123 protein-coding genes, 8 tRNA genes, 3 rRNA genes and 2 pseudogenes (1 of these 136 only partly in view) are annotated in these 115,343 nt (G+C 37.0%); 20 read left to right on the top strand and 116 right to left on the bottom strand.

Going from position 1 to position 115,343, the window contains the following annotated elements; all coding sequences use genetic code 11:
* Positions 1–645 precede the first annotated feature (645 nt).
* The 10 genes from NSQ89_RS21650 to NSQ89_RS21695 form a co-directional block, all read right to left on the bottom strand.
* Positions 646–1,401 (bottom strand): hypothetical protein, encoded by a 756-nt coding sequence (locus NSQ89_RS21650; protein ID WP_341133290.1) that lies wholly within the window; start codon positions 1,399–1,401, stop codon positions 646–648.
* 102 nt (positions 1,402–1,503) lie between these two features.
* Positions 1,504–2,445 (bottom strand): hypothetical protein, encoded by a 942-nt coding sequence (locus NSQ89_RS21655; RefSeq protein ID WP_341133291.1) that lies wholly within the window; start codon positions 2,443–2,445, stop codon positions 1,504–1,506.
* On the bottom strand, positions 2,438–3,010 hold the full coding sequence (locus NSQ89_RS21660; RefSeq protein WP_341133292.1) for a sigma-70 family RNA polymerase sigma factor: 573 nt from the start codon (positions 3,008–3,010) through the stop codon (positions 2,438–2,440). The genes NSQ89_RS21655 and NSQ89_RS21660 overlap by 8 nt, the downstream gene beginning before the upstream one ends.
* A gap of 174 nt (positions 3,011–3,184) precedes the next feature.
* Positions 3,185–3,679: a GNAT family N-acetyltransferase gene (locus NSQ89_RS21665; RefSeq protein WP_341133293.1), complete on the bottom strand. Its 495-nt coding sequence runs from the start codon at positions 3,677–3,679 to the stop codon at positions 3,185–3,187.
* Complete coding sequence (locus NSQ89_RS21670; protein WP_341133294.1) at positions 3,663–3,797, bottom strand: hypothetical protein; 135 nt, start codon at positions 3,795–3,797, stop codon at positions 3,663–3,665. The genes NSQ89_RS21665 and NSQ89_RS21670 overlap by 17 nt, the downstream gene beginning before the upstream one ends.
* 33 nt (positions 3,798–3,830) lie before the next feature.
* Entirely contained in the window at positions 3,831–4,697 is an 867-nt protein-coding gene (locus NSQ89_RS21675) for a permease (protein WP_341133295.1), read from the bottom strand.
* 83 nt (positions 4,698–4,780) lie between these two features.
* On the bottom strand, positions 4,781–5,227 hold the full coding sequence (locus NSQ89_RS21680; protein WP_341133296.1) for a MarR family winged helix-turn-helix transcriptional regulator: 447 nt from the start codon (positions 5,225–5,227) through the stop codon (positions 4,781–4,783).
* Between the two features lie 97 nt (positions 5,228–5,324).
* Complete coding sequence (locus tag NSQ89_RS21685) at positions 5,325–5,798, bottom strand: GNAT family N-acetyltransferase (protein ID WP_341133297.1); 474 nt, start codon at positions 5,796–5,798, stop codon at positions 5,325–5,327.
* A gap of 5 nt (positions 5,799–5,803) precedes the next feature.
* Positions 5,804–6,304: a GNAT family N-acetyltransferase gene (locus NSQ89_RS21690; RefSeq protein WP_341133298.1), complete on the bottom strand. Its 501-nt coding sequence runs from the start codon at positions 6,302–6,304 to the stop codon at positions 5,804–5,806.
* Positions 6,301–6,813, bottom strand: coding sequence for a GNAT family N-acetyltransferase (locus tag NSQ89_RS21695; protein WP_341133299.1), 513 nt, complete (start codon positions 6,811–6,813; stop codon positions 6,301–6,303). Before NSQ89_RS21695 ends, NSQ89_RS21690 begins: the two co-directional genes overlap by 4 nt.
* Positions 6,814–6,981: 168 nt before the next feature.
* On the opposite strand from NSQ89_RS21695, the gene NSQ89_RS21700 reads away from it, so the two are divergent.
* The gene (locus tag NSQ89_RS21700; protein WP_123260106.1) at positions 6,982–8,139 is read left to right on the top strand and encodes an SAM-dependent methyltransferase; all 1,158 of its coding nucleotides are present in this window, start codon (positions 6,982–6,984) and stop codon (positions 8,137–8,139) included.
* Between the two features lie 73 nt (positions 8,140–8,212).
* Here the strand turns inward: NSQ89_RS21700 and NSQ89_RS21705 are convergent, their stop codons facing one another.
* Positions 8,213–9,118: an NAD(P)/FAD-dependent oxidoreductase gene (locus NSQ89_RS21705; RefSeq protein ID WP_341133436.1), complete on the bottom strand. Its 906-nt coding sequence runs from the start codon at positions 9,116–9,118 to the stop codon at positions 8,213–8,215.
* A 138-nt stretch (positions 9,119–9,256) separates the two neighbouring features.
* On the opposite strand from NSQ89_RS21705, the gene NSQ89_RS21710 reads away from it, so the two are divergent.
* Positions 9,257–9,790, top strand: coding sequence for a sigma-70 family RNA polymerase sigma factor (locus tag NSQ89_RS21710; RefSeq protein WP_101729115.1), 534 nt, complete (start codon positions 9,257–9,259; stop codon positions 9,788–9,790).
* Positions 9,774–10,898 (top strand): hypothetical protein, encoded by a 1,125-nt coding sequence (locus tag NSQ89_RS21715; RefSeq protein WP_341133300.1) that lies wholly within the window; start codon positions 9,774–9,776, stop codon positions 10,896–10,898. The genes NSQ89_RS21710 and NSQ89_RS21715 overlap by 17 nt, the downstream gene beginning before the upstream one ends.
* A 69-nt stretch (positions 10,899–10,967) precedes the next feature.
* On the opposite strand, the gene hflX is transcribed toward NSQ89_RS21715, so the two are convergent.
* Both hflX and NSQ89_RS21725 read right to left on the bottom strand, forming a co-directional pair.
* Positions 10,968–12,224, bottom strand: coding sequence for a GTPase HflX (gene hflX / locus NSQ89_RS21720; RefSeq protein ID WP_061800745.1), 1,257 nt, complete (start codon positions 12,222–12,224; stop codon positions 10,968–10,970).
* A gap of 538 nt (positions 12,225–12,762) precedes the next feature.
* Positions 12,763–13,320 carry a DNA-3-methyladenine glycosylase I gene (locus tag NSQ89_RS21725; RefSeq protein WP_341133301.1) on the bottom strand — a complete coding sequence of 186 codons (558 nt, stop codon included), beginning with the start codon at positions 13,318–13,320 and terminating at the stop codon, positions 12,763–12,765.
* Between the two features lie 190 nt (positions 13,321–13,510).
* On the opposite strand from NSQ89_RS21725, the gene NSQ89_RS21730 reads away from it, so the two are divergent.
* Both NSQ89_RS21730 and NSQ89_RS21735 read left to right on the top strand, forming a co-directional pair.
* Positions 13,511–14,443: an RNA polymerase sigma factor gene (locus NSQ89_RS21730; RefSeq protein WP_016201423.1), complete on the top strand. Its 933-nt coding sequence runs from the start codon at positions 13,511–13,513 to the stop codon at positions 14,441–14,443.
* Positions 14,437–15,405: a helix-turn-helix transcriptional regulator gene (locus NSQ89_RS21735; RefSeq protein ID WP_341133302.1), complete on the top strand. Its 969-nt coding sequence runs from the start codon at positions 14,437–14,439 to the stop codon at positions 15,403–15,405. The genes NSQ89_RS21730 and NSQ89_RS21735 overlap by 7 nt, the downstream gene beginning before the upstream one ends.
* Before the next feature lie 102 nt (positions 15,406–15,507).
* Here the strand turns inward: NSQ89_RS21735 and NSQ89_RS21740 are convergent, their stop codons facing one another.
* The 3 genes from NSQ89_RS21740 to NSQ89_RS21750 form a co-directional block, all read right to left on the bottom strand.
* Positions 15,508–17,199 (bottom strand): methyl-accepting chemotaxis protein, encoded by a 1,692-nt coding sequence (locus NSQ89_RS21740; RefSeq protein ID WP_341133303.1) that lies wholly within the window; start codon positions 17,197–17,199, stop codon positions 15,508–15,510.
* Between the two features lie 307 nt (positions 17,200–17,506).
* A complete protein-coding gene (brnQ, locus tag NSQ89_RS21745) occupies positions 17,507–18,835 on the bottom strand; it encodes a branched-chain amino acid transport system II carrier protein (RefSeq protein WP_047943979.1) in 1,329 nt (442 codons plus the stop codon).
* A 106-nt stretch (positions 18,836–18,941) separates the two neighbouring features.
* The gene (locus NSQ89_RS21750; RefSeq protein WP_047943978.1) at positions 18,942–19,418 is read right to left on the bottom strand and encodes a GNAT family N-acetyltransferase; all 477 of its coding nucleotides are present in this window, start codon (positions 19,416–19,418) and stop codon (positions 18,942–18,944) included.
* A gap of 135 nt (positions 19,419–19,553) precedes the next feature.
* Here NSQ89_RS21750 and NSQ89_RS21755 point away from each other — a divergent pair, with 135 nt between their 5' ends.
* The gene (locus NSQ89_RS21755) at positions 19,554–20,030 is read left to right on the top strand and encodes a DsrE/DsrF/DrsH-like family protein (RefSeq protein WP_047943977.1); all 477 of its coding nucleotides are present in this window, start codon (positions 19,554–19,556) and stop codon (positions 20,028–20,030) included.
* A 58-nt stretch (positions 20,031–20,088) separates the two neighbouring features.
* Here NSQ89_RS21755 and NSQ89_RS21760 read toward each other — a convergent pair whose 3' ends face one another.
* The 4 genes from NSQ89_RS21760 to NSQ89_RS21775 form a co-directional block, all read right to left on the bottom strand.
* Positions 20,089–20,958, bottom strand: coding sequence for an aminoglycoside 6-adenylyltransferase (locus tag NSQ89_RS21760; RefSeq protein WP_341133304.1), 870 nt, complete (start codon positions 20,956–20,958; stop codon positions 20,089–20,091).
* A 124-nt stretch (positions 20,959–21,082) separates the two neighbouring features.
* Positions 21,083–22,657: a hypothetical protein gene (locus NSQ89_RS21765; RefSeq protein ID WP_095257916.1), complete on the bottom strand. Its 1,575-nt coding sequence runs from the start codon at positions 22,655–22,657 to the stop codon at positions 21,083–21,085.
* 317 nt (positions 22,658–22,974) lie between these two features.
* Positions 22,975–23,946 carry an LCP family protein gene (locus NSQ89_RS21770; RefSeq protein WP_095322842.1) on the bottom strand — a complete coding sequence of 324 codons (972 nt, stop codon included), beginning with the start codon at positions 23,944–23,946 and terminating at the stop codon, positions 22,975–22,977.
* A gap of 19 nt (positions 23,947–23,965) precedes the next feature.
* A complete protein-coding gene (locus tag NSQ89_RS21775; RefSeq protein WP_047943972.1) occupies positions 23,966–24,601 on the bottom strand; it encodes a helix-turn-helix domain-containing protein in 636 nt (211 codons plus the stop codon).
* A gap of 384 nt (positions 24,602–24,985) precedes the next feature.
* Between NSQ89_RS21775 and NSQ89_RS21780 the strand changes: the two genes are divergently transcribed.
* Positions 24,986–25,828, top strand: a complete 843-nt coding sequence (locus tag NSQ89_RS21780) for a sulfite exporter TauE/SafE family protein (RefSeq protein ID WP_047943971.1) — start codon at positions 24,986–24,988, stop codon at positions 25,826–25,828.
* Positions 25,828–26,208 carry a DUF1634 domain-containing protein gene (locus tag NSQ89_RS21785; protein WP_047943970.1) on the top strand — a complete coding sequence of 127 codons (381 nt, stop codon included), beginning with the start codon at positions 25,828–25,830 and terminating at the stop codon, positions 26,206–26,208. Before NSQ89_RS21780 ends, NSQ89_RS21785 begins: the two co-directional genes overlap by 1 nt.
* Before the next feature lie 105 nt (positions 26,209–26,313).
* Here NSQ89_RS21785 and NSQ89_RS21790 read toward each other — a convergent pair whose 3' ends face one another.
* The 10 genes from NSQ89_RS21790 to NSQ89_RS21835 all read right to left on the bottom strand — a co-directional run bounded on the left by NSQ89_RS21790 (position 26,314) and on the right by NSQ89_RS21835 (position 35,050).
* Entirely contained in the window at positions 26,314–26,817 is a 504-nt protein-coding gene (locus tag NSQ89_RS21790) for a hypothetical protein (RefSeq protein ID WP_047943968.1), read from the bottom strand.
* Positions 26,814–27,287 carry a hypothetical protein gene (locus tag NSQ89_RS21795; RefSeq protein ID WP_047943967.1) on the bottom strand — a complete coding sequence of 158 codons (474 nt, stop codon included), beginning with the start codon at positions 27,285–27,287 and terminating at the stop codon, positions 26,814–26,816. Before NSQ89_RS21795 ends, NSQ89_RS21790 begins: the two co-directional genes overlap by 4 nt.
* Before the next feature lie 162 nt (positions 27,288–27,449).
* Positions 27,450–28,253: an ABC transporter ATP-binding protein gene (locus tag NSQ89_RS21800; protein ID WP_047943965.1), complete on the bottom strand. Its 804-nt coding sequence runs from the start codon at positions 28,251–28,253 to the stop codon at positions 27,450–27,452.
* A complete protein-coding gene (locus NSQ89_RS21805) occupies positions 28,253–29,284 on the bottom strand; it encodes a FecCD family ABC transporter permease (RefSeq protein WP_061800688.1) in 1,032 nt (343 codons plus the stop codon). The genes NSQ89_RS21800 and NSQ89_RS21805 overlap by 1 nt, the downstream gene beginning before the upstream one ends.
* A complete protein-coding gene (locus NSQ89_RS21810; protein ID WP_341133305.1) occupies positions 29,281–30,315 on the bottom strand; it encodes a FecCD family ABC transporter permease in 1,035 nt (344 codons plus the stop codon). The genes NSQ89_RS21805 and NSQ89_RS21810 overlap by 4 nt, the downstream gene beginning before the upstream one ends.
* A complete protein-coding gene (locus NSQ89_RS21815; protein ID WP_047943963.1) occupies positions 30,316–31,365 on the bottom strand; it encodes an iron-siderophore ABC transporter substrate-binding protein in 1,050 nt (349 codons plus the stop codon). It abuts the gene before it with no gap.
* Positions 31,366–31,944: 579 nt separating this feature from the next.
* Positions 31,945–32,256 carry a DUF3243 domain-containing protein gene (locus tag NSQ89_RS21820; RefSeq protein WP_061800693.1) on the bottom strand — a complete coding sequence of 104 codons (312 nt, stop codon included), beginning with the start codon at positions 32,254–32,256 and terminating at the stop codon, positions 31,945–31,947.
* Between the two features lie 183 nt (positions 32,257–32,439).
* Positions 32,440–33,657: a CynX/NimT family MFS transporter gene (locus NSQ89_RS21825; protein ID WP_341133306.1), complete on the bottom strand. Its 1,218-nt coding sequence runs from the start codon at positions 33,655–33,657 to the stop codon at positions 32,440–32,442.
* A 211-nt stretch (positions 33,658–33,868) separates the two neighbouring features.
* Complete coding sequence (locus tag NSQ89_RS21830) at positions 33,869–34,438, bottom strand: helix-turn-helix domain-containing protein (RefSeq protein ID WP_047943961.1); 570 nt, start codon at positions 34,436–34,438, stop codon at positions 33,869–33,871.
* A 66-nt stretch (positions 34,439–34,504) separates the two neighbouring features.
* Positions 34,505–35,050 (bottom strand): TetR/AcrR family transcriptional regulator, encoded by a 546-nt coding sequence (locus tag NSQ89_RS21835; protein WP_053215771.1) that lies wholly within the window; start codon positions 35,048–35,050, stop codon positions 34,505–34,507.
* Positions 35,051–35,211: 161 nt separating this feature from the next.
* On the opposite strand from NSQ89_RS21835, the gene NSQ89_RS21840 reads away from it, so the two are divergent.
* Positions 35,212–36,057 (top strand): SDR family NAD(P)-dependent oxidoreductase, encoded by an 846-nt coding sequence (locus NSQ89_RS21840; RefSeq protein ID WP_341133307.1) that lies wholly within the window; start codon positions 35,212–35,214, stop codon positions 36,055–36,057.
* Between the two features lie 181 nt (positions 36,058–36,238).
* On the opposite strand, the gene NSQ89_RS21845 is transcribed toward NSQ89_RS21840, so the two are convergent.
* Positions 36,239–37,258, bottom strand: coding sequence for a zinc-binding alcohol dehydrogenase family protein (locus NSQ89_RS21845; protein WP_095320602.1), 1,020 nt, complete (start codon positions 37,256–37,258; stop codon positions 36,239–36,241).
* Positions 37,259–37,467: 209 nt separating this feature from the next.
* On the opposite strand from NSQ89_RS21845, the gene NSQ89_RS21850 reads away from it, so the two are divergent.
* On the top strand, positions 37,468–37,827 hold the full coding sequence (locus tag NSQ89_RS21850; RefSeq protein ID WP_341133308.1) for a winged helix-turn-helix transcriptional regulator: 360 nt from the start codon (positions 37,468–37,470) through the stop codon (positions 37,825–37,827).
* Positions 37,828–38,008: 181 nt separating this feature from the next.
* Here NSQ89_RS21850 and NSQ89_RS21855 read toward each other — a convergent pair whose 3' ends face one another.
* From NSQ89_RS21855 to NSQ89_RS21910, 12 genes and pseudogenes are all read right to left on the bottom strand, one after another.
* Positions 38,009–38,740 carry an ABC transporter permease gene (locus tag NSQ89_RS21855; RefSeq protein ID WP_061800701.1) on the bottom strand — a complete coding sequence of 244 codons (732 nt, stop codon included), beginning with the start codon at positions 38,738–38,740 and terminating at the stop codon, positions 38,009–38,011.
* Positions 38,741–38,743: 3 nt separating this feature from the next.
* Positions 38,744–39,454 carry an ABC transporter permease gene (locus NSQ89_RS21860; protein ID WP_251689256.1) on the bottom strand — a complete coding sequence of 237 codons (711 nt, stop codon included), beginning with the start codon at positions 39,452–39,454 and terminating at the stop codon, positions 38,744–38,746.
* On the bottom strand, positions 39,451–40,362 hold the full coding sequence (locus tag NSQ89_RS21865) for an ABC transporter ATP-binding protein (protein WP_095257908.1): 912 nt from the start codon (positions 40,360–40,362) through the stop codon (positions 39,451–39,453). The genes NSQ89_RS21860 and NSQ89_RS21865 overlap by 4 nt, the downstream gene beginning before the upstream one ends.
* Before the next feature lie 97 nt (positions 40,363–40,459).
* A complete protein-coding gene (locus tag NSQ89_RS21870) occupies positions 40,460–41,860 on the bottom strand; it encodes a HAMP domain-containing sensor histidine kinase (protein ID WP_341133309.1) in 1,401 nt (466 codons plus the stop codon).
* Positions 41,857–42,525 carry a response regulator transcription factor gene (locus tag NSQ89_RS21875; protein ID WP_095257933.1) on the bottom strand — a complete coding sequence of 223 codons (669 nt, stop codon included), beginning with the start codon at positions 42,523–42,525 and terminating at the stop codon, positions 41,857–41,859. The genes NSQ89_RS21870 and NSQ89_RS21875 overlap by 4 nt, the downstream gene beginning before the upstream one ends.
* A 429-nt stretch (positions 42,526–42,954) precedes the next feature.
* The gene (locus NSQ89_RS21880) at positions 42,955–43,761 is read right to left on the bottom strand and encodes a hypothetical protein (protein WP_251689262.1); all 807 of its coding nucleotides are present in this window, start codon (positions 43,759–43,761) and stop codon (positions 42,955–42,957) included.
* Positions 43,762–44,170: 409 nt separating this feature from the next.
* Complete coding sequence (locus NSQ89_RS21885; protein WP_047943957.1) at positions 44,171–44,542, bottom strand: DUF1304 domain-containing protein; 372 nt, start codon at positions 44,540–44,542, stop codon at positions 44,171–44,173.
* 42 nt (positions 44,543–44,584) lie between these two features.
* Positions 44,585–45,223 (bottom strand): nitroreductase family protein, encoded by a 639-nt coding sequence (locus tag NSQ89_RS21890; protein ID WP_047943956.1) that lies wholly within the window; start codon positions 45,221–45,223, stop codon positions 44,585–44,587.
* A gap of 404 nt (positions 45,224–45,627) precedes the next feature.
* A complete protein-coding gene (locus NSQ89_RS21895) occupies positions 45,628–45,924 on the bottom strand; it encodes a putative quinol monooxygenase (protein ID WP_061800723.1) in 297 nt (98 codons plus the stop codon).
* Between the two features lie 125 nt (positions 45,925–46,049).
* Positions 46,050–46,185 (bottom strand): annotated as a pseudogene (locus tag NSQ89_RS21900) (nitroreductase family protein); the annotation flags it as partial.
* Positions 46,186–46,217: 32 nt separating this feature from the next.
* Positions 46,218–46,646 (bottom strand): MarR family winged helix-turn-helix transcriptional regulator, encoded by a 429-nt coding sequence (locus tag NSQ89_RS21905; RefSeq protein WP_047943954.1) that lies wholly within the window; start codon positions 46,644–46,646, stop codon positions 46,218–46,220.
* 823 nt (positions 46,647–47,469) lie between these two features.
* Positions 47,470–48,162 carry a DUF1963 domain-containing protein gene (locus NSQ89_RS21910; protein WP_061800725.1) on the bottom strand — a complete coding sequence of 231 codons (693 nt, stop codon included), beginning with the start codon at positions 48,160–48,162 and terminating at the stop codon, positions 47,470–47,472.
* A gap of 410 nt (positions 48,163–48,572) precedes the next feature.
* Here NSQ89_RS21910 and NSQ89_RS21915 point away from each other — a divergent pair, with 410 nt between their 5' ends.
* The gene (locus NSQ89_RS21915) at positions 48,573–49,826 is read left to right on the top strand and encodes a DUF5068 domain-containing protein (RefSeq protein ID WP_061800728.1); all 1,254 of its coding nucleotides are present in this window, start codon (positions 48,573–48,575) and stop codon (positions 49,824–49,826) included.
* Positions 49,827–49,889: 63 nt separating this feature from the next.
* Here NSQ89_RS21915 and NSQ89_RS21920 read toward each other — a convergent pair.
* Positions 49,890–51,238 (bottom strand): IS3 family transposase gene (locus NSQ89_RS21920; RefSeq protein ID WP_095259293.1). Its coding sequence is split into 2 segments (ribosomal slippage): positions 49,890–50,782 and positions 50,782–51,238, totalling 1,350 coding nucleotides; the frame shifts between segments, so codons are not numbered across the junction.
* Between the two features lie 1,267 nt (positions 51,239–52,505).
* On the opposite strand from NSQ89_RS21920, the gene NSQ89_RS25445 reads away from it, so the two are divergent.
* The 4 genes from NSQ89_RS25445 to NSQ89_RS21935 all read left to right on the top strand — a co-directional run bounded on the left by NSQ89_RS25445 (position 52,506) and on the right by NSQ89_RS21935 (position 54,464).
* Positions 52,506–52,658 carry a helix-turn-helix domain-containing protein gene (locus tag NSQ89_RS25445; protein WP_369691036.1) on the top strand — a complete coding sequence of 51 codons (153 nt, stop codon included), beginning with the start codon at positions 52,506–52,508 and terminating at the stop codon, positions 52,656–52,658.
* Between the two features lie 71 nt (positions 52,659–52,729).
* Positions 52,730–53,398: a CotZ-related putative spore coat protein gene (locus NSQ89_RS21925; RefSeq protein ID WP_341133310.1), complete on the top strand. Its 669-nt coding sequence runs from the start codon at positions 52,730–52,732 to the stop codon at positions 53,396–53,398.
* Positions 53,399–53,475: 77 nt separating this feature from the next.
* On the top strand, positions 53,476–53,823 hold the full coding sequence (locus NSQ89_RS21930) for a DUF3992 domain-containing protein (protein WP_061800732.1): 348 nt from the start codon (positions 53,476–53,478) through the stop codon (positions 53,821–53,823).
* A gap of 50 nt (positions 53,824–53,873) precedes the next feature.
* Positions 53,874–54,464: a collagen-like triple helix repeat-containing protein gene (locus tag NSQ89_RS21935; protein WP_341133311.1), complete on the top strand. Its 591-nt coding sequence runs from the start codon at positions 53,874–53,876 to the stop codon at positions 54,462–54,464.
* 438 nt (positions 54,465–54,902) lie between these two features.
* On the opposite strand, the gene NSQ89_RS21940 is transcribed toward NSQ89_RS21935, so the two are convergent.
* The 9 genes from NSQ89_RS21940 to sigW form a co-directional block, all read right to left on the bottom strand.
* Positions 54,903–56,009 (bottom strand): tetratricopeptide repeat-containing glycosyltransferase family 2 protein, encoded by a 1,107-nt coding sequence (locus NSQ89_RS21940; protein WP_061800736.1) that lies wholly within the window; start codon positions 56,007–56,009, stop codon positions 54,903–54,905.
* Positions 56,010–56,468: 459 nt separating this feature from the next.
* Positions 56,469–56,948, bottom strand: a complete 480-nt coding sequence (locus NSQ89_RS21945; RefSeq protein ID WP_341133312.1) for a GbsR/MarR family transcriptional regulator — start codon at positions 56,946–56,948, stop codon at positions 56,469–56,471.
* A gap of 30 nt (positions 56,949–56,978) precedes the next feature.
* Positions 56,979–57,782, bottom strand: coding sequence for an alpha/beta fold hydrolase (locus tag NSQ89_RS21950; protein WP_341133313.1), 804 nt, complete (start codon positions 57,780–57,782; stop codon positions 56,979–56,981).
* 594 nt (positions 57,783–58,376) lie between these two features.
* Positions 58,377–60,179 (bottom strand): glutamine--fructose-6-phosphate transaminase (isomerizing), encoded by a 1,803-nt coding sequence (glmS, locus tag NSQ89_RS21955; RefSeq protein WP_341133314.1) that lies wholly within the window; start codon positions 60,177–60,179, stop codon positions 58,377–58,379.
* A gap of 620 nt (positions 60,180–60,799) precedes the next feature.
* On the bottom strand, positions 60,800–62,152 hold the full coding sequence (gene glmM, locus NSQ89_RS21960) for a phosphoglucosamine mutase (protein ID WP_047943949.1): 1,353 nt from the start codon (positions 62,150–62,152) through the stop codon (positions 60,800–60,802).
* A 42-nt stretch (positions 62,153–62,194) separates the two neighbouring features.
* Entirely contained in the window at positions 62,195–63,517 is a 1,323-nt protein-coding gene (locus NSQ89_RS21965) for a CdaR family protein (protein WP_047943947.1), read from the bottom strand.
* Positions 63,510–64,334: a diadenylate cyclase CdaA gene (gene cdaA / locus NSQ89_RS21970; protein WP_047943946.1), complete on the bottom strand. Its 825-nt coding sequence runs from the start codon at positions 64,332–64,334 to the stop codon at positions 63,510–63,512. Before cdaA ends, NSQ89_RS21965 begins: the two co-directional genes overlap by 8 nt.
* A 258-nt stretch (positions 64,335–64,592) precedes the next feature.
* A complete protein-coding gene (locus NSQ89_RS21975) occupies positions 64,593–65,243 on the bottom strand; it encodes an anti-sigma factor family protein (RefSeq protein WP_047944013.1) in 651 nt (216 codons plus the stop codon).
* A 19-nt stretch (positions 65,244–65,262) separates the two neighbouring features.
* A complete protein-coding gene (gene sigW, locus NSQ89_RS21980; protein WP_047943945.1) occupies positions 65,263–65,826 on the bottom strand; it encodes an RNA polymerase sigma factor SigW in 564 nt (187 codons plus the stop codon).
* A gap of 325 nt (positions 65,827–66,151) precedes the next feature.
* Between sigW and NSQ89_RS21985 the strand changes: the two genes are divergently transcribed.
* Complete coding sequence (locus NSQ89_RS21985; protein ID WP_082138414.1) at positions 66,152–66,319, top strand: aspartyl-phosphate phosphatase Spo0E family protein; 168 nt, start codon at positions 66,152–66,154, stop codon at positions 66,317–66,319.
* 81 nt (positions 66,320–66,400) lie between these two features.
* Here NSQ89_RS21985 and rocF read toward each other — a convergent pair whose 3' ends face one another.
* From rocF to NSQ89_RS22050, 13 genes are all read right to left on the bottom strand, one after another.
* Entirely contained in the window at positions 66,401–67,297 is an 897-nt protein-coding gene (gene rocF, locus NSQ89_RS21990) for an arginase (RefSeq protein WP_095257897.1), read from the bottom strand.
* 189 nt (positions 67,298–67,486) lie between these two features.
* Positions 67,487–67,559 (bottom strand) — tRNA-Lys (locus NSQ89_RS21995).
* 2 nt (positions 67,560–67,561) lie between these two features.
* Positions 67,562–67,636, bottom strand: a tRNA-Gln gene (locus NSQ89_RS22000).
* Positions 67,637–67,679: 43 nt separating this feature from the next.
* A tRNA-Tyr gene (locus NSQ89_RS22005) sits at positions 67,680–67,763 on the bottom strand.
* A gap of 30 nt (positions 67,764–67,793) precedes the next feature.
* Positions 67,794–67,869: transfer RNA gene (locus NSQ89_RS22010), tRNA-Thr, on the bottom strand.
* 28 nt (positions 67,870–67,897) lie between these two features.
* A tRNA-Val gene (locus NSQ89_RS22015) sits at positions 67,898–67,973 on the bottom strand.
* Between the two features lie 3 nt (positions 67,974–67,976).
* Positions 67,977–68,051: transfer RNA gene (locus tag NSQ89_RS22020), tRNA-Glu, on the bottom strand.
* Positions 68,052–68,066: 15 nt separating this feature from the next.
* A tRNA-Thr gene (locus NSQ89_RS22025) sits at positions 68,067–68,139 on the bottom strand.
* A 27-nt stretch (positions 68,140–68,166) separates the two neighbouring features.
* Positions 68,167–68,241, bottom strand: a tRNA-Asn gene (locus NSQ89_RS22030).
* Between the two features lie 10 nt (positions 68,242–68,251).
* Positions 68,252–68,368 (bottom strand): 5S ribosomal RNA (rrf, locus tag NSQ89_RS22035).
* A 160-nt stretch (positions 68,369–68,528) separates the two neighbouring features.
* Positions 68,529–71,464, bottom strand: a 23S ribosomal RNA gene (locus NSQ89_RS22040).
* A gap of 475 nt (positions 71,465–71,939) precedes the next feature.
* Positions 71,940–73,487, bottom strand: a 16S ribosomal RNA gene (locus NSQ89_RS22045).
* Together the 16S, 23S and 5S rRNA genes with 8 tRNA genes alongside form the textbook arrangement of a ribosomal RNA operon.
* A 264-nt stretch (positions 73,488–73,751) precedes the next feature.
* Complete coding sequence (locus tag NSQ89_RS22050; RefSeq protein ID WP_047943748.1) at positions 73,752–73,991, bottom strand: hypothetical protein; 240 nt, start codon at positions 73,989–73,991, stop codon at positions 73,752–73,754.
* A gap of 140 nt (positions 73,992–74,131) precedes the next feature.
* Here NSQ89_RS22050 and pdaB point away from each other — a divergent pair, with 140 nt between their 5' ends.
* Positions 74,132–74,881: a polysaccharide deacetylase family sporulation protein PdaB gene (gene pdaB / locus NSQ89_RS22055; protein ID WP_047943747.1), complete on the top strand. Its 750-nt coding sequence runs from the start codon at positions 74,132–74,134 to the stop codon at positions 74,879–74,881.
* Positions 74,882–75,056: 175 nt separating this feature from the next.
* Positions 75,057–75,626, top strand: a complete 570-nt coding sequence (gene gerD, locus NSQ89_RS22060) for a spore germination lipoprotein GerD (protein ID WP_047943746.1) — start codon at positions 75,057–75,059, stop codon at positions 75,624–75,626.
* 102 nt (positions 75,627–75,728) lie between these two features.
* On the opposite strand, the pseudogene NSQ89_RS22065 reads toward gerD, so the two are convergent.
* The 6 genes and pseudogenes from NSQ89_RS22065 to NSQ89_RS22090 form a co-directional block, all read right to left on the bottom strand.
* Positions 75,729–77,296: pseudogene (locus NSQ89_RS22065) on the bottom strand (IS1182 family transposase).
* A gap of 169 nt (positions 77,297–77,465) precedes the next feature.
* Positions 77,466–78,521 carry a P-loop NTPase gene (locus NSQ89_RS22070; protein WP_047943745.1) on the bottom strand — a complete coding sequence of 352 codons (1,056 nt, stop codon included), beginning with the start codon at positions 78,519–78,521 and terminating at the stop codon, positions 77,466–77,468.
* 143 nt (positions 78,522–78,664) lie between these two features.
* Positions 78,665–79,384 carry an N-acetylmuramoyl-L-alanine amidase CwlD gene (gene cwlD, locus NSQ89_RS22075; protein WP_095259490.1) on the bottom strand — a complete coding sequence of 240 codons (720 nt, stop codon included), beginning with the start codon at positions 79,382–79,384 and terminating at the stop codon, positions 78,665–78,667.
* A gap of 121 nt (positions 79,385–79,505) precedes the next feature.
* A complete protein-coding gene (locus NSQ89_RS22080; RefSeq protein WP_047943744.1) occupies positions 79,506–79,946 on the bottom strand; it encodes a DUF2521 family protein in 441 nt (146 codons plus the stop codon).
* A 92-nt stretch (positions 79,947–80,038) separates the two neighbouring features.
* Positions 80,039–81,541 carry a PH domain-containing protein gene (locus NSQ89_RS22085; protein ID WP_341133315.1) on the bottom strand — a complete coding sequence of 501 codons (1,503 nt, stop codon included), beginning with the start codon at positions 81,539–81,541 and terminating at the stop codon, positions 80,039–80,041.
* Complete coding sequence (locus NSQ89_RS22090; protein ID WP_061800903.1) at positions 81,541–82,035, bottom strand: PH domain-containing protein; 495 nt, start codon at positions 82,033–82,035, stop codon at positions 81,541–81,543. Before NSQ89_RS22090 ends, NSQ89_RS22085 begins: the two co-directional genes overlap by 1 nt.
* Before the next feature lie 225 nt (positions 82,036–82,260).
* On the opposite strand from NSQ89_RS22090, the gene NSQ89_RS22095 reads away from it, so the two are divergent.
* Positions 82,261–82,533, top strand: a complete 273-nt coding sequence (locus NSQ89_RS22095; protein WP_341133316.1) for a hypothetical protein — start codon at positions 82,261–82,263, stop codon at positions 82,531–82,533.
* 622 nt (positions 82,534–83,155) lie between these two features.
* Here NSQ89_RS22095 and NSQ89_RS22100 read toward each other — a convergent pair.
* The 4 genes from NSQ89_RS22100 to NSQ89_RS22115 form a co-directional block, all read right to left on the bottom strand.
* The gene (locus tag NSQ89_RS22100) at positions 83,156–84,079 is read right to left on the bottom strand and encodes a BtrH N-terminal domain-containing protein (protein WP_341133317.1); all 924 of its coding nucleotides are present in this window, start codon (positions 84,077–84,079) and stop codon (positions 83,156–83,158) included.
* Positions 84,080–84,856: 777 nt separating this feature from the next.
* Positions 84,857–86,263 (bottom strand): M24 family metallopeptidase, encoded by a 1,407-nt coding sequence (locus NSQ89_RS22105; RefSeq protein WP_061800906.1) that lies wholly within the window; start codon positions 86,261–86,263, stop codon positions 84,857–84,859.
* 204 nt (positions 86,264–86,467) lie between these two features.
* The gene (locus NSQ89_RS22110; protein ID WP_061800907.1) at positions 86,468–87,856 is read right to left on the bottom strand and encodes a serine hydrolase domain-containing protein; all 1,389 of its coding nucleotides are present in this window, start codon (positions 87,854–87,856) and stop codon (positions 86,468–86,470) included.
* A 104-nt stretch (positions 87,857–87,960) separates the two neighbouring features.
* On the bottom strand, positions 87,961–88,734 hold the full coding sequence (locus NSQ89_RS22115) for a MerR family transcriptional regulator (RefSeq protein ID WP_061800908.1): 774 nt from the start codon (positions 88,732–88,734) through the stop codon (positions 87,961–87,963).
* A gap of 553 nt (positions 88,735–89,287) precedes the next feature.
* On the opposite strand from NSQ89_RS22115, the gene NSQ89_RS22120 reads away from it, so the two are divergent.
* Complete coding sequence (locus NSQ89_RS22120; RefSeq protein WP_061800909.1) at positions 89,288–89,491, top strand: hypothetical protein; 204 nt, start codon at positions 89,288–89,290, stop codon at positions 89,489–89,491.
* Positions 89,492–89,649: 158 nt separating this feature from the next.
* On the opposite strand, the gene NSQ89_RS22125 is transcribed toward NSQ89_RS22120, so the two are convergent.
* From NSQ89_RS22125 to fusA, 40 genes are all read right to left on the bottom strand, one after another.
* Complete coding sequence (locus tag NSQ89_RS22125) at positions 89,650–90,027, bottom strand: VOC family protein (protein ID WP_061800910.1); 378 nt, start codon at positions 90,025–90,027, stop codon at positions 89,650–89,652.
* A gap of 161 nt (positions 90,028–90,188) precedes the next feature.
* Positions 90,189–90,566 carry an iron chaperone gene (locus tag NSQ89_RS22130; RefSeq protein ID WP_047943738.1) on the bottom strand — a complete coding sequence of 126 codons (378 nt, stop codon included), beginning with the start codon at positions 90,564–90,566 and terminating at the stop codon, positions 90,189–90,191.
* Positions 90,567–90,735: 169 nt separating this feature from the next.
* On the bottom strand, positions 90,736–91,551 hold the full coding sequence (locus NSQ89_RS22135; protein WP_061800911.1) for a CPBP family intramembrane glutamic endopeptidase: 816 nt from the start codon (positions 91,549–91,551) through the stop codon (positions 90,736–90,738).
* Positions 91,552–92,540: 989 nt separating this feature from the next.
* Positions 92,541–92,933 carry a 30S ribosomal protein S9 gene (gene rpsI / locus NSQ89_RS22140; protein WP_047943731.1) on the bottom strand — a complete coding sequence of 131 codons (393 nt, stop codon included), beginning with the start codon at positions 92,931–92,933 and terminating at the stop codon, positions 92,541–92,543.
* A gap of 22 nt (positions 92,934–92,955) precedes the next feature.
* Positions 92,956–93,393, bottom strand: a complete 438-nt coding sequence (gene rplM, locus NSQ89_RS22145; protein WP_047943730.1) for a 50S ribosomal protein L13 — start codon at positions 93,391–93,393, stop codon at positions 92,956–92,958.
* A gap of 329 nt (positions 93,394–93,722) precedes the next feature.
* A complete protein-coding gene (gene truA / locus NSQ89_RS22150) occupies positions 93,723–94,460 on the bottom strand; it encodes a tRNA pseudouridine(38-40) synthase TruA (RefSeq protein ID WP_305781558.1) in 738 nt (245 codons plus the stop codon).
* A gap of 11 nt (positions 94,461–94,471) precedes the next feature.
* Positions 94,472–95,266 (bottom strand): energy-coupling factor transporter transmembrane component T family protein, encoded by a 795-nt coding sequence (locus NSQ89_RS22155; protein WP_047943728.1) that lies wholly within the window; start codon positions 95,264–95,266, stop codon positions 94,472–94,474.
* Complete coding sequence (locus tag NSQ89_RS22160) at positions 95,266–96,138, bottom strand: energy-coupling factor ABC transporter ATP-binding protein (protein WP_047943727.1); 873 nt, start codon at positions 96,136–96,138, stop codon at positions 95,266–95,268. Before NSQ89_RS22160 ends, NSQ89_RS22155 begins: the two co-directional genes overlap by 1 nt.
* On the bottom strand, positions 96,114–96,953 hold the full coding sequence (locus NSQ89_RS22165) for an energy-coupling factor ABC transporter ATP-binding protein (protein ID WP_095259479.1): 840 nt from the start codon (positions 96,951–96,953) through the stop codon (positions 96,114–96,116). The genes NSQ89_RS22160 and NSQ89_RS22165 overlap by 25 nt, the downstream gene beginning before the upstream one ends.
* A 495-nt stretch (positions 96,954–97,448) precedes the next feature.
* Positions 97,449–97,811 (bottom strand): 50S ribosomal protein L17, encoded by a 363-nt coding sequence (gene rplQ / locus NSQ89_RS22170; RefSeq protein WP_016204582.1) that lies wholly within the window; start codon positions 97,809–97,811, stop codon positions 97,449–97,451.
* A 64-nt stretch (positions 97,812–97,875) separates the two neighbouring features.
* Positions 97,876–98,820: a DNA-directed RNA polymerase subunit alpha gene (locus NSQ89_RS22175; RefSeq protein WP_341133437.1), complete on the bottom strand. Its 945-nt coding sequence runs from the start codon at positions 98,818–98,820 to the stop codon at positions 97,876–97,878.
* A 172-nt stretch (positions 98,821–98,992) separates the two neighbouring features.
* Entirely contained in the window at positions 98,993–99,382 is a 390-nt protein-coding gene (gene rpsK, locus NSQ89_RS22180; RefSeq protein WP_016204580.1) for a 30S ribosomal protein S11, read from the bottom strand.
* A gap of 22 nt (positions 99,383–99,404) precedes the next feature.
* The gene (gene rpsM / locus NSQ89_RS22185; RefSeq protein ID WP_341133318.1) at positions 99,405–99,770 is read right to left on the bottom strand and encodes a 30S ribosomal protein S13; all 366 of its coding nucleotides are present in this window, start codon (positions 99,768–99,770) and stop codon (positions 99,405–99,407) included.
* Between the two features lie 22 nt (positions 99,771–99,792).
* Positions 99,793–99,906, bottom strand: a complete 114-nt coding sequence (gene rpmJ / locus NSQ89_RS22190; RefSeq protein ID WP_000868344.1) for a 50S ribosomal protein L36 — start codon at positions 99,904–99,906, stop codon at positions 99,793–99,795.
* A gap of 37 nt (positions 99,907–99,943) precedes the next feature.
* Positions 99,944–100,162 (bottom strand): translation initiation factor IF-1, encoded by a 219-nt coding sequence (gene infA / locus NSQ89_RS22195; protein ID WP_016204578.1) that lies wholly within the window; start codon positions 100,160–100,162, stop codon positions 99,944–99,946.
* An 834-nt stretch (positions 100,163–100,996) separates the two neighbouring features.
* Positions 100,997–101,647: an adenylate kinase gene (locus tag NSQ89_RS22200; RefSeq protein ID WP_061800912.1), complete on the bottom strand. Its 651-nt coding sequence runs from the start codon at positions 101,645–101,647 to the stop codon at positions 100,997–100,999.
* Between the two features lie 61 nt (positions 101,648–101,708).
* The gene (gene secY / locus NSQ89_RS22205; protein ID WP_047943724.1) at positions 101,709–103,004 is read right to left on the bottom strand and encodes a preprotein translocase subunit SecY; all 1,296 of its coding nucleotides are present in this window, start codon (positions 103,002–103,004) and stop codon (positions 101,709–101,711) included.
* A complete protein-coding gene (rplO, locus tag NSQ89_RS22210; protein WP_047943723.1) occupies positions 103,004–103,444 on the bottom strand; it encodes a 50S ribosomal protein L15 in 441 nt (146 codons plus the stop codon). The genes secY and rplO overlap by 1 nt, the downstream gene beginning before the upstream one ends.
* A 32-nt stretch (positions 103,445–103,476) precedes the next feature.
* A complete protein-coding gene (gene rpmD / locus NSQ89_RS22215) occupies positions 103,477–103,659 on the bottom strand; it encodes a 50S ribosomal protein L30 (protein ID WP_016204574.1) in 183 nt (60 codons plus the stop codon).
* Positions 103,660–103,672: 13 nt separating this feature from the next.
* On the bottom strand, positions 103,673–104,173 hold the full coding sequence (gene rpsE, locus NSQ89_RS22220) for a 30S ribosomal protein S5 (protein WP_047943722.1): 501 nt from the start codon (positions 104,171–104,173) through the stop codon (positions 103,673–103,675).
* Between the two features lie 24 nt (positions 104,174–104,197).
* Positions 104,198–104,560, bottom strand: a complete 363-nt coding sequence (rplR, locus tag NSQ89_RS22225) for a 50S ribosomal protein L18 (protein ID WP_047943721.1) — start codon at positions 104,558–104,560, stop codon at positions 104,198–104,200.
* Positions 104,561–104,592: 32 nt separating this feature from the next.
* Complete coding sequence (gene rplF, locus NSQ89_RS22230; RefSeq protein WP_047943720.1) at positions 104,593–105,129, bottom strand: 50S ribosomal protein L6; 537 nt, start codon at positions 105,127–105,129, stop codon at positions 104,593–104,595.
* 31 nt (positions 105,130–105,160) lie between these two features.
* Positions 105,161–105,559 carry a 30S ribosomal protein S8 gene (gene rpsH / locus NSQ89_RS22235; protein ID WP_016204570.1) on the bottom strand — a complete coding sequence of 133 codons (399 nt, stop codon included), beginning with the start codon at positions 105,557–105,559 and terminating at the stop codon, positions 105,161–105,163.
* 30 nt (positions 105,560–105,589) lie between these two features.
* Positions 105,590–105,775 (bottom strand): 30S ribosomal protein S14, encoded by a 186-nt coding sequence (rpsN, locus tag NSQ89_RS22240; protein ID WP_009499044.1) that lies wholly within the window; start codon positions 105,773–105,775, stop codon positions 105,590–105,592.
* Between the two features lie 25 nt (positions 105,776–105,800).
* Positions 105,801–106,340 carry a 50S ribosomal protein L5 gene (rplE, locus tag NSQ89_RS22245; RefSeq protein ID WP_047943719.1) on the bottom strand — a complete coding sequence of 180 codons (540 nt, stop codon included), beginning with the start codon at positions 106,338–106,340 and terminating at the stop codon, positions 105,801–105,803.
* 27 nt (positions 106,341–106,367) lie between these two features.
* Positions 106,368–106,679 (bottom strand): 50S ribosomal protein L24, encoded by a 312-nt coding sequence (rplX, locus tag NSQ89_RS22250; protein ID WP_016204568.1) that lies wholly within the window; start codon positions 106,677–106,679, stop codon positions 106,368–106,370.
* 36 nt (positions 106,680–106,715) lie between these two features.
* Positions 106,716–107,084 carry a 50S ribosomal protein L14 gene (gene rplN / locus NSQ89_RS22255; protein ID WP_016204567.1) on the bottom strand — a complete coding sequence of 123 codons (369 nt, stop codon included), beginning with the start codon at positions 107,082–107,084 and terminating at the stop codon, positions 106,716–106,718.
* A gap of 38 nt (positions 107,085–107,122) precedes the next feature.
* Complete coding sequence (gene rpsQ / locus NSQ89_RS22260) at positions 107,123–107,386, bottom strand: 30S ribosomal protein S17 (RefSeq protein ID WP_031537905.1); 264 nt, start codon at positions 107,384–107,386, stop codon at positions 107,123–107,125.
* Positions 107,387–107,406: 20 nt separating this feature from the next.
* Positions 107,407–107,610: a 50S ribosomal protein L29 gene (gene rpmC, locus NSQ89_RS22265; RefSeq protein ID WP_003351417.1), complete on the bottom strand. Its 204-nt coding sequence runs from the start codon at positions 107,608–107,610 to the stop codon at positions 107,407–107,409.
* Positions 107,600–108,034 (bottom strand): 50S ribosomal protein L16, encoded by a 435-nt coding sequence (rplP, locus tag NSQ89_RS22270; RefSeq protein ID WP_016204565.1) that lies wholly within the window; start codon positions 108,032–108,034, stop codon positions 107,600–107,602. The genes rpmC and rplP overlap by 11 nt, the downstream gene beginning before the upstream one ends.
* A gap of 1 nt (position 108,035) precedes the next feature.
* On the bottom strand, positions 108,036–108,692 hold the full coding sequence (gene rpsC / locus NSQ89_RS22275) for a 30S ribosomal protein S3 (RefSeq protein WP_047943718.1): 657 nt from the start codon (positions 108,690–108,692) through the stop codon (positions 108,036–108,038).
* Positions 108,693–108,695: 3 nt separating this feature from the next.
* Complete coding sequence (gene rplV, locus NSQ89_RS22280) at positions 108,696–109,037, bottom strand: 50S ribosomal protein L22 (protein WP_047943717.1); 342 nt, start codon at positions 109,035–109,037, stop codon at positions 108,696–108,698.
* A gap of 18 nt (positions 109,038–109,055) precedes the next feature.
* A complete protein-coding gene (rpsS, locus tag NSQ89_RS22285; RefSeq protein WP_016204562.1) occupies positions 109,056–109,334 on the bottom strand; it encodes a 30S ribosomal protein S19 in 279 nt (92 codons plus the stop codon).
* 60 nt (positions 109,335–109,394) lie between these two features.
* Positions 109,395–110,225, bottom strand: a complete 831-nt coding sequence (gene rplB / locus NSQ89_RS22290) for a 50S ribosomal protein L2 (RefSeq protein WP_016204561.1) — start codon at positions 110,223–110,225, stop codon at positions 109,395–109,397.
* 30 nt (positions 110,226–110,255) lie between these two features.
* Positions 110,256–110,540: a 50S ribosomal protein L23 gene (gene rplW / locus NSQ89_RS22295; protein WP_016204560.1), complete on the bottom strand. Its 285-nt coding sequence runs from the start codon at positions 110,538–110,540 to the stop codon at positions 110,256–110,258.
* A complete protein-coding gene (gene rplD, locus NSQ89_RS22300) occupies positions 110,540–111,163 on the bottom strand; it encodes a 50S ribosomal protein L4 (protein WP_047943716.1) in 624 nt (207 codons plus the stop codon). Before rplD ends, rplW begins: the two co-directional genes overlap by 1 nt.
* 28 nt (positions 111,164–111,191) lie before the next feature.
* On the bottom strand, positions 111,192–111,818 hold the full coding sequence (gene rplC, locus NSQ89_RS22305) for a 50S ribosomal protein L3 (RefSeq protein ID WP_047943715.1): 627 nt from the start codon (positions 111,816–111,818) through the stop codon (positions 111,192–111,194).
* Between the two features lie 39 nt (positions 111,819–111,857).
* A complete protein-coding gene (gene rpsJ / locus NSQ89_RS22310; protein WP_009336571.1) occupies positions 111,858–112,166 on the bottom strand; it encodes a 30S ribosomal protein S10 in 309 nt (102 codons plus the stop codon).
* A 544-nt stretch (positions 112,167–112,710) separates the two neighbouring features.
* Positions 112,711–113,898, bottom strand: coding sequence for an elongation factor Tu (tuf, locus tag NSQ89_RS22315; protein ID WP_047943714.1), 1,188 nt, complete (start codon positions 113,896–113,898; stop codon positions 112,711–112,713).
* A 117-nt stretch (positions 113,899–114,015) separates the two neighbouring features.
* On the bottom strand, positions 114,016–115,343 hold the 3' portion of the coding sequence (fusA, locus tag NSQ89_RS22320) for an elongation factor G (protein ID WP_047943713.1). 748 nt of this gene lie beyond the right edge of the window; only the last 1,328 of its 2,076 coding nucleotides appear in the window; its start codon lies off the right edge, out of view — the gene reads right to left on this strand; its stop codon occupies positions 114,016–114,018.

The raw sequence follows: 115,343 nt of genomic DNA on the forward strand, positions 1-115,343 counted from the left end.
TTATCCTAAAGACCCATACTAAGTATTTTATAATCTCTTTTCTATCTCTTCTCTCAATATTCTTTCATTTGATTATCTTATCTACAATTCACTGAAATTTCGGAGCTGAAAAATCTGTCTAGGGGCTCTATTATCTTTCCTCATCCCTAAATCTTATTTACCTTCTTATTCCCCTAATTCCTATTACTCTTTTAATACAAAAGGAAAAGTTTCTTGTTTTTAAGGATTTCGATGGAAACCATTTCCTTTCATTAAGGTTTGCTTATCAACCATCCGTAATTTTTCTTCATCCCTCTTAATTTTTACGGATAGATATAGCTTTATCCGAATATTACTAGAACCATTAAGTAATAACTTGTCGTGAAGAATTTTTTCATCTTTGACTCCTTTTTCGAATAATACATATTTTTTATTTAATTATTAGTTAGTACCTATTTATTTTTACGATACTCTCTCTCTGTTTATCTACATCTTCACGAAAAGATTGATTGACATCTTAATTCAAATTATTTATTGTCCTAAAGCGCTCATTATTCATCTCACAAAATCTTTGTAGTAAGCCCTTCTATCTCCTTACTTTTAATCCTCATTTATGATTTATTATTTCTCCTAAATATTCCTCTGCTGAAATCTCTTTATTATTTGTTAAATCAGTTGAAAAATATCCTCTGGATTACCTTCATTTAAATGGATTTTTTCCACTTCAATATAAACCATAGGTTCCTTACTTTTCCCGTATAATTTTGCATCTAGAATGATCCCTGTTTCTTTTGAAACAATCATCGTAAATGGTCCTTCCAACATTTCAGAGTGTTCCTTTGAAATGCTTCCTTCTATCAGATATGTAGCCAATCCTAACTTCATTCCGAACGAATCACTATTATTCAAAATATTGTATACTTTCTCATCAAGTTTCTGTCTTATCAACTTTGTACTTCCAAATCTATCTTCCAATCGGTTTTCTCTAAATAATCCTGTTTCTGTTTGTGTCTCTTCCTCCGTATAACTAATAAACTTTTCATAGTCCGCATAAAATTTAATATGATGTGTATCATCTAACTCGGAAATCTTATACTTGTATTCCCCATTTACTGTATCAACTTTATCCCAAGCATAATAAATGCTATTTACTACTTGAAACTTTTCTGGATTTTGTTTGGCATACTCTTCTTCTTCCAGCGTGCGAAATGGAAAAGTCTCATCTACATAAGGGCTACGATGTGATACATTAAATCTGTTAGTTCCTGTATTCTTTTCTTTTATAGATAAATCTTGCTCTTTGACTTCCAATTTTTCTTTTTCATTCCACCAGTTACTTTTAGCGATTGGATATACTTTAATTGTTATTAATCCGAGCATAAGGAGAGTTAATAAAATTCCCGCAATCCACTTTTTTGGCATCTTATTTTCCGCCTTATCTTTTGGTTTTCCTGCATTTTATTATTTTGCTAGGTTTCCACTAAGCATTTCTTTAATTGAATCTCTTTCTGCATCCATTACCACTCAATCAATCGAAAATATATTCTCCGGGACTCCTTCATTTATAGATATATTCTTTACATTTACCATTACCCTTGCTGGACGATCCAAGTCTCTATGATCATAATAGGCAAGGTTGAAGACTGTTCCTGTTTCTTTATCAATTGTTACGGAAAAAGGTCCACCCACCGTATCATACTCGGAATCAAACGGATAATTCCCTTCGATTTCATAGACTGCTCGGTTGAATTTCCTTGTTTCCTTATAGCTCCAGTTTTCATAATTGTCGAGAAGCAAAACGTACCATTCATTGTTAAAAATAACTCCAGGTAGACCCATACCCTTAAACTCCTGATTATCTAATGGTTTTACATAATCTTCTGCATTCGTTCTCTTTATTGTAAAAACTCCATCTTTCCAAAGGGATTTTGATAATGTATAACCATCCTTATCCCAATATTTCAAAGTGGACTTATACAGACCCTTATTTATATCCAAATAAAAGGATTCTGTGCTTGGTTCATCCAAATCATTGTACCTATATTCAAATACTCCATACGCAGAATGGATATTAGGGTATGAACGAAACATTTTTTGTACAATAGCAAATTTATCTGGGTACCGCTCCGCTAAACTTCGGTTATATTGCATCTCATCCTCATTACTTTCGACATCCCCTATTTGATTACTTAACTCGTTATAAATGGACACTTCTTTTCGTACATTACCTTCTGATATTTTTGATTGGCTTCCGATAAAGGGGATTATTCCGGTAAAGAAAATTACAATTAGAACTACACTAACAGCTACCGGAAAATATTTTCGAACAAAAATTATTCCATTCGTTCTTTTCGTAGAGTAATTAATCTTTTTCAAAACCCTTTGTTTATGCTCTTCGGAAAATGTTATTTCCTTTAATATCGTTCCATTCATTTTCTCATCTAAATTTTTTAGTTTTTCATCCATTGCCATCTCCTCCATCAAGCAGTTTTTTTAGCTTCTGACGTGCACGATGCATCCTGGACTTTACCGTATTCTCATTCAATTCTAGTAATTCTGCTATTTCGTATTGGGATAAACCTTCATAATAATACAGGATAATCACTTCTCGAAGTGGGACAGATAAAGAAATGACTTGCTCGGAGATGTAACGATTCTCCTCATTTAAAAGAATTTGTGATTCTACAGATTGTTCTTTACTATCTCTTTTAAAAGAAAGAAAGTCTGCAAAAAGGATATTTTTATAAGACCAACTTTTTAATACATCTTTACAGCGATTTACCGTAATGCGGTATACCCAAGTCTTATAGGATGCCTCGTTTCGGAAATCATCGATATTTTCATAACATTTTATAAATACATCCTGGGCAATATCCTCTGCCGTTTGTTTATGACGAACATAAGTATATGCTAATCGGACAACACTTTTTCCGTACTCATCCATTAACCAAATAAGGCGTTCTTCCTTTTCAAGAGGATCGGTAGAGCTCATTTGCTCTCTCTGGTGCATATTGTGCTTTTTCTCAAGCATCTAAAACCTCCTCCTTTTTCCTATTACGTTTAGACGACACAAACCTCTTTTAGGTTCTGTTTTTTCTCCATATTTTCTTTTAATATGGGTAAGAGACTTTCTTTAGAGATTTATTGTATTTACTACCCAACTAAAAAAATCCAAGAAAGCATCTATCACTTTCTCGGATTACAATTAGAATTTCCTACTTCTTCTTTCCACCAATACTATATCTCTCCACTCACCATCTAGCTTGCCAATTTTCTCTCGAATGCCGACTTCTCTAAAGCCACAACTCTTATGAAGATAGATGCTTGCTTTATTTTCTGGAAATATACCTGATTGCAGTGTCCAATAACCACTTTGTTCAGAATGTTCAATTAATTTTTCTAATAAAAGTTTCCCATATCCTTTGCGATGATAAGCTGGATGAATATATACACTGTGCTCCCCAACCCCTTGATATACATAGCGGTTCGATACTTTGCTGATAGCAGCCCAACCAATAACTCTATTCGTCTCTTTATCTAATAGGACCAGGCTAGCAGTTAAATCTTTATTATTGCTCCATTTTTCCCAAGTGGGAACATCTGTCTCAAATGTTGCTTGTCTTGATTGTATCCCTAACCTATAAATAGCTGCGATTGCTTCCCAGTATTTCTCCGAAATCTTCTCAACCTTTACGCTCATCCTCCTTCTCCTCCTTCACGACACAACAGCTATCTTTTTTCTTTCCTACTTCTTCTATCATAATGGTACAACAATCATTTTTCTGCTCTTTTTTCATTATTTTTTTTAAAATATTCATAATAAATCATTCCTCCTGCTAATTGTTTCCCTTTTAGATAAAATAAAACAAAAACCCTGAAATCGTAGACATCGAAATAACTGATAAAATAAACGCGAACACTAATTTCCGCTTAAAGATGCTATTTAATAAGCTTAGCTCTGGTAGACTTGCTCCTGCTGAACTGATCATCATTGCCATGACTGGTCCGAGCGCCATCCCCTTCGCAATAAGAATCTGGGAAATCGGAATCATAGATGATAACCGAATATATAAAGGAATACCAATAATGGCTGCGATTGGAATCAACCACCACTTCTCTCCGCCTAAGTAGGTTGCTACAAACTCTGTTGGCACGATTCCTCCTATCACTGCTCCAATACCTGCTCCTATTAACAAAAAAGGGTAAACAGTTTTCATTAATGTTAAAATTTCAGAAACTGTATTTTTCAAGCTAAATCCCTTCTCTGCTTGAGACGCATTTTTGATGATGACATTTTTTACTTCTTTTTCAAACCCCCATTTCTCTAATACAAAGCCAAGTATAACTGAAAGTATCGTTGTAATTGCCGTATATGTGAGAGCTACTTTCCATCCCATTAGAACAGCCATTACAGTTAAAATAGTTGGATCAAGAACGGGAGAAGTAAATAAAAAAATCATAACGGTGCTAAACCGGATTTTACTTTTCAATAAATTCACCACAACCGGTATGGTAGAACAGGAACAAAAAGGGGTAATAAAAGCAAAGACTACTGCAATCAGCGCACTAACAATAGGTGGAGCCTCCTTCATCCACATCTCCACTTTGTTATAGCGAATAAGTCCTTGTAGCAGGTTAACAATGAAAGATACAACCACAAACAGAACAGTTAATTCGATTACTAACCATGCGAAATTTTTCAGCACTTCATACCACATCTTAAAAGCCTCCTATTATTTGCAAAATACAAGTATTATATCAGAGCTATATTAAGAAGGAAATCTAACATAGCCTTTTTCCATCACTTAACCGGATGACAACACATATTGCTTTTTGCCATGGAACTATTTAATAACTTTAACGACCGGATTACCGTATCTCTTTCAAAGTCTGACATAAAGGAGAGAACTTCTTCTAAATATTGATTCATTTGTGTATCAATAGAAGTCGCAATCGCTTTTCCTTGCATTGTTAATTGGAGTACGTATACCCTCTTGTCGTTCATTGATTGTTGCTTATTCACTAATTCCATTTTTACTAAAGATTGAATTTGCCGGCTAAAGGTGGTAATATCCATTCCAATAAGCTCCGCTATTTCTTGCATTGACGGATTACTTCTCTTATCAATTTCATATAAAATATGACTTTGAACAAGCGAAATTTCTGTCTTTCCAACAGAACAACAATTTTTATCAAGTACACCAAATCTTCTCATCGTAATTTGTAAAATCTCACGGATATTCTCCATCCTATTTCCCCTTTTCTTTATGAAGTTATTTTTATTATATCTTATTATTTGCATTTTGCAACTATTTAATTCAGACTGTTTTTTTAAACAGTCCTACTTACACTTTTCTGCTGAGAATAATTTGTTCTCCTTTTGGTCCCATTACTCTTCTTCCTGTCTCAGCAAATCCTGCTTTCTGATAAACATATTGCGCTCTAGTATTTTTCACATTCACAGCCAAGATTACTTCCTTTTTCGCAGGAAAATGCTTTTTCACAAAGGGGATTAATTGTTCCATTGATTCCCTGCCTATTCCTTGCCCCTGAAATGAATGCTGGATAGAATAAGCTCGCATAAGAATAGCTTCTTTATTGTCACTATACGCTTTTACTCCCTCCCATCCATGAAGGACAAAAAAGCCCGCAACCATCCCATCATTTAAGATAACAATAGGGTGACGATCCTCTTCCGTTAAACATTTCTCTAAAGCATCAAGCGGCGTACTTGTATAATATAGCTGTTCATCTGACAAAAGATATTCTTCTAATTGCTGCTTATATTTTTCTTCATAAACTTCCAATGATATAGACACTATCTTCACCTTTCATTCACTTTGGTTGTTAATAGATTTTTTATGAGCACCACTTCATCTCTAATAGGAATGCCATCGTTTCCGAGGAAAGGGATTTCTGGTTTAATCTTTCTAGCTTCTTTTACTGCGTCTTTAAGCAATTCTGCTAAACAATAGCCCCTTTTTTGGTAAAACTTTAAGGCTAATAAATTATCATTTGTTGTAATTATTTTGACCTGATCACATGGGGCTTGTTTGGCTGTTCGTTCAACAGTTTGTAAAAGCTTTGTTCCAACGCCCCTTCCTTCTTCGATACTGTCTAAAGAGATAATTTCACACTCCGTATCTCTTAAAATGTAGGTTATTAAACCAATCATTTCCCCTTCTTTATTCCAGGCAATAAATCCATCTAAAGCACTGCAATCATAGATGCCTGTAGAAAGGACCATTTCGGGGCTTCCCCAATGAGATTGGAAAAATAATTTTACTTTTTCACGGTTGGTTTCAGTAATCGCAGTAATATTCATCTCAGTTCCTTCTCCATACAAAGATATTTTTGATACCCAATAGGCTTAGAGGCAAAGAAAACCTCTCCTTTTTCTATATAACCATGCTTTTTATATAACTTTAAAGCTTGAGGGTTTCCTGAAAATACATCTAATCGGATGCTATCATATCCTTTGGCAAGAGCATATTCCTCCATATGCTGGACCATGATTGCTCCTATCCCTTTTCCTTGGTAACGGGGATTAAGCATGAGAGAGTGAATAATCAAAGGATTATTTCCATTCCATGGAATGGACTGCCATTCCTCTGTTTGCCATTCATTTAATACCACATGTCCCACTATCTTATCCTCTTCTAATAAAACGAATAGCATCTTGTTTTCCATGCAGTCCTGGAAATAACCTCTATTAGGATAATGATCATCCCATTGGAAAATATCATGCTTAATTAGATTTTCTCTGCATTTGATATAGATATCATTAACTTCTTCTAGCATATTGGCTCTTGCCGTTATAAATCGCAATTTCATTCCACCTCTTTCCTATCATGATGCTCGTCTCCATTTTACCATTTTCACTCTTATATGGGGATAATTTCCCTTATAAATGTCCATTTTCTCGTTTGAGCATATCGAACACATATTTCATGGAATAGAGGTAAAATTATACATATAACATAAGAGTAAGAGGTGAATGGTGTGTTCGAGAAATCTATATATAAAACTATTCTAAGCAATTCCTTCACCATTCCAGTGAAGGTTACTTATTGGGATGGAAAATCAGCTGTTTATGGTAACGGCGATCCTGCCATAGAGCTTATTTTTAGAAAGCCTATTCGTATTAAAGACATTCATAATAACGCATCATTAGCTTTAGGAGAAGCATACATGAACGGGAAGATTGAAATAAAAGGAAGTATCGAGGATTTAATTGCGTCTGCCTATGAAAATGCATCTAGCTTTATGCAAAATAATAAGTTTAGGAAATTTGTTCCCAAACAATCTCATACAAAAGCGCGAAGTAAAGAAGATATCCAAAATCATTACGATATCGGCAATGACTTTTATAAACTATGGCTAGACCGTTCCATGACTTATTCCTGTGCCTATTTCAAAAATCCAGAAGACACATTAGAAACCGCACAGCAAAATAAGGTGGATCATATTTTAAAAAAATTAAATCTATCTCCGGGCCAGCATCTCTTAGACATTGGCTGTGGATGGGGGAATCTTATTTTTACTGCGGTTAAAGATTATCAGGTGAAGGCAACCGGCATTACTTTGAGCCAAGAACAGTATGATTATGTGACCCAACTAGCTAAGGAAAAAGGATTATCGGAAAGCATAACCGTCTATTTAATGGATTATCGTGATTTAAAGGATAGGAACTTTGACCGCATCACTAGTGTAGGGATGTTTGAACATGTAGGTAAGGAAAATCTTCAAGCCTATTTCCACCAGGTACATCAATTGCTAAAAGACGATGGGGCAGCCTTAATTCATGGAATTTCACGTCAACAAGGTGGCGCAACTAATGCTTGGATCAATAAATATATTTTTCCTGGAGGCTATATCCCTGGAGTCGCAGAGCTAGTCAGCCATATGACAGCTGAAAATCTCCAATTAGTAGACTTAGAAAGCCTTCGTCGCCATTATCAAAAAACATTAGAAATATGGCATGCTAACTTTATCGCTAACCTAGAGGAAATCAGGAAAACAAAGGATGAACGCTTTATCCGCATGTGGGACTTGTATTTGCAGGCTTGTGCCGCTTCCTTTAAAGCCAGCAACATTGATGTTATTCAATATTTATTGGTTAAGAAAAGCAGTAATTCGTTACCAATGACGAGAGGATAAAGAATCAGGGGGAAGGTTATTACACTTCCCTTTTTTAAACAACAGAAGCATAAGAACCAGCCCTTTGATTCCTTTAAAATCTTTCCAGCATAAGATCTGTATTTACAGCTATAGCTACTTTGCTTCCATCCGCAGCAGCAAACAGTAAGGATGATGCCCCTTCCTTTTCGGTTTCTCCGGCAACATAAACATTTTTTTGGGATGTTCTCCCTGATCCATCTGTTACTAACACTCCATTTTCATAGACATCTAATCTTAGCTGCTCCACAAACTGATTGGAGCGATAATAAGAAGGAGAAACAAAGCCCCCCGTTCTATTAATCTGCCTTCCTGATGTAAACACAACTTGCTGAAGATACCCGTTTTCTCCTATTAAGCTCTTTATTGGTTCGGTAACGATTGGAACATTCCGCTTAAGAAATATTTCTTTTGTATTTTGGGAAATCGCTGCACCATTTGTTGCTATTACTAAATCCTTCGACCAATTATAAACTAACCTTCCCATATGTAATGCTTGTGCTTCCGTGTAAGCAATAATAAGAAGAGATTGATCTCTTAGCTCCCAGCCATCGCAGTATGGGCAGCTAAAAAGGCTTTTCCCATAATATTGTCTCGCATTAGGAATGGGAATGACCTCTTGCACACCAGTCGCTAAAATGATTTTATCTGCTAAGTATTCTTTATGTTTTTTCGTTTTAACAAGAAACACTTCAGCCTCTCTTAACTTTTCAATTTCCGTTACCGTATCCTTATAGGGAGAAATGCTCGGATAATTCATTAAATCATTCATCCCTAAATCCTTAAACATCTGCGGATTTATTCCATCTCTTGTTAGAAAGCCATGTGATTCATGACTTACTCTATTTCTATTCGTCCCATCATCAAAAATAGCCACACTTCTTCTCGCTCTCCCCAGTGTCAGCGCAGCACTCATCCCAGCTGGACCACCACCAATAACTATACAATCAAGAATATTCATCTCCATAGATTCCCCCTTTTTCTTCTATTTTAAGTATATGAACGACGTTTCCTTCGTAGTGCTAGAATAAATTTGTAAAAAAAGAAACCGTTCGTCTGTTTGTTTTGTCTAATTTGTAGGTAGAAAGGAGAGGGAATTGTGGAGAAGCAAGAAAAAGATAAATTGCTTACAAACGCGATGGATGCATATGGCCATTATTTATCCCGACTTGCCTACGCCCTTGTGAAAGATAGGGAAAAAGCAAAGGACATTGTGCAGGATGTGTTTATTCGTTATTATTTGCAGCTTGATCAATTTGAAGGTCGATCTAGTGTGAAAACATATTTATATCGTATAACGGTAAATGAATGCCGAAACTACTTTAAAAGCTGGGCTTATCGAAAAGTCGAAGTTTCGAAGATTAAGAACACTTTTATGATCCATAAAGAAACACCCGAAGAAGCCTATTTAAAACAAGAAAGTAAAAATTATCTTGCCGACTTACTTAATAAACTGCCAATAAAGTATAAGGAAGTCTTATGGTTATATTACTATGCTGAATTATCTACACAGGAAATCAGCGAGATATTAAACTGTTCCAGCAATACGGTTAAAACTAGACTAGCGAGAGGACGGAAGAAAGCACAACTAACCATGAGTGAGGAGGAGATAAATCATGCCAAAGAACATTAAACAATTATTTGATGAAACAATCCCAGCGGATATCACCCTTTCCGAAGAAAACAAACAAAAGATTTTACGAAATGCAAACCAGCAAATGAAAAATATTAATCAAAGAAAACGAATAGTCCGTCCAATATTTAGTGTAGTTGCCATTATTAGTCTTCTCCTTATTTTAATTAGTCCTTCTCTAGTAAACCGGCTTTCAACACACTCTTCTTTTCATACACCGCTGGAAAAAGTAACTATACCAAATGTTGATTATTCATCTTTAATCCATTCTTTCTATATAAAGGAAACGAACGAATTGATTTATGCTGATAAAAAAAACATTTATTCTTATTCCCTCACGTCGCACTCACAGCAAGTACTAGTCGAATCTAGTGCAAACATTGATACATATGCACTGACAGCAAATGCGCATTGGCTTGTGTGGGGAGAAAGAAATAATAAGCTTTTTATTAAAAATCGAAAAACACTGTCGCAGAAAGAATATAAAAAAGACATTATAGGAGATGTTCAATTGAAAGGAAATACATTAATTTATGATGATATTTCTGGATATAAGCAGTTAAATTTATCAACACTTAAGGAAACTAGCATTCATGGTTTCACGGGAATTTCCAGAAACAGTAAAGCTGATTTAAATCGTAATTTACTTGTTATTCCTGAGCAGTTTAAATCAAATAACAGAAATAAAACGGAGTTTTTTGTCTATAATCTAACCAGCCGAAAACAAGTTGGGAAATATAGCGTTCCCTATAAAGCAGCTGAAAACGTTACTTTAATAAATAATAAAATATATGCAGCCTTTTCAAATGACGATAAGAGACCAACTATTTTAGGGTATATTGATCTCTCTAATGGAGAATTCCATGAAATCCACACACCACCTTTCACTACTTATGCTGTCTATAAAAATTACATCGCATTAAGTGTAGTGGAAAAAAATACAGATACAGTTAAACTATATCAATTAGAAAATGAAAATTTAAAGGAACTACCCATATTCAATAACATAAAAGAACGCCTAGTCATGCCCCGTTTCACCGATGATGGATCCTTAATAGTAAACGGAGAGGCAGCAGATTTTTCTATGTACTTGCAGGATGTAGAATGAGAGCAGAGGGACGGTTCTTGCGCTTCCCTTTTTCAAAAATAGAAGCCGTAAAACGTCTCTCTGCGTATTTTATATTACGTATTCTCGATAACGATTATAGTCTTCTTCTTTGCATTCGATAGATAGGAATATTCCTTCTTCCTTATATTCTGTTGAAAGGATATTTGCCTTTTCCGTCAAATAGGATAGTACATTCCCTTTATCATACGGGATAGTCATTTCACAGGAAATATACTGCTTAAAGACATTTTTAGAAATAGCTTCCACTAGTTCATTTATTCCAATTTGCCTTTTAGCAGAAAGATAAACTCCATCTGTTCCTGCCATCGATGTATCTCCTGCTGCTAAATCTATCTTATTAAAAGCATAGATAGCTGGGATATTTTCCGCGTTAAGCTCTTTTAAAGTCTTATTAGTCACATTGATTTGCTCTTGATAATTTGGATTAGAGTAGTCAACGACATGAATAAGCAAATCAGCTTCCGCCACTTCCTCCAAGGTCGACCTGAATGCTTTTACTAATTGGTGCGGTAATTTACTAATAAATCCAACTGTATCTGTTAATAAAAAGGATTTATTATTTGGCAATGTAATATTGCGCACTGATGTTTCAAGGGTTGCAAAGAGCATATTCTTTTCAAACACCATTTTCTCGGTTGCAGCATGATATTTTTCAAGCAGCACATTCATTAAAGTCGACTTCCCAGCATTCGTATAGCCAACGAGTGCAATACTTGGCAACTCTTTCTTTTTTCGCATCTTTCGCTGGTTTTTACGTTGGACCACGAGCGTATCTAACTCTTTATGCAAGCGACTAATTCTGTCTTCAATCCGTCTTCGATCCAATTCAAGCTTCGTTTCCCCTGACCCTCTATTTATAAGGCCAGATCCTCCTCCTTGACGACCTAGTGATTCTCCTAAACCAGCTAATCGAGGCAGCATATATTGCAATTTTGCGATTTCAACCTGGAGCATCGCTTCTTTTGTCTTCGCTCTTTGAGCAAATATATCTAAAATCAATACTGTTCTGTCAATGATTCGGCAATCTGTTGCTTCCTCTAAATTACGAACTTGGGAAGGAGACAGCTCATCATTGAAAAGAACAGCCTGCACGTCCTTCTCCGCAAGCAATGCAGTTAACTCCTGCAGTTTCCCTTTCCCAATATAGTGTCCAGAATGAACCCGATCCAACTTCTGCGTTATCTCTCCCACTACTTCTATATCACAAGCTTCTGCCAATTGAATTAGCTCTTCCATTGAATTAGCAAAGTCTTCTTTCTGATCATAATGAACGCCTACTACTATCGCTTTTTGTTTTCCTTCCATTCCTGTTCCTCCATTCTGTTCATAAAAAAACACACAGGTGGTCACCTGTGTGTGAAGCAATCGGAATAAGAAAGAGGAATAGTATTTATTTAAAGTAAACCCTAAGCCTAAAATGGGTTTCTAAAGAAAATATTATTCCATTTTAATAAAAAGAGAGCATAATTCTCCCCTTTTACACCACATCATTATAAATAACGTTAATGAAAGGTTGCTTTTAAAAATAGGCAAACTAATCCCGATTACTCTACACACAGGCAGAGCCTTTAAGTACTATAAAATTAGTTACATAAAGTATACAATCGAGATAGAATTCCACATCTTAAAGCAACCCTCCATTCATCTAATTAACATTATTATACCATAAATGGGAAGTAGAGGGGCAATTTTTCTGTTTTCTGCTGAATATTTTTCTTATAAGAAAAGCGCTGGTTTAGTCAAGCTTCCCCTTGTACTCTCGATACTTTTTTGTAAGATTCCTATCCAGTTTGTTTAAAAGCTTGGAATACTTTCAAAAACAGGAGAACCTCCTCGATTTCCTTTATTCTTTATGAAAAGCACAGCTAGTTATGTGGTCGTTGACTATTCCGACTGCTTGTATATAGGAATAGATAGTTATGGGTTCTACAAACTTAAACCCTCTTTTTTTCAAATCTTTGCTGACTTTCTTTGATAGGTCAGTTTGCGCTGGTATTTCGCTGTCATACTGCCAATTTGATATGATTGGTTTTCCATCTACATAAGACCATAAAAATTCAGCAAAACTTCCGTATTCTTTCTGTATTTCTATCATTGCTAAGGCATTGCTTTTAACTGATTTAATCTTTAACGGATGTTTCACAACCTCTGTATTAATTCGGATATTTTCCAACTCTGTTTCTGTTAGGTTTGCACAGTATTCTAAATCGAAATCGTGAAAGGCCTTTTTGTATGCTTCTCGCTTTTTTAAAATGATTGACCAAGACAATCCAGCTTGTGCTCCCTCTAGTACAAGCATTTCAAACAAATATCGATCATTATGACTTGGAATACACCACTCTTTATCATGATATTCTCGCATCAATTCACTGGAATTTGCCCAGGCACATCTAGTTTCCATCAAACCATCCTCTTTTAAAAATTATTCTTAGTATAATCCAATTAACCTGACAACAGTATGTCATATTTTGAGATCGCTTCTCGCTTCTCTTTTCTTTGGATGATACACTTAATAAAAAAAATAATTTTACCCGTTTAATTTTGTTCTACCTGGCCGTTATATATAGGAAAAGACTTTAGGAGGTAAAATAATGAAAAAAATGTTCACTAAGCATTTTACAGAGGAATCAAGAAAATTATTAAATGAATTGGAAGAAATGATTTCATCCTACTCCGAATCCTTATGGAACTATTGTAAATATGTTACAGGTTCCCCTTGGGATGGAGAAGATTTATTTCAAGATACAATTATTAAATCATTTGGAATGGTTCCACAAAGGTGGCATGAGATTACAGATAAAAAGAACTATCTTTTTCGAATCGCGACAAATACTTGGATTGATCAGTGTAGAAAAAGGAAAAGAGAGATTGGAATCTTAGAAGATATTCCAACCCCTTCCGTTGCTTTTACAGATCATCTACTCTTAGAAGAGATTCTACTTTCTTTGGAATCAAATTTAACGCCTAAACAAACAGCTGCCTTTCTTCTTCTAGATGTTTTTCATTTTAGCGCCGAAGAAGTTGCAGGAATTGTAAAAAGTACTCCAGGCGGGGTCTATTCTTCCGTTCAACGCGCTCGAAAAAAAATTAAATCCTTAGACTTTTCTAATTCTGAAACATATACAGAAGCTAATTTTGCACAAAAAGAAACTATTCAAGCTTACCTGCAGGCATTCAATGAAGGAAATTTAGATAAGATGTTACGTCTTTATAGTGATTATGCTCAAAATGAAGCTTTCCTTGGCTTCCAAGAGTATTCCAAAGACGAAATGCGTAACGGCTCTCTCATCTACGGATTACCCGGACATACAGCAATGTCAAAAATCTTATGGGGAAAACCTGTTATTATTGTATTAGCAGAAATCGATGGGCAATTAAAAATTCACGATATTCAAATACAAGAAATCGAGAATGGCAAAATCGTCAGCCACCAAAGCTACTTCTTCCGCAAAGAATTTATTTTAGCAGCAGCCGAAGAATTAGGAATAGAAGCTCAATTAGATAAACCACCATTAAAATGGTGACAGAGGAGCGGTTCTTCCGTTTCTCTCCATATTCCACAATAAGGAGTCTTCCCATGAAAATAAGTAGACTGTTTCAAATTATCTATATATTGCTAGAAAGAAAAATGATCACGGCTAACGAACTAGCCGATAAACTTGAAGTATCTGTTCGAACTATATACCGCGATATTGAAGTTCTTACGGAGTCTGGCATTCCTATTTATACAACCCAAGGTAAAGGTGGCGGAATTACCTTGATGGATCAGTTTGTACTCAACAAATCACTCCTTTTATACAAAGAGCAGGATGAAATACTATTTTCCCTGCAAAGTCTATCTGCCACTAATTACCCAGATACAAGCGATATTTTAGCGAAACTAAGTCATCTATTTCAAAAAAGCGAAACTAAGTGGATTGAGGTAGATTTTTCAGCATGGGGCAGTGATACAAAAAGAAAGGAATACTTCTCCCTTTTTAGACAAGCCATTCTAGAGCGTCATATCCTCTCGTTTCACTATATCAATTCGAATGGGGAAAAGAGCTTACGGCGAATTCTTGCGACAAAATTATTGTTTAAGGATAAAGCCTGGTATTTAGAAGGTTTTTGCCTAGAAAAATCGGCGAATAGAACTTTTAAAATAAACCGTATGTCTAATATAGCTTTAACTAATGAAATTTATGACAACATAAAAAAAACGGAAGAATTAATTTTAAATGATTCTTTGGATGGGGATTATTTAGAATGGGCAGACTTAGTGCTCAGAATTAGTTCCAGAGCCAGTTATCGGATTTATGATGAATTTGAGGAAAAGTATATCTCAAAAGAGAAGGATGGCTATCATATCATTTGCACCTCTCATATAAAAGGGGAATGGTTATACAGCTACCTATTATCCTACGGGAATTATTTAGAAGTGATCGAACCCACAGACATAAGAAATGAAATAAAAAGGAGAATTCAGCAAATGATGAATCAATATTGACTTTGCCATTAATTCTTTGGTTTTATTGCTGACTTAGCATACACAAAGGGACAGTTCTCCCTCCTTCCCGAAGAAAAGCAGGAGTATCGTCCCTTCATATTCTTATACTTTAAATCTACTAATTAGTTCTTGTAAATTCTCCGCTAAATTCGATAAGTCGGAAGCAGAGGACGCAATTTCTTCCATGGATGCAAGCTGTTCTTCTGCTGAAGCTGCCACATTTTGAGAATGCATAGAAGTATTCTCTGATATGTTAATGATTCCAGATACGGTTGATGAAACTTGGTGCGTACTTGCAGAAATTTGTTCAGAGGTTGCCGCCATATCCTCCGTCAACTCTGTCATTTTTTCCATAAAGTGATAAATCTCTTGAAAATTATCCTTTGTTTGATTAACAACTTCCAATCCTGCTTTTACATCCGTATTTACTTTTTCCATCGATTGATTGGATTGTATCATATCTTCCTGTATTGTTTTAATCAATAAGGCAATTTGAGAAGATGATTTTTGAGATTGCTCTGCTAATTTTCTCACTTCATCTGCAACTACCGCAAAGCCTTTCCCATGTTCTCCAGCTCTAGCCGCTTCTATGGCCGCATTTAATGCTAATAAATTCGTCTGGTTCGCAATATCTGTAATGACCTTTGTAATTTCTTCAATCTCTTGGGATCGATTATCTAAATTCTTCATTACCTTTCCACTTATTGCCACAGAACGATTGATTTCGTGTATTTGGTTTACAGTCTTATCCACAAAAAAGCTGCCTTCCTTTGCCTTCTCTGTTGTACTTTTACTCATATCAGTAATAATAACAGCATTAGCGGCAATTGATTGAATCCCTTTTGAGACCTCTTCTAAAGCAAACGAGCTTTCCTGAACACTAGTAGTCGATTGATCTGCCCCATCCGCAACTTGCTGTATAGATTCTGTTATGGTCTCTGTTGCTTTGCTAGTCTCTTCCGCACTTGCTGTTAATTCTTCTGAAGAAGAAGCAAGTCGCTCAGAGGACAACATCAATTCATTTACCATCAACTTAAGGTTGTCTGCCATTTTATTATAGCTATCTGACAAGAGACTTAATTCATCACCAGCATTGTCTTGAATATTGTTTGTAAAGTCGCCTTCTCCAGCCAATTTTAAGGCAGCTGTTAAATTAGAAAGTCTCTTTTTCAATTGACTTGTATAGAAGTATACGACAACAGAAGCTAACACTATCATCATCACCAAGACCACGATAAACTTCCATAAAAAGGAGGATATAATACTATCAATAATTTCTTGAGAAGCTCCAACATATAGAATTCCAATAACTTCTCCTGCTTTGTTCTCTAGAGGCATGTACGCAGTTTGATACAATTGGCCAACTACATTTGCTTCCCCATAAAATCTTTCTCCTTGATCTAATACTGTACTCACAACTTCTGGGGAGGCCTGTGTGCCAATTGCTCGTTCTCCATTCATCATGACATTCGTCGCAATGCGTGTATCTCCTTGGAAAACAGTTACGGTATCACCAGTATCCGCGCCTATTTTATCTACAACCTCAAAATTATCATTGAGAACCGTATTTCCTTTATATAGTTTATCTTCTTTGATTTCCCAATCACCTGGATATTTATTATTTATATACCGATAAGCAAGTCCAATATCCCCTTTTGCTTTCTCTGTAGCAAATTGTTTCATTCCTCTTGTTATTTCCTGATTTACTAAAAAACCGATAACCCCAGACAGAACAATAATAATTGCAAAAACAATTATATTTATTTTTGTTCCTAGCTTTAATTTTATTTTCATACCTTTCACCCTTGTTCCCTGTTCATTTTCTTTATATTGCTCTGCTTCCCCCAAGTAGAATCATTAAGCGTTAAAAAAATACTCTTAATAAAGAGTATTTACTACACCTAATTACAGATTGACCTGTTATAAGCTACCACCCTAACTTACATGACATCCCTTGACTCTTTTATAAAACACTAATAGCACTATTACTATCGGTGTATTATTTAGAATGTTTATCAAATAATAAACTTGATAAATATGGTAATAAAAAGACGGTTCTCCCGCTTCCTCTATGGAATGCAGGAGAACCGCCCTCTGCGTACTATTTACGAACGAAATATCCAATCACCGCACCAATAAGGGCGGGTAAAACCCAGCCTAACCCTATCTCGTAAAAGGGGAGAATATTCTCGTAAAAATGCCCAATCTCCTCAAAAAAGCTAAGCTTAGCTTCTGGGATGCTTTTTACAAGTGCTTGATAGCCATCCAATATACTTACAAAGAATGTTAGCACCATTGCCGTTAGGTACACACTTTGCTTGCCTTTGAATAATGGCGAAAAAAGAGCAAGTATGATAAGCACAATTGCTAAAGGGTATAAGAACATGAGCACAGGTACTGCAAATAGAATAATTTTATTTAAGCCTAAATTGGCAAATAAGAAAGAAACAACACATAGACTAAGCACAAAAGTCTTATAGCCAATCTTCGGAAATACTTCATGAAAAAATTCACTACAAGACGTTATTAATCCAATACTTGTTTTTAAACAGGCAAGCACAATGATAACCGCAAGCAAAATGCCGCCAAAAGGACCAAAATAATGCTTAGCTACTGCAGCAAAGATAAGTCCGCCATTTTCAAAAGTTCCTACAGCTTGTACACTAGAAGAACCCATATAAGTGATAAATCCGTAGATAAACATCATTAGCAGCATGGCAAATATTCCTGATTTCCATGTTGTCTTCGCAATACTCTTTACATCCATAATCCCCTTCCCTTTAATAGCGTTAATCACCACTATACCAAAGGCTAGAGATGCTAGAGCATCCATGGTGTTGTATCCTTCTTTAAAACCTGTCATAAAAGCATTATTTAGATATGCTCCCTGTGGCTCTTGAAAGCTCCCCATCGGGCGAACAACACTTACTATTATTAATAAAAATAAAAACAGCAGAAAAGCAGGAGTCAGATATTTCCCAATCACATCCATAATCTTTGCCGGATTTAAGGAAAAATAGTAAACCAGTAAAAAGAAAAGAAAACTAAAAATAGCTAAAAATAAAGCAATATGGCTATTAGCGACAAACGGTTCAATCCCTATTGCAAATGGAACTGTCGCTGTACGTGGAATAGCAAAGAATGGACCAATCGTTAAATAAAGAAATAACGAAAAGAGAAATCCGAACACTGGATGAACGCGACTTGAAAGCTCGCGCAGGCCATTGCTTCCTGATAAGCCAATTGCTAATATACCGAGAAAAGGAAGCCCAATCGCTGTTACTAAAAAGCCAGCTAGCGCAAGCCAAAAGTTTGTTCCCGCAAGCTGTCCAAGCTGAATAGGAAAAATTAAGTTTCCCGCTCCAAAAAACATACCAAAAAGCATCGTCCCAATTAGAGCATAAGTTGAAAAAGAAATTCTTGATTGCATAAATCTAATACTCCTTTATAAATACATATAAATTAGATAATACGGGAACGTTTAAAAGTACACAACAACTTTTTAAATGAATTTTCACATAATACCTTCTAGACTATTAAAGAACTTTCTTCAAAATCTCTCCTGGCAGGCCTTCTATTTCTCCAATCCATGCTGAAGTAAATCCTCTACTCACTAATATTTTTCTCGAGGCTCTATTAGCAGGATCTATAATTGCCTTTATTACCTTTATATCTGTATGCTTCACTAATGACATCAATCTATCCGCAACCAGACCGCCATATCCCTTCCCCCAATGTTCTGGCAAAAGCATATAGCCAAGTTCTGCTTCAGCAAGCTCTTGCTCCGTTAAAGTCACATGACCAAGCCCTATAAATACTTCTGAGGCTGGTTGAAAAAAAGCATATGATCCAAAGATCTGATTCTTGTCATTGCGGATCAATAATTTCTCAAAGTCAGCCTTTGCCTCTTCTAACGGAATAGCTCTTTCTGTAATCTGGGCCATCACTCGCTCATTAGAAACTAATTGGTAATATAACTCAAAATCATTTGCTGTAAATTTACGATATAGCATGACTGCTCATCACCTTCCTATTATATCCGCTTTTTTCTATTCTCTTCCGTAAATATGACAATATAGTGAAATCCGCATATCCAAAACTATTTGATGAAAGCTAAAGATATTCTTAAACAAGAAAAGAATTTTTCCATGGAAAAAAAATTAAACGTATTAATGTTTAGCGGGGACTACGATAAAGCAATGGCTGGTTTCATTCTAGCTAATAGTGCCCGGGAAATAAATGTGGAGGTAACCATGTTTTTCACCTTTTGGGGGCTTTTATTACTTCGTGATCCCGAAAAAGTCGATTTGGAAGGTAAGTCCTTCTATGAAAAAATGTTTAGCACCTTCCAACCTAAAGACGTAGAGCAGCTTCCTTTATCTAAAATGAATTATGCTGGTCTAGGTAAAATAATGATGAAGGAAATGCTTGAGGAGGAAGAAGCTTCACCACTTATAGCTTTCTTAAAAGGGGCAAGAAAAAAACAAGTTAAGTTTCTTGCCTGCAAATTATCAGTTGATATACTTGGATTTAAGCAAGAAGAGTTTTATCCAGAAGTCGAAATTGTCGACGCTAAGGTTTATCTTAAAGATGCTTTAAAGTCTGATATTCAGCTTTTTATTTAAAGGTTCCCATATCATCAAAAGGCGGTCTCTGCTGCTGCAAAAAAACCGCCTATTATCTTTAATATACCTCTGCTGCATTAGGCTTCAATTGACGAACATGGTTTAAATAAGCTTTCACCCCTTCCGCCTCTTCTAAGGGATAAAGAAAATCCATCTTTCTGCCAACTTCTAATCCGATTTCCTCAAATAATGCTGTCATAGAAAATAACGATTTCCAGACTAGACTATAATCGCCACTCGGATAGGTATGCATGAGCCTTTTCCATGTATCATCATCAATATACTGTTTTAAGTATTTACTGTTTTTTCCTACACTAAGGGAAAAATCTGTTTCGATGCCTACCTTCCATTCCAACATTTTTAACAGCATCGCCCTTATGATATTCATATGGTCAATCGCATAAAGAATTTCTCTTCTCCATAATCCCTTAACAACATAGGTAGAGACCCACCAAAATTCGTTACAGCAATCAGAAAATTGTTCGGCAGTTGGCTTTTTTACCCAATAATCTTTATCTGTACTAGGGGGTATACAAGGGAGACTATTGTCTTTATCTAAGAGAATCACCGTCAACCCATCCTCCTGACAATACTTGTTCTTTTCCTCCAGCGGAACAAGGGTTAAGTCGATGCGGTTACCATCCGTAAATAGCATAAGATAGGAAAATCTTCCGCCTAGCTCTGCCGGAAAAAGCGAGGAATCCTCTGGGGTTTGCATAATGATTCGTTTCCCAAAAACATCAATCCAGTTAGGCTCATTCATAAAAGATTCCATATCATCTACTAGATAAACAATATCAAAATCCTGAAAAGCATCCTTCGGTACATTTGGATTTGTTCTCGAGCCATTCATGCAAACAGCTCTTACTCTCTTATCCTGATTAGCCACTTTTAACACTAAATCTAATATTTGCTTCTCTGTTCTCATGCTATCCCTCCAATTATATTTATTCATATGTTTCTATTATTCTATTTATAATTGGAGGGGCACGAATCCAGCTCCAATGTCGTTATAAAAATCCCTCAAATAGGTTCATAAAAGCCACTCCTTTCTAATAGATAATATACGGACCAAAATATACAGTTAACAAAATAATGTGTACACCAACAAAATAGATAATCCTCGGTGCACCTGTCCATTCATTGATACGTTTTGTTAGTATGGATAAAAAATAGGAAATAACCGCAAATAATAACAAATAAAAATAAGTACTGCCCGTAAATGTTAGGTACTTAGGTGCAGTTGCAAGTATATTCGGAACAAAGAAACGATCCTTCCATATAACTGCTGCAATCAAATAGATTCCAATTCCGGTATAGAAAATCCACGGTGGATTGTAATCAACCTTTCTACTAAAAAATACATACATGAAAATAACAAATAGTATTGGCCACAATAACCATATAAAGGAAAGTGCAAAGGCGAAAAAAGAGGTGGAAATCATTCCAAATGTTTTGCCAAATGCCTGCAGCCAATCCTCAGATGTATGTTTTATTTGTTTGTTTATTTTTGTAATTTCATTGGAAGAAACATAGACTTTATTGCCATCTCCATGTAAATCCATCCATGCAATCATATCTTCATTTAACCATTGTGGAATAGTCGATATCGCAGCTGTATTGCTTCGTCGCTCCGTCTTTGTACTTCCGTTTTCCCCTATTTCCGATTCATAAATATTGAATCCAGTCTTCTCATTATATTTCGTTTCTGTATAACCATTCGCCTTAAATAGCAGGCGCGGCTTTCCATCCCTAAAGGTAAATGCAACATCTGAAATTTCTGTTAGCTTCCCATTCTCCCTTGCAGGATCTTGGAACGTTAACTCATATTGCACAGCCTCTTGTCCTTTTGTAATATCAATTTCTGCATAATAGTTGAAAAACTCTGGTTTTCCTTGCGTTAATTCTAATTCCTCTTGAAGCAATAACGCCAGTTTTTGATCTTCAAACGTAAAAGATATGCCATTTACTATCTTCCCAGGATCAACCTTTACCTTTGTTTCATATAAGTGGTTGACTTTCCCATCTTGGACACGAGATAAAGCAAGGTCAACATTGCCCTTTTCCTTTGCAAATAATAGAAGGTGAATGCCATCCGCATTTTCCTCTACTGCTAACTTTTCCTTTTCTAGATCAATATCCATAATTTCCGACGTTTCTTTTGTTTCAGGATTTAATTGAAAAAGCTTATTTTCTTTTATATAGAGAATAGTTTTCTCGAGTGGAATAAACTCCTCTACATCCGCAACTAATTGTGTCTTATCTTGGTCAAAAATATTTTCATAATCAAAATAAATAAGCTCATCATTTCCCTGATATATTTGTGTCCATTTGTCTACAGGTATATCATAATTTTTCTCTTCCTTAATCCTAAAGTCATTGGTCATGATAGCCGTCTTTAACTTATTTTCCTGAAAGAAAGAGAACAAGTAACCTCCATCACCCGTCTCCTTGATTGCCGGCAGTTTATTTACTTCAGATTGTCCAACTAACAATCCTTTGCTCCAATCCGGCTCTGGCTGCGCTGTCACCTTAGAAAAATTTTCAAAAAACAATAAAAACAGTCCTAATAAAATCAGCACCCCTGGTATGATCCAATATAATTTCTGTAGTATCCAGGTCTTCATCTTATTCCCCCATATTGTTCCAAATAAATTCTCTTTGTATTATGAATAAAATAATAATAGCATATTTTCTGACAAAATATGCTAGAGAATTCTATTCATTTCTTTTCTTACTCTCATTGTATACAAACTATATATAGGGAAATCCCAAGCATAAAAAAAGTGTTTCACCATTCAAATTTCTTGTTCTACCAAAAAAATATTATTCTAGTAAACCTTATTATCACTTAAAACAATCCTCATCCATAATTAGGATGAGGATTGTTGCTGAACTAAGTCTATAGAAAAGCATAGCCATCAGCAAAGGAAGATTTATTTGATTAATTACCTGCCTTTCCTTCTACAAGTCCATGTCCATCAGCTAAAAATTCATTTAATACTCTTGCGTTTTCATCCATGTCTATTTTTAATACTGCTCCCACATTAACCGTATCATTTTCATAGGAGTTCTGAACTGGAATTCTAATACGGTCCAAATCGTCTGATTTATTTACTACTAACCCTTTTGTTATCGACAATATTGTAGGTGTATCTAAGTTTGTCTCAATATAAGGCGTAACAGTACCTAGGATTTTAGGTAAATTCACTACACTGTGCATACTAACTGCTTGTTCTTTCAGCTTTTCTATTGCTTCCTGCTGTCTCTCCACCCTGCCAAAATCACTTAATCGATCATGGCGAAAACGGACATAACCTAATAACTGATCGCCATGTAATACTTGTTTCCCTGGATGTAATGTCATACCAATCCCATAGGACATCTCATATGGGATATCAACTTCAATTCCTTTAGGAGCTACTATATCTACAATTTTGGAAAAACCCTCAAAATCTGCAATCGCATAATAATTAATATCAATACCAAAGTTCTCTTTCAAGGTTTTTCTTACTAATTCAGGTCCGCCATAAGCAAATGCCGCATTCATTTTTTGATATCCTATTTCCGGAATATTTACATATATGTCTCTCATAATAGAGGCTATTTTCATTTTATGTGTATTTTGATTATAATGCACAATCATTAGTGTATCCGTTCTAGCATGTTCCTCTCCTCGCGAATCACTTCCTAACAACATAATATTAATTTCTCCAAATTGTGGCTCAGGTCCTTCAAAGTCTTCAAAACTACTTTCTATTTTATTATTTCCTTTCATTTGGGTTGCTTGTTTTAAGCCTTTATTATATTGATAAACAGAATAAAAAACGGCTAAAGCAAAAATAAGAATTGCAAAACCAAAAACCCTCTTCCACCTTATTCCCTTTTTTCTTTTTACTCTCGTATTATTTTCCATTCTATATCTCCTTTATTCTCTAACCCTTTGCAGGCAAAAGCTTAGCCGAAATCTTAATTGCTACCGCATCATCTAAATATCCGATTGGGAAAATGTAATCCGGAATAACATCAACGGAAATTATAAAATAGATAAGAGCGGCTCCCATAACAGCTAATTCCGTAATATTTCCTTTTTTGTTGGAAAAACGTTGATAATACTCTTTTAGTTGTTGTATGAATGGTCCTACCCCTTCTACTTTTTGCACTTTTTCTTCAAATTTATCAGCTACTAATCCCTTTCCTTCATCAGTCAATGCATAATGATTATATTTTTGAAGCTGTTCTTGCACTTCTTTGATAGAAAAGGTCTCCTTATAGTGGTTAGAAGAGAATAATTCACTTTGAATGGTTTCGATAGAATCGAAGATATCTTCTGATTGACTTGACACTTCTGAAGGTAAATAACCGGCCGCTGTAAACATTTTATCTACAGGAAAATCAAGAAACTTTGCAAATTTTTGAAGATGTTCTGGGGTTGGTCTTCTTTTGCCGTTAATTATTCGTGAGATTGTAGCTGTGTCAATATTCGTTAACACACTGAGCTTTCTCATTGACATAGCATTTTTCTTCAAAAGATTTTTTAATAATAATCCAATCTCATTGATGTCCCTCATATTAGATTAAGCTCCTATCTTTTATTATTCATTTATATTAAGAATTTGTAATATTAACACGCAATATACTACTAAAATAGCGGACTGTTGATTTTTTGTCAACAAACAAATCGTTTTCTATTATCTATCCCTATAAAAAACGCATAAACATCTATGAACTTATGTCTATGTATGGGTTATTACTTGATTAGAACATTAGAATGAACAAATATATTGACATATTGTCAATGAAATAGTATGGTTCAAATGACTTACAACAAATCTTTGTTTTCTTTTAAACTATCATTCTAATTCTTAAGTAAGAATTAGTTTTCATTCGATTCTTTTATGTAGAGATTTACCACTATGTTTAAGACATTACCTTATTCACTAGGAGGCTATGTAATGCTAACTTTCATTTTACTTCTTTTTATTTGTATTTTTGCCGGGCTTCTGGGCTCTATCCTCGGAATAGGTGGAGGGATTATTCTTACTCCAGTTCTAACACTAGGATTTGGGTTTGATATCCACCATGCGATTGGAGCAAGTATAATATCTGTTATTGCAACAAGTTCCGGTTCAGCAGTAGCATACTTAAGAGATCGAATGCTCAATATTCGCGTGGCCATGTTTTTAGAGATTGCTACTACGGTTGGAGCGATCATAGGAGCAATCTTAGTAGGCATTCTCTCGCCGACTCTAATGTTTATTTTATTTGGTTCTTTCTTACTTTACTCAGCGATCAATATGGTACAAAAGCTCCGTTCGGGCGAAGAAGTATTGAAAAAGGCGCAACCTGACTATTTATCGGACAGGCTAAAACTAAATAATACATATTATGATAAAAGCCTAAAGACACAAATTGATTATCAAGTCGAAAAAGTCCCAGCAGGGTTTAGTGTGATGTTTGGGGCAGGATTAGCTAGTGGGTTACTAGGGATTGGCAGTGGTGCCTTTAAAGTAATGGCATTGGATACATTTATGAAAATGCCACTCAAGCCTTCTAGCGCAACTAGCAACCTAATGATGGGAGTTACTGCTGCTGCAAGTGCAACTGTATTATTTTTCAACGGCTCTATCTTACCAGAAGTTGCTGCTCCCGTTGCTATTGGGGTATTAATTGGATCCACAATTGGAGCAAAAGTAATGCAAATATTACCAGCAAAATGGATCCGAATTATTTTTATTCCACTTTTATGCTATATCGGTGCTCAAATGATATTAGAAGGATTTGGGGTGAAATTTTAATGGAAGCACAAAAAAAAGAACAAACTTCTGAAGAAGAATTAGTCATTATTGAGGAAACAATCGGAAAAATACTTAGATTCGGGGTTCTTGTCTCTGCCCTAATTATTTTTGTAGGCATTATTACTTATTTGATTACAAATAACTCTGGTTATAAGGAAACGTTCCCTACTAATTTTAAAGACATTTTTATTGGGGTTGCTGCATTTAAACCATTTGCCATTATTATGCTAGGTCTCTTTTGTTTAATCCTAACCCCTGTATTAAGAGTTGGAATATCCTGTTATGCTTTTTATAAAGAAAAGGACTGGTTATATGTTGGAATAACAGCCATAGTATTAATAATATTATTTATCAGCTTCTTAATTGGTTATACTTCTTAAAAAAAGGGCTTGTTTTCTTCCTGAAAACAGTCCCCGTTTTTATTCATCCTGTTAAAATATCCTCTTTCGGATAACAAATCTTGATTTATTTCATACGGAATTCGGCTAATATTGTTTCTCTCCATGTTCTTTAATCAATCTGTAAAAGATAATCCAAATGCTAATAACTAATAAATAAATAACAAAGGAATAATAAATCGTATATCCATGTTGATAATGAAAAATCCCTATCATGCCACAAATTCTCTCTATCGCAACACTCACAAGGGCCCAGCCTAAAATGTATAACAGCGTAAAATTAGGTTTAATATGGAAGAGATCATATAGATAAAAGAAAAGGTAGCTTATCGGGGCATACATTACATGGGAAAAGAAATCCATTATTTCAAAAGAAGAACTGTCATTTATTATATAATAACGCACTGGTAAAATACTTAACGTATGGTCAAAAACGAAACCAAAAAAAATACCACACATGAGATATATACTCATCGTCTTTTTGGTAAAACGCCTTGGGAGCAATATCACCAATAAAAATCCCAAAAAAATCGAGATAAGGATACTCCACTCATTTAAACTAAAATGAAAATCATAATGTAATTCTTTCATTTTTCTTCCAACTCTCCTTTATCCAGGCCAATAAACCAGCGGGCTATCCACCATACTAAAACTATTGATATAACATACAAAAGAGCAGAATATAACTGATTCCAATTCTCGAAGGCAAGAAGATCTGCCCATATATAGATCCGATCCTCCAAGCATAAAAACAACACAATGAGCCCAGTAAATAGTAATCGCCATTTTGTCTTCCATGAAGAGCAAAGGATACAAATAGACAGGAGAATTTGAAATGGTATCACAATAAATCGGCAAATATACATAGCAAATGAACCTTCAACCGTGCGAGTAAGAGGGACCCAGTGCAAATTAACATCTAATATTGTAAATATCGTAATTGTTAAAATTCCAATAATAAAGTACAAAAAAACAATCTCCGTAAGCATTAAACCTTTCGGAACAATAGCAAATACAATCAATACTATACATGCTAACAGTGACATAATAGCGATGGACATAAATAATCATCCTTTAAAAGGTTTGGCATATAACATGTAATATGCCCAAGAGAAACAATATTATTTCCAAAATAAACTATTATTGCCAGTATTAAGATCGTCCGGTATATAGACACAAAAGGCCTTCAAGTTTTCATACTTGAAGGCTTTCTCATTATAAACCTATGCATTAACATGATATCGGCCCTTCGGCACAACTAAAGGAGTTCCTGAAACTGGATCATTAATCACCGTACAATTAAGTCCGAAGATGTCTTTAACCAACTTACTTGTAATGATGTCAGCTGGCTTCCCTTCTCCTACAAGCTTGCCTTTGTCTAGTGCAAAAATATAGTCCGCATACCGTGCCGAAAGATTAATATCATGCAGGACCATTACGATCGTTGTACCGTATTTCCGATTAAGATCTGTCAGCAAATCTAATATTTCCACTTGATAGGTGATATCTAAGAAAGTGGTTGGCTCATCAAGAAATAAAATATCCGTTTGCTGAGCAAGTGCCATCGCAATCCAGACACGTTGTCTCTGCCCGCCTGAGAGCTCATCAATATTTCGATTAGCAAATTCTGTAATCTTCATAATTTCCATTGCTTCTGCAACTGCTTCATAATCCTTCTTGGACCAGCCACTAAAGAAATTTTGGTGAGGAAATCTCCCTCGCCCAACTAGATCTGCTACTGTTATTCCTTCTGGTACAATAGGGGATTGTGGCAAAATACCGAGAATGCGAGCTAATTGTTTTGGCGGAAATTTACTAATCGCCTTTCCATCGAGTGCAATGCTGCCAGAGGAAGACTTAATAAGATTGGATAGTGTTTTTAAAAGCGTTGATTTTCCACAGCCATTTGCGCCGATAATCACACTAATTTTATTACTCGGAATTTCAAGCTCAATATCTTGCAATATCATTTTGCCTTCATAGCCTGATGTTAACTTTTCCGCTCGAAACTCATGTATCTTATCCATTACAACTCTTCCTTTCGATTCATTCGAATTAATAGCATGATTAAGTATGGTGCACCTAGAATACCAGTGATCACACCTACTGGGTATCTAGCGACAAATGCAAACTGTCCAATCAGGTCAGATGCTAAAACCAAAATGATTCCCACAAGACCTGCCGGAATAACACTAGAAAATCCTATCCCAACTAATCGTTTAGCAATAGGGCCAGAAAGGAATGCAACAAATGCAATCGGGCCAGTGGTAGCAGTAGCTAACGCAATAATTAGAACCGAACTGATAACCAGTACAACTCTTGTTCTATCTGTGTTAACGCCTAGTGATGCAGCAGTTTGTTCCCCAAGCTCTAACATATCTAATCGTTTTCCAAGTAAGATAATGATAGGTGCCAAAAGTAGAACGGTAATCATAAGCGGATAAAGATTCTCCATTTTCACACCATTTAAGCTACCACTTAACCATCTCATTGCTGTCGGAACATCATGATGCTGTCCAATAAGCAATAAATAGGATATTACAGCATTTAACATCGCCTGTATTCCAATACCTATCAATATTAACCTGCCAATAGAAAAAGAAGTGCCTTTCGATAATAGAAAAATAACCAGTACTGTAGCTAGTCCACCGATAATAGAAGCAATGGAAACAAACGTACTGCTTGCATGAAGAACAATGATACAAAATACCGCAGCAGCACTTGAGCCAGCTGTTATTCCAATAACATTTGGATTTGCTAGAGGATTACGAAGCATTGTTTGAAACACATGTCCAGAAATACCAAAAGCAAAACCAGCAAAAACCCCAGCCACCATCCTTGGAAAACGGATTGTTCCGACCGCAAAAGAGGCTCCTTTTACTTGCTCACCTAGTAAAACACTAATTACATCCCCAACTGGATAAATCGTATTTCCAAGCATAAGCATCATGCAGCATAAAGCAAAAGCAATGATTGCTAACAAACTAGTCACAATAATAAAACGACGACGCCTTTTTGTTCTACCTACCATAATAAGATTCATTGATTCATTCATCATAACGTACGCAATTTCGCTTTCATAGTTATTAAGATTAAAATCGGGGCCCCGATAAAGGCTGTAACTACGCCCACTTCCAGTTCACCGGGACTGCCAATAATCCGGCCGCACACATCTGAAATCGTTAGGATAATCGCTCCTGCTAGAGCGGACATTGGAATAATGTAGCGCAAATCAGGACCAATAATAAGACGGATCACATGGGTTGCAAGTAAACCTATAAAACCAATTGGGCCCGCTAGAGCTGTTGCTGCACCACACAATAAGACCCCTCCAAATGCCGCAACAAGTCTAAGTGTGCCGGTCCGCACTCCCAACCCCTTTGCTGCTTCATCCCCTAAGGCCAAAGCATTTAAGCCCGGGGCAGAGAACAAGGCGATTAGAATGCCTACAACGAGAAAAGGAATGAAAATAGAGATAGAATCCCAATTTCCAGCACCAACACTTCCTACCTGCCAAAATCTAAATTGATCCATAACATTGGAACGCGGAATCATAATAGCCATTACAAGAGAGGATAATGCTGCACTTGTCGCTGCCCCCGCTAAAACGAGTTTAAGGGGGGTGGCACCGCCACTCCCCATCGAACCAATTCCGAATACAAAAATGGCAGTTAAGATTGCTCCTGCTAATGCAAACCAAATGTATTGACCAGCAGTGCCAATATGAAAAAAGGATATCCCACAAACAACAAATAGAGCTGCACCTGTGTTTACTCCTAATATACTAGGATCTGCAATCGGATTACGAGTGACGGATTGCATAAGAGCACCAGAAACTCCCAATGCAGCACCACACAACAAACTAAATACAGTTCTAGCAATTCTTTGGCGGACAACATTTGCTCCGTGAGACTGTACTTCTGGATGGAATAATCCATCCAGTATTTCATTCCAGCCAACAGTGCGAGATCCAAAAGCAAGAGACGCCAATATACTTATACCGATTAAGATAATAGAAATTACTAATACACTAATAAATTTTCTCGGTATTAATAACTGCTTATTTTTTAGAACGGATGTCTGTTCCATTTACTTCACTTTACTTACAGCTTCTGAGAGTAATTTTAGGTACTCGTCGAGCGTATATTCAATCGAAAGTGTACTTGGTGTTCCGGCTGCTGCAAGTGGCGTATTATCCTCGATAATGACAACAGACCCTCTCTGTACAGCTGGAATCTTTCCATAAATCGGATCTTTCTGTAAAGCAGCAAGTGTTTCATCATTTCCATACGATACAAAAATATCTACATCATTTAATATGTCTGCATTTTCAGCACTTACTTCCAAATAGAAACTAGTTGGATCCGTCATTTGACTTGTAATACTTTCCGGATATTCCATCCCCAACTCTGTAAGGAATTCACCTCGTGGATCTGTTGGTGAATAGATATAAAATTTGGATAAGTCAGCACCATTAACACTTACAAATGCTGCTTTTTTCCCTTTCAATTCAGGAAACTCATTTGCTTTATCTGCAATGAATTTTTCTGTATCTGCAATAAGCTGCTTCCCTTCTTTTTCCATACCCATTCCCATTGAATTATATGTTACTTGTTCACGCCAAGAAGCAACCCAAGGATTTTTTGGATATGCTACAACAGGAGCAATTTCACTTAAAGTATCATACTCTTCTTGTGTAAGTCCTGAGTATGCGGCAAGAATGACATCTGGATTAGAATCAGAAATCGCCTCAAAGTCTATGCCATCTGTATCTTGATAAATATTAGGATTTTTTTCACCTAGCTCTTCTAGTTTTTTTGCAGTCCAAGGTAACATTCCGCTATCATCTTGAACACCATAATTTGCTGCTGAGAAACCTACAGGTACAACACCAAGCGCAAGTGCTACATCTTGGTTAGACCATGCAATTGTTGCAACACGTTCAGGTTTTTCCTTAATGACAGTCTCTCCAAGCGCATGCTTAATCGTTATTGGATACGATGAATCTGTATTAGAATCAGCTGATTTTTCTTTATCTGCCTTCGAGGATGACTGACTTGAACAACCCGCTAGTAAAAGAATGGCTACAATTGAGAATAAGAAAATAGAAATAAATGGCTTTCTTTGTTTTTTAAACATATGTATGTCCCTCTTTTTCTATATAATTTTATAATATAAATGATTATCATTCTCAATTATAATACTTGTTTTCTATTTTTCTGTCAATTACAAATAGTAAGTTATACGTGATTTTGCCATCTTTTGATGAAAATTCTCCATTTCACCAACTAAGAGACCATAAAATCAAGTAGACTACTAATAAATTTAAACTCTTTTAGGCATATTTAAAGGGCAACGCTAAAGCGATTGCCCTTTTTAAATTCTCATTAACTTTTACTCTATTCATTTGCTTTAAATGCTTGTAGATTTTCCAAATGATTAAATATTGGCAAAAACGATATGAAAGCTTAATGTGCTAGTAAGAGCTAGTAGCAAACAAATAATAAACATTATCATACAAATGCATGATTTCTTCCTCCGTGTTATTACAATCTATTACTGTTTATCATTATAAATAATGATGTTTCTCTATTTCTTCTACGAAAGACTTAATCATTTGGTCTCACCTTCTTCTAATTTTTTGCAAAAAGAAAACTCGCCAAAGGCGAGTTTCACTTTCCATCATTTCTTTTATCCTTTAAAAATTGAAATCACGAATTAATTTGCCAATTTTACAAGCATATGTGCTAATTTATGGCGTTCCTCTTCATTTCCCACTTTCCACAGTTCCTGAAGAAGTGCCTCCTCACGATTTTGCGGTTCTGCGTTGTTAGCAAGATAGCCAGCGACTTTCTCTGCGCTTTTCGCTAATTGCTCTTCATCCATGCCAAGATTTTTGCCCACTTCTATTTTACTGCTTAGATAAGATTTAAACTCATTAAAATTCTCTAGCTTCTCTTGGATTGTTTTTCTATCCATTTCTTTCACTGTTTCTTCGGCCTTGTTGGGATCTGCATTATAATTATTCATCAATAATCTTCCCTCCAATTATTTGTTTGTCCCTTAACTATTCCCCAGAAAAGCCGCGCGAAACTTTATATCGACTTAGCAATAATCTCCATTTCTATCTCATTCCTCACAGGTCCTTTGTTATCCGTAAAAAAAACGAAGATTCTCCAGTGTTGCACCGGAAAAAACCTTCGTTATGATAAACTATTTACTTGTGCTTACATACCGATCTCTAGCTGCTCCTAATCCAAATACAAAGAGCAGCAATGACGCACCAGCTAAAATGAACAACGGAATAGTCCAGCTATTCGTTACATCATGTAAATATCCGAAAAGCGTAGGACCAATAGCCGCTAGTAAATAACCAACTGATTGAGCCATGCCAGATAGTTCTGCTGCCTGTCTGCCATTCTCCGTTCGCAAGCCAAAAAACATCATCGATAAACTGAAGGCACAACCTCCCCCAATACCTATCATGATAATCCAGCATACAATTAACTTTGCACTTCCATAAATTAGTCCAAGTGTCCCCGCTAAAAGCAAAGCGCTCATGATAATGACTAAAGAACGCTGACTTTTCATACGCCCTGCAATAATAGGTACAATAAAGGTAAAGGGAAGTAATGCTAATTGCATCACAGAAAGGAGCCAGCCAGATTGATCTGAACTTATTCCTTGTTGTTGTAAAATCTCAGGCAGCCATGCAATAAGAATGTAAAAGACCATCGATTGTAACCCCATAAATAAGGTCACCTGCCAAGCTAATGGAGAGCTCCACAAGTTCACCTGAGAATCTACTACTTTATTTCGAACAGCTGCTGTTTCCTTGTTGAGATGCTTTATTTGAGGCAGCCAGAATAAAATGGATATGAAGCTAAGTATCCCCCAAATTCCCAATCCACCCTGCCAGCCAATTCCAAGTCCAATGGCAATTGGAACACTTAGTCCCGAAGCAATAGCAGCTAATAAATTCATCGAAATAGAATATACGCCTGTCATTAATCCAATTCGAGTTGGAAACTCTTGTTTAATCAGACTAGGTAATAGCACATTAGAAATTGAAATCGCCAATCCTAGCACAGCAGTACCAATATATAAAGCAGCCACCCCAGATAATGAACGTAAAATAATGCCTAGTGTAAGAAAGATTATAGACATCAGAATCATCATTTCCACACCAAATTTACGAGCCAATTTAGGTACAATCTGAGAAAAAAGCGCAAAAGATAATAATGGCAATGTGGTAATCATCCATGCTAATGTATTAGAAATATGAAGATCATCCCTAATAAATCCTACTATTGGACCCACTGATGTTAACGGAGCTCTTAAATTGGCAGCAATAAAGATTATTCCTATAATAACCATCCAAACGGCTGACTTATGAACAGCTCGATTTGATTGTATATGTTGATTAGTCATTGTTTCCTCCTGATTATAGTAGCCAAATGACTATGAAATGAGTCCTTCATCATTAATAAGAAGTAGTCAGTTAAGCAATTTGGTATACTATAATATATTTTCACTATGATAATGAATAATATAATATAACAAGCAGGTGTTTGTCCATTCTTTTTTCTAGAAGTTGAAGAAACAAAATATATCCCCGCTATTGGACGGAATAACCTAACCACTACCTCCCGTATCTCAATAAGATATAGAGTACAGCAACTTTATCGGTATGATTTATATAGGAATGGCTTCCATTTGCATCAAAACTAATCGAATCATATTCATTTAAGATATATGACTCATTATTTACATTAATGGTTATGGTTCCCGACATCACCGTAGCTATTTCCGTCGTATTGGGGTGATGCTTTTCTGGATAATAAGAACTATGTGGTTGTAAATATGCTCGACACATTTCCATCTCATCCTTTTGATTTTGAAAAATCGGCTCTACAGCCCAATTGCCATCATCTCCGAAAATTCTTACCCCGCTACCAGCCCGCGATACATTCACACTGCTTCCTGAGGAAAATAACGCCATCAGAGGGATCGATAAACTTCGCGAAATCTTCCACAATACCCCAATTGTTGGATTAGTTTCTCCTCGCTCAATATTTCCCAGCGTCAGCTTACTTACACCTGATATCTCAGATAAATTTTCAAGACTCAACCGCCTCTCCTTTCGCAATTTTTTAAGCACTGTTCCAACTTGAATAACTACCTGTTTTGAATCATCTGTTTCTCTATTCATATTCGTCCTCCATTTTTCTATTATGGGAAATATTATTATTCCTATGGTAGGAGCTTAACTCCATTCCTAATTAAGTGGTTCAAACAAACCTTTGCATTGGTTGGTCAACTGATTATAAACCGCAGCTCCTTTGGCATAAGCCTCTTGGCTAAAATCGTTCTTTTCCATAAATGTCTTTAAAAACATGTAAGTAGCGCCTGCATAATAGTTTGCAATATATTCACTATTCTTACCGAACGCTTTATGTTGCTCCATTACAAGCTTATTAAAATTGGCTAACTGACGAATAAATTCGTTACTAATGCCCGCCCATTCAATTAATGCAAATGTCTGTTGATTTTGTTTCCAAAATTGTATTAGTAGTTGAATAAAGCCTGAAGCGTTAAAAGATTGCTGCTTTAAAACCGACTTAAAATCACTCATGACGTTGGATATCTGTCTTATAATGATGTCTTCTTTCACTAAATAATTCCTGTAAAATGTTTGCCTTGCAATTCCAGCTTGCTCGCATAAATCTCGGATGGAAATCTCATAAAAGTTTTTATTCTTAAGATTAAACATCATTAAACTTTGCAGCAATAATTTTTGTGTTCTTTCGACCCGTTTATCCATTTATGCACCAATTTCCTTTCCTGTGTCACATAAAAAAATTCTTTGCTTTTTCTTTGCTTAAATTTATTATACAATCCTTTCAAGCTAAGTGACAATTGTAACTTAAGTGTCAATTGTTCATTTACCAACAAAAATTATTTATCATATCGGAGGTAATTATTTTGGGAACAGGAAAGGTAGTAGTCATTACTGGAGCCAATAATGGGATTGGTCTAGAATTAGCCAAAAAAATGCTAGCAGAAGGGAGTCAAGTTATTGCATTAATACGTTCTTCTTTTTCAAAGGACGACCTCTTTATTCAATCAAAAATTACTACAGGACAATTACGAATTTATAAAGCCGATTTATCTGATTTTAACAGTCTAAAAAATCCGCTGGAAGAAATAAAAGCAACGGAGAAGAAAATAGATTTCCTTTTCAATAACGCTGGCGGCAGTTTTCCTTCGTTATTATTTTCTAAGCAAAATCGCGAACTACATTATGAACTTCAGACAGTAGTGCCTTATATTATTTTTAAGGAGCTGTCCCCTTTATTTGAAATGGGAGAAGATAAGACAATTGTTAATACATCTTCAGCTGTCATCCTTCGCGTGAAACAGTTTGATCCAGATACATTGGAAAACCCATCTTCCTTTAAAAAGTTATTTGGTCCCTATGCGACAGCAAAGCTAGCTTTATCTTTATGGACAAAAGAAATAGCAAAAAGAGAGAGTGCCAATGGATTCCGGTTTCTAAGTGTAGACCCCGGGAGTAACAATACGTTACGGAAAGAAAAAAAATCAGGTATTCCCTTTTATATAAAACCATTGATGAAGTTTTTCTTTTCCCCACCGACAAAAGGGGCTGCTTTACTCTACGATGCCGCAATGGATAAGACTGGAGCAGTTTCTGGGGACTTTATTGTAAAGGGGAAAAGCACGAAGGTTACATTTGCTGAATATAGTTCCATTGTTTTAGAGGGAGTACATAGGATTTATGTGAGGGAATTTTTGAATAGTGAGGAGTAGAGAATAATTCAATAATAAAAAATCTATTTAAGGAGAGGATAACAGCATCGCTGGTTTTCCTCTCCCTTTTATAAGGCAAATCCCCAAAATTTAGTTCTAAATAGACTAATAATCTTCAATCCTAAGTCATTGTTAACCAAACAGTCTACTTTTTAGATAAGATGACAATCTCATTAGGCATTTATTCATTCTCAACTACTATTTTACCAATCATACTTCCTGTTTCTACGATTTTATGTGCTTTACGTAGCATTTCGGCATTAATTGGTCTAAGAGTTTCTGTAAGGGTTGTTGTTACTTTCCCGTCATCTATTAGTTTACTTAGTTTGGATAAAAGTTCATGTTGTTTGATCATGTCTGGAGTTTCATACATGGATCTTGTAAACATAAATTCCCAAACAAACGTGACACTTTTATTTTTTAAAGCAGTAAGGTCGATAGGATTAGCCATTTCTACAATCGAGCAAATCCTTCCTTGAGGGAAAATAATATCGGCCATGTTTTGCCAATGCTGCTCTGTTTCGTTCAAACATAAAATGTACTCAACGCCTTTTATATCATGATCTTGTAGTTGAGTTCGAAAGTTTTCGTGATGGTTAATGATATAATCAGCACCTAATTTATTCACCCATTGCTTACTCTCTTCTCTAGATGCTGTGGCAATCACTTGTAAACCTGCCATTTTAGCTAATTGAATCGCTATGGAGCCCACTCCCCCAGCCCCGCCAATAATAAGAATGCTCTTAGATTGATTTTCTTCGTAGTTATTAATATCTATCATTAATCGATCAAATAAACTTTCCCATGCTGTTATCGATGTCAGTGGTAAAGCCGCTGATTGTGCAAAATTTAAAGACTTTGGCTTTAATCCGACAATTCTTTCATCAACCAAATGGTATTCGCTATACGTCCCTGGTCGAGTTAGGTCACCAGAATAAAACACTTCGTCTCCAGGTTTAAACATTGTACAATCCGGTCCAATTTCTTCCACCACTCCACTTGCATCCCAGCCTAAAATTCTTGGTTCTGTTTCTTCTTTATCTTTAGGAGCACGTACCTTTACATCAACCGGATTAATCGAAACAGCTTTTATTTTAACAAGTATATCTCTTTTGGTTGGTGTCGGTTTTTCCACTTGGACATCTATCAAACTTTCTTCCTTTTCAATTTGTAAATATTTATACAATCCAACTGCTTTCATTTAAAAGCCCTCCTTTTTTATTCATGTTTATTATAAAAAAGAAATATATTAAGAGTAAGTACGCACATTCTTGTAATCTGGTATCACACATGTTACCTATTAGGAGAGAAATGAAAGCAGCTGCAATTGACATTCTTGTAATCTGCTATTAACTATGTTACTAATTAAGAAAAGAAGAACAAGCAGAAATGAGAAAGGTATGAGTACCGATGAGAAATCGAAAGAAAGGGTATGGATGCCCTGAAAGATGTCCGGTTGAAGGAACGCTTGATGTGATCGGGGGTAAATGGAAAGGCGTTATTTTGTTTTATTTATTAGATGGAAAGAAAAGATTTAATGAATTCAGTAGATTAATGCCTGGTATTACCAAACGAATGTTATCTCTCCAATTAAGGGAACTGGAAGAAGACGGAATTGTTCATCGAGAAGTATATCCCGAAATCCCCCCTAAAGTGGAATACTCATTAACGGAATTTGGAAGAACGCTCGAACCAATTATTTCTCTAATGAATGAATGGGGAGAAAATTACAAAGAGTTTTTAAAAGAAAATAAGCGGGAATTAAAATAGGTTTTTAAGCTTATATATCGATCGGATATAGTCTCTCCACCTTTGTAGAGTCTTCCTTTATATTTTATAAAGAAAACCTTGGTACAGCAAGAATTGAATATACCAAGGTTTTCTTGTTGTGATGCGGAAAAATAAATTTACAACAATTAAGTAAGTTGATTGGGAATAAGGCTTATCCGTTCTATACAGTTTTCCTATGAAAATATAAATACCCTCCAAGAAAAAATAAAATAAAACTTCCTCCCACCACGGTTAGTAAGTGCTCCCAAGGAACAGAAAACACATCATCACTAGTATCACTGATATACATCATTGCAAAGGGCTGGGCCCATGGATAATAAGGTCCAAAACGCTCAGAATTAACCGCTAATATTGACGGTAATGTGAAGATCACATTAACAGCCAAAGGAGCAGCAAAACTCTTGAATAGAATAGACATCCACAATTGAAAAGCCACTAATGGAAACGTGGCAATCCATCCTCCGAAAATACTTTTCCAAACAATTTCAATTGGAAATGGATCTGTGAAACCTTTCATCATTCCCACTCCATAAACGGCACCAAGATAGAATAATTGTATAACCAATACGAGGAGCATTAACAATATGTATTTCCCTGTAAATACTTGTCCTCTTGTTACAGGCAGTGCTAACAGCTGCTTCCAACCACCAGCTTGATGTTCATATTTGCATATCACACTCGCCAGCACCCCCGTGACCAAAGGTAAAAATAGTAAAGCATATGTCAAGTTCATTGATAATAATGGTAAATACCATTCATTTATTTCAATTTCGACATGGAAGGGTTTAGCAGTCATCCCTGTAAAAAGGCCAATGAGAGGACCGGTAAAAATAATTAATAGGATTTTTGATTTTCGCAATTTAAACCATTCTGATTGAAGAATAGAGAGCATTTATTATTTCACATCCCTTCTTGTAAAATCTATCATTCCAGCGATATATAATAAAATACCTACTCCAATTCCAAGCAGGACATTGATCATCGGCTCATTCCATTCGTTCGTTAATGAAGGCCACTTCCAAATCATCCAATCTGGTAAAACCATGGCCGAATAAACGAAAATCACGCCTAAAACCCCTGTGGTAATCGGAATCCCTTGATTCTGACTAACAGTCGCAATCCAAAGCTGTAAAGCTAACATAGGCAGTGCGGCAAAATACGGATAAAAACTATATTTTACTATTTCAGCAAATGGAGTTTGCTCACCCAAATCTAAAAAGACTCCCAAAGCTATGGTAAATACCATCAATAGCACGGATGATAGGAATAAAAAAAATGCAAGCACTGTAAATTTTGATAAATAAACATTCATTTTGGAAACAGGCAACGAAATCAGTTGCTTCCATGAATTCGTTTCATTTTCAATACTAGCCATAAAGGATGTTAAAATGACGATGCCTAATGCAAGTGCAAGTGGTGTAAAAGAACTTACATTCAATAAATAATATCCCCAATCATCCTCACTTTGTTTTAATAAATAATCCTTTCTCACTCCATAGTTAACCATCTGTAATGCGACAACACCAAAGGGGCCTAAAAAGGTTAGAAACCAAAATCCTTTTCGTTTAATTTTTAAAAAGTCTGCCCTTAAAAGTTTTCCAATCATACTGCTTTCTCCTCCATAGTCATTTGAAGGAATATTTCTTCCAATGATCTCTTTTCCTCTTCAACACGATAAATCGAAAAACCCTCTTGAACAAGAGACTGTACAGCTTTTGCTACCCCCTCATTTGAATGCTCGGTTAATAAAATGATCTCATCTTGCCAATCAGCATTTATCCCTTTTCCTAATAAGGAGCGCCAAGCTAGCTTACTATCACTAACCTTTAATAAAATCCTTTGCTGCGCATACATACGTAATGCTTCAATGGAATCCTGAAAAATCATTTTTCCTTTTGTAACGATCCCTACCGTTGTCGCCATTTGATCAATCTCTGACAACAAATGACTAGAAATCAATATAGTCATTCCTGTCTCAGCAGGCAATCGTTTAATTAAATTCCGGATCTCAATAATTCCGGATGGGTCTAGTCCGTTTGTAGGTTCATCCAAGATTAATAATTCGGGATTGTTTAATAGAGAAGCCGCAATTCCTAACCGTTGCTTCATTCCTAATGAAAAGCCTTTTACTTTTTTATTTGCCACGTCTTGTAATCGAACAATCTCTAATACTTCGTTAATTCTCGTTTTCGGCACCCCTAAAATCTTTCTCAATGCTTCTAAATTCTCATAAGCAGTTAGATGAGGATAATAGGATGGATTCTCTACTAGTGAACCTACCCTTTTTAATATGTCTCTTCTTTCCAGCCTTAAATCCTTTTGAAAAATATGAATCATACCCGATGTTGATTTCATCAACCCCAAAAGCATACGAATCGTCGTTGTCTTCCCTGCACCATTCGGCCCTAAAAATCCGTATATTTCTCCTTTTTTAATCTTCATGTTCAAGCCTGCAACAGCCTCTTCTTTACCAAAACGTTTAGATAAATTTTCCGTCTGCACTACATATTCCATTTCTCTCACCTCATCTTCTATCCTAGGAAAAGAAGGTTAAAACTGGGTATGCTGACAGGTTAAATTTTGTTTAAAAAAAGATAGATTGGAAAAGGTGCTAAATGACCTTTTCCAATCTACCTTTACTTGAGTCTCTTTTTTTTATTATTTTTATTGTTGTTCCATGTTCACTTGACTTAATTTCCCAATATAACTCCATACCTTTCACCATCATATCAACAATAGACAAACCAATTCCTGCACCTGCTTCATCTGAAATACCCTTCATCCCTTTTCCTTTATCTGAAACAACTATAGCATCATATTGATCTGTGGATTCCGTTTTCATACAAATATATCTTCCACTTTTAGCGTGACGCAATACATTTTGTAATAAATTATCTAATATACGTCCTAACCAAATTGGATCAACCGTCCATTTACTATTTTTAAACGGGAGTAATTTAACTTCTATTTCAAATCCCTCTTTTTCAAAAACTGGGTACCATAAAGCTAAACATTCACGCACATAACGAATAACATCTATATCCTTCCAATCAACTTTATATTTACTAGCCATTAGTAGAGTATATGACATCAAATTTTCCATTAACCTATCAATATTCACTACCGAGGCTTCCAACGCCTTTATTGCTTTTGTACCCTCTTCTGATAAATCTTCTTTAGCAATTGAATAGGTTTGAGCTCTTATTTTAGTTAAAGGTGTCCGTAAGTCATGAGAAAGATTAGCAATTAATTCCCGCCGTATTTGTTCTTCTTTCTGTTCACGTTGTTTACTTTCCTTGAGTTCAAATACCATTTGATTAAACGTTTTTTCAAGTTGTCCAATTTCATCCTGCTTTTTTACGTTAATCTGGATTGGCAAACCGTCAACATCCCGTATCTCCATCGCATCTTGTAATTGTAATAATCGTTTTCTGATGCCTCTAAAAAATAAAAAGGAAGCTATAATAAATAAGAAGATGATACAGATAACACCGACTAATAATATCGTGCCATAATTATCATTTACTTTTTCAAGCGGAGATTTTAACGCAGCTCTAGGAATCTCAAAAACTATAAAGCCCCTAGATTCTTCATTTCCAACAAAGGCAATAACCGTAAAGGGGTCCCCTTCATAACGATCTTTGATAAATTTTGCTGTAAAAACAGATGACCATTCGGAAGGAAGTTGTTCTCTTACATTTACTTGCTTTCCTAACCTACCATTTTCATCCACCCAAAACATAGAGGCATCGTGAAATTGATTTTTCCACTTGGAAAAATGCTGTTCAATTGTTTCAGGCGTGACGTTTTTCAAATGGTTTGCTTCAGCATGCCACTTTGTCTCTATTTCATTGAAATCATTCCTATATTGGGATTGACTTCCACTTTCTATGTTTTCTGCAACACCAGACACAAATATTGTGACAACTAGGAAGGCGAATTGAACAAGAAAAATGGCAATTAAAATAATCATCATGTACTTCGCCAATAATGATTGGAAAAACCTTCTCATATTTTCACCCGATATCCGATGCCGCGAATCGTTTCAATGATTGTTGGATTTGAAGGATTCTTTTCAATTTTTTCTCGTAAATAACGAATATGAACCATTAAAGTCTTATCTCCTTCGATATATCGCTCGCTCCAAACGCCTTCATATAGCTGTTCCTTTGTTAATATTTGGTTCAAATGTCGAATAAAGAATTGAAATAAATGATATTGTTTTCCTGTTAATTGAATTTCGCTTCCTGTGTCATTGTTTACTAATCTCATGTCTTTTGTATAAATAGTTAGATGCCGCAATTCTAATATATCGTCATTTTTTTGATATCTTCTTATTAATACTTCGACACGAGCTGCAAGCTCATCAGGATGAAAAGGTTTTGTTAAATAATCATCTGCAAAATGAAGACCTTCTATTTTATCCTCAATTGAGGTACGTGCGGAAAGCATTAAAATAGGCAAATCACTATTTTCTTTTTTGATACGTTTTCCGATAGAGAAACCATCTAATCCTGGTAACATTACGTCCAAAATGAGGATATCTACGGTTAATAGATACTCTTCCACTCCTTCGCCTGACTGTAGCCATGTTACTTCATATCCTCTTTCCGTTAGATCCTTTGTCACCCAGCTGCCTATATCACTTTGATCTTCTATATACAATACATGAACCATTTCTTCCTCCTTTTTAAAATAGCTGCTTTCTTTAACATATAACATACCTATATCAACCTATCAAAAGAGATCTTTGTTCCAACCTCTCCCTTGGCCTTGTTTCATCCACTGCTCAATCTCAGATATTCTTTTTCTTTTGAATAAAAAAACATCCCTTTAGACAATATTATCCAAAGGGGTAAAGCGGTGCAACTCATTTCAAATTAACGACTAGTATAGCATTTAAATAAAATTTAATTATTTCTAATAATTCATCTTAAGCAAGCATCTGTTTACGGAACAATAAATACTATAAAAGTCCATTTATATAAATATCCAAAGAAAATTTCAAAAAATGCTGATATTGCAGCACTTCTTAGGTTAATATATCTTCAAACACTTTCATTTAGAAACATTTTCAGGCTTATTTTTTAGACCTGGTAAGAGATTTTAAGATAGTCTATTCGCTTCATCGATAAGTCCTATATTATACATGGATTCCAGCACAATTTTCTTTAACAATGGTTCATCTGATAGAACATGATGAAGTTGTATATCTCGAAATACAGCATATTGTGATGGTATTGGTGCACGAGATAAGTATGCTTTTAAAGCTGCTAAGTCTGGTTCAACGTCTTTATTAATTTTAAAAGGAATGTGCGTTTCATTAGCAAGAAATGGAGCAATTACACCAAGACCATCCTGGGTTTGAATAGTTATCATTTTTTGTCGCTGCAATCTAAGCGTTTGAATATAGCGATAAGGATTAGCAATAATAGGCATTTGAATGTTTTTTTCTAAAAAGTTATTGATATACTTTAATAATTGTCGTTCAGACTGAGGATGAAGTTCATCATCCACTTCCCGTTCCTTGAATACTAAATAACTGTCTTCATCAGCGAAATAATTATAAAATAAATCACTATCTGTGCAATTGATACGTAAAAATTCACGCAAATTTTTTGCGAGTATACGGGTTGGCTTTTCAAACTCCATTGGACTTATACAGACAATAGGCGCCTCTTCAAGGTCAGAAACCGACCCATAGTCTGTTAAAAATCCATAATGAATACCATCTACTCCAATATGGCCAAATACAATAACATCGCTTGGTGTGTTAAAATAGCGAAAGTCGGATAATGAAATATAAAAGTGAAGCCCATTATAAAAAGATTCACAATCGCCAAGTTCCTTCTCTAATTCCATTAATTTTTGAAGGCTTGCTGGTATATCATACTTTCCAAAGTTGCGCTGCATTCAAAAACCGCCTTTTCTTTTTCCTTTATTTTACTATATTTGTTATTAGGAAACTACTTTATGGGGAATCTACTGAGTTAATGAAATACCCGCTACTCCCCTTCAATCATTCTCCCATTTGAATATGCATACCTCTTCCCTTCACTAAAAAACCCCCTGCCAATTATTAGAACTAAAGGGGGATAAACGTTGCAACTTTATACAAATGTAGCTTTCAAATAAAGATTAATTAAAACATTTTATTGACTCTTTATTTACCAAAGAATACAAAAAATCCATTTTGAATAAGTTTTCTTCAAAATGGATTTTCTTTTAATAACTCTGTTAGATTTTTTTATAAAAAAGTTTGATTGTTTTCATCTTATGATCTTCAACATACATATATTTATAAAATATAAAAGCTTCGGTTCTACATTACAGACAAAAGGGTAACCAGTGCTAAAATAGCTGGAATTCCTTGTTTCACAATAATTGATTTGTTGGATGTAAAGCCTCCGAAAATGGCTGCCACTACCACACAAATTACAAAAAACAACTGAATCATATAGCCAATTGAATTAAGTCCAAGTATTAGTCCCCAAATGAGACCAGCTGCTAAAAACCCATTATATAAACCTTGATTTGCAAACATGATGGCTACATTTCGATCTCTTTCTAAGTGCTTCGGTAAATTGAAAGCTCGTTTTGCCAATTTTGAATCAATAAAAAACATTTCAAGGATCATAATAAATAAATGTTCTATTGCTACTATCCCAACTAAAATGGCTGCAAGTACTTCCACTCACTAATCCCCCCCTTTTCTGTTTCCTAATATCAATTTATATTATTTCCATTGCGCAATTCTATCGACAGGGAGACGGTATGAAGCATATCCTTCATCGACTGCTTTTCCGATGGATAGAAGCATGACTGGTACATAGCGCTCCTTTTCCAATCCGAAAGCTTCAGCGATATTTTCTTTTTCATAGCCCCCTATTGGGTTTGTTTCATATCCGTGCGCGCGTGCTGTCAACATAAGCTGCATGGAAACGAGACCAGCGTCAACTAGAATCGTTTCCCGATTTACTTGCTCCGGTAGTTGTTCAAAATGTGCCTTCAAAGCCTCGATTTGTCTGTCTTTTACCTCCTGTGGCATGTATCCTAAGTCAACGGCTTTTGAATAAATTTCTTCTAAATAGTCTGCATTGTTCATATCTGCAAATACGGCGATTACGGCAGATGAAGTGGTGACTTGTGACTGATTAAATTTAGCAAGCCCCGCAAGTTTTTCTTTGGATTCTGGGCTTTCAATGATAAGAAAACGCCATGGCTGTGCGTTAACCGAAGATGGAGCTGTAGTCGCCTCCTCTAATATTTCAGTCATCTCTTCTTTACTGATTTTAACTGTTGGATCATAGTTGCGAATGGATCGGCGCCCTTTCATTATTTTCATAAAATCGTTTGTTTTTAATGTAGTTTTCATGTGCAAACAACTCCTATAATTTTTTAATATTTTCTATATTTTTCTTCAATTACAACAGCACTTTCTTAAATACAGAACAGTCTTCTATGCTGGCATTTCCGGTGAAGACTCTGACTTGCTCGGTTGAGCGAGCAAGGATAAATACGGCTGCGCCATCGATATTCATTAGTTTTTTGTTCCTTCTACTTCTAATTAATTCGCGATTTTCAAAGGTGTTTTATAACTAAGTCGATAGCCATGCAGGAGAATCTCTTAAAAATGTAAACTTTTCTATTCTTAGTAAGATTCGGACATGTCATTATTATCCAGATATTTTTTAATTAACAATCTTACCATTTATAATTCGCAATAAAAAAGTGATGTCTACTTATAACTCACTAAAGATTTTTTTGCACTAGAACTCCCTAACTTTGCAAAGGGTGTCCATCATATGCTTTTATATCAAGTGGCGCAACTAAAAAGTTACTAGCTTTGGCCACGAAAGAAGTAAAATGTTCACTTGTATTATGGCTTTCTACCGCCGCTGCATCTTGCCATACTTCAACCATGGTAAATGTATGGTTCTTTTCTATATCCTTATATAAATTGTAAGAAATATTTCCACTTTCTTGTCTAGAAGCACGAATTAGTGTTTCTATCTCTTCTAAAAAACTTTGTTGCTTTGTTGAGTCTATTTGCATTACAGCATGAATAATAATCATCGTTCTCCTCCTCTTCTCTGAATCTTTTTATGCTAAAGAAAATTTAAAACATCCATGAACACGCAGTGTGTATATCAATCCACCACAGGACTTGTTTCTTTCCTTTTTTTCTTCCACTATACAATTCAAACAGATTTATAACCTCTGTCTGCTGCTTTCCCAATTGAAATAAGCATCACTGGTATATAACGATCCTTTTCTAAAACTACCGATTAGGCATGTATCGTATCCATGTTCGCGTGCTACAAGCATTAGCTGCATATTTGAACGGCGTCCTCTTAAAATTTTACGTATTAGATTTCTTTTATGTTATTTTGAATACGATTTAGCATATCAAATAGCAAATCTCGTTCCTCTTCACTAATATCTTTTAGCATAGAAGTGACGAAACGTTTCTTTTCTTCTTGATAGCAACTAATTTTTTGACGTCCATAATCAGTAAGCGTCACAAGCGTAATCCTATTGTCACTTGTTTTTTTTCGTCTTAAAATCAACCCGTTTACTTCGAGTTGTTTTAAATGCCGCGTGATGGCAGCATTGTCAATATTCATCTCCTTTTGAAGCGCTTTTTGGCTCATTTCATCCACTTGATAAAGATGGCTCAAAAGTTCAAGGCGCGACTGACTAACACCTGTACACCCTTCAAATTTCGAATTGATTTCTTTATTAATAAAAAATAATTTATATAAAATAATTGCTTCCTTAGAGCAAGAATTTGTCAATAACTTCCCTCCTTTTTTATTGTTTGAAATTATTTGACCTATCAATCATTGACCCATCAAATAATTTAACTCAATTGGATTTAAAATGCAAGTATTTTTATTTTTCCTTTTGTAACTTTGAAATAAAATTTGATTAATTTCGTTTCAAATCTTGTTGGTTTGGAATAAAATTTGTGGGTTTGATTAATGATTTTCGAAAACCCCTGTCTATGCAGGGAGTTCCAGAAAGCTTTTTAGCGAGGTAATAAGAAACCTCCTTCTTGCGTGGGATAAAGAGTTGGTTTCCTCAACCACTTTATCTCACGCAAGAAGGAGGTATGCCCATATGAAGGACATGAATAGTTTATTTAGTGCATATTACCTAGAATAATATGTATCACATAGTTTTTCCCATGCAAAACATCTTTCGAATTAGTACTTTGTTTAAGTGTACCTTTTCGAAGTTGTTTTATAGTGTCTCTTTATTCTAGATAGTATATACAAGTATTTTACCTGCAGCTTTAAAATAAAGTAACTTAAGGAAATAGCATTGTGTTTTGCCTTCTCTGGAAAATACATTATAAACATTAAGTATTAAACAAAACCAGTCGTATACAAGCTAAGCTAACTAAACCGAAAACGGTTGAATCTCGCGGCTTAAACTGTCCCGATTCGCCAAAATCCCAAGAGACTAGACGAAACGACTCCACCGACCGCTGGCTTAACCCTAACATAATTTTACCATTTGCGAGTCCGGAAACAGCTTAAATTATTTCATGCTGACGGGCATGGGTAGAAAAACCTACTTTTTAGCGCCAGTTTATCTTATCTGACCGCCAAACCCTCAATAACAATCCCAATGCATATGCCATTCACCAGTCGAACGAGACCTGAACAAGTAAATCGTCCCGTTGTCACCCACCATAAATCTCGGCTTTTCCTCGCTTCCGATCTGCATGATATACTGACAATCTTCTAAGGAAACCGGTGACTGGATATAGGATGCGTATCCTCCTATTTTCGTTTGCGGGTAACTGCCGAATTCATCGAAGAACTGATCGCTCGCATCTTCATCCTCGTTCACTTCCGTCAAGTCAACATAATCCCAAGCCTCTTCCCAGCACGGGTAATCATCGCTATCAGCCTTGTGCCATCTAATCTGAAACTCCCTGAGACCTCTTGCTTCTTCCGGTGTTTCCATTAATTGCAGCTCTTCCACCGACTGATGCTCGATGAGTAGCCAGCCTTCTCCGTTCTTGACAGGATAGATTGGAAGCTGTTTCCTGTTCAGAAATAGCTGGATCAAACTTGCCTCTCCCACACCATCGATCCCACCAGGTATTTCAGGCACATACGCTTGCAATACGGGAATCATGGGACCATCTTTGTCATGAGGCCATCCCGCTTCTTTATCGATATAAAAATGCCCGCCAAACCAACTCATCCTCGCTTCCTCCGGACGAAATCCGCCAATTTGCGCCAAGACCGGCTTTTTTCCTATTTCCCTAAGTGAATTGAACGCCTCAAATTGTGTCATCGTAAGCAGTTCTCCTCCCGGTATCTAGTTAGATTTTTACTGGATAGACGGATGGCAGTCTTTCTATTAGTTCCATCCATTTCCTTAAGTATAATTGATGCCGATACGCAGCTCAAATATGCTCCTGACTCTTTTATCCAAGACAGCAAAATCGAAAAATCTAGCTTCTTCTTTCTTAATTTCTCGTGAAAGCAGGTTGATCAATCTATGCTTTAATGACTTTTCGCCGTTCATTCATCCATTTTTCTATCAAAATTTTCAGAAAGTTTCATACTACAAAACTTATTGAAATTGGGGATAAAGTCTTCTTCAAAACTAGATAAAATATACCATTTTTGTAATATTAAAGGAATTCTTTTCTATTTTCCTTTATAATAATTATGGTCTACATAAAAAGAAGGGGTGTAAATGTGAAAAAAACGAAAGTATTATCGGTATCAATCCTTTCTGCAGCAATGTTATTGTTGGCGGCTTGCGGAAATGAAGAAAAAGCTTCTGAATCTCCAAAGGAGAATGATTCAAAGGCTAAAACAGAGGAAACAAGTAATAAAGGGAAAACGAATGAAAAAGCAGAAGAATCAGATACTAAATCAGGTGAGGTATTGAATCCAAGTATTGCAGAAGAAACAGAAGGAAATGTTGAAGTGGTTTATACCAATAAAGAACCTGGATTTTTAAATGATATTAAAGGTTTCAAAGTATCCGTTAACGAGTACCAAATTGTTAAAGTAACAGACATGAACGAAGATTCTAAGTTGCGTTTTGATGGCCAGAATAATGGATACGTAATAACGACTAAAGTTACCATTGAAAATGGAACCGATAAACCAATGTATTATAATAATAATCATAAGATCCAGCTAAGCAATGAGTATGATTATATTCCGGCTGACTGGAAAACTCTTGTACCTGAAGATCAGCAGATTAATAGAATCAAAAAGAATAAAGAAAAGATTACTTTATATGAAGCTGGCGAGAAGGTAACTGGCTTAATGAGTTTCAGATTATCAGATGCTGAATTTGAAAAATTAAAAACAGTAAAACCAAAATATATAATTGAAGGCGGTTTAGCTGATAATGACCAAGCTAAAAATAGTAACATGCAGCAGTCGCCGGCTTATGATTTTATTTATAGCGAAGAACAAGCAAAACAAACAGCTGAACAACCCCAATTTTATCAAGATCGTTTAACGACTGATAATATGGCTGACAAAAAAATGATTTTTGAAAAATCTGGAATTAATGATACCAAAGAGATAGATAAAGTGAAAATTACCCTTGAAGGTGTACAATATACTGAAGTGATTCCAACAGAAGCCAATAAAGAACGCTTTAGAAATTTTGGTGATAATGGGATTGTGGCTGTGACTGTCAAATTGAATGTTGATAATCAAACATCAGAACCTGTTGACATATCGAATCTAAAAACTACTCTTAATATTGATGACAATCGTGCGAAAGTGTTAAGTCAGGGTATGGTGGAACCTCGTGAACAAAGGGAGATTGCTGCGGGACAAAAAGGTGAAAAACTGCATGTTTTCCTACTTAGAAAAGATGAATTTGAAATATATAAAAAGTTTGATATGAGATTTGGTCCATTTGTCGGTACAGATGGCAAAGACCAATTCAAAGGAAAATCTGCTACCTTTAACTTACCAAGATAAATAAAAAAACCAGAAACCAGTGTCAGTCTAGATGATCTGAACCCAAAAAGTTAGACACGGGATTTAGGCAGCTACTAGGGCATGAGTTCGATATTGCACCGGACTCATGCCTTTTAATTTTGTCTTAATCCGTTTGTGGTTATAGTAGTGAATGTAATTCTCTAATTCTTCTTTAAAATGCTCCATACTCTCAAATTCTTTTAAATAGAGTAATTCAGACTTTAATAAGCCAAAGAAATTCTCCATGACTGCGTTATCTAAACAATTCCCCTTACGTGACATACTTTGAGTAATCTCATGTTTCTTTAAAGCATGTTGGTACTTCTTCATTTGATAATGCCAACCTTGATCCGAATGGAGGATAGGGGTGTCACCCTCTTTCAAATGCTCAAAAGCTTTGTCCAGCATTTTCGAAACAAGTAGATAAACAGGACGCTTTTCTATGTTATAAGCGATGATTTCTCCGTTGAATAAATCTAGAACGGGGGACAAATATAGCTTCTCCCCGTGTAGATGGAATTCTGTTACATCCGTTACCCACTTTTCGTTTGGTTTCGATGCTTTAAAATCACGTTCCAAAATATTTGGGGCTATTTTCCCTACTTGCCCACGGTAGGAACGATATTTTTTCATACGCACAAGACACTTTAATCCCATCTCATTCATAAGACGGCGGACTGTTTTATGATTTATTTTGATGCCTCGGTTATGTAATTCTAATGTGATCCGACGATATCCATATCGTCCCTGATGTTCATCAAAAATCTCCTGAATTAACTCTTTAACTTCCTTATATTTATCTGGGCGATCCATTTGTTTTACCCAATAGTAATACGTACTACGCGCAATACCAGCGACCTTTACTAGATCAATCACTTTAAATTCTTGCCTTAATTCATAAATTATTTGCGCTTTGTCCTGTTCTGTAGTTTTTCCTTTTCTTGAATTAAGGCATGTAACTTTTTTAAGTAAGCATTCTCCATCCGTAAACGTTCATTTTCAGCTCGTAATGCTTCTTCAGACCCTTCTACTGGTTGAGGTTTATTCGTTTCCTTTTTCATTGGTGGGCGCCCCTTTTGTGTTGGTTTCAGGGCGTCAATTCCATGTAATTCAAAACCTTTTTGCCATTTTAGAATGGTACTATGTGTTGCAATGTTAAATATTGCAGCAGTTTCCCTTATAGACGTCCCTGTCTCTCTCATATAATTCAGTACGTCTAGTTTAAACTGTGTTGTATAAGATGTATAGGGTTTTATTAAAGCATCGGCACCATGATATTCATATTGTTTTATCCAATTTAATAAGACTGTATGATGTACCCCTATGGATTTCGCAATAAATTTTACCCCCTCCGTTCCCTGTAGATAACGAATAACTGCTTCTATTTTTTCCTCTATATTAAATTTAGACATATAAAAACTGCACCTCCAACTGTTAGTTTGTGTCTAACAATTGGGGTGCAGTTCAAGAATAGGCACTGGTTTTTTTCGGACTTATTATGAGTTCACAAATGTACAATCCTTATCACTTATGATGGGGATTTTAGCTTGTTATTTTGGCTTAGCAAATGATTTTTTGCGAATTCAAATCTAATTGTTCCATTTTAGTGGTTTACATAACTATTCTAATTATACTTGGTATAATATGCAATAATATTTAAAAACTGGTTAATGACTCTTTCTCTTATTACGGTACTGTAAGTGAATAAAAGGAACCATTTTAATTAAAGTTTGAGCAAAATAGTTTCTTATTTTAAATTTATCCATTATCTTGTAAAAAAGTTTAAATATAAAATATTTATGTCATTAATTCCGTTTCCAACAGTTCTATCTCATCCTCTTCAAATTTTTCCGAAATCTAATCATTTATTCTATCTTCTGCTTGCTGAATTTCTGTATTTTTATGTTAAATTTTATTAACTATTCTATATATCTGCAGTCTTCTTTATCTAATCAAACTAATGGATATTTCTTCATAATTGGCGTTTGAAATCTATATTTATTTATTTTATTTGACTCTAAATGTGTGGTACTTCTTTTCTTGTGAAAGAAATTAATGATTTTACTGTTTAGCTATCCTAACATATATTTAAAATCATCTAACTCATAATCAGTACTAAGAATGCAGTACCATTATAAAAATGCCCATGTATCTAAAGAAATGTATATTCTGATGCTGTGTCAGGAGTTAATATCTTGATATCTCTAAATCAAAGTTATGAGCAGTCCAATGTTCTACCATTTTTTCTAATTAGCTTCTTTAATCCACTTCTCAATTTCAGATGCTCTTTTTCTTTTAGACATAAAAACACCCCTTCTAAAGGGATAAAGTTCGTGACTTTCTTCAAAACATCGCAACTTTATTTCAAAGCCACACTCACTGTTGCTTTGAAATAAAGTTTGATCAAAATGGATTCCTTTTTGGCATATTTAATTTTCGGTTTTATAAAAAAGTTTGATTATTTCTTATTGAACTAATGCCCCCTCAATAAGGTTTACGAACGATTGTAGGAATTTAAACCCTTCCAGTCTTCAAAAGTTTTCTAAAATTCTCGGATAAGGCATTATCTTTGCTAAGTAGCAGAATTACTGAAGAGTCACAAAATACCAATTCCACAACTGCCTTTGGATGTTGTATTTTAGGATTTTCAACCCAAAAATTCGGTCTGGTGCGTCGTTAATGGATACCGCAACTCTTTTTAGAATCTCTAGTTATACAATAGTGCATGATTGGCGGAAAAAGATGGAGGCTTGCGGTTTAGATGCACTTGAGCCAAATCAAAGGGGCATATACAAGTCAATGAAGGTGTATTCTCACCAAATGCACAATTAGTCTTATGTCGCATATTATAAGTTATAAAAAGCTACTTTAACTTTTATAGCTATGAATTGAGTTGGTTTAACTTGACAGGCTGCATCATTGAAAAACTAAAACGAATTCAAAGTAATGAAAAACAAATAAAAGTTGATGAATGTTTTGCTGTAACACCAGTTTTTTTAATTAATCAAGAAGGAGAACATTTTATTGCATCTGGCATATCGAATGGAGAACTATTCCATACATGTTATTTTAAGGTCATTTCGGTTAATGAACTGCGAAAATGTGTTGTCCTAGAATTACTTGTTCCTTGTTGTATGAAAACATTATGTGCCAATAAAGCTTTGTATCGTTCAGATTCACGTATTTTGATTGATATTTCTTTTTTTTGTGGTATTGGTGAAGTTGAAATTCCTGTATATGATTATCTGATTTTAAAACCAAATATAAAGGATAAATTTGAAATTTGTTTTTTAACAAATGAAAATAAAACAGGTATTTTATGGAACAACGAAACTAACTTTGCTAATACTGCTACAGTCACTCTTCATCATAAGGATACCAAGAATTGTTCGATTAAAATTATTCTTCAGACTAAAGAAAATTTATATTCATTAGGTGTGAATAAAGGAGAAAGTTGCTCTATTACGGTTAAAGATCTCGAGTGTCTTAAGATCGAATCATCAAAAAGAAAATTGAAAGGACAAATAGAAGTTCAGCTGAATCACATTATTAAAACTATTAAATATTTTTAAGTTAGGTTGATTATCCAATCGAAATTGTTTTTTATAACATATTCTTATAAAGATAATACAAATTGAGGAGGATAATTATGGCTATTTTGGGCGGTTGTAGTAACGAGCAAACTGGCTTTGTAAACGATGCTGTATGTTTCACGATTGATTTAGGAGATACTGGAGCTGTAGCTACTCCAGTTTGGGAAGATGGAACTTCTTTTGTTATAAATGGAACAATAATGGTAGAAAACAATGGGATTGTAGGAGTTGGCCCCACAGCTTCTCTTACAGTTAATGGAACAGCAGTTGCGGGATTTACAGTAGCGCCAGGAGAAAGTAGATCAGTCACTTTGAATGATATCAATTCAATAGGTATTGTTGGGGCAGGAGGAACTGGAACTGCAAATGTAACCGTTTCTTTTTCATTGAATTATCAATATTAATCAGTTTGTATCTTTGATTCCACAAACTTTTGCTGAAAGTAGTGACAGGAATGTGCGCTCAACTTAACTCATGTGGAGGTAGTAGAGGACCAACAGAGCCAACAGGAGCAACAGGACCAACAGGAATATCCGGACCAACAGGACCAACCGGGGCCACAGGACCAACAGGAATACCCGGACCAACAGGACCAACCGGGGCCACAGGACCAACAGGAATACCCGGACCAACAGGACCAACCGGGGCAAATCCGCAGCTGTTTTACAATGAGGTAGCAGGCCCAGTTTCAGTTGCTGTTAATGGTACTGAAACGTCAATTGGGACTTTAAGTGTGCCAACAATCACTGGCCAATTAATAAAATTAGATTTTGCTATTTCTGTGGATGTGACAACGACAGCTAACTCGAACTTTACTTTCCAAACTAGAGTTTATAGAAACGGAGTACTTGTAAATACACGCTCCGTGCAAAGAAATGTTAATGCTGCAATTACGTCAAGATTTCCAATTGCTACAACGTATGTAGAGATTGCAACAGTCACTGGTACGACTTCCTATGAGGTTAGGATAATCTTTCCCACAGCAAGTAATGTGAGCAGCAGCAGTGCACTAAATTTGGAGATAAACGCAATTAGATTCCCTTAAATATGCATTCAGTTCACTGCTATGTATTTGCTCATAAATCCACGCGTATCAAAATAGAGGGGCTGTCTGAAAAGTCCCTAAAATAAAGCAAAAGGAGAAAAAGGTTCGTTTTTCTCCTCTTGCTTTTCTATTCTGTTGATTTCTATCTGAAAGTAGCTGGCGGATGCCTGCTACTTTCAATAGGTTGTGGGCCAATGCCACAATCCCAAACTTGACATGAACCTTAATGAGCCCCCTCAACGAAAACCTGCGGAACGACCGATAGCCTTTAATGGTGACCAAACGCACTCTCTACTTCGATTTTCCGACGAGCGTAGATTGCGGCCTTCTCTTCACATTTAAGGGCTGTTTTCGCTTTAGTTTTCATTTCTTCAAAAATTGTAATTGCCTTTTAGTGATTTTCTTCTCTTTCTCATTTCCTTCCTTAAAAGTTACCTTTTATTGATTTCCATGCTGTTCACCCCCGGAGCTAGCTTGCTGCTGAAGGATATCTTCAAAATATTTTTTGTTGGCTAGCATTCTTGAATCATGGGGACGGTATTGTAATGCCGATTCATTATGCTGATAGGCAAGCTGATGCTGGCCGAGTTTATCGTAGCAGACTGCTAATTGCAGGTGGGGAAGCCAGGTCGCGCAGGCGCGGTTTTGAAAAGCCAGGTTTTCTGCTCCTTTGTTTTCTATTGCTTTTTCATACCAATAGACCGCACTTTGAAAATCGTTTTTTTCTAAAAAATAGTATCCCAACCTGCAGCAGGTTTCTGCTCTAGGCGGTCCATAGACGAGCGTGTGGAGCACCCAGCTTAATTCTTTTTCCTTCAGCCCCAATGAATGATAGCAGTCTGCTAATTTATTGCACGCTCTGATATTATCCTCGACCCATCCCTGTTTCATTTGTAAAAACCGTAAATAATACTCAATTGCTTGCTCCATTTTTCCGTGATCACACAACTCGTTCGCATAGTAAAATAAATCTCTTGGAGAAAAATCCTTTCCTGACGAGGCCATTTTTTCATAAATTCGGAGGTTGCGATCTGCGTCATGGCTAAGTGGAAGGTGAGAAACTGCAACTTCACTGTGGTGAAGGTTTCCGTACACTTCCAAATATTCATGGACGGCGCCAATCCACTTAAAGCTTTTTTCGCGTTTTACCAGCCGGTACCTTCTTAAGCTGGATGTGACGTTATTTTCTTCATCAAAAGCTAAATGGTATTTCATTGAGACCGCGTCAATACGCGGATCTAGCGTTCCTTTTAAATCCAATAAAATCTCTTGATCATTCTCAGTAAACACGTCGTCGGCATCAAGCCATAAAATATAGTCGGTCGTTGCCTGCTGAAACGAAAAATTTCGGGCAGCCGCAAAATCATCAGTCCATTCAAAATCAAAAATCCGGTCTGTATAACGGGCAGCGATGTCCTTCGTCTTGTCAACTGAACCGGTATCCACAATGTTTATTTCATCAGCTATCCCTTGCACAGAATCTAAGCACCGTCCAATAACAGCTTCTTCATTTTTTACAATCATGCATAAACTGATTGAAATCACATCGCCACCTCCGTTTTATTTTGTTTTTTCTTTATGGCATAGACAAACATGTAATCAATATCGGCATGTTTTGACAAGTGATCAAAAGACAAACCAAATTGCCCGGCAAGGAATTGGAGTTCTTGTAAAAAGAGCTGTATGTTTGATTAGTATCGGAGGAATGGGAGGTGATGGATTTTATGTCATAAAGATATTCAGGAAATAGGGTATTTATGTTGCGAAGTTGCAACTTTATTTTAAATCTAAAACTGCACCTTTTGATTACAATAAAAAAGCGTTAATCTTTTTTCGATAAACGCTACCCTAGAGTTAAAGAAAAAAATCCTGTAAAAACAGGATTTTAAACAAACTTTATTATAAATTATCATTCTTTATTTTAAATAACCGAACTTTGTTTTAAATGATCAATCTTTTTTATAGACTGGACCACCTGATGTTCCTGCTCCATTATATCTACTACTAATTTTTATCTTTGATTTCTTTCCTCCATTCTAACAACACTTTTTCATGACTAGAGATCATACTATCAACCCAAAGGAGCATTTCAGAAAATTTCTTATTTGCATCAGAGTGTTCTTCTAATGCTTTTAAACCTAGTTCTACAATTTTTTTCAAGTTTTTAAAACCATCAATCCTCGTTTTTATGGCATTATCCCATATGGACTCACTAACGGAATAATAATCTATTCTATCTCCAACAGCTGATACTTTCTCTAACAATCCCATAGAAACTAGGAGTCTCACGTTTGTCGATACACTCCCTCTGCTTACCTTTAAAAGATTGGACATTTGTTCAGCTGATATAGGTTGATTAGAAACTAATAATAATCCTAAAATTCTTCCACCAATTCGTGGAATCCCATAGTCCTCATAATAAATACCTAACTTTTCTACAAATACCTGTTTTTCTTCATCATACTCCAACTTATTAACGTCCATGACTGAATATCCCTCTCTTTTTACAGTTATCTATTGATCATTCAAAAAGTCCCAAAAAACAGTATTAAATTGTGAAGGATTATCCTGATTAGCACAATGACTTGCATTGGATATTTCAAACAACCTACAATTTGATTCACTAGATGCCCATGAAGAAGCAATTCTTTTAATATTTCCTGTTTGGTCATGTTCTCCATAAACAAGCAAGATAGGTTTGTTTATTTTATATTCTTCTTCATAATGTAAACATGCTGCAGTTGCTAAAAATATTTTCATAAAATCCTTTTTTCCTACCAGATCAAATACCTGCTTCAAATAGACTTGTACATGCGGTTTTATCGCACTTGCTTTCACACTTGCGTTAACCAAGTAGCTCCATGGGTACATCCGAATAATAAGTGGGGTTAAGTTCAAATAAAACCTCTCTAAACCTGTCAACTTCATTGTATTACAAGTACAATCAATCAATACTAGCTTCTCTACTCTATATGGATAATAGAATGCCATCTCTTGTGCTGTATTGCCACCCATTGATTGACCAACAAATGTCGCCTTATTTATACCTTCTTTATTCATTATCTCTACTAAATCATCCATCAATAACTTTATACTAAATTTATCACCCATGGGCCTAGATAAACCATGACCTCTTGCATCCCAAAGCAAGAGATTGAACTCATTACTTACAATTGGTACTTGCTCATTGAACATCTCGTGATCAGCACCAGCACCATGTAAGAATATTAACCATGAACTCTTTCCTTTATTTGAAACCCAATAGTGGATGTTACATCCATCTTTACTCAAAACTTTCTCAAATAATTCATTATTCATAGAAATACCTCACTTTATGAATACTTTAATATCTAATCTTATTTTATCTGTTTTACTTATTTTAATAAATACTAAAATAAGTAAAACCTAACACTGCATGGTTTCTATCTGTTAATTGGCAAATAGTTTATAGCTCCATTGTTTTTTGAACACCTCTTTGGATTGAATAATTACTGATAATATATCAAACGGCCATATCCAATAGGACGATCATCTGCTAATCCTACAAACATACCAGCATCATGTAATACACCTTCTATTTGATTATTATTCTCTTCCAATTCTCCCCTTTAATTATATTCCACTACAAAAAGTCAGTCCCAACCCTTATTGGACAAAGGATTGGAGGAATACGGAATAGAACGAAGCGATTGGATTTGCACCTAAAAACAGAATGAAAATTTGCCGAATCCCCATTGGATTTCAATCTGGTTTTCACCCGCTTTTTCGCATAAAAAAAACCGAAGGTCTGCCGGGAAAAGTACCGGAGAACCTTCGGAATTGGAACGTTATTTTTATCTAAGAACCCTTAATTTTATCTAAGGAAGGGAACTTTTATTTGAAGACAACTCACATAAAGAATTACAAAATAAATCACTCCACCGTAACACTCTTAGCCAAGTTACGTGGTTTATCTACGTCACAGCCTCTATGAAGTGCTGCATAGTAAGCAATTAATTGTAATGGTACTACAGAGATAAGGGGTGTTAACAGGTCGTGCACAGCTGGTACGATGTAGCGGTCGCCATCCATTTCTAAGCCTTTCATTGAAATGATGCATGGGTTTGCTCCGCGAGCTACTACCTCTTTCACGTTACCACGTATGCTTAAGTTAACACTCTCTTGTGTTGCTAATGCGATAATAGGTGTTCCATCTTCAATTAAAGCAATTGTTCCATGCTTTAATTCTCCACCTGCGAATCCTTCTGCTTGGATGTAAGAGATTTCTTTTAGCTTTAAAGAACCTTCAAGGCCAACATAGTAATCAATGCCGCGCCCGATATAGAAAGCATTTCTTGATGTTTCCAGATATTCTCGAGCAATAGCCTCTAGCTCTTCTTTATCTTCAAAAACGCCTTCCATGGCATTGGCAATGATACCTAATTCATGAATAAGATCAAAATCTATCTGGTAGCCTTTGCTTCTTGCTGTTACTTCTGCAAGGATAGACAATACAGCCATTTGCGAAGTATAAGCTTTAGTAGAAGCTACTGCAATTTCCGGACCAGCATACAATAATAAGGTGTGGTCAGCTTCACGAGACAATGTGGAGCCTGGTACATTTGTGATAGTTAGAGTTGGATAACCCATTTCCTTCACTTGCACAAGCACAGCACGGCTATCTGCAGTTTCTCCACTTTGTGTAATGAAAATGAACAGTGGTTTTTCAGAAAGCAGCGGCATATTGTAGCCGAACTCACTTGCCACATGAACCTCTACAGGGATTTTTGCTAATTTCTCAATAAATTGCTTCCCAAGAAGACCGGCATGATAAGATGTACCAGCAGCTACAATGTACAGTCGATCGGCAGCTTTCACCGCTTCAATGATCGCTGGATCAATTGTCAACTTTCCATCTTTGTCTTGATATTCCTGAATAATTTTGCGAATAGCTACTGGCTGTTCGTCAATTTCTTTTAGCATATAATGAGGATATGTCCCTTTTTCAATATCACTAGCATCTAGTTCTGCCGTATATGCTTCCCGGGAAATAACCTCTCCCTCTAATGTTTCAATCGTTACCTCGTCTTTTGTCACGATCACAATTTCTTTATCTACTAATTCCACATATTGATCAGTTACTTGAAGCATAGCCATTGCATCACTTGCGATAACATTGAAGCCTTCCCCTAAACCTATCAATAATGGGCTTTTATTTTTTGCTACATATATCATGTCTTTGTTTTGCTCATCTAATAAGGCAAATGCATAAGACCCTTTTAATAACTTTAGTGTTTGAACAAATGCTGCCTTTACATCACTTCCAGCTTCTACAAAATGTTCAATAAGTTGAACAACGACTTCCGTGTCTGTATCACTTTTCAAAGTGATATCAGCAAGATATTCCTTCTTTAATAAGTCATAGTTTTCAATAACGCCATTATGAACAATTGTAAAGCGTTCTGATGCACTTTTATGTGGGTGCGCATTTAATCTGCTTGGCACGCCATGAGTTGCCCAGCGTGTATGACCAATTCCAGCAGGTGCAAATACCTCTTCGTCCACAATACTACGTAGGTCAGCAATTCGTCCTTTTTCTTTAAAAACTTGAACTCCCTCTCCATTGCTTAATGCAATACCAGCTGAGTCATAGCCTCTATATTCTAGTTTTTCTAAACCTTTTAATAAAATCTCTTTCGCATCCTGATTTCCAATATAACCAACAATTCCGCACATACTTCTTTTCCTCCGTTCTAAGGGAGCAAGAAGTCACTATTTAGGGAACAAACTTGCTCCCTTATCTCTGTTTTTTTGGGGTTATAAGTCGTAATATACTGCATCTTTTGTCCTGCATAAAGACAGATAAAAACAAAAGGTTGTAGATAATACAACTTAAAGATTACGCTTCTGATTAGCATGCCCTACTCTTTGTGCATTAAGTTACCTTAATGTTTTAAAGTATGACTTACGATTGGCTAATACAACCGGGAGGCATCCGCCGAAAAATCGATAAACCTCCTCCTCGTCAACTAGTTTCGTGTCGTCCATTACTAGTCCAGGCGCTTCAAATTCCTAAAATAACTCCTATCCTCCTTAACAACAGGTTTGCTTTTATTCAAAAAGCAATTTAATCATACCCTACCAAGAATCGTTCCGTCAAATACAATCCTATGACAAAATCGTAAATTTTTATTTCATTAACTGAGGTAGGATACATTCCGACACGAAAAGCGGAAAAAATAATAGGGTAAAAAACATTCCTTCGGAAATGTCTTTCACCCTAATAATGTATTCTATCGTGCTAATTGTGTTCCAAATTGCATAGATATTAGTATAAGTCCCTTATGTGTTTAAGTTTATTCTTCTGGTAAACCCATTTCCTCTTTAACAACTTCGGAAATAACATTCACATAAGCTTCACATAATTCCTCTGTTGGAGCCTCCGCCATCACACGTACAAGTGGCTCTGTTCCAGAAGGACGAACTAAAATCCTTCCATTTCCGTTCATATCTTGTTCCACTTTTGCAATTACTTCTTTTACTTTTTCATTATCTGTTACATGAAATTTATCTGTCACTCTAATATTCACTAATTTTTGCGGAAATTTCTTCATTTCTCCTGCAAGCTCCGATAGCTTTTTCTTTGTTACTTTCATAATATTAACTAATTGCAGCCCAGTTAAAAGACCGTCACCTGTTGTGTTGTAGTCAAGGAAGATAATATGTCCTGACTGTTCTCCACCAAGGTTATAGCCATTATTACGCATTTCTTCGACTACATAACGGTCTCCAACAGCAGTTGGAATGCTCGTAATTGCGTGTTGTTCTAGCGCTTTATAGAAGCCTAAATTACTCATGACAGTAGACACAACTGTATTGTTTTTGAGTCTTCCTGTTTCTTTTAAGTATTTTGCACATATATACATAATTTGATCGCCGTCAACGATATCCCCATTTTCATCAATAGCAATCAAACGATCACCATCACCGTCAAAGGCTAACCCAACATCTGCTTCTTTTTCTAGGACAAATTTAGAAAGCGCCTCAGGGTGTGTAGAACCTACGCCATCATTAATATTTAATCCATTCGGTGATGCGCCCATTGTAGAAATATCCGCATCCAAATCTGCAAACAAATGCATTGCTAAGGAAGAAGTTGCTCCATGTGCACAATCTAATGCAATGTGAATACCTGCAAATTCTTCATCCACTGTTTGTTTTAAGAATTGCAGATACTTCTGACCACCTTCAAAATAGTCATCAACCTGACCAAGATCTGCACCCGTTGGTCTAGGCAGCGTATCTTCTGCTTGATCAATCAGTGCTTCAATTTCTAACTCTTGCTCATCCGATAGTTTAAAACCATCAGGACCAAAAAATTTAATTCCATTATCTGCGACCGGGTTATGCGATGCAGAAATCATTACTCCCGCCTGTGCTCCTAATGCCTTTGTTAAATAAGATACACCTGGTGTAGAGATAACACCTAAGCGCATTACTTCTGCACCAATGGAAAGCAATCCTGCTACAAGCGCTCCTTCCAGCATATGTCCGGAAATACGAGTATCTCGTCCGATTAATACCTTTGGTCTGTCGTGGTCTTTTGTTAGGACGAAACCACCATATCTTCCTAGCTTAAACGCTATTTCTGGTGTTAGTTCACTATTTGCCACACCTCGTACTCCGTCCGTACCGAAATATTTACCCATTTCTATATCGCTCCTTCTAACTAGTATAGATCACGTTTTATGTTAAGCCTCTTTATTTGTAATAGACACACTCGCCGTATTCGTAGCTAGTTCCCAATCTATATTGTCAGGCCCATTTACTTTAATAGGGACTTCGTGCTCCCCATCATCCATTCCTGTTAAATCTATATAGAGATTAAAATCAGAGACACTCAATTCCCTTACCCTATTTTGCTCCCCAGAAATCCGAAGACTTGTACTACTACTTTTTGGTTTAGTAATGGTTGCCTCCAAATCGCTATTTAAGCCTATAATAGTAATAGGTACATTGCTTAACGTTCTTGTTTCTGTTTTTTCTGTCGTCGCGGCTTCCTCTGAATCTTGATTCTCCTGCTCATCCTCTTTCTGTTCTTTTTCTTGTTCTTGCTGTGCTGCTGTTACCTTTACTGTAACCTTTACAAGCTCTGGATCAACAGATGTTACCCCATTGGATATAATGACAGGTAATGTTAATTCTTCATCCTTTTCTATTTTACTTAGGTCAACTTCAACTCTTGTGCTTTCCACATCTTTTAAAACATCTTCTGGACCAGTGATAGTTGCTTCCTTTGTATCCAAAGTTATCGAGTCAATCGTTATACCATCCTGTGGCTTACCTTGTTCCACTATATTTATAGGTACTGTTTTACTCGTTCTTTTGACAGGAATATTCACTTCTACTATTTCTGGTTCCACTTGCACATTTAATTTATTTAAACTACCATCCAATACAGAAACCTTCGCCTGTTGGCTTACTGCCTCATTTGTATTTCCATCAAGATTTACATTTGCCTTTACATAGGCAATTTTTTCAATCTCATCTTTTGCTCCTGTAACCTTAACTGTTTTTGGCTCAATTTTCGGTGTTCCAGCAGCGTATCCCTTCGCAATAGCGTTACTGCTAAATTCTGCTTCTACATTAAATTCTTGAGTAACCTTTTCTTTAACCGTGACTTTTATCGTTTCGGGATCAATCGTTGCCCTAATTTTATCAGATAAGTTCTTTATTTGAAGGGGAACGGTCTTACTTCCTAAATTAGCATTTGCTAAATTAACATATACCTCAAAATCCTTTTTCAATTTAGCCTGCTGTATATGAACCGTTGGACCTCTTAAAGTGACGGTAACTGTTTTCGGTATCCCTGTGACAACTACATTTTCAGTATCATAATAGGCTGTTACCGGAATATCCTCTAAAATAACAGTTTCAGAATCACCTGGAACATTTACATCTGTTGAACTTTCATTGGGATCATATGCATAGGAAAAAAGTAAAAGAGCAAAAGCTAAGGATAAAACTTTTGTAAACCAATTTTTACCTATTACATTATTAAACAATTTACTCATTTTTCTTCCCCTTCCAGCTCCACTTACTAGACGTGGTTTGTTTGGTAGAAGGTGTTATCAAGGCACTAGATAACATTTCTCTAAATGCATCTAGTTTTAATTCTCTGTGCAAATCACCGTTTTTCGTTATGGAGATTGCACCCGTTTCCTCTGAAACAACGACGGTTAAGCTGTCTGTTACTTCACTAATGCCCAGTGCCGCTCTATGTCTAGTTCCCAGCTCTTTTGAAATAAAGGGACTTTCCGATAGAGGAAGGTAACATGCAGCTGCGGCAATATTTGTTTTTTGTATAATAACGGCTCCATCATGCAGTGGAGTATTCGGAATAAAAATATTAATCAATAGCTCTGCAGATATCTTTGAATCAAGCGCTATACCTGTTTCTATGTAATCACTCATTCCTGTTTCTCTTTCAATTGTGATTAACGCACCAATTCTTCGTTTAGCCATATAGTCTACTGCTTTTACAATGGATTCCACTAACTGGGCTTGGAGTTCATGTTCTTGAACAACGGATCGTGAAAAAAACTTCCCTCGCCCCAATTGTTCGAGAGCTCTTCTTAATTCTCCCTGGAAAATAATAATAAGGGCTAATGCACCCCACTGTATTACCTGCTGCATCATCCAGCCTAATGTTTGTAGTTGGAAATAGTCACTTAACATTTTAATAATTAAAATAACAAATATTCCATTCAACAATTGTACCGCTTTTGTCCCACGGATAATTGTAATAATCTTATAAATGACATACCAAACAAGGATAATGTCTACTGTATTCGCTAAATATTTTAAAAAAGGGAAATCTGCAAACGACATTTTCCTTCCTCCAAAGTATATATTTCAAAAGTGACGCTTTAGAAGATTTTTCCCTAACTCAAACATGTCAGGAGAAAACCTACAATTATCATATTATAACACAATTCCAATTAATACAAAGAAAAGCATAACCAACTATCTTGAAAACAATTAGATTGTCCATATCAGTAGTATATGTGTCTCCATTGTATTTAAGCCCTATTTTTACTCGAAAGAAAAATACATGTAAAACTAAATAAAAAAACCTGCAATTTAAAATTAAATTGCAGGAAGGCTATTTTTTTGGGTATTATCCTCATCACTAAATACCCCTGTAATATCCGTTACAGTTTTCTTTATATGGTACCATAACCAATCAAATATCTCGTTTACCTCTTTAATATCACCAGTTACTTGGTTAGCAGAAGCCATATACTTCTTTCCATTGATTACTGTTACATTTCCTTCAACTTGTCCCTCTATTTTAATATCTCCATTACGAACGATCACATCACCTTTTACTGTCTCTCCCTCTGGCACAATAGCTGTATTATTTTCTACTATTATATTTGGCTGTTTCGAAACAGAAAACTGATGATCCTCATTCCATGACGACATTAGACTCGATATCATTAATATAAGGAAAAGGGAAGCAGCAGCAAGCATAGGATGATGACGCAGCCATCGTTTCACTCTGACTTGCTTCTTTTCTTCCGGTAATTTAGCAAGTATATTTTCTGTAAAGTTCATTGGTGCTTGAATGTGAGAAGTACTTTGGACCAGTGCGATAGTTTTTTTCAGTTCATGAAAATGAGTTGCACATTCTTCACACTGATCTAAATGCTTCTTTAATTCTTTTAAATTCTCTTCTTCTATTTCTTCATCAAGATATTGATGCATATAGGAAATAATCTCTGTTGAACAAGTCATATTATTTTCACCTTCTTTATCAGACATACCGTAATTGTTTTCTCAACGCTTCTCTTCCCCTGTGAATACGCGTTTTAACTGTTCCTAAAGGAAGCTCCAGAATTTCACTTATCTCATTTAAAGAAAGTTCTTCGATATATTTTAAAACGATGACTGCTCGATACTTTTCAGGAAGTTTGGAGATTTCCCTTTGTATCATTGCTTGCAGTTCCATACTCTCTACATCTTCCTCAGGCAATTTTCCATCCGAGGAAATTTGCGAGTACATATTTAAGCCGTCTGTACCTGGAACCTCTGCATCAAGATAATAATCTGGTTTCCTTTTTCTTATACGGTCAATGCATAGGTTTGTCGCAATACGATATAGCCATGTTGAAAACTTATATTCCATATTATAGCGATGAACATTCACATATGCACGAATAAAAGCCTCTTGTGCTATATCCTCTGCTTCATGCCTATTCCCCAACATCCGATAACAAATTTGAAACACTTTATCTTTATATAGTTCGATTATGTCACCAAATGCATTTTTATCCCCTTTTAAAACTTGTTGAATCCTTTTTTTTACTAATGCTTCCATCTATTTACCTCCGCTCTAGTGCGGCTAATCGATTTACGAATCGACAGCAGGAAAGGTTTCATTTTTTCTCTAAAAAAATTTTATTTATGTATAAAAAAAATAATATTCTCACTTATATGTAGTGAAAAATCTCCCTATTATGCACATCTATCTTTTTTAGGATACTCATTCTTATTTTAACAAATAATGCCACATAATGTTTAAAATTTTTAGAATTGGTTATAAAAAAAGTAATAATATGCTAAAATCAAGACAAGCAACATTTGAATTTACTACGGCTATATAGATTATGAAGAATTATAAAAACATATAGAGGGTGAAGCAAATGAGTGATAGAAAATTATTAAAAGACATTGAAGAACATCGTGAAATGATGATCTATTTGGCAAACAACACTTCTTTTTCGCACCCAAAAGTTGTTGACTTAAGTACAAAATTAGATTTGTTATTAAATAAATATGAAAAAATATGTAGTGAACTATCTGTTAAATAATAAGATTGCTTTTATCTTGCTTTCAGTCCAATTAAAATCTAAAAAGCAGTGCATATCCACGCCTGCTTTTTAGATTTTAATTTATAGTAATTTTTCTCCAAATAGTGAACCCATCAATGCTACAGCTAACGAGGCAGTCTTGTTTCTTTCATCTAATATCGGGTTAACTTCTACAAATTCAGCGGAAGTAATAAGTCCAGACTCCGCTAACATTTCCATAGCTAAATGACTCTCTCTATAACTTATTCCCCCAGGTACTGGTGTTCCAACTCCTGGTGCATCATTTGGATCTAATCCATCTAAGTCTAGAGACAAGTGTACCCCATCTGTTTTTTCCTTTAAATAATCAATCGTACTCTCCATCACCTTCGTCATCCCTAGTCGATCAATTTCATGCATGGTAAAAACTTTTATTCCTAATTCTTTTATAAGCCTGCGCTCACCTTCATCTAAAGATCTAGCTCCTATTATCACTACATGCTCTGGTTTTATTTTAGGAGAGGCTCCTAATATATTGGTCAATAGCTCATGCCCATATCCTAAACTTACAGCCAGTGGCATCCCATGAATATTCCCTGATGGAGAGGTTTCTGCCGTATTTAAATCTCCATGTGCATCATACCAAATGACCCCTAAATTGGTGTAATGCTTAGATACTCCAGCAAGTGTCCCAATTGCTATACTATGATCTCCGCCTAAAACAAGAGGAAATGACTTTGATTGAATAATCTTATCAACCATTTCTGCAAGCATTTGATTTTTTTCTGCTATTAAATGAAGATTTCTAAGATTGCTTTGGACATCTATTATGGTTTCTGGTCTTCCTACTGATATATCTCCCCAATCTTCTATAGAGGAAAATAGCTTTGATAATCTTTCAAAAATACCTGCGTAGCGGATTGCACTAGGCCCCATATCTACACCTCTGCGCATTTGTCCAAGATCCATCGGCATTCCAATAATAGTCAGCTTTCTCATGAAAATCCTCCCCCATCTCTCCAGTCATATTCTTCTTTTATTGTACCTTCTTCTGAAACAATGACTCAACTCAACATCTTTATGTATATATATGCGAATATTCTATAAATCCCGAGAGGAAACAACAAGAATGCCATGCTTAAAGAGCACAAAAAAACCAAACACGATTGTGTTTGGTTTAAAGAAAGATGAGCCATGGAGGATTCGAACCTCCGACCCTCTGATTAAAAGTCAGATGCTCTACCGACTGAGCTAATGGCTCGTTGGCTGGGCTAGCTGGATTCGAACCAACGAATGACGGAGTCAAAGTCCGTTGCCTTACCGCTTGGCTATAGCCCAAAAATATAAAAAGGACATATAATTAATATTGTCCAATCATAAATGGTGGAGGGGGACGGATTCGAACCGCCGAACCCGAAGGAGCGGATTTACAGTCCGCCGCGTTTAGCCACTTCGCTACCCCTCCGATATTCAAACTAATGACAATTTAAAAAAGTGGTGCCGGCTAGAGGACTTGAACCCCCAACCTACTGATTACAAGTCAGTTGCTCTACCAATTGAGCTAAACCGGCAATAAATTTATAAACTTTTAAGATTCAATGGTGGAGGATGACGGGATCGAACCGCCGACCCTCTGCTTGTAAGGCAGATGCTCTCCCAGCTGAGCTAATCCTCCAAATGGTGACCCATACGGGATTCGAACCCGTGTTACCGCCGTGAAAGGGCGGTGTCTTAACCGCTTGACCAATGGGCCATATTTATTTTCGTAAGCTTCCAACCGGGCTCGAACCGGTGACCTCTTCCTTACCATGGAAGTGCTCTACCTGCTGAGCTATGGAAGCACCTTGGCTAACATATAATAAAAATAATGGCTCCGCAGGTAGGACTCGAACCTACGACCGTTCGGTTAACAGCCGAATGCTCTACCACTGAGCTACTGCGGAATAATGGTATGCCTGGCGACGTCCTACTCTCACAGGGGGAGAACCCCCAACTACCATCGGCGCTGAGAAGCTTAACTTCCGTGTTCGGTATGGGAACGGGTGTGACCTTCTCGCTATCGCCACCAGACTTATTTATCAGACATGTATTATTATACATGTTTTAGATATTTTTTCAAGTGTAATTTCGAAAAATTATTCCCTGAAAACTAGATTATGGTAAGAAGAAAGAAACAAGTAATCATTTTGTCCAGCTTATCGCCGATTAACAGGCGTTTCCGCTTTTCATTTTAGTTAAGTCCTCGATCTATTAGTATCAGTCAGCTCCACATGTCGCCACGCTTCCACCTCTGACCTATCAACCTGATCATCTTTCAGGGATCTTACTAGCTTGCGCTATGGGAAATCTCATCTTGAGGGGGGCTTCATGCTTAGATGCTTTCAGCACTTATCCCTTCCGCACATAGCTACCCAGCGATGCCTTTGGCAAGACAACTGGTACACCAGCGGTGCGTCCATCCCGGTCCTCTCGTACTAAGGACAGCTCCTCTCAAATTTCCTACGCCCACGACGGATAGGGACCGAACTGTCTCACGACGTTCTGAACCCAGCTCGCGTACCGCTTTAATGGGCGAACAGCCCAACCCTTGGGACCGACTACAGCCCCAGGATGCGATGAGCCGACATCGAGGTGCCAAACCTCCCCGTCGATGTGGACTCTTGGGGGAGATAAGCCTGTTATCCCCGGGGTAGCTTTTATCCGTTGAGCGATGGCCCTTCCATGCGGAACCACCGGATCACTAAGCCCGACTTTCGTCCCTGCTCGACTTGTAGGTCTCGCAGTCAAGCTCCCTTGTGCCTTTACACTCTACGAATGATTTCCAACCATTCTGAGGGAACCTTTGGGCGCCTCCGTTACTTTTTAGGAGGCGACCGCCCCAGTCAAACTGCCCACCTGACACTGTCTCCCACCCCGATCAGGGGTGCGGGTTAGAATGTCAATACAGCCAGGGTAGTATCCCACCAATGCCTCCACCGAAGCTGGCGCTCCGGCTTCCAAGGCTCCTACCTATCCTGTACAAGCTGTACCAAAATTCAATATCAGGCTGCAGTAAAGCTCCACGGGGTCTTTCCGTCCTGTCGCGGGTAACCTGCATCTTCACAGGTACTATAATTTCACCGAGTCTCTCGTTGAGACAGTGCCCAGATCGTTACACCTTTCGTGCGGGTCGGAACTTACCCGACAAGGAATTTCGCTACCTTAGGACCGTTATAGTTACGGCCGCCGTTTACTGGGGCTTCAATTCAGAGCTTCGCACTAACGTGCTAACCCCTCCTCTTAACCTTCCAGCACCGGGCAGGTGTCAGCCCCTATACTTCGCCTTGCGGCTTCGCAGAGACCTGTGTTTTTGCTAAACAGTCGCCTGGGCCTATTCACTGCGGCTCTCGCAGGCTTGCACCCGCAAGAGCACCCCTTCTCCCGAAGTTACGGGGTCATTTTGCCGAGTTCCTTAACGAGAGTTCTCTCGCTCACCTTAGGATTCTCTCCTCGCCTACCTGTGTCGGTTTGCGGTACGGGCACCCTAAATCTCGCTAGAGGCTTTTCTTGGCAGTGTGGAATCAGGAACTTCGGTACTATATTTCCCTCGCCGTCACAGCTCCGCTTATGTGGTAATGGGATTTGCCTCATTACCAGCCTAACTGCTTGGACGTGCTAATCCAACAGCACGCTTACCCTATCCTCCTGCGTCCCCCCATTGCTCAAACGATTTAAAGGTGGTACAGGAATATCAACCTGTTGTCCATCGCCTACGCTTTTCAGCCTCGGCTTAGGTCCCGACTAACCCTGAGCGGACGAGCCTTCCTCAGGAAACCTTAGGCATTCGGTGGATGAGATTCTCACTCATCTTTCGCTACTCATACCGGCATTCTCACTTCTAAGCGCTCCACCAGTCCTTACGGTCTAGCTTCAACGCCCTTAGAACGCTCTCCTACCACTGACATCATAGATGTCAATCCACAGCTTCGGTGATACGTTTAGCCCCGGTACATTTTCGGCGCAGAGTCACTCGACCAGTGAGCTATTACGCACTCTTTAAATGGTGGCTGCTTCTAAGCCAACATCCTGGTTGTCTAAGCAACTCCACATCCTTTTCCACTTAACGTATACTTTGGGACCTTAGCTGGTGGTCTGGGCTGTTTCCCTCTTGACCACGGATCTTATCACTCGTAGTCTGACTCCCAAGAATAAGTATTTGGCATTCGGAGTTTGTCTGAATTCGGTAACCCGATGGGGGCCCCTAGTCCAAACAGTGCTCTACCTCCAATACTCTAAATCTTGAGGCTAGCCCTAAAGCTATTTCGGAGAGAACCAGCTATCTCCAAGTTCGATTGGAATTTCTCCGCTACCCACACCTCATCCCCGCACTTTTCAACGTGCGTGGGTTCGGGCCTCCATCCAGTGTTACCTGGACTTCACCCTGGACATGGGTAGATCACCTGGTTTCGGGTCTACAACCACATACTATTTCGCCCTATTCAGACTCGCTTTCGCTGCGGCTCCGTCTCTTCAACTTAACCTCGCATGTAATCGTAACTCGCCGGTTCATTCTACAAAAGGCACGCTATCACCCATAAATGGGCTCTAACTACTTGTAGGCACACGGTTTCAGGATCTATTTCACTCCCCTTCCGGGGTGCTTTTCACCTTTCCCTCACGGTACTGGTTCACTATCGGTCACTAGGGAGTATTTAGCCTTGGGAGATGGTCCTCCCTGCTTCCGACGGGATTTCTCGTGTCCCGCCGTACTCAGGATACACTCAAGAGGGAACGAAGTTTCGACTACAGGGTTTTTACCTTCTACGACTGACCTTTCCAGATCGATTCGTCTACCCCGTTCCTTTGTAACTCCATATAGAGTGTCCTACAACCCCAAGAGGCAAGCCTCTTGGTTTGGGCTAATCCCGTTTCGCTCGCCGCTACTCAGGGAATCGCGTTTGCTTTCTCTTCCTCCGGGTACTTAGATGTTTCAGTTCCCCGGGTCTGCCTTCAGTACCCTATGTATTCAGGTAAAGATTCTATCCCATTACGGATAGAGGGTTTCCCCATTCGGAAATCTCTGGATCAAAGCTTACTTACAGCTCCCCAAAGCATATCGGTGTTAATCCCGTCCTTCATCGGCTCCTAGTGCCAAGGCATCCACCGTGCGCCCTTTCTAACTTAACTTAGTTTCGACCAAAGATAAGCGGCGTATCTCTTCGTCAGCTTCTTCACTCTGCTCCTCACGTACTGTCGTACGCTCCGGTGCTCGTTCGGTCGCTTCCTTGACCTACTTGCTTTTCTTTGCTCTCCAATCTTTGAAAGAGTATTCGTTTAATACGATTACTTTCCAAAGAAGTAATTCTCTAAAATAGAGAATCTAAGATGGCGATTACTCGGTTTCTTTCTTGGTTCTTACTTTTCATAATCTAGTTTTCAAGGAACAATTTCGGCTAAAGATAAACTTCGCATCTCTTCGTCAGCTTCTTCGCTCTGCTCCTCACGTACTGTTGTACGCTCCGGTGCTCGCGCATTCGCTTCCTTGATCTACTCGTTTCTCTTTACCCTCAAACTTATTACTGTTTTTGAGGAATTGCTCCCTCAAAACTGAACAACAAATCGTCAACAATCTATGATGGAATGTAAATTCCATTTTCCTTAGAAAGGAGGTGATCCAGCCGCACCTTCCGATACGGCTACCTTGTTACGACTTCACCCCAATCATCTATCCCACCTTAGGCGGCTGGCTCCAAAAGGTTACCCCACCGACTTCGGGTGTTACAAACTCTCGTGGTGTGACGGGCGGTGTGTACAAGGCCCGGGAACGTATTCACCGCGGCATGCTGATCCGCGATTACTAGCGATTCCAGCTTCATGTAGGCGAGTTGCAGCCTACAATCCGAACTGAGAATGGTTTTATGGGATTTGCTCGACCTCGCGGTTTTGCTGCCCTTTGTACCATCCATTGTAGCACGTGTGTAGCCCAGGTCATAAGGGGCATGATGATTTGACGTCATCCCCACCTTCCTCCGGTTTGTCACCGGCAGTCACCTTAGAGTGCCCAACTGAATGCTGGCAACTAAGATCAAGGGTTGCGCTCGTTGCGGGACTTAACCCAACATCTCACGACACGAGCTGACGACAACCATGCACCACCTGTCACTCTGTCCCCCGAAGGGGAACGTCCTATCTCTAGGAGTGTCAGAGGATGTCAAGACCTGGTAAGGTTCTTCGCGTTGCTTCGAATTAAACCACATGCTCCACCGCTTGTGCGGGCCCCCGTCAATTCCTTTGAGTTTCAGCCTTGCGGCCGTACTCCCCAGGCGGAGTGCTTAATGCGTTTGCTGCAGCACTAAAGGGCGGAAACCCTCTAACACTTAGCACTCATCGTTTACGGCGTGGACTACCAGGGTATCTAATCCTGTTTGCTCCCCACGCTTTCGCGCCTCAGCGTCAGTTACAGACCAAAGAGTCGCCTTCGCCACTGGTGTTCCTCCACATCTCTACGCATTTCACCGCTACACGTGGAATTCCACTCTTCTCTTCTGCACTCAAGTCCCCCAGTTTCCAATGACCCTCCACGGTTGAGCCGTGGGCTTTCACATCAGACTTAAAGGACCGCCTGCGCGCGCTTTACGCCCAATAATTCCGGACAACGCTTGCCACCTACGTATTACCGCGGCTGCTGGCACGTAGTTAGCCGTGGCTTTCTGGTTAGGTACCGTCAAGGTACAAGCAGTTACTCTTGTACTTGTTCTTCCCTAACAACAGAGTTTTACGATCCGAAAACCTTCATCACTCACGCGGCGTTGCTCCGTCAGACTTTCGTCCATTGCGGAAGATTCCCTACTGCTGCCTCCCGTAGGAGTCTGGGCCGTGTCTCAGTCCCAGTGTGGCCGATCACCCTCTCAGGTCGGCTACGCATCGTCGCCTTGGTGAGCCGTTACCTCACCAACTAGCTAATGCGCCGCGGGCCCATCTGTAAGTGACAGCGTAAACCGTCTTTCAGCTTTTCCTCATGAGAGGAAAAGGATTATCCGGTATTAGCTCCGGTTTCCCGAAGTTATCCCAGTCTTACAGGCAGGTTGCCCACGTGTTACTCACCCGTCCGCCGCTAACTTTAAAAGCAAGCTTTTAAAGTCCGCTCGACTTGCATGTATTAGGCACGCCGCCAGCGTTCGTCCTGAGCCAGGATCAAACTCTCCAATAAAGAGTTGATTAGCTCATTGCTAAACTCTAGCTTTTTGTTACTTTTTTGTTTTACAACATTCGTTATAAAACGATTATTGTTGACGTTTGTTTGTTCAGTTTTCAAAGAGCAATTGATTGGCCGCTCAACAAGCGACTTTATTAATTTAACACACCCAAACCTAAGAGTCAACTACTTTTTTATTTTCTTATTCATTGATTTCTCTCATGTCGAAGTGACGTTTATTAATATACCAAGATAACTATTATTCGTCAACAGTTTTTTTCACATTTTATATTTTTCATCCAACAGTTTACTTTCTGGCAGGATATATGCCAGACATTCTTTAGGGGAAGCCACTCTTTTAAGTAAAATAAATAAATTCTTATATCTTTCAACCATCGCCTTTTTCACAGCAAGATCAATTCTTTTATCTCCTAAATCTAATAAAATTTCATCCAATTCCCTTTTTATTAGATATTCAATCTCTTTTATTTCCTTTTTATTTAATAATAATCCAATCATTACTAATCCTCCTGCTGCATCCATATTTTGGTCTCTGTATTATGTACTAGTTTTTCTTTTTTTATAAAAGTTTTGTCATTATTTTTTTCTTTTCAACATAAATATGAGACGAGCAGTAAAGTGGACGAGGTGACAAACAGATGAATATTTTCTATGTTCTTAACAGTAAATCCTTAAAACAAATGGCATTGATAGTTGTAGTATCCTTCTTCACAGCCTGGTTTTTGTATGTGGAAAATATTGTCCAAATCCCTGTATTTTCTTCAAAGGATGGACCAAAGGCTGTTTATAAAGGGGAAAAGGGAGTTGCACTCACCTTTAATATTGGATGGGGTGACAAAAAAGCAGAACCAATTCTTGATATCTTGAAAGAAAAGAAAGTGAACGCAACATTTTTTCTTGCTGGTTCATGGGCAGAAAGGCATCCTGAATTAGTCAGCAGAATGGTAAAGGAAGGACATGAAATTGGAATACTAGGTTATGACTATGTGGACTATTCTGAAGTAAAAGAAGAAAAAATTCGCCAAGACATATCTAAAGCAAAAACGGCATTTCAAAAATTAAAAGTCGAAAATATTTTATTAGCTAGAGCCCCAACTGGTCATTTCAGCCAATCTACCTTAACTATTGCAGACCAATATGATTATACATTAGTCCACTGGAGCATCGACTCTAAGGATTGGACCAATCCCGGAGCACAACAAATCATTAAAAAAGCTGCTTCAGCTAAAAAAGGGGACATTGTTTTATTACATGCTTCTGATTCTGCCAAACAAACTGCAAAAGCCCTACCAGAGATTATTGGTAAATTACAAAAAAAGAACTTAAAGTTTGTTACTGTTTCAGAAATGATCTCCAACGCTGATTCCAAATCGAAAGAAGTACATTAAATCAAAAAAGCTGTGCCTTAAGTTAGAGGGAATCGATTGAATAAAGATCGAGAAACTCTTTTAGGGTCAGTTTTTTTCTTTCTTATTTCATTATCTTTTCCTTACCATCAGGAATAAAAATTCAAAAAGAATCCATTCTACTTAATAGATATCTTTAATGAAAGAGGTAATTATCATGCTAAAAAAAGGGATTACCCTCCTGTTAGTCATTTCTTTATTAAGCGGATGCTCAGAAAGTGAAAATTCTCAACAAATGGACTATGATCAAACGAAAAAAATGATTGTGGATATATTAAAAACAGATGAAGGGAAAAAAGCTATTCGTGAAGTAATGAACGATGAAGAAATAAAACAAAACTTGGTTATGAATGAAAAAGCAGTAACAAACACAATAGAAAAAACACTTGTTTCTGACAAGGCGGCTGAATTTTGGCAAAAGAAATTCAAAGATCCTGAGTTTGCTGAAACAATGGCAAAAAGCATGAAATCCGAAAATGAAAAATTGATCAAAGACCTAATGAAGGATCCAGGATATCGGAAAATGATGGTCGAGTTGCTGCAAGATCCTTCACTAGAATCAGAAATGAAGAACATTTTAAAAAGCACAGAATATAGAGAGCATGTAGAACAAATCCTCCAAGAAACAATGGAAACACCTGAATTCAAGTCCAAATTTAAAGAATTACTAGATAAAGCTGCGAAAGAAGCCTCTTCCTCTTTATTATCTGAAGAAAATAAAATATAAAAAGAGGCTGGGACATAACTAGCCTCTAATAAAGAGAAAGGTGAATTTGAGGGGACTCAAATTCACCTTTCTCTATTTTTTCATGTTAATTCTTCTATTATCTTAGTTAATGGCAGTGATTTTTCTTAAATTCACTGCCATTAACGCAAGACCCATTTCGTTTTCCACCTTCGATTTTCCTCGTACAGAAAATCGAGTGAAACGTAAATTAGCCTTCAAGAATCCAAAAACTGGTTCCACATCGGTTTTGCGTTTTCGATAGATGGCACTCGTTTTCTCTTCTGAAAGCTTCGCTCTCACATATTCTTTTTGCTGTTCCCATTTTTTGTTCACCATTAGTTTTCGATTGTTTCCTTCTTTTGCCTTGGTACATGATGAGCGGAATGGGCATCCTGAACAGTCTTCGCACTCGTAGATTTGAAACTCCTTTGGAAACCTGTAGCGTCCGTTCGGACAGAATGATATTGAAATTCTAAACGTTTCTGATTAGGGCATATATATGTATCGGTTTCTTGATCATATTCCCAGTTATCAGGATTAAATGTATTTTGTTTGTACTTTTTCTTTTGTTCCTTCAAAAACATGTTATATGTTATCAGTGCTTCTCGGTTTCTGTTTGAGAGAATATCACTAAAGTTTTGTTCACTACCATAACCTGCATCTGCAACAATATGTTTCGGTAACTCGAAATAATGTTGCTCTATCTCATCTAAAAATGGAATTAACGTACGTGTATCTGTTGGGTTTGGAAATAAACTATAAGCAAGCGCATATTGACCTTCAGTTGCGATTTGTACATTGTAACCAGCTTTCAATTGCCCGTTTTTCATATAATCATCTTTCATTCGCATAAATGTCGCATCTAGATCTGTTTTAGAATAGCTATTACGTGGTCCAAAGATTTTAAGATCCTGTTGGTACTTCCGTTTTCTCAAGACAAAATCAATCAACTGTTTACGCACTTGTTTCGGGTATTTTCGTTCACTTCGTAAGGCTTTTCGTTCAGTAACGTCTGAAGATGCTTCAATTTGTTTATCATATTCGGTCACTACTTCTTCTACTTTTTGAACCATTTGAGTGAGCTCTCCAAATGATAACTGTTCATCACTTTCCCGTTCAATTTGGGGGATGATTTCGTTCTCAAGCAACTCATTGTACAACTGGTTTGACTTATCGATTAAACTCTGATGAAATTTCTCAATCGCTTTCTTCCAGACAAACGTAAATTTATTCGCATTCGCTTCAATCTTTGTACCATCGATAAATATCGCTTCTTGATCGATCAGTTTTTCTTTAATCAATTGGCAGCGAAATTGGATAAAACATTGACGGATTAAATCTTTTACTTCTGGTTGAACACGAAATCGGTTAATTGTACGATAGCTTGGTTCATACCCTTGAGCTAACCACATCATACGGATACTGTCTTTTAATAGGGCCTCCATTTTACGCCCCGAAAAGACAGATTGAGTGTAGGCACATAGAATAATTTTAAGCATCATGCGTGGATGATAGGCAGGACAACCTTCATTTCGAAGAAATGGTTCAAACGCTTCTTGAGGGATACTTTCCACTAAATGATGGACATGGAAGGCAATATCATTATTTTGTAACTTTACTTCTAAATCTAAAGGTAAAACGATTTGATTCATGGTATAATCTTTAAACATAAGGACACTTCTTTCTGATTAGATTTTGTGTGGTAACTTAATTTTATCAGAAGTTGTCCTTATTTTTTATTGTAAATAAGCAAAACGGTGAAATTTTACTTGTCGTAAAATTTCACCGTTTTTTTCGTCTTAGAGGAGGGTTTTGTCCCAGCCTCTTTGCTATCAGCAGTTAGTTTTCTACTCTATCTACTGCCATCTCTAACACTTCTACTATTTGTTCAGCAATCCCCTTATATCTTTCACCAATAGGATGCGTTTCTTTATAGACGGATGGAGCAAAATCCTCTTCATTCCAATCTGGCTGCCCCAATGGCAGTTCTCCAAGTAAGGGTACCTCCAAATCCTTTGCTAATTTCTTTCCTCCCCCCTTGCCAAACACATATTCCTTTTCCCCTGTTAAACGGCTTTCAAAATAAGACATATTTTCTATGACACCTAATATCTCATGTTCTGTTCTTAATGCCATCGCTCCAGCACGTGCTGCAACAAACGCAGCAGTTGGATGAGGTGTTGTTACGATAATTTCTTTACTTGTCGGCAGCATAGAGTGGACATCTAGGGCCACATCACCTGTTCCTGGTGGTAAATCTAATAGGAGATAATCAAGCTCTCCCCATTCTACTTCATCCATAAAGCTTGTCAGCATTTTACCAAGCATTGGCCCTCTCCAGATAATAGGCGTATTATCTTCAACAAAGAATCCCATCGAAATAACTTTAACCCCAAAACGCTCAACCGGAATAATACGCTCCTTTATTACTTCTGGTCTATTCGTGATCCCCATCATATCTGGAACACTAAAACCATATATGTCAGCATCCAGTAACCCAACTTTTTTCCCCATCCTTGCTAAAGAGACAGCTAAATTTACGGAAACCGTTGATTTTCCTACTCCACCTTTCCCACTAGCAATGGCAATATAAATTGGCTTCTTCTCTTCAGATTCTGTTTCCTTTATTATTTCCTCTACAAGCGCACTAGATAATTCCGTAAAACGTAACCCAACACTTTCTACTCCTCTTTCTTTAAGCGCGCTGACAATTTGATTTTGCAACTCGATTTGATAGGCGGAACCAAGCTTTGCTACAGCAACCTTTAAACTGGCATGCCCTTTTTCTTCATTCCATTTGACATCTTTCACTGCGCTCAGTTCAAGCAATGATTTATGTAAAAAAGGATCGATCATATTCTCCACTATCTTCTCAATTTCTTCTTTTGTTATCATGACGCAATCCCCTTTCCTATTTTTACTAACAGTATAGCATAAAAATAGTTATCGTTTACATTCTGAAGATTCAAACGTTATTACCAGCATTTATTTCCCGGGAATAGAATCGACAAAAATAAGAATAGAGACATGATTCGTCTCTATTCTTGAATTTCAAGTTCCTCTTCATTTGTAAAAAAGCGATTAACCCCTTTATAAATAGACGCTGCTATTTTCTCCTGATAGTCTTCTTTCATAAGCTTTGCCTTTTCTTGTGGATTTGATAAGAAACCTACCTCCACTAGCACTCCTGGTCTCTCGGCATATTTAAGTATGTATACACTCTCCAGCGTTTTTGCCTTTCGGGTAGTATTCTCTAAGTTATCAATTAATTCGTCTTGAATAAACTTGGCAGCTCTATCGTTTCCTTCTTGCTTAGAGGAATAGAAGGTTTGTGCTCCACTCCATTTCGATGAAGGGATAGCATTTAAATGAATACTCAAGAATAAATCCGCATCCGATTTATTGATAATGCTTATTCTTTCTTTTAAATCCTCAACTTTTCGATTGCGATAGCCTTTCGTACTTTCACTAGCCAAATCCTTATCCACTTCTCTTGTCATGATGACTAACGCTCCTTGCTCTTGCAGATAATCTCGAAGCTTTAAGGAAACGCTTAAGGCAATATCCTTTTCCAATACCTCATTATCCCCTGCACCACCATCAGGCCCGCCGTGTCCAGGATCAATAATGATTACTTTTCCGGTTAATGGCAAATTCCAGGCATCCCATGAATCATCATTTGAGAAATCAAGTTGCAAAATAAAGAAAAGGAGTGCTAGTCCTAGGATATATATACTTATTTTCCACTTTTTACTCACAGTTAACCTCATTCCCCCCTATGCCCGTCCTTATTCATACTATATGGAGGAATACGAGGTTTTAGAACAGCAAGTCCTTCTTTCAGGTCATAACAAAAAGATGGCATCCTCATGCCATCTTTTAATGTAAGCGAAGCTTTCTTCTCTTATTCGCTTTCATATAACCTTCCAGCCACCATTCATCAACAAATTGTTCGCATAAATAGTAAAGGGATTCATTTTTATTGCTTTCCTCACTGCCCCAATAAAGAAGAAAATGATAAAGTGTTTCTTTTAAATGAACATCTTCTTCCTTGCATCTATTTTTTATAGCTTGAATTTCTTCGCCATATTCACTAAATTTACTGTAATTCGCTCCTAAAAGAAAGGCCTCTATTGCCACATCATAACATGCCTCTTCTATACCACTGTTCATTAAGATACTAGAAGTAAGGTTAGAGGAGCCAAAATAGTGAGCTACCTTTTCTTTTAATTCTTTAACGGATATTTCCTTAAGAACTGCTCTTTCATATTTTATTTGTTTCTCGCGTTTTTTTATATCAAAGCTTGTAATGACTGCCAATTGATTTCACCTCTTGCTGTTATTTTTCAACCAACAAGATGAGACGATACTAGTCTAACAAACCTTTTAGCATCCAATTAAAAGAATAGTTGCTATTTCAGTGCTTTCTTACCATTTTCATCTTCGTTGTTCTCTATATAACCTTTTACATGTATGTCACGCAGTCGCTTATTATACCAATGATAAAATTCACTAGCATCTGAAGCTGGAACATCGATTAAATCCGTTTGCTCAATCGGCTGCGATCGATTGATGAATTCAATAGTGGCAAGACCAAAATTCCTCTGTAACCGGGATCTCTTCACATTAACTTCCATAACCTTTGCTCTTTTTGTCAAAATTAATGTTGATTGCAGGGTCCCCTTCTTCACTTGAATAAATTCTTCATTTTGGATGTACCTGCTATTAAAGTAATCCAATACTCTCAACAAATAAATCCAAATAAACAATAATATCGCTATATACCATATCTCTGGCTTCCAATAGACAAGACCAATTGCTGCGATTATCCCAAAATAACTAGGTCTAAGCAGTCTGGCATATAGAGCTTTCTTAGGCAGCTTCTTCATTTGCTTTTTCAATCGATACGCCGGCAGAATCTTTTCTATGATTTCATATGATTGGTCCACTGGCATATATGGGAACAAGGAGTTTACCTCTAAATCTTCATCCCCGATATCCCCGGCACTCACCAATTTCACCTCAGCTATTTTCAAAAGTCTTTGCATTGGAAGTTGGATCACTTTCACCGCCTGCACTTTCTCCTTTTGAATGGAAAAGGACGTTTCGGAAACTAGTCCTTTTTTTATATAAATCTTATCCTTATCAGAGGTTATTTGAAAACGGCCATATTTCCAGAAGGTCACACCAAGACCAAATAGAACCCCTATAATCAAAAGAGCAATGCTTACGCCAATTATCATCCAGATATGATCCAATAGATAAGTAAGAACCTTACTTGTCTCCACTTCCATTTGAAAGATTGATTCTATATTGGAGAAAAAAGAAATTAATAATGGAATTAGCGCTAAAAAGCTCAAAGAAGAAAAAGAAGCCTTCACTAAGTCTCTTCTTGTTACCTGAAAATGAACCGTTCTTTCGCTTCCAGCAACTGTTTTAGCTTCTTCTCCGTCTCCTGCTGAGACATTTTCCGGTTGATGGATATAAGACTCTAACCAATCTGCCTCTTTCTTGCGAATAACTGTTAAAGGTATAGAACTAGAATCTCCGGTCTCTCCTGTTTCCAATGTTAAGGAAGTTAGGTGGAGCCCTTTATGAAAAACAGAGGTGTGTCGATGTATATTTTGAATTTTATAAAAGGGGATTACTCGATGCGACTTTGTAAAAACCCCAGACCTTATATGTAGCGCTTCCTCTTCTACTGAATAAGTATGTGTAAACCAATCCAGTATGATGCTAAGAAGCTGCACAATTGCATAGAGGAGAAAGAGAACTTGGAATATCTTCATATACATTTTTTCAGATCCAAAATGTGACACAAATAAAATAATAAATAAGAAAAAATTACTTTTTACAAATCCAACTATATCAAAAACTATTTTAATCGGATGCTGCCGCTTCCTGATACCTTCCATTACTCCACTTCCTTAATCTTTGCAAAATGAGCAATTTGATCACGTAAACGATAAGCCTCTTCCTTTGGAATGGCAGGAATTTCATGCGAAGTGCCCATCGTCCCCACCGTTATGGAATATAATTGATATTTCCTTTGCAGTGGTCCTTGTGTTAATTCAACCGACTGTACTTTTGTCATCGGGATTAATTGATGATTCTCGACCATTACTCCCCATTTCAGTTGAATAAACTCTTCACTGACGTCATAACGCCAATAACGCTGTTTTAATGGCGGTGCAATAAAAATTCCCCATAATGCCGCCAAGATTGTTAATACGCCAAGACCTATAATGATTGGACCTATCCACGCCTTCCATGAAAAATAAAAATAGAGGAAGTAGCAGACACCCAATACCACAAGAATCGTACTATTAGATATCACCTCCGATATCCGCCATACTTTCACAGCCTCTTTAGATACTTTTTTTGTTGGTTCAGGGATAGAAAAATACATGTAAACACGCTCCTTAAATATTCTACTTATCTACGTTGCTTTAATGAAAAAAGTTTCCTCCAATGACAAAAAAATCTCCTTTTTCAAGGAGATTTCTTTATCATATTGACCTATGACCACGCATCCAAGCTTTTAGCTCTGTAAGAGAAGGAGTCTCATCCTCTTACTGCCACATAATTTCTTATCGTAACATCCTCGTATTTTTTTTCAAAGGGAGAGAAGAAAATGATAAAGTACTTAAAACTTATAGCTATACTTGCGACAATGTCATTTATTCTCATAGCCTACAGTAATGATAAAAGTAAAATCAAGAGCAACTCGGAAAATAGCTCTATAGAAGAAAAACAGAATAACTCAGATGAGGATGACAACCAAGCAAGTGAACCAGATGATACAACAGCTGAGTCAGAAGGGAATAAAACCGACAGTAATAAGTTTAACGATAAACCTTCAAATAATAATAGTTCTAATAATCAGCCAGAAGAAAAAAAAGGGTAGTATATTATCTGCCTATTCATTGAGTATGCTCGCGTTTGGTTACAACTTATTAAAAAGGGGGATATTGAAGAATTACGCGTTCAGCATATTGCAGCTGGAGAACCAGCAAATCCTTAGGGTGAGAATAGTGTCCAATATCTGAAAGACATTATATCGTTATCAGGGAAAACAATGGCTGATGGTGCCATCACATACAGTGGGAATGAAGATGGCACTATCAATTATATGATATTCCTTCCCATTAGCCGAGTGCAGAACAAATAAAAGAACCTATGCAGGAATATACGAAAAACATTATTGAGTATCCAAAGGAAATCTATATTCAACCTGGTAATGACGAAGAAGTCGAAAAATTGATTAAAATAATTAAAACTGAATTCTAAAAGAATCCACTGATAATAGAATACTCTATTCACATACACGCAACCCTGTTCTGTCTACTTGTTTCCCGGTAATTAAAGTAGATAAGAACGGCAAGTTGCGTGCTAGCATTTAGCATTCCGAATGTATTAAAACTAACTTTAATTTAATAAATTTGCAGTAATGCTGCCCTTTAAAGGGAGGTTAACCCTTCTTATATCAACGCACTCGTTTGTTAAAGTGGAAATCTCTATAATTATAATTAGTTGCCGACTTTTAAAAGTTCCAATCTAAATTCCTCCTCTAAATCGGCTAGCCTCATTAACTTCTCCGATATACCTTTCCAATCTTTATTTAAAGACATAGAATGACACATCCCAAGAACCTTAGCCTGTTCAATCTTCAACTCTGATAGACGTGAATGCCTATCTTTAAAATACACTGCATAATCGTTGGCTCTTCTTGCACTTAATTGGAAAAGGAAGAATGTTGTATGCCCTATAGTATCAGCTGTAATAGGGGCATTTAATAACTGATCCGCATAAAAACAAATTGCTTCCCTTCCAATTAACCCTATATCCGCTTTTTCGAATTCCCGATAAGTTCTCTTAAAGTAATCAATTGCTCTCTCATATATTTCGTTATTGTCTAATGTGACAACCTTTTTTGCTGTAGACCAATATTTATTGATTCCCTTCCTATATGGAATCCCTTCCGCCATCCAAGCCTTCTTAAATTGGTCCAGTGATAATGGAACAAATGGAAAGCCAGCTGGATCTTGTACATAAATATTTTTATTATCCATTTGATAAGCTAGCACATAATGGTCTGAACCATGTAAATTTTTATGATTCGGATGGTATGTTAGCTCCCCCATATCTAAAGGGCCTAGAATGACAGGGTTTTGTTTGATTTGCTTTTTTAACAACGTAAATGAGTCATCTAAGTCACTAGCTTGCTGATGCTCTTCTGCAGTAAATCCAAGGATGTTTAGAGCATAATTGATACCATCATCGGGATCTCTCATACTAAAAAAAAGGTTTTTTTCATTTTCTATCATGGCACCTAATCCAACACCAGTTAATACTTCTACAAGTTGAGGAGATACATTTTCTCCTATTGATGAAAGAAACATTGCAGTTGAATTTGAATAACAGTAATGGCCATTTCCTATATACATTAACATCACCTCCGAGTAGATAAGTTGATCTTACAATTTTGAAAATTGAAAAACAACATCAAACGTTATAATATTTCTTCTGTATATCTTTTGTTTTGCCTTCTCGTCAAACTTCTTCGAGCTGTATACTTATACAATCTTGTATCGATAAAAATAAGGAAACTTCAGTATGAGAAACGGGATGCAACATGGAGAACTGCTAGCAATACAACCATAGTTAGACATTTAATTAGTTCTACTTTTGATATCACTTCGTTAAAAACACAAAATTCAAAATTAATGTTTCTATTTGCCCATGATATAGATATTACATATGTATCGAAACGTTTAGGACACAAAAATATTCAAACCACACCAAAATTATTATTTGGAATTAATGCAAAAAAGCACCAGCAAGCTGCTATATAATTATAACTGTGTCGGCATCCGGTAAATTCGCAGAATTATCACTTGATTTTGTTAAAAGTTTGCGAGGATATAAATTCTTAATAACTGGTAATCAGGACAAGAGTATAAAAATTGCTTATGAAAATATATTTTATATAAGCAAAAATAGCATTTCAAATGACTATCTTAGTATTTATGGAAAATATGGTATTACCTATATTTTAGATTTAATTTCTATGCAATATTTATTTTTATATGCTTAATTGATTTATTAATAATAAAACCTCCTTGTAATAAGTTTTCTGACAAGAAAATTTGGCTACAAGGAGGTGATAAGTATCCTATATTCAATTACATTACATGACTTTTTAAACTACTATACGAAGAATCTTAAATTCAGCCATTATGATTGTAACAAAATGCAAGTTTTTTATTTAATAGATACGGTCTTAGATAAGCAACCGTACTGCATAATGGTAAAACATCATTACTCAATTTAATTCCAAGGAAATCATTAATATATTCTTTTCTTTTTTGAATCCTCATCCAAAGTTCAGGATAACTTTTTCTTATATCCTCTTTTAATGCATCGTCAGCTAGTGCAATTGTACTTTCAGCTGATACTCCATCATATCCAGCGACACGTGGTATTATATCAGTTTGAAAAATCATTCCGCTTTTAATAATTTCATCCGAGTTCTCATAAATCGGAGAGGCCAGCCACTCTTCATCAGCCGTCAAGTGTCCTGGGCATAGCTCCCAATGAAACACTTCTTTAGGAAGAACAGAATTAATAAAGCTATACATGTCCCCACCAGACATCCCAATTCGAATATTCTCAAGCCATGCTACAATAGCAGTGTAATAAGGAGCAGCTAAGTCTTCTACATAATTTTTTTTACTTTCTGGTAACTCAGAGCGTTCCATAACAGCATATCCTGCCCTACTGGATAATCCTCCTTTGTATCCCACAGTTAAAGAAATGGCATCTCCTTTCGTCACCTTTTTAGACATAGGGTATAAATTTCCCTTTTCAAATCTTTTACCCGTGGATGCTATCGTCACTACACTATTTCTTTGGCCTAAATCATTCAGTTCTTTACCTAGTTCCATTTCAGAGACACCAACATCTAATTTATTTATAGTACGCAAGATGCAATCCGACGCAAGAGATGCTCCAAACTCATAGTGTGCTATTTCATTTGCATTATTCACTCTCCGTACTCCACGGTTTCCAGCAATGAAAATATCTGTTCTATTAGTTAGGGAACCCTCCTTCCCAACAATATCTCTGATCGTATCCACAATAAAAGAAGGTGTATCAAAGAAATTTCGATTATTCTCAACTTTACTTGTGAAGTGCTTCCACCCCACTAAACCAATTTTCATCGATTCTCGGATTCCTGCTTTAAGAAAGACGCTTGAAAATGGAGTATCTGGTTCCATAGGCTGATTCGGTAAGGAAAAGTGCGGGCAATGTATTCCTTGGGCTGGAATTCTAGAGTATTGTGCCTTATTAAAGTTTTCATTTCCTAAGATTAGAAAGGCATTGCCTTTAGAGTGAAGAACCAATATAGCTTCTTCAAATCTTGGAACAAATCCCACTAAATATTCAAAGTTCCCACCATGTTCAAGATCTGCATATACCAATAACGCATCAAGCCCATCCATTCTCATCTCTTGCAATACATTTTCATATCTAGTCTTTATCGTTTCATCATCGATTAATAACGGTTCTCTACTGCAATCAGGCATTGGTGCTTCGATTTCTCTCAACTGTACATTTCTTGATTTATACTTCATATGTATATCCTTTCTCCATTTACTTTATTAGTAACAGTAAGTTTCTACTATAATACATTTTGCATATTCAATCATGCCCCGCTGCATGTCCATTTATCTACCATTTATTTTTTATTATTAAAAGTGACTATTTACTGTAACTGCCAAGATTGTCTCTTTAACTATAGTAATCTTTCCTGCCTATAAAAAGAGACCTTTTTGACTTCAATCAATACCTACCCTTTCCGCTACTTCCGGCTTAGCATTTGAATGCCAAATTAGACGCATGCCCTTGCCATCTTCATCGCTCTGAAACTCAAGTTCTGTAGCCGTTTGTTCCTCATAGTAGCATGTTGATGATAATGGCAGTAACTTTAGCAACATCCCATTTTCCATCCTCATATATAACTTGCCCTGCTCTACAAATACATCTAAATCAGAAGGATCTCCCTGTTCATTTGCAAATCTGTATTTTCCAAGCAATATCTCAGCATTTTTCAGATCAAGTGGAATGATTATCTTACTCTCTAAAGGCTTTGGTACCGTGTAAGCCTCCCCGCTCATAATCTGTTCAATGCTATTTACCAGCTGCTGTGTATAAGCATGATCCCGCTCGCCATTTTGCAGCATAATCAATGTGATATCACGCTCAATATAACGTTTAAACAATGTCGAGTATCCTGGCCAACCTCCACTGTGGTGGACGCTTTTCCCAAATCGCTCATCATCCTCGAGCAGCCAACCCATTCCATAATCAAATGACTCACCATTATTCATCATAACTGGAGAAAAAATCAACTGGCGCACGATCGGACTAATAAAATTATCATCATATAGGGCCATATCCAGTCGCAATAAGTCATCAGCAGTACTGTTGACCATCCCATCTCCTTGTAACCCATCTAAATATTTTACATAATTCAGTTCCGGAATATCATCAGGCAATACATATCCATCATGTTCAATTCTATAAACATACCCAAAAGCGTAATCATTTGGAACATCCCTTAGATCGACTCGACGATTATAGACCAGCGTTCGCTTCATCCGGAGAGGTTGAAAGATTTGTTCGTCCAAAAAGTCGCCGTAACTCTGACCACTTATCCGCTCTATGAGGATAGCTAGCAAAATATAACCAGTGTTGCTGTACAGCCAGTGCTCATTAGGAGCAAACAACGGCTCTGGCTGATGCTCAATCAGCATACGCAACACATCCTCATTGCAAGCATAACGCATAGGATCCCATTTCTTTGCAAATAACTCCATATAATCAGGTAAGCCCGATGTATGACAGAGTAAATGACGTACTGTAATTCCTGGATACGGCAGTTCAGGAATCCAGTTAGCTATCGGATCATCCCAATCCAATTTCCCCTGTTGCTGCAAAAAGACAATACCTAGAGCAGTAATTGGTTTGGAAACAGAGGCCAGCTCGAACATAGAGCCTATCGTCAAGCGGCGGGCGCTACTATCATTGTATTCCGCTATCCCTATCGCTTCACATAACACTTTTTCCCCTTGAACAGCTACAAGAACCACACCATTGAAAATTTCTTGCTTTTTAACCTCTGTAAATAATGATGTGAATTGCTGCACCAACTCTTCTTTTTTCATTATTTTTCCACCTCAATTTATAATGATTTAAACAATTTGTCGCCTTCTTCCCGGGTCACACTCCACGAAATCGTCCATTATTCCGTTTTAAGTATCAGCCGTCTTTACAATTTTAGCTCTCCTTGTTCAGACATCATATATTTCGAAAAATAATGTTCCATTGCCTTGTCCAGCCAAGCGCTCTCCTTTTCATTGAAAGGCATCTCCACTAAATGCTCAAGTTTGGCATAATGCTCCTCATCCAAATTTCTTAAATTATCCATTGCCTTCTGATCAAAATTTGCCAGCGCCCAATTCACATATGCACAGATCACCGCCTCGGCCTCCTCCGAATCGATCGGACCTTCTGATAACCGTCTTACTGCTCGGGAGAATTGAACAGTTTTCGCATCCATTTTCGTCTGCGCCTCCGCTGACCGCTCAAACAGGGTTTGTACTGTATAATCGGATAGATGGTTCTCCACCCACTCCCGTTGCAAGCTTTCTTGATTCATATTATGAATTAAACTGAACATTAGTGGATGATCCAGCTGCTTTTCAGCTTGAATGATTGCAATCAAACGTCCTATTAACTCAAGAGATTCTTCCATCTTAACAAGCTTTAATTCCAATGCCTGTTGTTGCAAACTCAACATCTCAACAAGTGATTGATCATATTGGGGGACTTTGAGCAGTTCACCTATTTGATTTAAACTAAAGCCAAGTGACTTCAAACTTAATATTTTCTGTAGTTCCACCATGTCCTCGAGTTTATATATCCGATGCCCACTTGCCTGTCTATGAGGTTTTATAAGACCCATCTCCTCATAATAATGTAGCGTTCTTACCGGTATTCCCGTCAATTCAGAAAATTTACCAACTGAATAAGTTTCCTTCATAAGAATCGCCTCCCTTTGTTCCCATTGTAATACCTACAGTAACTGTAGGTGCAAGCCTTAATCATCAAAATGTTCATCCTTAGCCGATTAGCTGGATTTAGCAAGGCTTGTTAGAAAAACTGGGAGTCTAGAGACTCGGTAAGATTCGGTTATCTTTTCTAGCAGTATGGGATTATTGCGTTTATCGTTGTCCATATGTTATTTCACGTAATATGGTATCCATGGGATAAAGTACACAACTCATTAATCCAACTGATATCCACCTTGTCACTTTTTGGAAAGCGAAACAGACTCGTGCTTATATTTTTTCAGTGGCCTCAATGAGAGATGTATTCGGACTGAACAAATGAAACGTGAAAGGCTCCTGTCCAAATAAGAGGTCTATTCGACCGGAACTAGTGAAACTTTTAAGAACCTAGTCCGAATAAGCTCCCAATTCGACCGGAACAAATGAGGTCTGCAAGAGTTCAATCCGATTAATAGCACCAATATAAAACAAACTGCCGGAACCAACATCAGTTGCTTTCTACCCAGACAGGAGATAAGTTGCATATTGGATTTTTTTATTGATCCCAATCGAAGAAAAATACATGAATTTCTGCAGTCATCTTGTTTACCATCTACTAAATCATCAACTGTTGAAAGAGAGAAAGGCTTGGATGAGATCATTGCTGTCAGTAAAAAAATGATCCTGCCAAATAAGGAGCGATACAGGAACATTGATGGAGAGCTCCTTAAGAACAATGTAACTAGATAACTATTTTTTAACTTTTAGTATGGAAACTCCTTAACAAGTCTCTCTTTGCATTCATTCACTTGTATAGTGATCGCCTTTCAACAAGTGGACATTAAAAACAATATTAATGGGTCAGTCCCCCGATTCTCTAACTATGCAGAGCGGGAGACTGACCCTTATTATTTATCTTCCCTTAACATATACTCGTTTCCATCTTGGTCATAAAATACGAACATATTTCCATATGGCATTTTTAATAACTCATCCACTTTTATCCCCTTTTGCTTCATATCCTCATAAGCCGCTTCAATATCAGCGGTACTGAAGAGAACAGATGGATGAGCAACTTTAGAGGGCTGTTGCTTCTCCATTAATGATTTAGAATAAAGGATTAACGTAGTAAATTCATCTTCATTAGGACCGACTTCGATCCACGTCGCATTAGGCCCCATCGGTTGTTCTAGCTTTAATATAAAGCCAAGCTTTTCTATCCAGAACGATTTTGCTTGTTCTTGGTCTTCTACATAGATGGTGATTTTACCAATTTTATTAATCATATAAATCTCCTCACTTACCTAAATTCTGAATCCCTGAAACGCTATTTTCAAGCTTTTGCATAATTTCTTCATCAGTTATCTTTTAACTAGCGGTCTTGTTCTATACTGTTGCAGCTGTCCATAAATATTTCAGCTCACAAAAAAGCTTCCATCCTATATGGCTAACATGCCGTATCTTCACCGGCACGCCACCTATCGACGGTTTTGTGGATAAATTGTGCCAACCCCGTATCTTCCATCTTTATCGATTTTTTAATGCGAATGCAGCCTTTCCCGTAATTATAGCCCGCTAGTAAGGCCTCTGCATTTTCGATTTTTTCTATTGTACCCACATAGAGACTGACATAATGTTTTTGGGCATTTAATGCAAAAATATAGTTATCTTCTTTACCATAATTCAACATCTTATAGCGGATGACCTCTCCTAGTTCTGGTGCGTATGAAAAAATCATTTGTCGAATCGCGAGCAGTTTCTCTTTTCTCCAATCATCTTCAAGCATTTCCAAATATTCTTCAGCATTCTTTGCATCATATTGCATGTTAAAGTTTCACCCCTGTATTTATGTTCTATTTTACTACTAACGTGTTCAGTTTAGTTTTTTTCATCTCTAGGTCATTCTATATCCATTAAAAATTTAAAGTCAGGCATTTAAAAATTCCTTTAACTATTCTTCGTTAAAGTGGTTAAACCGCGGAATTACAATCATGCTATAGCTTTCTAACTTGCATTATTGTCATGCTCTTTTTTTCATATATCACAACGGTTAAAATGGACACAAGAACGATCGCAGCATTTGCAGCAATAGTTCCCATCCAGGTCATCGTCATGGTGCCAAAGATAGGGGATGCTGCATTGAACATGGTGTGGAATAATACGGACATAAAGACAAAGCCTTTTCCTGAAATTTTGTAGATTGCCCCGTGGAAAAATCGAAAGGCCATGAGTTGAACTACAAACATCCAAAAGTTAATGAGCCCTTCACCATGATTCGTCCCCGGAATGAAGAAAAGAGGGATGTGCCATACAGTCCATATAATTCCGGTAAAAACAGAAGATAAAACAAAGCCGTATTTTTTGTCGAGTTTAGACTGCAATATGTACATCCAGCCAGCTTCCTCCAAGCCACCAATAATAAGATTACCAGGAAGTGAAAGAAAAAACGTATAAAATGGCAGCATCATTTCTAGGCGGTCTGAAACTACAATATGGATCAAGAAATACAGTGCAAGCCCTGCAACAACAAACAAATAGACAAATATGTTGTTTCTGACGTAGAAAACAGTTTTCAACCATTCCTTAAAATCAGCTATTTTTTTATTTTTCTTTAAAACGACATACGAAGCAATTGCAGGCGACAAAATATAGATTGCAAAAGGAATATTCATTAAGAATTGCTTGAATGTGTGAACCCAATTGTAAACCGAATATCCAAATGGTTCAAGAACAATCAAAGCACCAGACACAAAATAGGCTATGCTAAAAGTCAGTAGCGTAAATTGTACTGTGGTTTTTTTATCTATCATGGTATCTTCACCTCACATTATAGAGTATATTTTTTAAGGATTACACTTAATCTAGCATCAATGTGAATTAGCTTTTTTGTATTTACAAATTTTGAATTTAGCCTTGAATCCCAAAAGCTGCCTCTGTTGTCGTAAATTTAAGAAATCTAAATTTCGATTCAGCCTTTCCTTTACTTAAGAACAGTCAATCTTAATTCTGACCATAACATTTTTTCAATACTTCATCCTCCAAAAAATTTGCTCTCGCCAATTAAAGTTACCCTCTCAGTGTCTTTAAAGTAACAAACCCAATCTTTGAAATTATGTTCCAAGTATGTGAAGATATGAATGATTGGATGTAATAAAAAATATTTCTTTAAACCCCTGATTACAAAACATAGTATTAAACATGTTCTAGGGTACTCCGCTCTATAAATGAGGTAAGTGTGCAATGAGCAGAAAATCTACTTTGTTCCTTATATCTTTGATAAGATCACCTGCAGCACACCATTTACATTCAAAATATACAATGGACTCTCATGGTTAACAATATCCCTTCCTCATTCCATGCTCTTTAACATTGATAAACTGCAGTGGTTGATCCCCCATAAAAACTCATAACTATTATTCATCTCGCTCAATTGCGCCTCCCATTAAGCTCTAATATAACACTTTTCTCAATTTCATTATAATAATAAAAAAAGTCTGTGGTTCAAAAATGGAACAATTTGAGACTAATTTTATCCATTTGTCCAATTTATACAGAAACAGCGCAACTCTCGTTCTAAATAATTCTTCATTTTTCAATAAAAATTGGGCAATAATCTAGTTTAATGAGGAGTAAGGTGGAAAATTACAATCCATCGTTTCGCTGGAGAAAAATAATAGTATATAGTCTGAGGTTCATGAAGGATTCTGTTATGAGGTGTCATCAAATATAATAACAGACAACTTTTAGACATAAAAAAACTCCTTCCACCGAAGTGAAAAGAGTCTTTGAACCCCATTGATTAACGTTTTGAGAACTGAGGTGCACGACGAGCGCCTTTAAGACCGTATTTTTTACGTTCTTTCATACGAGCGTCACGAGTTAATAATCCTGCGCGTTTTAATGTTGGACGGTATTCAGGATCTACTTGAAGTAAAGCACGAGCGATACCATGACGGATAGCGCCAGCTTGACCAGTATAACCTCCACCGTTAACATTTACTAAAATATTGTAGCTTCCAGTTGTTTCAGTAGCCACTAATGGTTGTTTAACAACTTCGCGTAAAGCTGCAAACGGGATATAATTTTCGATTTCACGACCATTGATGATGATTTGTCCGTCACCTGGAACTAAACGTACACGAGCAACAGAGCTTTTACGACGACCAGTACCGATATATTGAACCTGTGCCATTTGTTTTACCTCCCTTTATTAATTATCCACGAAGTTCGTAAACTTCTGGTTGTTGAGCTTGGTGCGGATGTTCGCTACCAGCATATACGTGTAATTTTCTAAACATTTGACGACCAAGAGAATTCTTTGGAAGCATACCTTTGATTGCAAGTTCTAACATTTGCTCTGGATATTTAGTACGCATTTCTAAAGCAGTTCTTTGCTTTAATCCACCTGGGTGCATAGAGTGACGGTAGTAAATTTTGTCAGTTAATTTTTTACCAGTCAATTCAATTTTTGAAGCATTTAAAATAATTACATGATCACCAGTATCCACATGAGGTGTGAAAGTTGGTTTATGTTTACCACGTAGAATTGATGCAATCTCACTAGCAAGACGCCCTAAAGTTTGGCCTTCAGCATCAATCACGTACCATTTACGATCAACATTGTTTGAATTAGCCATAAACGTTGTACGCATGAGTTTCCCTCCTGAAATGTTAAAGTTATAGTTTGTTTTAAAATATAAATGTCTGTTCTTACGTCTATATGTTCACACAATTAAGTTCCGGGGCTTAATGTGGGTTTAAAATACATACCATATTATGATATATCCTAGAGTAGCATATGTCAAGGGAATGTTACACCAGGTTTAGTTGTTATGAGAAAAAAATCTTTTTTTCGTGACTTTTACTCAAAGAACAACACTTTTTACTTATAAGAAAAGGATTCCTTGGTCACTTTCTGTACTCTTTTTGGAAAAGGAGGAAAGCATTAGTCTCCTCTCCCCAGCGTCGCAAGAATCATGGTTTAATACCATACCTTCCAAAGATACAATCCATTTGCAGAGGCTGTTTTTCCTGCTGCCTTTCTATCCTTTTTCTCTAAAATTACGGGAATATCTTGTGGTAACTTTTTCCCTCTTCCTACATCTAATAAGGTACCGACCATAATCCGCACCATATTATAAAGGAATCCATTCCCTTGGAAAGAAAAAATTAACATATTGTCTTCCTCTGTAAGCTTTACTCCAGTAATCGTTCTTACTTTTCTTTCTTTGTCTGTTTTAGCAGAGCAAAAACTAGTAAAATCATACTCTCCAATAAAATAACTTAGTGCTTCCCTCATCGCCTCCATATTTAGAGCATATGGATAATAATAGGCATAATTACGTTTAAAGGGATCTCTCCGCTCTCCTAATTGAATAAAATAGCGATACTCTTTCGCCGTTACATTATATCTGGCATGAAAGGAGTCGGGTACTGTCTCTGCATCTGCAACCACAATATCGTGAGGTAAAAGAGTATTTAGGGCAATCGGCCACTTATCTGCAGGTATATCAAGAGAGCTATCAAAATGAATAACTTGTCCCTTTGCATGTACGCCAGCATCCGTTCTACCCGAAGCTTGAATCTTTACTTCTACTCCTTTATGGAGCTTTTTTAAAGCCTTTTCGATTTCCCCTTGTATGGTTCGATCCTTTGGCTGGATTTGAAACCCACTATAATTCGATCCATCATAGCTAATTGTACATTTATATCTTTGCATTGCATTCTCCATTATGTTCTTAACACAAACAGCATAGCTGTTATTAGTAACAGAATAATAATCATTATGGTATCAATAGGATTCCAGATTAATTGGCGGTATTTCGTTCTTCCTTCTCCACCTTGATAGCCACGTGCCTCCATCGCAATAGCAAGCTCCTCTGCTCTTTTAAAGGAATTAACAAATAAAGGGATCAATAAAGGAATAATTGCTTGTACACGGCTTTTAATGGAGCCACTAGAGAATTCTACCCCTCTTGCCATCTGAGCCTTCATAATCTTTTCTGTCTCATCCATTAAAGTCGGAATAAATCGCAAGGAGATAGACATCATAAGCGCCAGCTCATAAACAGGAAATTTCACCTTTTTTAGTGGACCTAATAATGTTTCAATTGCATCCGTTAACTCAATTGGCGTAGTTGTCAGCGTAAGCAAGGATGTCATGATAATGAGCAAGAAGAAGCGAATAGAAATGAGAATCCCCATTCTAATACCTTCTTTATAAATCGTAATCCATCCCCATTCAAACAATAGCTCTCCATTCTTCGTGAAAAAAATATGCAAAATAAACGTAAAAATAATTAACCAAAAAATTGGCCTCAGTCCTAAATAAATGTACTTAATCGGTACATTGGAGATGGCGACTAAAGTACCTACATATACAATCAATAGCAAATAGCTCCAAATATTATTAGCCAAAAATACAATACAAATAAATAGGAAAACAAGTAGTAACTTGGAACGAGGATCCATTCTGTGTAATGTAGAATCAACGGGAATAAAACGCCCTATAATCATTTTTCCCATTAACTGCTCCCTACTTTCTTCTGAAGATACACTGCTAACTCATCCGTAAAATCTTCCATGTTTAAGTGAACCCGTTCCATCTTCATTCCGAATTTTGCTTCTACTTTCTTTTGGAATCGTACAACTTCAGGAACATTCAATCCAATAGCAGCTAAATCCTCTGCTTCTTTAAAAATTTCTATTGGAGTCCCTTGACGATGAACTTTCCCTTTATTCATAATGACTATTTGATCTGCATAATGAGCAGCATCCTCCATACTATGTGTAACTAGAACAGTCGTTAAATTTCGCTCTTTATGAAGCTTATAAAACATATCCATAATTTCTCGTCTGCCTCTTGGATCTAAGCCAGCTGTCGGCTCGTCTAATACAAGTACATCTGGTTCCATAGCCAGCACACCAGCAATAGCTATTCTTCTCATCTGACCGCCTGATAAATCAAACGGAGATTTCATAAGAAAATCTTCCGACAATCCTACCTCACTTAATGCCTTCACAGCTCTGATCTTTGCTTCTGATTCAGGAATACCAAAATTGAGAGGACCAAAACAGATATCCTTTTCTACTGTTTCTTCAAACAACTGTTGTTCTGGAAACTGAAAAACAATGCCCACTCTTTGCCGGATACTCCGTAAGTTCTTATGTTTCTGTCCACCCTCAAGTATACGGTCACCTATTACCACTTTCCCTTTAGACGGGGTTAAAAGAGCATTAAGATGCTGTAAAATGGTAGATTTACCTGAACCAGTATGACCTATAACGGCAACATAGCTTCCAGAAGGAATATTAAAACTTACATCCTCTATCGCCAAGCGCTCAAACGGAGAATTTTCCTGGTAACGATACTCTACTTTTTGAAGTGAGATGTCCATATGCCTGTCACCAACTCTTCTTCTGTTAAATATATTTCCTCTAATGAAATACCTTTGTTTATTAAGCTTTCTCTAACCTTAATAGTAAAAGGTATATCTAAACCTATTTCAACAAGTTCCTTCTGCAGTTTAAATATTTCCTTAGGACTACCTTCCTTATATACCCTACCCTTATTCATTACGATAATCCGGTCTGCCTTAGCAGCTTCATCTAGGTCATGAGTAATCGAGATAATGGTCATATTTTCTTTTTGCAGCTCTCTCATAATATCAAAGACTTCTTCTCTTCCCTGAGGATCAAGCATAGAGGTAGCCTCATCTAATATGATAATTTCAGGTTTCAATGCAATTATTCCTGCAATAGCAACTCTCTGTTTTTGTCCTCCAGACAGATGGTGCGGCTCTTGATCAAGAAAAGATAACATCTTTACTTTTTCCAAAGAACGCTCTACTCTTGTTACCATCTCACTTCTTGGAACAGCGTTATTTTCTAAACCAAAAGCCACATCATCCTTCACCGTTGTACCAACAAACTGGTTATCAGGATTCTGGAATACCATTCCTACCTTTTTCCTTATGTCCCAGACAGACTCCTCCGTTATCGGAATACCATCGATGACTATAGAACCTTCATGAGAGTATTGTAATCCATTTAATAACTTCGCTAACGTAGATTTACCTGAACCATTATGTCCAACTATCGCAACCCACTCACCAGCGTTTATATGAAAAGAAACATGATTAAGGGCAAATTCTGTCTGCTCCTCATATTTAAAAGATACATCTTCTACCTTTACTAAAATCTTTTGGTCCATTACATTCCCACCATTTACCTGCCAGATATTGTTGATTATAAATAAAGTAAAATTACTACATTCCTATTAATGATTATCAACCTGCATGTAATAACCCACTGAAAATATTTCAATTTTTTATTCTAACTCATTGTTAAAGCAAGATAAAAAAATAAACTCGCCAATTGGGCGAGCTTTGAATTGGTTTAACATAAGATTATTTGTATAATCTTTGATATCCTTTTTCTATGCTTGTTAAATATATCTTATGGTATTCCACTTCTTAGCACCCTGCAGTTCTAATAAAACATGAAAAAAGCCCGCACCTCTTTCTAACGATTTAAATCCAAAGAAGAGGTGCACGAGCTAGACGAGTCATTAAAAAAGATAAATGCTCATCATAACACTCTATATTGGCTTGATCTAAAAGTGAGGATTATTAAAGAAAAAGGGCACTTGAACAAGTTTCATAACAATATAAACTGTCCCGCACCCTAAGTTTCTTTGAAAATCCTATTACACTAACTCGATAATTACCATTGGTGCTCCGTCTCCACGACGAGGTCCCATTTTCATGATACGAGTGTAACCACCTTGACGATCAGTATAACGAGCAGCAACATCACTGAACAACTTTTGTACAGCATCTTGGTTTGTTTCAGCATTAGCAACTTCATGACGTACATAAGCAGCTGCTTGACGACGTGCATGTAGATCTCCACGTTTACCAAGTGTAATCATTTTTTCTACAACAGAACGAAGTTCTTTTGCACGAGCTTCAGTTGTTTCAATGCGCTCATTGATGATTAAGTCTGTAGTTAAGTCACGTAACATAGCTTTACGTTGTGCGCTTGTGCGTCCTAACTTTCTGTAACCCATGTGAGATTCCCTCCTTTTGTTAAAATACAAGCTTTATAGATATCGTTCATAATCAAGAGACTTCTCAGTCGTCTTTTCTTAATCCTAATCCAAGCTCTTCTAATTTATGTTTTACTTCTTCAAGAGATTTTCTACCTAAGTTTCGAACTTTCATCATATCTTCTTCCGTCTTATTCGCTAATTCTTGTACGGTATTAATACCAGCACGTTTTAAGCAGTTATAAGAACGAACAGAAAGATCTAATTCTTCGATTGTCATCTCAAGAACTTTTTCTTTTTGATCTTCTTCTTTTTCTACCATAATCTCAGCATTCTGTGCTTCGTCAGTTAATCCAACAAAGATATTCAAATGCTCAGTTAAAATCTTTGCACCAAGTGCGATAGCATCTTGAGGACCTGTACTACCGTCAGTCCACACGTCAAAAGTTAACTTATCATAATTAGTCAATTGACCAACACGAGTATTCTCTACTTGATAAGAAACACGAGATACTGGCGTAAAGATAGAGTCAATAGGAATTACACCAATAGGTTGATCTTCACGTTTATTTTGCTCTGCTGGTGTGTATCCACGGCCACGCTTTGCAGTTAAACGCATGCGGAAATTTCCGTTACTACCTAATGTTGCGATATGAAGATCTGGATTTAAGATCTCTACATCACTATCATGTGTAATGTCTGCTGCTGTTACTACCCCTGCACCTTGCATATCAATCTCTAAAGTTTTTTCATCATCAGAGTATATTTTCAATGCTAGCTTTTTGATATTTAATATGATAGCTGTAACATCTTCTACGACGCCTTCAATAGTTGAGAACTCATGAAGTACCCCATCAATTTGAATGGATGTGACAGCGGCACCTGGCAGTGAGGATAGTAGAATACGACGTAAGGAGTTACCCAAAGTAGTACCATATCCACACTCAAGTGGCTCTACGACGAACTTACCATATTTGGCATCATCGTTGATCTCAACCGTTTCGATTTTTGGTTTTTCTATTTCGATCATCAAGATATACCCTCCTTCAAAACGTCGAAACCTCGGCAATTTTTACCGAAATTCCCCATGTTTACGTTCCCGCTTGTGCACAACAACTGGGTTAGTTAATAAATCTGTACGGGTTCTAAAAGTTTTAGTCATATCCCATTATAGACAAGGATAGAAAATTTATACAGAAAAATTAAACTCGGCGACGTTTAGGTGGTCGGCAACCATTATGAGGAACTGGAGTTACGTCTCTGATCGCTGTAACTTCTAGTCCTGCAGCTTGAAGAGCACGAATAGCAGCTTCACGACCTGCACCTGGTCCTTTAACTGTTACTTCTAAAGTTTTCATACCGTGTTCCATAGATGCTTTTGCAGCAGTTTCAGCAGCCATTTGTGCAGCGAATGGAGTAGATTTACGAGAACCTCTGAATCCAAGTGCACCAGCGCTTGACCATGAAAGAGCATTTCCATGAACGTCTGTAATAGTTACGATAGTATTGTTGAAAGTAGAACGAATATGAGCAACACCAGACTCAATATTCTTTTTAACACGACGTTTACGTGTATTAGTTTTACGTGCCATTATAATGTACCTCCTTTACCGATTATTTTTTCTTATTAGCTACAGTCTTACGAGGACCTTTGCGAGTACGAGCGTTGTTTTTCGTGTTTTGTCCACGAACTGGTAAACCACGACGGTGACGAAGGCCACGGTAGCAACCAATTTCCATTAGACGCTTAATATTTAAAGAAATCTCACGACGAAGATCCCCTTCTACTTTTAAACCGTCAATGATATCACGGATCTTGTTTAATTCATCTTCCGTTAAATCACGAACGCGTGTATCTTCAGAAACACCAACTTCTGCTAATACTTTTTGTGCAGTATTTTTTCCAATACCGTAAATGTAAGTTAAAGATATTACTACACGTTTTTCACGTGGAATATCCACACCAGCAATACGTGCCATCTATATGCGCACCTCCTTGTTATTAACCTTGTTTTTGTTTGTGTTTAGGGTTTTCACAGATAACCATAACTTTACCACGTCTGCGGATAACTTTACATTTTTCGCAGATTGGTTTAACAGATGGTCTAACTTTCATTATCCTAACCTCCTTGATAGTACGGAGTGCAATCAGATTATTTAAAGCGGTAAGTAATTCTTCCGCGAGTTAAGTCATATGGAGATAACTCAACCGTTACTTTATCACCAGGTAAAATACGGATGAAATGCATGCGAATTTTACCAGAAACGTGAGCCAATACAGTATGACCATTTTCTAATTCTACCTTAAACATGGCGTTCGGCAAAGTTTCAGTGATTGTGCCTTCAATTTCGATTACATCGTCTTTAGCCATCGAAAATCTCTCCTTTCCATAAAAAAATACGAGATCCATCTTAACTAATATAGCAAAGTGTAGCTCTTCTTGTCACACGATCGGTGTACATTAAACTACTCTGAACTGCTCCTATAATATAATATAACTGCATTTAACTGCAACTAATTGATTATACCATAAGAGAAGGTACTTCGTCCGCTATTAATTATAAAAAAATATAATAATAGGCAAAGAAATAGAAAAAGGTTTAATGCTACCAACTAAACTTAGCATTGCTAGATCATTCATTTTAAGAAAGAAATGATCTTTCCTCTCATTACGAATATTCTATCAACAGCCTTGTGTCTTATCGTATCGAAGTATACAAGCATTTATATGACCTTTTTTAAGAAAAATTATCATTCTTCATGAGTCTAGCCTTAAAACTTCCCACTCATACTTGGTTTCACTTGAAAAGCCACATAGATTTCGTATTTCAAGGATTTCGTAGACTGTTCGACAACTGCACACCTGTTTCTAATACCAATCGTCATAATAGAAAGAATAATAGTTACATTACCTTCTTCACTACTAGATAAAAAAGCAATTCAAGCGGAGTTACCATGAAATCCAAAATACTCTGCACCAATTATCTAAATTGATTAATCTTTTAACGAAGATAAACATGTCAAAATAACACGGTTATGCTTTTTTTGTTACAGATATAACCATGAAAATTATTATACCTTTTGAAAAAAGGAAATGCATCATGTTTAGGAATAAACTCCTCATCCATTTCATCCCAATTCTTCTATTTATTATCTCTGATTTATTCCATGCTAGAGAACAGATTAGTCAAAGCAAAAGTTACTCTTATTTTAAAGTACTTAATAATTCGTCAAGATCTACGAATACTTTATTAATATCTTGTTGTCCATTGATATTACGAAGATAACCTTTTGACTCATAGAAATCAAGTAATGGTTGAGACTGCTTGATATTAACTTCTAAACGATTTTTCACTGTTGCTTCATTATCATCAGCGCGTTGGTATAATTCGCCTCCACAACGATCACATGTATCTGGCTTGGTTGGCGGATTAAACACTAGATGATAGGTCGCACCACAGCTTTTACAAATACGTCTGCCTGTTAAACGCTCCATTAATATCTCTTGATCCACTTGAACATTGATACAAAAGTCTAGTTTCTTATTCAAATCAGACAAAATATTTTCTAAAGCTTCTGCTTGAGGAACTGTACGAGGAAAACCATCTAAAAGAAAACCTTTTTCACAGTCATCCTTGCTAAGTCTTTCGCGAACAATACCAATTGTCACTTCATCTGGTACTAATTCACCTTTATCCATAAAAGATTTTGCCTTTAGTCCAAGTTCTGTTTCGTCTTTCATAGCCGCACGGAACATGTCGCCAGTTGAAATATGAGGGATGTCGTACTTCGCGACAATCTTCTCAGCTTGTGTACCTTTACCTGCGCCAGGGAGCCCCATTAAGACTAAATTCATGCGTATTCCCCCTCAAGTTCTCTTACATAAAATTCAAGGGACAAGCGTCCCCTAAATTATACTATTTAATAAAACCTTTATAGTGTCGTTTTACTAATTGAGATTCTAATTGCTTCATTGTTTCCAATGCCACCCCAACCACGATTATAATACTTGTTCCGCCAATCTGAGCCGATTGTGGAAGCCCTGCAATATTAATGAAAAATACAGGAAGTATTGCAATAATGGCTAAGAATAGAGCTCCAACTAGTGTTAAACGAGATAGAACACGTGATAAATAATCTTGCGTACTTTTACCAGGTCGAATACCTGGAATATATCCACCTTGTTTTTTCAGGTTTTCAGAAACTTGTTCTGGATTCACCTGAATGAAAGCATAGAAATAAGTAAAAGCAAGGATTAATACCGTATATATAATCATTCCTATTGGATGAGTATAGTCAAATACTCTTTGTATCCAGGAAGTAACGTCGTTTTGCGGTAAGAATGATGCAATAGTTCTCGGTGTAACCAAGAAGGAAACTGCAAAGATAACTGGAATAACACCAGCAGAGTTTACTTTCAACGGTAAATGTGTTGATTGTCCACCTGTGCTGCTATTTCCGTTTACCATTCTTTTAGCATATTGAATTGGTATCTTTCTAAGAGCTTGCTGAATGAAAATTACTCCTACTACTATTGCAATGACAGCTAGAACGATTAAAGCTAACGTAACAATATTAAGGAATAATTGATCACCCGGGTTGTCAAACTGCTGAGCATAGATTTGATTAGCAATAGAAGGAATTCCGGCTGCGATACCAGCAAAAATGATAATAGAAATACCATTCCCAACCCCTTTAGAAGTAATTAGTTCTCCTAACCACATTAAAAAGGCTGTACCAGCTGTTAACACAAGAGAAATTACCAAATACGATGAAAATCCAGGTTTTGTAATCAATGCACCACCAGCAAGATTATTAAAACCGTATGACATACCAAAACCTTGGATAAGTGCTAGAACGATTGTAAAGTAACGCGTAAACTGCGTTAATTTTCTTCGTCCAGCCTCACCCTGTTTTGACCATTCCGTAAATTTTGGTACAACATCCATTTGTAATAAGCTTACAATAATAGACGCTGTAATATACGGCATGATTCCCATTGCAAGAATAGAAAAATTCTTTAGTGCTCCACCACCGAAAGTATTTAAAATTCCGAAGGCGCTAAAAGCATCTTGTGCTTTTAAAAAGTCTGCATTCACATACGGTACAGGAATAAATGTACCAAGACGAAATATAATCAACATTAATAGGGTGAATATGATTTTTCGTCTTATTTCACCCACGCGCATAAAATTGGAGATTGTCTGAAACATCAGATCACCTCTGTTTGACCGCCGGCAGCTTCAATAGCTTCCTTTGCAGCAGAGGAGAATTTATGAGCTTTAACAGTAAGCTTTTTCTCTACGTTGCCTTTTGCAAGAATCTTAATTCCTGCTTTTTCGTTGCTAACAACTCCTGTTTCGATAAGAAGTTCTGGAGTTACTTCAGTTCCCTCTTCAAAACGATTTAGAGTATCTAAATTAACAATAGCGTATTCTTTACGGTTGATATTAGTAAAACCACGTTTAGGTAAACGACGGAATAAAGGCGTTTGACCACCTTCGAATCCAGGTCTTACACCCCCACCTGAACGTGCGTTTTGACCTTTATGACCTTTACCAGCAGTTTTACCATTACCTGAACCGATACCGCGCCCTTTGCGTTTACGTTCTTGACGAGAACCTTCTGCAGGTTTTAATTCATGAAGTTTCATTTTGGCACCTCCTTATTGAAGAAGAATGATTTTTAATTTTCTTTTACAGTTACAAGATGTGATACTTTATTGATCATACCGCGAATTGCAGCATTATCTTGTTGAACAACTGTTTGATTTACCTTACGTAATCCTAAAGCTTTAACTGTTTCGCGTTGGTCTTGCGGACGACCAATTACGCTTCTAGTGAGGGTAATTTCCAGATTGTTTGCCATTTAATTTCCCTCCTTATCCTAACAGTTCTTCTACTGATTTTCCACGTAACTTCGCTACGTCTTCAGCACGTTTTAATTGTTTTAAACCGTCTAAAGTGGCACGAACCATGTTAATTGGTGTGTTAGTACCTAATGACTTAGATAAGATATCAGCTACACCAGCTAATTCAAGCACAGCACGTACTGGACCACCAGCGATAACCCCTGTACCTGCAGAAGCAGGCTTCAATAGGATTTCACCAGCTCCGAAATGTCCGATAATTTCGTGTGGAATTGTTGTACCAACCATTGGTACTTCAATAAGATTTTTCTTCGCATCTTCAACCGCTTTGCGAATTGCATCAGGTACTTCTTGAGCTTTACCAGTACCAAAACCAACGTTACCATTTTTGTCCCCAACTACTACTAGAGCAGAGAAACGAAAACGACGTCCACCTTTAACAACTTTCGCTACACGGTTAACTGTAACTACGCGTTCTTCAAGTTCAAGTTTGTTTGGATCAATACGACGCATCTTTTTATGTCCCTCCTTTGTCTATTAAAATTCTAGGCCGTTCTCACGAGCAGCATCAGCTAAAGCTTTTACGCGACCATGATATAAATATCCTCCGCGGTCAAATACTACTGATTTAATTCCTTTTTCTACAGCACGTTTAGCTACTAATTCACCGATCTTAACTGCAGCTTCTAAATTACCAGTAGATTCAAGGTTAAGCTCTTTATCTAATGAAGATGCACTTGCGATTGTTACACCGTTAACATCATCAATTAATTGAGCGTAAATGTGTTTGTTTGAACGGAACACATTTAAACGAGGACGAGCTTCAGTTCCGCTAAGTTTAGAACGCACACGTGCGTGTCTTTTCTTACGAACTTGATTTTTATCAGCCTTCGTAATCATTTAGGTCACTCCTTTCGTTTACCTATGCGGCATTACTTACCAGTTTTACCTTCTTTTCTACGTACATATTCGCCTTCATAACGGATACCTTTCCCTTTATAAGGTTCTGGTGGACGAACGTCACGAATGTTAGCAGCAAGTGCTCCAACACGCTCTTTACTAGTTCCTTTTACAACTACTTTCGTAGCAGATGGTACTTCGATTTCAATACCAGCTTCTGGTTCGATTTCTACTGGATGAGAGTAACCTACGTTCAATACAAGTTTGTTTCCTTGTTTTTGAGCACGGTAACCGACACCGATTAATTCAAGACCTCTTTCAAAGCCTTTTGAAACACCCTCCACCATGTTAGATAACAATGCACGAGTTGTTCCATGTAATGCACGATGTTCCTTCACATCAGAAGGACGAGTTACATTAATCACGTTTTCTTCTAAGCTGATCGCAATATCAGAATTAAAAGTACGAGTTAATTCACCTTTAGGACCTTTCACCGTTACAGTACTTTTATCAATAGTAACTGTAACGCCTGCTGGTACTTCGATTGGTTTTTTACCTACACGAGACATTTAGTTGCACCTCCATTCATTAAACCTATTATTACCAAACGTATGCTAATACTTCTCCGCCAACTTGTTTCGCACGAGCTTCTTTATCAGTAAGTACTCCTTGAGAAGTAGAAACTAATGCAATTCCAAGACCGTTTAATACACGAGGTACTTCTGTTGCTTTCGCATAAACACGAAGACCAGGTTTACTAATTCTTTTAAGTCCAGTAATTACACGCTCGTTGCTTGAACCGTATTTTAAGAAAATGCGGATAATACCTTGTTTGTTGTCTTCGATATATTCTACATCACGTACAAAACCTTCACGCTTTAGGATTTCAGCGATCTCTTTTTTGATGTTAGAAGCAGGAACTTCTAATTTTTCGTGACGAACCATATTCGCATTACGGATTCTTGTAAGCAAATCTGCAATTGGATCTGTCATAACCATTTGTATTTACCTCCTTCCCAATATCGGGTTTTACCAGCTAGCTTTTTTCACACCAGGAATTTGTCCCTTATACGCTAATTCGCGGAAACAAATACGGCAAAGCTTAAATTTACGGTACACAGAATGTGGACGACCACAACGTTCGCAACGTGTGTATTCTTGTACTTTATATTTAGGCGTGCGTTTTTGTTTCGCAATCATTGACTTCTTAGCCACATCTTCGCCTCCCTCTAATTAGAGATTACTTTTGGAACGGCATTCCAAATTGAGTTAACAGTTCACGAGCTTCTTCATCTGTTTTTGCAGTTGTAACGATAACAATGTCCATTCCTCTAACTTTGTTTACTTTATCGTAATCAATTTCAGGGAAAATCAATTGTTCTTTAACACCTAAAGTGTAGTTACCGCGTCCGTCAAATGATTTTTTAGATACACCACGGAAGTCACGTACACGTGGAAGAGAAACAGATACAAGTTTATCAAGGAATTGATACATGCGTTCTCCACGAAGAGTAACTTTTGCTCCGATAGGCATTCCTTCACGCAGACGGAAACCTGCAATTGACTTCTTAGCACGAGTGATTACTGGCTTTTGACCTGTAATTTGTGCTAATTCTTCAACAGCAACATCTAATGCTTTAGCATTTGCTACAGCATCACCGACACCCATGTTAACAACGATTTTTTCCAGTTTTGGAACTTCCATAACTGATTTATAATTGAACTTGCTCATAAGAGCAGGAGTAGTTTCTTTAACAAATTTTTCTTTTAGGCGGTTCATTCATTGTACCTCCCTTCTTCATTTGAACTATTTATCTAGAATTTCACCGGATTTTTTCGCTACGCGTACTTTTTTACCATCAACCGTTTTTGATCCTACACGAGTAGGTTCACCAGTTTTAGGGTCGATAGGCATAACGTTGGATACATGAATAGCAGCTTCCTGGTCATTGATTCCACCTTGTGGATTCAATTGGGATGGCTTAGAGTGCTTCTTAACAATGTTGATTCCTTCAACGATCACGCGATCTTTTTTAGGGAATGCAGCAAGAACAACACCAGTTTTGCCTTTATCCTTACCAGAGATGACCATTACTTTGTCACCTTTTTTAACATGCATCTTTTCGCACCTCCTTAAAGGCAATTAAAATTTATATTATAGTACTTCTGGAGCTAATGATACAATCTTCATAAAGTTGTTATCGCGAAGTTCGCGTGCAACTGGTCCAAAGATACGTGTTCCACGTGGACTCTTATCATCACGGATAATTACACATGCGTTTTCATCGAAACGAATGTAAGTACCGTCTGCACGACGAACACCACTTTTAGTTCTAACGACTACTGCTTTAACTACGTCACCTTTTTTAACAACGCCACCTGGTGTTGCTTGTTTCACAGTAACGACGATGATATCACCGATGTTTGCAGTTTTACGTCCTGAACCACCAAGAACTTTAATAGTAAGTACTTCACGAGCACCAGAGTTGTCAGCAACTTTCAAACGTGATTCTTGTTGAATCATGTGTGTAACCTCCCTTCGGGATGCTTAATTCCGAACAATTATATAATAACTGCTTTTTCTACTACTTCTACAAGACGGAAACGTTTTGTAGCTGATAACGGGCGAGTTTCCATAATGCGTACGATATCGCCAGTTTTTGCTGTGTTTTGCTCATCATGAGCTTTATACTTCTTAGAGTATTTCACGCGTTTGCCATATAAAGGGTGTTTTTTGTATGTTTCAACAACAACTGTAATGGTTTTATCCATTTTATCAGATACAACACGACCAGTATAGACTTTGCGTTGATTGCGTTCGCTCATTCTACGAACCTCCTCTCAACTTATCGATTATTGACGCCGATTTCTCTCTCACGAATGACAGTTTTCATTCGAGCGATCGCTTTGCGTACTTCACGAATGCGAGCTGTATTTTCAAGTTGTCCAGTCGCTAATTGAAAGCGAAGGTTGAAAAGCTCTTCTTTTAAGGATTTAACTTTTTGTTCAATTTCAGCAGTGGTAAGGTCACGAATTTCATTAGCTTTCATTAGTTTCACCACCAATTTCTTCACGTTTTACAAACTTACATTTAACAGGAAGTTTGTGCGCTGCAAGACGAAGAGCTTCACGAGCGATCTCTTCAGATACACCAGCTACTTCGAACATAATTTTTCCAGGCTTAACTACTGCTACCCAACCTTCAGGAGCACCCTTACCGGAACCCATTCGGACTTCAAGAGGCTTAGCAGTGTAAGGCTTATGAGGGAAAATTTTAATCCAAACTTTACCGCCACGTTTCATGTAACGTGTCATTGCAATACGAGCAGACTCGATTTGACGGTTTGTAATCCAAGAAGCTTCTAAAGATTGTAAACCGTATTCACCGAATGCAACTTCTGTACCACCTTTTGCTTGACCACGCATTTTACCACGATGAACACGACGATATTTTACACGTTTAGGTAGTAACATATTATTTGCCTCCTTCCTCAGTTTTCTTCTTCGTTGGAAGGATCTCTCCACGATAGATCCAAACTTTTACACCTAATTTACCATAAGTTGTATCAGCTTCAGCAGTTGCATAGTCGATATCTGCGCGTAGAGTGTGCAATGGAACAGTTCCTTCGCTATAAGACTCTGAACGTGCAATATCTGCGCCGCCTAGACGACCTGATACCATTGTTTTGATACCTTTAGCACCAGCACGCATTGAACGTTGGATTGCTTGTTTTTGAGCACGGCGGAAAGATACACGGTTTTCTAATTGACGAGCAATGTTCTCAGCAACTAGTTTTGCATCCATATCTGCTCTTTTAATTTCTAAAATATTGATGTGTACACGTTTGCCAGTAAGTGAGTTAAGAGCTTTACGTAAAGCTTCAACTTCTGTACCACCTTTACCAATAACCATACCTGGTTTAGCAGTGTGGATAGTAACATTTAAGCGGTTAGCAGCACGCTCGATTTCTACTTTAGAAACAGAAGCATCACTTAGGCGTTTTGTAATATACTCACGTACCTTTAGGTCTTCGTGTAAAAGATCAGCATAATCTTTACCTGCGAACCATTTAGATTCCCAGTCACGAATGATCCCAACACGTAAACCGACTGGATTTACTTTTTGACCCACTAATTACCCCTCCTTCTTTTCTGATACAACGATAGTGATGTGGCTAGTACGTTTGTTGATTTGACTTGCACGACCTTGTGCACGTGGACGGAATCTCTTTAGAGTTGGTCCTTCATTAACGTATGCTTGCTCAACCACTAGGTTATTAATATCCATTTCGTAGTTATGCTCTGCGTTAGCAATAGCAGATTTTAAAACTTTCTCTACGATTGGAGAAGCTGCTTTTGGAGTTAACTTCAAAATAGCTACCGCTTCACCAACTTGCTTTCCTCGAATTAAATCTACGACTAAACGAGCTTTACGAGGAGCAATACGAACTGTATTTGCAACAGCTTTTGCTTGCATTAGAATGCCCTCCTCTCATTAACGTCTTGTTTTCTTATCGTCACTTGCATGACCTTTGTAAGTACGAGTTGGAGCAAATTCTCCAAGTTTGTGACCTACCATGTCTTCAGTAACATAAACTGGAACATGTTTACGACCATCATAAACAGCGATTGTTTGACCGATGAATTGTGGGAAGATCGTAGAACGACGAGACCAAGTTTTCACAACTTGCTTCTTATCACTATCACTTAATTTTTCGATCTTTGTTAGTAAATGATCATCAACAAAAGGTCCTTTTTTTAAGCTGCGACCCATAATGGAACCTCCCTTCGTGATTGTTCTACGGTTCTTTCATTGAACCGTAGTTCAACCCCGTTATTTTTTACGGCTACGTACAATAAATTTATCAGATTTATTTTTCTTGCTACGCGTTTTGTAACCAAGTGTTGGTTTACCCCATGGAGACATTGGTGATTTACGTCCGATTGGAGCGCGTCCTTCACCACCACCGTGTGGATGGTCATTAGGGTTCATTACAGATCCACGTACAGTTGGGCGTTTACCTAACCAACGATTACGACCTGCTTTACCAATGTTGATTAATTCGTGTTGTTCATTACCAACTTGACCGATTGATGCACGGCAAGTAGCAAGAATTAAACGAACTTCACCAGAATTTAAACGTACAAGTACGTATTTTCCTTCTTTACCAAGCACTTGAGCGCTTGTTCCAGCAGAGCGAACTAATTGTCCACCTTTACCTGGTTTTAACTCGATGTTGTGGATTACTGTACCAACTGGAATGTTAGCAAGTGGTAATGCATTACCTGGCTTGATATCAGCCTCAGGTCCTGACATAACTTCTAATCCAACTTCTAAATTTTTCGGTGCAAGAATGTAGCGTTTTTCACCGTCTACATAATTGATTAACGCGATATTAGCAGATCTGTTTGGATCGTACTCAATTGTAGCAACGCGTCCTGGAATGCCATCTTTGTCACGTTTAAAATCGATTACACGATATTGACGCTTATGACCTCCACCTTGATGACGAACAGTTAACTTACCTTGGTTATTACGGCCGCCTTTTCTGTGTAAAGGAGCAAGTAATGACTTTTCAGGAGTACTTGTAGTGATTTCACTAAAGTCTGAAGATGTCATATTACGTCGACCATTGGAGGTAGGTTTATATTTTTTAATCGCCATTTGTGTTCCCTCCTCTTCTAAATATTATTATTAAGCTTCAAAGAATTCGATTTCTTTGCTGTCAGCTGTTAATTTAACAATTGCCTTACGACGTTTGTTTGTGTATCCACCAAAACGTCCCATACGCTTGAATTTACCTTTGTAGTTCATGATGTTAACTTTTTCAACTTTAACGCCAAAGATTTCTTCAACAGCATCTTTAACTTGAGTTTTATTAGCTCTTACATCAACTTCAAACGTGTATTTTTTATCAACCATTAAATCAGTAGAACGTTCAGTGATAACGGGGCGCTTAATCGTATCGCGTGCATCCATTATGCAAGCACCTCCTCTACTTTTTCAACCGCTGCTTTTGTCATGATTAATTTATCATGGTTTAAAACATCTAATACAGTAATTCCAGAAGCAGTAACAACTGTTACCCCCGGGATGTTACGAGCAGATAATGCTACGTTTTCATCAAGGTCAGCTGTAACGATTAATGCTTTCTTTTCTACAGAAAGATTACCTAATACGGCTTTGAAATCTTTAGTTTTAGGTGCCTCAAAAGCAAGGCTTTGTAATACTAAAATATTTTCTTCTAATACTTTAGTAGATAATGCAGACTTAATTGCTAATCTACGAACTTTTTTAGGTAATTTATAGCTGTAGCTACGCGGTACCGGTCCAAATACCGTACCACCACCACGCCATTGTGGAGATCTGATAGATCCTTGACGTGCACGTCCTGTACCTTTTTGGCGCCATGGCTTACGTCCACCACCAGCAACCTCAGAACGAATTTTAGTTTTATGAGTTCCTTGACGTAAAGAAGCTCTTTGCATAACAACTGCTTCAAATAAAACACTTTTGTTAGGCTCGATACCAAATACTGATTCATTTAATTCGATATCTCCAGCTTGCTTACCGTCTTGGTTGAATAATGCAACTTTAGGCATTCTTATTTCCTCCTTTCCAGATTAATAATTATGCTTTAACAGCAGTTTTAATTTTTAATAAAGCTTTTCTAGCTCCAGGTACATTACCTTTGATTAATAGTAGATTGCGCTCTGCATCCACTTTAACAATTTCTAAGTTTTGAACAGTAATCTGTTCTCCACCCATACGTCCTGGTAATGCTTTACCTTTGAATACACGGTTTGGCGCTACAGGTCCCATTGAACCTGGACGACGATGGTAACGAGAACCGTGAGCCATTGGTCCGCGAGATTGTCCATGGCGCTTGATTGAACCTTGGAAACCTTTCCCTTTAGAGATACCTGTTACATCCACTATATCGCCTTCAGCGAAAATACTTACATTGACTTCTTGACCAACCTCATACTCTTCCACGCTAACATCTCTAAATTCACGAACGAAGCGCTTAGGAGCAGTACTTGCTTTAGCAACATGTCCTTGTTCAGGTTTGTTAGCTAACTTTTCACGTTTGTTTTCAAAACCGATTTGTACTGCTGCATAGCCATCAGCTTCAACAGTTTTCTTTTGAAGAACAACGTTTTCAGCAGCTTCCACTACTGTTACAGGGATAAGATTGCCGTTATCAGCGAATACTTGAGTCATACCTATTTTTCTTCCTAAGATTCCTTTGGTCATTTAAGTCACACCTCCTGATTGTTTAAATGTTTATTTCAATTATAATTTAATTTCGATATCTACACCTGACGGTAAATCCAGACGCATTAGTGAATCAACTGTTTGTGGAGTTGGGTTCACGATGTCGATTAGACGTTTATGCGTACGCATTTCAAACTGTTCACGAGAATCTTTATATTTATGAACCGCACGTAGGATTGTGTATATAGACTTCTCTGTTGGTAACGGAATCGGTCCAGATACAGCAGCACCAGAACGTTTTGCAGTTTCAACGATTTTCTCAGCTGATTGATCTAAAATTCTATGATCATACGCTTTTAAACGAATACGAATTTTTTGTTTTGCCATTATTTTCCCTCCTTTTCGCCTATTTTAAAATAGACATTCTCCGCAGGAATTTCCCACACACTCGCCATGGCAAAGCGGCCGGGTGTATCAGCAACCTCCCACATCATCGCAAGTCAAAGACCAACATTGTCTATTATACATAAAAACGCCTAGAAAAGCAACAACATTTATTATTTTTCTTTCGTTTTAGTACACTCAGATTATTATACATATTCCATGATCATATTTCAACCCAATGTATAATTGTCAGTCAATTGGTAATGAACCATTTAGATTTAAGAAAACTATTAGTAAGACTTTTATATTCTAACAAAAAGTAGTGAAAGATTATATAGAAAGATTTTGGAAAACCACTTTCTTCTATATTAATAACTCTATCTATTATAGCTAACCTTAATAATTAAACATATTTACTTCGACTAACATTTATCTCTATCTTCAAATATTAAAATTACCATTTACATACCTGTATCAATTTTAATAACAATAGATTTAATTACAAAAAAAACAAGCTGACGAATCAGCTTGTTTTTATCAAAGGTTATTATTCAACGATAGTAGCAACTACACCAGCGCCTACTGTACGTCCACCTTCACGAATAGAGAATTTAGTTCCTTCTTCGATAGCGATAGAAGAAATTAATTCAACATCCATTTCAATGTTGTCACCAGGCATAACCATTTCTACGCCTTCAGGTAAGTTACAAATACCAGTTACATCAGTTGTACGGAAGTAGAACTGAGGACGGTAGTTAGTGAAGAATGGAGTGTGACGTCCACCTTCTTCTTTTGATAATACGTAAACTTCAGCTTTGAATTTTACGTGTGGAGTAATTGTACCTGGTTTTGCTAATACTTGACCACGTTGGATTTCTTCACGAGCAACCCCACGAAGAAGTGCACCAATGTTATCTCCAGCTTCAGCATAATCAAGTAATTTACGGAACATTTCAACACCAGTTACAGTAGTTGATTTTTTCTCTTCAGCTAAACCGATGATGTCTACAACGTCACCAACTTTAACTTGTCCACGCTCAACACGACCAGTTGCAACTGTACCACGACCAGTAATTGAGAATACATCCTCAACTGGCATCATGAATGGTTTGTCAGTGTCACGAGTTGGAGTTGGGATATATTCATCAACTGCAGCCATAAGCTCAGTGATTTTTTCTTCCCAAGCAGCATCTCCTTCAAGAGCTTTAAGAGCAGAACCTTTAATTACAGGAATATCATCACCAGGGAATTCATATTCTGATAATAGGTCGCGTACTTCCATTTCTACTAATTCTAATAGTTCTTCGTCATCAACCATATCACATTTGTTTAAGAATACTACTAAGTGAGGTACACCAACTTGACGAGAAAGAAGGATGTGCTCACGAGTTTGTGGCATTGGACCATCAGTAGCAGATACTACTAAGATACCGCCATCCATTTGAGCAGCACCAGTGATCATGTTTTTAACATAGTCAGCATGTCCTGGGCAGTCAACGTGTGCATAGTGACGAGTAGCAGTTTCGTACTCAACGTGTGCAGTAGAGATTGTGATTCCACGCTCACGCTCTTCTGGAGCAGCGTCGATTTGATCATAACCGCGAGCTTCACCGCCACCAACTTTAGAAAGTACAGTTGTGATAGCAGCTGTTAATGTAGTTTTACCATGGTCAACGTGACCAATTGTTCCAATATTTACGTGTGGCTTAGAACGATCGTATTTAGCTTTTGCCATTAGGAAAATCCTCCTTTGATTTGTAAAAAATAAGTATTTTTATAGAGCTGTGATTAATGATCACAGCTTTATTGCCTACATAGTAGTTATACTTCATTAAAAAGGTAAAATCAACAATTACCCTTTATTTTTTTTGATGATCTCTTCAGAGATTGATTTTGGTACTTCTTCATAGTGATCAAACACCATTGAGAATACTCCACGACCTTGCGTGCTTGAACGTAATGTCGTAGCATAACCAAACATTTCAGAAAGAGGAACCATCGCACGAACAACTTGTGCGTTACCACGAGCTTCCATACCTTCAACACGTCCACGACGTGAAGTGATATTACCCATGATATCACCCATGTATTCTTCTGGAATGATAACTTCTACCTTCATAACAGGCTCAAGAATTACAGGATTACATTTAGATGCTGCATTTTTCAATGCCATTGAAGCAGCGATTTTGAACGCCATTTCAGATGAGTCAACATCATGGTATGATCCATCAAATAATTTAGCTTTGATGTCTACCATTGGATAACCAGCAAGCACTCCTCTTTGTAACGCATCTTCTAAACCAGCTTGAACTGGAGCGATGTATTCACGTGGAACAACACCACCGACGATAGCATTTTCAAATTCGAATCCTTTACCTTCTTCATTTGGTGAGAACTCAATCCAAACGTGTCCATATTGTCCACGTCCACCAGATTGACGTGTGAATTTCCCTTCAACTGCTGCAGAAGAACGGAATGTTTCACGGTAAGCAACCTGAGGAGCACCAACATTAGCTTCAACTTTGAATTCACGACGCATACGATCTACAAGAATATCTAAGTGAAGTTCACCCATACCAGCAATGATAACTTGACCAGTCTCCTGGTTAGTATGCGCACGGAACGTTGGATCTTCTTCTTGTAATTTTTGTAGTGCAGTTGTCATTTTATCTTGGTCAGCTTTTGATTTAGGTTCAATAGACAATTCGATAACCGGCTCTGGGAATTCCATTGATTCTAAGATTACTAAATCCTTTTCATCACATAGAGTATCTCCAGTAGTAGTATCTTTTAAACCTACAGCTGCTGCGATATCACCAGCATATACTTCTGTAATCTCTTGACGGCTGTTTGCGTGCATTTGCAGAATACGTCCTACGCGCTCACGCTTACCTTTTGTAGAGTTTTGTACATATGAACCAGAGCTCAATGTACCAGAGTATACACGGAAGAATGTCAGTTTACCAACGAATGGATCTGTCATTACTTTGAACGCAAGAGCAGCGAATGGCTCATCATCACTTGAGTGCTTTTCGATTACTTCATCTGAATCAGGAGCAGTACCTTTAATTGCAGGTACGTCTAATGGAGATGGTAAGTACTCAATAACAGCATCAAGCATTTTTTGTACACCTTTGTTTTTGAAAGCTGAACCACAGATTACTGGGTAGAATTCAACGT

It is taken from the genome of Niallia sp. FSL R7-0648 (assembly GCF_038007005.1).
GTDB lineage: Bacteria > Bacillota > Bacilli > Bacillales > Cytobacillaceae > Niallia > Niallia circulans.

Excerpts from the sequence above, each read along its gene's own strand:
- secY (WP_047943724.1), bottom strand. The coding sequence starts at position 103,004 with ATGTTTCAGACAATCTCCAATTTTATGCGCGTGGGTGAAATAAGACGA.
- NSQ89_RS22115 (WP_061800908.1), bottom strand. The coding sequence starts at position 88,734 with ATGAAGGAAACTTATTCAGTTGGTAAATTTTCTGAATTGACGGGAATA.
- NSQ89_RS21815 (WP_047943963.1), bottom strand. The coding sequence starts at position 31,365 with ATGTTTAAAAAACAAAGAAAGCCATTTATTTCTATTTTCTTATTCTCA.
- sigW (WP_047943945.1), bottom strand. The coding sequence starts at position 65,826 with ATGGAAGCATTAGTAAAAAAAAGGATTCAACAAGTTTTAAAAGGGGAT.
- NSQ89_RS21965 (WP_047943947.1), bottom strand. The coding sequence starts at position 63,517 with ATGAGTAAATTGTTTAATAATGTAATAGGTAAAAATTGGTTTACAAAA.
- NSQ89_RS21910 (WP_061800725.1), bottom strand. The coding sequence starts at position 48,162 with ATGACACAATTTGAGGCGTTCAATTCACTTAGGGAAATAGGAAAAAAG.
- rplO (WP_047943723.1), bottom strand. The coding sequence starts at position 103,444 with ATGAAACTTCATGAATTAAAACCTGCAGAAGGTTCTCGTCAAGAACGT.
- NSQ89_RS21860 (WP_251689256.1), bottom strand. The coding sequence starts at position 39,454 with ATGATTGGAAAACTTTTAAGGGCAGACTTTTTAAAAATTAAACGAAAA.
- NSQ89_RS21695 (WP_341133299.1), bottom strand. The coding sequence starts at position 6,813 with ATGAAATTGCGATTTATAACGGCAAGAGCCAATATGCTAGAAGAAGTT.
- hflX (WP_061800745.1), bottom strand. The coding sequence starts at position 12,224 with ATGGAAGGAAAACAAAAAGCGATAGTAGTAGGCGTTCATTATGATCAG.
- NSQ89_RS21735 (WP_341133302.1), top strand. The coding sequence starts at position 14,437 with ATGGTGACAGAGGAGCGGTTCTTCCGTTTCTCTCCATATTCCACAATA.
- NSQ89_RS21850 (WP_341133308.1), top strand. The coding sequence starts at position 37,468 with ATGAGAAATCGAAAGAAAGGGTATGGATGCCCTGAAAGATGTCCGGTT.
- NSQ89_RS21715 (WP_341133300.1), top strand. The coding sequence starts at position 9,774 with ATGCCAAAGAACATTAAACAATTATTTGATGAAACAATCCCAGCGGAT.
- NSQ89_RS21675 (WP_341133295.1), bottom strand. The coding sequence starts at position 4,697 with ATGTGGTATGAAGTGCTGAAAAATTTCGCATGGTTAGTAATCGAATTA.
- NSQ89_RS22130 (WP_047943738.1), bottom strand. The coding sequence starts at position 90,566 with ATGCAATATGATGCAAAGAATGCTGAAGAATATTTGGAAATGCTTGAA.
- rpsJ (WP_009336571.1), bottom strand. The coding sequence starts at position 112,166 with ATGGCAAAACAAAAAATTCGTATTCGTTTAAAAGCGTATGATCATAGA.
- NSQ89_RS22085 (WP_341133315.1), bottom strand. The coding sequence starts at position 81,541 with ATGGAAGGTATCAGGAAGCGGCAGCATCCGATTAAAATAGTTTTTGAT.
- NSQ89_RS21935 (WP_341133311.1), top strand. The coding sequence starts at position 53,874 with ATGTGCGCTCAACTTAACTCATGTGGAGGTAGTAGAGGACCAACAGAG.
- NSQ89_RS21680 (WP_341133296.1), bottom strand. The coding sequence starts at position 5,227 with ATGGAGAATATCCGTGAGATTTTACAAATTACGATGAGAAGATTTGGT.
- tuf (WP_047943714.1), bottom strand. The coding sequence starts at position 113,898 with ATGGCAAAAGCTAAATACGATCGTTCTAAGCCACACGTAAATATTGGA.
- NSQ89_RS21725 (WP_341133301.1), bottom strand. The coding sequence starts at position 13,320 with ATGGAAACTAGATGTGCCTGGGCAAATTCCAGTGAATTGATGCGAGAA.
- NSQ89_RS21660 (WP_341133292.1), bottom strand. The coding sequence starts at position 3,010 with ATGCTTGAGAAAAAGCACAATATGCACCAGAGAGAGCAAATGAGCTCT.
- glmS (WP_341133314.1), bottom strand. The coding sequence starts at position 60,179 with ATGTGCGGAATTGTTGGTTATATTGGAAATCAGGATGCGAAAGAGATT.
- rplR (WP_047943721.1), bottom strand. The coding sequence starts at position 104,560 with ATGATTACGAAGGCTGATAAAAATCAAGTTCGTAAGAAAAGACACGCA.
- rplF (WP_047943720.1), bottom strand. The coding sequence starts at position 105,129 with ATGTCTCGTGTAGGTAAAAAACCAATCGAAGTACCAGCAGGCGTTACA.
- NSQ89_RS21705 (WP_341133436.1), bottom strand. The coding sequence starts at position 9,118 with ATGAATATTCTTGATTGTATAGTTATTGGTGGTGGTCCAGCTGGGATG.
- NSQ89_RS21760 (WP_341133304.1), bottom strand. The coding sequence starts at position 20,958 with ATGAGAACAGAGAAGCAAATATTAGATTTAGTGTTAAAAGTGGCTAAT.
- NSQ89_RS21890 (WP_047943956.1), bottom strand. The coding sequence starts at position 45,223 with ATGAAAACTACATTAAAAACAAACGATTTTATGAAAATAATGAAAGGG.
- NSQ89_RS21775 (WP_047943972.1), bottom strand. The coding sequence starts at position 24,601 with ATGAGGGACATCAATGAGATTGGATTATTATTAAAAAATCTTTTGAAG.
- rpsE (WP_047943722.1), bottom strand. The coding sequence starts at position 104,173 with ATGCGTCGTATTGATCCAAACAAACTTGAACTTGAAGAACGCGTAGTT.
- NSQ89_RS21805 (WP_061800688.1), bottom strand. The coding sequence starts at position 29,284 with ATGATGAATGAATCAATGAATCTTATTATGGTAGGTAGAACAAAAAGG.
- rpmC (WP_003351417.1), bottom strand. The coding sequence starts at position 107,610 with ATGAAAGCTAATGAAATTCGTGACCTTACCACTGCTGAAATTGAACAA.
- NSQ89_RS21795 (WP_047943967.1), bottom strand. The coding sequence starts at position 27,287 with ATGTCCATCGCTATTATGTCACTGTTAGCATGTATAGTATTGATTGTA.
- brnQ (WP_047943979.1), bottom strand. The coding sequence starts at position 18,835 with ATGCAATCAAGAATTTCTTTTTCAACTTATGCTCTAATTGGGACGATG.
- NSQ89_RS22110 (WP_061800907.1), bottom strand. The coding sequence starts at position 87,856 with ATGAAAAAAGAAGAGTTGGTGCAGCAATTCACATCATTATTTACAGAG.
- NSQ89_RS21785 (WP_047943970.1), top strand. The coding sequence starts at position 25,828 with ATGGAAGCACAAAAAAAAGAACAAACTTCTGAAGAAGAATTAGTCATT.
- NSQ89_RS22070 (WP_047943745.1), bottom strand. The coding sequence starts at position 78,521 with ATGATAACAAAAGAAGAAATTGAGAAGATAGTGGAGAATATGATCGAT.
- NSQ89_RS21800 (WP_047943965.1), bottom strand. The coding sequence starts at position 28,253 with ATGGATAAGATACATGAGTTTCGAGCGGAAAAGTTAACATCAGGCTAT.
- NSQ89_RS21835 (WP_053215771.1), bottom strand. The coding sequence starts at position 35,050 with ATGGATAAACGGGTCGAAAGAACACAAAAATTATTGCTGCAAAGTTTA.
- rplC (WP_047943715.1), bottom strand. The coding sequence starts at position 111,818 with ATGACCAAAGGAATCTTAGGAAGAAAAATAGGTATGACTCAAGTATTC.
- NSQ89_RS22050 (WP_047943748.1), bottom strand. The coding sequence starts at position 73,991 with ATGATTGGATTATTATTAAATAAAAAGGAAATAAAAGAGATTGAATAT.
- rpsH (WP_016204570.1), bottom strand. The coding sequence starts at position 105,559 with ATGGTTATGACAGATCCAATTGCAGATTTGCTTACAAGAATCCGTAAT.
- NSQ89_RS22200 (WP_061800912.1), bottom strand. The coding sequence starts at position 101,647 with ATGAATTTAGTCTTAATGGGGCTCCCTGGCGCAGGTAAAGGTACACAA.
- rplW (WP_016204560.1), bottom strand. The coding sequence starts at position 110,540 with ATGGATGCACGCGATACGATTAAGCGCCCCGTTATCACTGAACGTTCT.
- NSQ89_RS21650 (WP_341133290.1), bottom strand. The coding sequence starts at position 1,401 with ATGCCAAAAAAGTGGATTGCGGGAATTTTATTAACTCTCCTTATGCTC.
- truA (WP_305781558.1), bottom strand. The coding sequence starts at position 94,460 with ATGCAAAGATATAAATGTACAATTAGCTATGATGGATCGAATTATAGT.
- rocF (WP_095257897.1), bottom strand. The coding sequence starts at position 67,297 with ATGAGAAAGCTGACTATTATTGGAATGCCGATGGATCTTGGACAAATG.
- rplM (WP_047943730.1), bottom strand. The coding sequence starts at position 93,393 with ATGCGTACAACGTTTATGGCTAATTCAAACAATGTTGATCGTAAATGG.
- NSQ89_RS22095 (WP_341133316.1), top strand. The coding sequence starts at position 82,261 with ATGATAAAGTACTTAAAACTTATAGCTATACTTGCGACAATGTCATTT.
- rpmD (WP_016204574.1), bottom strand. The coding sequence starts at position 103,659 with ATGGCAAACAATCTGGAAATTACCCTCACTAGAAGCGTAATTGGTCGT.
- infA (WP_016204578.1), bottom strand. The coding sequence starts at position 100,162 with ATGGCTAAAGACGATGTAATCGAAATTGAAGGCACAATCACTGAAACT.
- NSQ89_RS21855 (WP_061800701.1), bottom strand. The coding sequence starts at position 38,740 with ATGCTCTCTATTCTTCAATCAGAATGGTTTAAATTGCGAAAATCAAAA.
- rplN (WP_016204567.1), bottom strand. The coding sequence starts at position 107,084 with ATGATTCAACAAGAATCACGTTTGAAAGTTGCTGACAACTCTGGTGCT.
- rpmJ (WP_000868344.1), bottom strand. The coding sequence starts at position 99,906 with ATGAAAGTTAGACCATCTGTTAAACCAATCTGCGAAAAATGTAAAGTT.
- rplE (WP_047943719.1), bottom strand. The coding sequence starts at position 106,340 with ATGAACCGCCTAAAAGAAAAATTTGTTAAAGAAACTACTCCTGCTCTT.
- NSQ89_RS22100 (WP_341133317.1), bottom strand. The coding sequence starts at position 84,079 with ATGTTAATGTATATAGGAAATGGCCATTACTGTTATTCAAATTCAACT.
- NSQ89_RS22175 (WP_341133437.1), bottom strand. The coding sequence starts at position 98,820 with ATGATCGAAATAGAAAAACCAAAAATCGAAACGGTTGAGATCAACGAT.
- rpsI (WP_047943731.1), bottom strand. The coding sequence starts at position 92,933 with ATGGCACAGGTTCAATATATCGGTACTGGTCGTCGTAAAAGCTCTGTT.
- NSQ89_RS21755 (WP_047943977.1), top strand. The coding sequence starts at position 19,554 with ATGGAAAAAAAATTAAACGTATTAATGTTTAGCGGGGACTACGATAAA.
- NSQ89_RS21930 (WP_061800732.1), top strand. The coding sequence starts at position 53,476 with ATGGCTATTTTGGGCGGTTGTAGTAACGAGCAAACTGGCTTTGTAAAC.
- NSQ89_RS21655 (WP_341133291.1), bottom strand. The coding sequence starts at position 2,445 with ATGGATGAAAAACTAAAAAATTTAGATGAGAAAATGAATGGAACGATA.
- NSQ89_RS21880 (WP_251689262.1), bottom strand. The coding sequence starts at position 43,761 with ATGCAGCGCAACTTTGGAAAGTATGATATACCAGCAAGCCTTCAAAAA.
- NSQ89_RS21820 (WP_061800693.1), bottom strand. The coding sequence starts at position 32,256 with ATGAATAATTATAATGCAGATCCCAACAAGGCCGAAGAAACAGTGAAA.
- NSQ89_RS22125 (WP_061800910.1), bottom strand. The coding sequence starts at position 90,027 with ATGATTAATAAAATTGGTAAAATCACCATCTATGTAGAAGACCAAGAA.
- NSQ89_RS22135 (WP_061800911.1), bottom strand. The coding sequence starts at position 91,551 with ATGATAGATAAAAAAACCACAGTACAATTTACGCTACTGACTTTTAGC.
- NSQ89_RS21985 (WP_082138414.1), top strand. The coding sequence starts at position 66,152 with ATGAGTGATAGAAAATTATTAAAAGACATTGAAGAACATCGTGAAATG.
- rpsS (WP_016204562.1), bottom strand. The coding sequence starts at position 109,334 with ATGGGTCGCAGCTTAAAAAAAGGACCTTTTGTTGATGATCATTTACTA.
- NSQ89_RS25445 (WP_369691036.1), top strand. The coding sequence starts at position 52,506 with ATGGATACCGCAACTCTTTTTAGAATCTCTAGTTATACAATAGTGCAT.
- NSQ89_RS22160 (WP_047943727.1), bottom strand. The coding sequence starts at position 96,138 with ATGGACATCTCACTTCAAAAAGTAGAGTATCGTTACCAGGAAAATTCT.
- NSQ89_RS21875 (WP_095257933.1), bottom strand. The coding sequence starts at position 42,525 with ATGGTTCATGTATTGTATATAGAAGATCAAAGTGATATAGGCAGCTGG.
- NSQ89_RS21950 (WP_341133313.1), bottom strand. The coding sequence starts at position 57,782 with ATGAATAATGAATTATTTGAGAAAGTTTTGAGTAAAGATGGATGTAAC.
- rplQ (WP_016204582.1), bottom strand. The coding sequence starts at position 97,811 with ATGGGTTACAGAAAGTTAGGACGCACAAGCGCACAACGTAAAGCTATG.
- NSQ89_RS21770 (WP_095322842.1), bottom strand. The coding sequence starts at position 23,946 with ATGGAAAATAATACGAGAGTAAAAAGAAAAAAGGGAATAAGGTGGAAG.
- NSQ89_RS22155 (WP_047943728.1), bottom strand. The coding sequence starts at position 95,266 with ATGGGAAAAATGATTATAGGGCGTTTTATTCCCGTTGATTCTACATTA.
- NSQ89_RS21790 (WP_047943968.1), bottom strand. The coding sequence starts at position 26,817 with ATGAAAGAATTACATTATGATTTTCATTTTAGTTTAAATGAGTGGAGT.
- NSQ89_RS21830 (WP_047943961.1), bottom strand. The coding sequence starts at position 34,438 with ATGAATAGAGAAACAGATGATTCAAAACAGGTAGTTATTCAAGTTGGA.
- NSQ89_RS21870 (WP_341133309.1), bottom strand. The coding sequence starts at position 41,860 with ATGAGAAGGTTTTTCCAATCATTATTGGCGAAGTACATGATGATTATT.
- NSQ89_RS21865 (WP_095257908.1), bottom strand. The coding sequence starts at position 40,362 with ATGGAATATGTAGTGCAGACGGAAAATTTATCTAAACGTTTTGGTAAA.
- NSQ89_RS21810 (WP_341133305.1), bottom strand. The coding sequence starts at position 30,315 with ATGGAACAGACATCCGTTCTAAAAAATAAGCAGTTATTAATACCGAGA.
- rpsQ (WP_031537905.1), bottom strand. The coding sequence starts at position 107,386 with ATGAGCGAACGCAATCAACGCAAAGTCTATACTGGTCGTGTTGTATCT.
- NSQ89_RS21730 (WP_016201423.1), top strand. The coding sequence starts at position 13,511 with ATGAAAAAAATGTTCACTAAGCATTTTACAGAGGAATCAAGAAAATTA.
- NSQ89_RS21665 (WP_341133293.1), bottom strand. The coding sequence starts at position 3,679 with ATGAGCGTAAAGGTTGAGAAGATTTCGGAGAAATACTGGGAAGCAATC.
- NSQ89_RS21740 (WP_341133303.1), bottom strand. The coding sequence starts at position 17,199 with ATGAAAATAAAATTAAAGCTAGGAACAAAAATAAATATAATTGTTTTT.
- NSQ89_RS21690 (WP_341133298.1), bottom strand. The coding sequence starts at position 6,304 with ATGAATATTACTGCGATTACTGAAACCAACCGTGAAAAAGTAAAATTA.
- NSQ89_RS21780 (WP_047943971.1), top strand. The coding sequence starts at position 24,986 with ATGCTAACTTTCATTTTACTTCTTTTTATTTGTATTTTTGCCGGGCTT.
- rplV (WP_047943717.1), bottom strand. The coding sequence starts at position 109,037 with ATGCAAGCAAAAGCTGTTGCAAATACAGTTCGTATTGCTCCTCGTAAA.
- rplB (WP_016204561.1), bottom strand. The coding sequence starts at position 110,225 with ATGGCGATTAAAAAATATAAACCTACCTCCAATGGTCGACGTAATATG.
- NSQ89_RS21765 (WP_095257916.1), bottom strand. The coding sequence starts at position 22,657 with ATGAAGACCTGGATACTACAGAAATTATATTGGATCATACCAGGGGTG.
- rplP (WP_016204565.1), bottom strand. The coding sequence starts at position 108,034 with ATGTTACTACCTAAACGTGTAAAATATCGTCGTGTTCATCGTGGTAAA.
- rplX (WP_016204568.1), bottom strand. The coding sequence starts at position 106,679 with ATGCATGTTAAAAAAGGTGACAAAGTAATGGTCATCTCTGGTAAGGAT.
- gerD (WP_047943746.1), top strand. The coding sequence starts at position 75,057 with ATGCTAAAAAAAGGGATTACCCTCCTGTTAGTCATTTCTTTATTAAGC.
- rpsM (WP_341133318.1), bottom strand. The coding sequence starts at position 99,770 with ATGGCACGTATTGCTGGTGTGGATATTCCACGTGAAAAACGTGTAGTA.
- NSQ89_RS21945 (WP_341133312.1), bottom strand. The coding sequence starts at position 56,948 with ATGGACGTTAATAAGTTGGAGTATGATGAAGAAAAACAGGTATTTGTA.
- glmM (WP_047943949.1), bottom strand. The coding sequence starts at position 62,152 with ATGGGTAAATATTTCGGTACGGACGGAGTACGAGGTGTGGCAAATAGT.
- rpsK (WP_016204580.1), bottom strand. The coding sequence starts at position 99,382 with ATGGCACGTAAAACTAATACACGTAAACGTCGTGTTAAAAAGAATATT.
- NSQ89_RS22165 (WP_095259479.1), bottom strand. The coding sequence starts at position 96,953 with ATGGACCAAAAGATTTTAGTAAAGGTAGAAGATGTATCTTTTAAATAT.
- pdaB (WP_047943747.1), top strand. The coding sequence starts at position 74,132 with ATGAATATTTTCTATGTTCTTAACAGTAAATCCTTAAAACAAATGGCA.
- NSQ89_RS21895 (WP_061800723.1), bottom strand. The coding sequence starts at position 45,924 with ATGATTATTATTCATGCTGTAATGCAAATAGACTCAACAAAGCAACAA.
- NSQ89_RS21825 (WP_341133306.1), bottom strand. The coding sequence starts at position 33,657 with ATGACTAATCAACATATACAATCAAATCGAGCTGTTCATAAGTCAGCC.
- NSQ89_RS21975 (WP_047944013.1), bottom strand. The coding sequence starts at position 65,243 with ATGACTTGTTCAACAGAGATTATTTCCTATATGCATCAATATCTTGAT.
- cdaA (WP_047943946.1), bottom strand. The coding sequence starts at position 64,334 with ATGTCGTTTGCAGATTTCCCTTTTTTAAAATATTTAGCGAATACAGTA.
- NSQ89_RS21845 (WP_095320602.1), bottom strand. The coding sequence starts at position 37,258 with ATGAAAGCAGTTGGATTGTATAAATATTTACAAATTGAAAAGGAAGAA.
- NSQ89_RS21670 (WP_341133294.1), bottom strand. The coding sequence starts at position 3,797 with ATGAATATTTTAAAAAAAATAATGAAAAAAGAGCAGAAAAATGATTGT.
- NSQ89_RS22105 (WP_061800906.1), bottom strand. The coding sequence starts at position 86,263 with ATGAAGTATAAATCAAGAAATGTACAGTTGAGAGAAATCGAAGCACCA.
- rplD (WP_047943716.1), bottom strand. The coding sequence starts at position 111,163 with ATGCCTAAAGTTGCATTATTCAACCAAGACGGTAAGCAAGCTGGAGAT.
- NSQ89_RS21750 (WP_047943978.1), bottom strand. The coding sequence starts at position 19,418 with ATGCTATATCGTAAATTTACAGCAAATGATTTTGAGTTATATTACCAA.
- NSQ89_RS22090 (WP_061800903.1), bottom strand. The coding sequence starts at position 82,035 with ATGTATTTTTCTATCCCTGAACCAACAAAAAAAGTATCTAAAGAGGCT.